We start from the raw sequence: 111074 nt of genomic DNA on the forward strand, positions 1-111074 counted from the left end.
CGCCGAGGTTCGCGCTCCGCGGCCCGCCGGTGGCGTCCTCGTCCGGCTTGTCGTAGAGGGCCGCCAGCGCCTTGTCGACCCCACTGTCCTCTTCGGACAGCTGGGCGTCGGCCAGGCCCGAGCCCTCGGCGCCTTCGCCGCCCAGCACCAGCCGCCACCGGCGCAACCGGTCCGCGTCCACGCTCATGCCCCTACCCCCAGCAGCGTCGCCATGACGGGCAGCACCCGCTCGGCCCGTTCCTCGTCCAGTTCGTCGGCCGTCGGCACGACGACCCTCGCGGCGCCGGTGAGCCCGGCCGCCCGCTGCCCGATCGCCCGTTTCTCGGGACTGCTGAACGCGCCGAACGTGCGCCGCAGCAACGGAAGCACCTCCGTGAAGACGTCGGCGGGGATCGCCGCGAGCCAGGCGTCGATCACCCGCAGCAGACCCTCGTCGTGCACCAGCAGCAGGGCCCCGCCGTCGAAGAAGCCCTCGACGTAGGCCGCCCCCGCCGACGGCGTGACGCCCGGCGTGAGCGCCCGGCCGAGCCGCAGCTCGATGTCGAGCGCGTCGAGCAGCCCGGCGTCGTGCAGGATCCGGGACAGCCGCCCGGACAGCAGCGGCGGCAGCGCCGGCCGTTCGGCCAGCCGGGCCAGCGCGGCCAGCCAGCGGTCCTTCGCCTCGTCGCCCAGCAACGCGGTGGCGTCGTGGACGCCGTCGATCAGCTTGCAGAACCGGGCCGCGGCGTCGTCGTCGATCCCGTGGGTCGCCGGCGGCAGCCCGGCGCAGACCCGGTCCAGCATGCGGAGGGCGACCGCCCGCAACGCGGCGGTGTCGGTGCCGCGGACGTCGCCGTAGCGGGTCGCCCGGGCCAGGGCCGGCAGCGCGGACATCAGCCGCGCGACGTCCGAGTCGGCCGCGGCGCGCGCGTCGAGCGCCGCGAGCGCGTCGGGCAGCGCCTCCGGCAAGTCGGCGAGCAGGCAGTTCTCGACGGCGGTGGTGACTTCGTCGAGCGGCGGGGTGCCCTCGACCGTGTCCCGGACGGCGGAGGAGGCCGCCGAGGGCACGGTGGTGCCGTGCACGGCCGCCGCGACCAGGTCGACCTCGAACGACGGCTCCCAGCACAGCGCCCAGGTCTCCCGGAACGTGCCGCGGTTCCGCCGCGCCGACGCCTCCCGGCTGCCCCACTCGATGCCGAGCACACGCAGCCGGTGCAGCAGCCGCGAGCGGTCCAGCCCACCCGGGGTCCGCAGGTCGAGGTCGAGCTCCTTGACGACCGGGTCCTTCTTGAGCCGCAGGCGCTTCGCGGTCGCGGTCAGGTCCGCGGCCAGCGGCGGCTGCGGGACGCGGTCGGGCACCTCGCCGAGCCGTTCGCCGACGACGAGCCGCCGGGTGACCAGCGCGACCTGCACGTCGTCCCCGCCGCACAGCACCGACCGGGTGGCTTCGGTGACCTCCGCCAGCCCCGCCGACGACCGGCCGCGCAGCGCGGCCAGCGCCTCGGCCAGCCGGACCGCCTCGATGACGTGCGCGGTCGAGACCGGCAGATCCTCTTCGCGCAGCACCGCCGCGACACCGGTCAGCCAGCGCGTCGTCACGTCCTCGGCCGTGGTGAAGAGGTGGTGGTACCAGCCCGGTGACCGGACACCCGCGCCGTAACCACTGGCCGTGGCGAGGCGCCCGTGCGTCCACGGCACCCAGGTGCACGCGACCTTCCGCTTCGGGAGTCCTTTGAGGACGGCCGCGTCGTGTGACGCGGGCGGCAGCGGGTCGGCCAGCGCGGGTACGTGCCACGCCCCGCAGACGACGGCGATGTTCTCGAAACCTTCCTTGCGCGTGCGGCGCAGCACCGTGCGCATGTGGGCCTCGCGGCGCGCCTCGTTGCCTTGCGGCGGCTCTTCGTCTTCGCGCAGCGCGGTCATCGCCTCGGCGATCACCTCGAACGGCGACGCGTCGTCCCGGCGCGACTCGACTACGTCGTCCCACCAGCGTTCGGGATCGTCGTAGCCACCCGCGGCCGCCAGCCCGGCCAGCGGATCGCCGTGGGGCGCGCCGAGGTCGTCCGGCCCGGCGGCGAAGGTGTTCGCGGCCGGCAGGTCGCAGAACCGCACCGGGACACCGGCTTCCCGGGCGTACGCAAGCGCTTGCCACTCGGGGCTGAAGACCGCGAACGGCCAGAACGCGGCACGCGAGACGTCGTCGGTCGCGTACGCCAGCAGCGCGACCGGGGGTGCCATCGCCGGGTCTTCGGTCAGTTCGACGAGCGCGTCGGCTTCCGGCGGGCCCTCGATCAGGACGACGTCCGGTTCGAGCTCCGCCAGCCGCGCCGCCACGGCCCGGGCCGAACCCGGGCCGTGGTGGCGGATGCCGAGCAGGTGGGTGGTGGTCAAGCGCGTACCCCCGCTCCCTGGGTGGCTCGGTTCACGAGATCTCCTGGCCGGCCCGGTAGAAGTCGGCCCAGCCGTCGCGCTCGCGGACGACCGTCTCCAGGTACTCCAGCCAGATCGCGCGGTCGGCCACCGGGTCCTTGACCACCGCGCCGTGGATGCCGGCCGCGACGTCGTGCGGGCGCAGGACGCCGTCGCCGAAGTGGGCCGCCAGGGCCAGGCCGCCGGTGAGCACGCTGATCGCCTCGGCGGTGGACAGCGTGCCGGACGGCGACTTCACCGCCGTGCGGCCGTCTTCGGTGCGGCCCGAGCGCAGCTCGCGGAACACCGTGACCACCCGGCGGATCTCGGCCAGCTCGGCGGCTTCGGCGGGCAGTTGCAGCGACGTGCCGAGCTCCTTGACCCGGCGGCTGACGATCTCGATCTCCGCCTCCGCGCTGTCCGGCAGCGGCAGCACGACGGTGTTGAACCGCCGCCGCAGCGCGCTGGACAGCTCGTTGACGCCCTTGTCGCGGTTGTTCGCCGTCGCGATCATGTTGAAGCCGGGCCGCGCCTGCACCTCGTCACCCAGCTCCGGGATCGGGAGCGTCTTCTCGGACAGGATGGTGATCAGCGTGTCCTGGACGTCGGCCGGGATGCGCGTCAGCTCCTCGAGCCGCGCCAGCTTGCCGTCCCGCATCGCGCGCACCACCGGGCTTTCGACGAGCGCGGCGGCGCTCGGCCCTTCGGCGATCAGCCGGGCGTAGTTCCAGCCGTAGCGGATCGACTCCTCGGACGTGCCCGCGGTGCCCTGCACCAGCAGCGTCGAGTCGCCGCTGATCGCGGCGGTCAGGTGCTCGGACACCCACGTCTTCGCGGTGCCCGGCACGCCGAGCAGCAGCAGCGCGCGGTCGGTGGCCAGGGTGGCGACGGCGACCTCGATCAGCCGTCGCGGGCCGACGTACTTGGGCGTGATCACGGTGCCGTCCGGCAGGGTGCCGCCGAGCAGGTACTCGACGACGGCCCACGGGGACAGCAGCCAGTTCGGCGGCTTGGCCCGCTCGTCGGCGGCGGCCAGGGCGGCCAGTTCGGCGGCGTGGTCCTGTTCGGCGTGCGGCCGGAGGACGGTGGCGGGGGCGGTCATGCGAGCTCCTCGTACATTTCGCGGCGGAAGTTCAACGTTTCGGTGAGCGCCCGGCGCCACGGCCCGGCGTCCATGGTCAGGCGGGTGGTGGCCAGCGGGTGGCGCAGGCAGCCGGGCGGGACCGCGCGGGCGATCACGACGGCGGCGTGCGAGACCAGGCGGTGGTCGTCCTGGCGGGCGATCCAGTCGAGCAGCGCGGTGCCGAGCTCGGCGGTCCACGGCCGGGGCAGCTCGTGCACCAGCCGGGCGAACGACTCGGTGGGCAGCCGCCCGACCAGGTGCGCGATGGTGCCGGCCTGGCTGGCCGGGCTCAGCACGCCGAGCAGCGGCGGGGTGGTGCGCCCGCCGGGGTCGGCGCCGATCAGGGCCTGCGCCCAGGTCTCGTCGCGCTGGCGCAGTGCCGCGGACGCCCAGGCGTCGCGCAGCACGCCGGGCGGGCAGCCCTCGACGGTCATCCGCACCACCTCGGCCGGCGGCCCGAACTCCGTCCAGAACGCCAGCGGCGCGGCCGCGACCAGCGTGCGCAGCCGGACGGTGCCCTCGTCCTTGCCGCGTTCGGTCCGGGGCAAGGAGATCTCGAGGATCCGGCCCCGGCGGCGGACGAGCGGCCGCAGCCGTTCGGCCATCCGGTGCCCGTGGCGGGTGTTCGGCAGCCGGCCGAGCAGATCCGCGGCCTTCTCCCGGACGGCGGCCGCGCGGTCGGTGAGGGCGGCTTCGAGGAAGTCTTCGTCCGCGTCCCGGACGTGCCCGGCGAGCACCCCGAGGAAGTCGGCGCGGACGTCGGCGGGTTCGCTCTTCCACGACGTCGTCAGCGCTTCGCGGGCCGCGTCCGGATCGTCGGTCAGCCGGGCGGTCAGCCAGCGGCGGCGCTGGGCGAGGCTGCCGTACTGCCAGACGTCCCCGGATTCCTCGGCGGGCGCGGCGAGGAAGCCCCAGTCGGGGTTGCGCTGCCCGAGCCACGCGCCGACGGGCCCGGCGACGGCGACGAGCGGGCCGCGCAGCGCGGCTTTGGTGCGCGCGGCTTCGGCCAGCAGCGGCAGGAACTCCGGCGGGACACGGTAGTCCGTGCCGGCCAGGATGCCGAGCCACTCCTGGAGCAGGTCGGGGTGGCTCGCGGCCAGCAGCCGGGCGAGCCGTTCCCGCGCGAGAGCGGGTACGAACGGCCGCTCGTCGGGCGCGGCGGCGGGCAGCGGTTTGACGTCCCCGAGCGCCCGCCGTCCGGCCCGCCGGTAGGTGGTCAGCACCGCGGCGGCGGCCAGCAGCTGCTCCGCGGGCTCGTCGCGTTCGGTGGCGAGGTCCTGGACCGCGGGCGGCTGGGTGCTCAGGTCGAGCGGGCGCCGGCGGGTGCCGAGGAGCGCGGTGCCGACGAGGTCTTCCCAGGCTTTCACGAGCGCACCTCCTTGGTCTGTGGACGGGGTTTCGGCGAACTGGCGAGAGGTCCCGGCGCGGGTGCGTATCGGGTCGACTCGCGTGATCGGGGAGCCGACACGCGTGTCTGGAGGGTCGACACGCGTGATCGGAAGGTCGACTCGCGTGATGGAGGAGTCGACACGCGTGATCGAAGGGTCGACACCCGTGTTTGGAGGGTCGGCTTGCGTACCCAGGGGGTCGACACGCGTGTTTGGAGGGTCGGCTTGCGTACCCAGAGGGTCGGCTCGCGTGTTTGGGCGGTTGACTCGGGTGTCTGGGGGGACGGCACGGGGCTGGAGGGGGTCATAGCCGCACCGCGCGGTTCTCGTGCCAGCACGTTAAGGGGCGCAGGCCCGCTTGGCTCCATTCCGCCGCCACCGTCAGCGGGCCGCCGGCCGAGAGCGCCAGCAGTGACCACGGGAACGCGTACGGCACCAACGGCAGTGCGGTTCCGTCCTTTTCGGACAGACACCAGCCGCCGGCGTGCTCGGCCGGGGTCACTTCCGACAGCAGGACCGGCCAGCGCTCCAGCCACGGGTCCGCCGCCATCGCCCGGGCGTACGCCGCCAGCGCGTTTTCGATCGAGCCGCCCACGGCCGACGGGGCCGGCAGCGGGATTCCCCGCTCCGCCACCAGCGCGCGCAGCGGCGCGGCACCCGGGTAGAAGGCCAGCTCCGCCGTCAGCAGGTGCCCGGGTGGCAACGACGCGTCGAGCGGGCGGCCCGGCGGCGCGAACGACAGCACCAGTGCGTCGCGCCCCGTGAGACGGCCGCGCAGCCACGTGCGCCGGGTCAGCAGCCGGTCGTTCTCCTCGTCGGCCGCGCCGGTGATCAGCCAGTCGTCCGAGACGCGCTCGCCGCTCTCCAGGACCCGGGCGGTCTCGACCGAGAACCCGAGCCGCGTCCGCACGGTTTCCGCCAGCTCCGGGGGCAGTTCGCCCAGCCGGCCCGCCGCGTCCGCGAGCAGGAACAACAGGGACAGCTCGGCCAGCAGCGCGTCCGGCCAGTCGCGGCGGCCGACGATCCCGGCCGCCCGCCGCAGGCCGCCCGCCAGGCCCGACGCCTGTGCGTCGACCATCCGGGCGGCGACCGTGCGCAGCTCCTCCGAACCGTTGCGGTCGAAGCCCGCGAACCCCGCGCCGACCCGGTCGGTCAGCCACACCTTCAGTTCGGCGACACCGCCTTCGACGCGCGCCGCCCGCCCCTCGGCCCGCTTCGCCGCGGCCTCTTCGTCCTTCGGGCCCGCGGCTTCCGCGCGTTCCGCCGCCTTCCGCGCCCGGTCCGCCCGCTCGGCGAGCCACGTGTGCACCCACTCCGGCGGTGCTTCCGCGGCCACCTGACCGGCGGCCCACATCAGCAGCAGCCCGACCGCGTGTTTGCACGGGAACTTGCGGCTGGGGCAGGAACACCGGAACGCGGGCTCGGCCAGTTCGACACACGTCTGGTACGGCTTCTTGCCGCTGCCTTGGCAGAAGCCCCAGACGGCGTCCTCGTTCACGCCCGCGCCGGACCACTTCGCCGGTGTCGCGAGCGCCCGCCCGGCCTTCTCCGAAGCGGGATCCGGCGCGAGCCCGGCCACGCGTTCCGCGGTCCACGGCACCGCCGTCACCACCTGTCCCCCCACTGGTTTCCTTTGCCGTCCGGTCGGTTTCCCCGGGCGGGAGGCCCGGGGTGGCTTACCCGACGAAGCATGCCAGTACCCACCGACAATTTCCGTGAGCGCAGGTCAGTCCGGGTTCGGCGGCGCCGCGATCTATGCTGAACCGCCCCGGAGGTGAGTGTGGACGCGCGGCAGCTCGAGTACTTCCTCGCCGTGGTCAACCACGGCGGGATGAGCCGGGCCGCCCAAGCGCTCCACGTCGCGCAACCCTCGCTCTCCCAAGCCGTCCGGGTCCTCGAACGCGACCTCGGCACCAGCCTGTTCGACCGGGTCGGCCGGCGGCTCGTGCTGACCCAGGCCGGGCACGCGCTCGTCGAACCCGCCCGGCAGATCGTCCGCGGGCTCGACGCCGCGCGGGCCGCCGTCGACTCGGTCGGCGGGCTCGAGGCGGGCCGGGTCGAGATCGCCGCGATGCCGTCGCAGGCGGTCGAGCCGCTCAGCGGCATGATCCGCCGGTTCACGGAACGCCACCCCGGGTTGCGGGTGGTCGTGCGCTCGGCGTTCACCCCGGACGACGTCCTCGGCATGGTCCGCGGCGGGGTCACCGAACTCGGCCTCGCCGCCGGTCCGGAGCCCTTGAAAGCCTCCGGGCTCGACGTCGTCCCGTGCGGCCGGCAGCGGTTCGTGCTGGTCACCGGCCCGGACGCGCCGTTCCCGGACGGCGAGCCGGTGCCGCGCGAGCTGCTCCACGGGCAGCGGCTCATCGTCGGCCAGCCGGGCACCGGCATGCGGCGGCTCGTCGACGATCTCCGCGCGGGCGGCGTCGACATCGTGCCGGTGGTGGAGACCGAGCACCGCGAAGCCATCCTGCCGCTGGTGCTGGGCGGCGTCGGGATGGCCGTGCTGGCCGACTCGTGGACGTCGCTGGCGGCGCGGGCCGGTGCACGCGTGTTCGCCCTGGATCCGCCCGCCCACCTGCACGTCGCGCTGGTCGGCCGGGCGGCCCTGACGCCGACCGCGGCCGCGTTCGTGGCCACGGTCGATAGGCAGGGCCTATCAACCGGGCCGTGATCCGGTCTTGGACGCCGGCCGTCGCCGCCTGCTGACATCGAGGGCATGACCTCCCACCGCATCGCCCTCATCCCCGGCGACGGCATCGGCCGCGAAGTGACCCCGGCGGCCTGCGCCGTGCTCGACGCCGCCGGCGCGCGGCACGGCGTCGCCTTCCGCTACGACGAGTTCGACTGGTCCTGCGGGCGCTACCTCGCCGAGGGCGCGATGATGCCCGCCGACGGCCTCGACCGCGTCCGCCACCACGACGCGCTGTTCCTCGGCGCCGTCGGCGCGCCCGGCGTGCCCGACCACGTTTCCCTGTGGGGCCTGCTCATCCCGCTGCGCCGCGGTTTCCGGCAGTACGTCAACCTCCGCCCGATCCGGGTGTTCGACGGCCTCGACAGCCCGGTCCGCGACGCGCGTGACGTCGACTTCGTCGTGGTCCGGGAGAACGTCGAGGGGGAGTACAGCGAGATCGGCGGCCGCCTCAACCGCGGCCTGCCCGAGGAACTCGCCGTGCAGGAGGCCGTCTTCACCCGCGCCGGCGTCACGCGCGTCGTCGACTACGCCCTCGACCTCGCCCGGCGCCGCCGCGGGAAGCTGACGTCGGCGACGAAGTCCAACGGCATCGTGCACACCATGCCGTTCTGGGACGAGATCGTCGCCGAGCGCGCCGCCACGCGGCCCGAGGTCGACGTCGAGTCCGAGCACATCGACGCCCTCGCCGCGAAGTTCGTGCTCGACCCGGGCCGCTTCGACGTCGTCGTCGCGTCCAACCTTTTCGGCGACATCCTCAGCGACGTCGCGGCGGCCGTCGCGGGCGGGATCGGTCTCGCCCCGGCCGCCAACCTCAACCCCGAGCGCGACTTCCCGTCGATGTTCGAGCCGGTGCACGGCTCCGCGCCGGACATCGCCGGGCGCGGGATCGCGAACCCGATCGGCGCGATCTGGACCGCCGCGCTGCTGCTGGAGCACCTCGGCCACGCCGAAGCCGCCGCCGACGTCGAACGTGCGCTCGCCGCGGTGCTCGCGAAGACTCGGCTGCGCACGCCCGACCTGGGCGGCACCGCGACGACGGGGAGCTTCACCCGCGCGGCGCTCGACGAGCTGGAAGGAGCCCGATGAGCGTCCCGTTGCCGTTCCGGTACCGCACGGTCGATCCCGGCGTCCCGATCCGCTGCGCGGTCGGCGGCGAAGGCCCGCCGATCCTGCTGCTGCACGGCTATCCGCAGACGCACGTGATCTGGCACGCCGTCGCGCCGCTGCTCGCGGAGCGCTTCACGGTCGTGGCGACCGACCTGCGCGGCTACGGCGACAGCGGCAAACCCGTGCCCACCGAAGGAGACGCCGAGTACGCGAAGCGCGCCATGGCCGCCGACCAGGTGGCCGTGATGGCCGAACTCGGCTTCGACCGCTTCGCCGTCGCCGGGCACGACCGCGGCGGCCGCGTCGCGCACCGGATGGCCCTCGACCGGCCGGACGCCGTGCGCGCGCTGGCCGTGCTCGACATCGTGCCGACGCGGCACGCCTTCGCCCACGCCGACCGGGCCTTCGCGACCGGCTACTGGCACTGGTTCTTCCTCACCGCGGGCCACGGCATCCCGGAGCGGATGATCGGCGCCGACCCGGAGTTCTGGATCCGCGCCCGGATGACGTCGCGGCACGCGGGCGGCACGCCGTTCGACCCCGCCGCGCTGGCCGAGTACGTGCGGTGTTTCGACGAGGCGTCGATCGCCGCGTCCTGCGCGGACTACCGCGCGGCCGCGACGATCGACCTGGACCACGACGAGGCCGACGCGGACCGCCGCCTCGGGATCCCGGTCCGGGCGCACTGGGGTGAACGCAGTTTTGTCGGCCGCAACTACGACGTCCTCGACGTCTGGCGCGGGTACGCCGAAGACGTCACCGGCCGGGCCCTGCCTTCGGACCACTACCTGCCCGAAGAGGCCCCGGCCGAGGTCGCGGCGGAACTGGCGGAGTTCTTCGGTTGACGCCGCGCCCTATTCCAGCACTAGAATAGGAGGGTGCTGACCGACGCGGAACTGACGGTGCTCGGCCTCGTCGTCGAGCGGCCCCGGCACGGCTACGAGCTGGACGAAGTGGTCGAGGAACGCGGCATGCGCGACTGGACCGCGCTCGGTTTCAGCTCGATCTACTACGTCCTCGGCAAGCTGTGCGACCGTGGCCTGATCGCCGAGGTCGCGGCCGATCGCGCGCACGCCAAGGCCAAGAAGACGTTCACGGCCACCGACGCCGGCCGGGAAGCGTGCGCACAGGCCGCCGAGGCGGCGATCGCCGAACTGCGCCCGGTGCACCCGCCGGTGCTGGCCGGGCTCGCGAACAGCCCGGTCGTCCCGCCCGAGCGGCTCGCGTCGGCGCTGGCCCGGCGCGCCGAAGCCGTCGACGCACGGCTGGCCGAGGTGCGGCGCGCGGCCGCCGCCCAGCCGTCCGCGCCGCCGTTCGTCCGGGCGATCTTCGACTACTCGATCAGCCGGCTGGAAGCCGAAGCCGCGTGGCTGGCCGCGCTGCCCGAAGGGACGCCCTGATGCCCTACGACGTCAAGAAGGACCTGAAAGCGTTGTACGCGCCCAAAAACACCGACTGGGCCCTGGTCGACGTGCCCGCACAGCGGTTCCTCGCGATCGACGGTCGCGGCAACCCGAACACCGCGGAGAGCTACAAACGGGCCGTCGAGGCGCTCTACGCCGTGGCGTACACGCTCAAGCGGGCCGCGGAGCAGGACTTCGTCGTCGGCCCGCTGGAAGGCCTGTGGTGGGCCGACGACATGACCGCGTTCACCGTGCGCGCCAAGGACAGCTGGCAGTGGACGATGCTCATCAGCCAGCCCGGATGGATCGGCGAGGACGAGGTCGAAGAAGCCCGCGAAACCGTGCGGCGCAAGAAGAAGCTCGACGCCGACGTCCGGTTCGAGACCCTCGATGAGGGCCGTTGCGCGCAGGCGTTGCACGTCGGTTCCTACGACGACGAAGGCCCGCTGCTCGCCCGGCTGCACGACGAGTACCTGGCCGGGCAGGGGCTCGAGCCGACCGGCCGGCACCACGAGATCTACCTCGGCGACCCTCGCCGCACAGAGCCCGCGAAGCTCAAAACCGTGCTGCGGCAGCCGGTTTCTCAGTAGTCCGTGGTGGCCGGCCAGGTGTCGTCGTGCAGCAGGCGCTTGAGGATCTTGCCTGTCGCGTTGCGCGGCAGGTCCGGCACGAAGTAGACGTCGCGAGGCACAGCGAAGCGGGCCAGGCGGTGGTGGATGTACTGCCGGATGTCCTCCGCGTGCAGGGAAGCGCCGCGCCGCGGGACGACGTAGGCCGCCAGCCGCTGGCCCCACTCCGCGTCGGCCACGCCGACCACCGCCGCGTCGTGCACGCCGGGCAGCGCCACCAGGGCTTCTTCGACCGGGCGCGGGAAGACGTTCTCGCCGCCGGAGACGATCATCTCGTCGGCCCGGCCGGTGACGAACAGCCGGCCCGCCGCGTCGAGGTAACCGACGTCGCCGGTGGCCATCAGGTCCGCCGCCCGCGCCGGGTCCGTGCCCGAGGTGTAGCCGTCGAACAGCATGTCGTTGCCGACGAAGATCTGGCCCTCGCCGCCGGGCGGCACCGGCTTGCGGTCCTCGTCCAGGATCGCGACGGCCGTGCCGAGCGGGCACCGGCCCGCGGTGGTCGGCGCGGCGCGCAGGTCGCCGGGGTCGGCGATGCTCGCCCACGACACCTCGGTCGAGCCGTAGAAGTTGTAGAGGACGTCGCCGAAGGTGTCCATGAACGACGTCACGAACGACCCGGACATCGCCGAGCCACTGCTCGCGACGATCCGCAGCGACGACAGGTCGTAGCGCGCGCGGACGCGTTCGGGCAGGTCCATGATCCGCTGCAACATGATCGGCACGACGAACAGCGCGTCGCACTGTTGCTCGGCGATCGTCCGCAGGGTCTCTTCGGCGTCGAACTTGCGGACCAGGGCCAGCGGGGACCGCAGCGCCATCCCGATCTGCATCGCGGCCAGGCCCCAGCTGTGGAACAGCGGCGCCGCCACGAGGATCCGGTCGCCCGCGCGCAGCGGGATGCGGTCGAGGATCGACGCGGCCGCGCCCATGCCCTTCGGGGTCGGGCGGCGCGCGCCCTTCGGTGTGCCGCTGGTGCCGGAGGTGAGCACGATCAGCCGGCCCGGCCGCTCCACGGGCTTGGGCCGGTCGGCGGGGGCGGACTGGATCAGCTCGTCGACGGTCGGGTAGCCGGTCTCGGCATCCGGCCAGGTGCTGATGCGCGCGAAGTCGCCGGGGACGTTCGCGATGGTCTGGGCGAACTCGTCGTCGGCCAGGACGGCGGCCGGCGCGTGCTCGGCGAGCACGTCCTTCACCGACGACGCGGAGAGGCCGGTGTTCAGCAGGATGACGTCGGCGCCGAGCTTGCTGGCCGCGACGAACGCCTCGACCATCGCGGAGTGGTTGCGGCACATGAGCGCGATCCGGTCGCGCTCGTTGACGCCGAGCTCGCTGAGCGCGTTGGTCAGCCGGTCGCTGCGCTCCTGGACCTGGGCGAAGGTACGGACGTTGCGCTCGTCGTGCAGCGCGACGTCGTCGGCGGCGCGGGCCGCGGCGGCCTGGTAGCCGCCCGCGACGGTCGCGCCCCACTGCGCGACGGAGTTGAGCTGGCGCGCCAGCTTGTCCGGGCGGCCGGGGCTGAGGACACCGGCGCGCACCAGGATGCTGGTGGTGCGGAGCTTGGTGGCCTTGACGCCGCCGGAACCGGCGTCCGGGTCGGCCTGGCCCGACAGGTGCAGGTCGAGGCGCCTCGCGATGGCGCGGATGTCCTTCTTGATCGAGGACACCAGTTCCAGGTGCTCCGGCTGCAGCATCATCCGCACGAAGAGCTCGGTCTTGCCGCCGGCGAGGGGTCTCAGCTCCAGGGAGACCCAGGTGCCGTCATCGGGGACACCGCACCACACGACGTGCTCGCCCGGGCGGTAGACGACGGCTTGGACCTGCGCCTCCAGCATCGGCCGGCGGTCGGGGGCGATCCGGATCACGCCTCGGGGGCCCCGGCCCCGAGAGGCCTGCTCCTGCACCTCGCTCCAGCTGATCTCCGGGACGAAGCGGGGATACCACTCCGGCGATCCGACGATCTGCCACACCACCTCCGGTGGATGCCCGACCACGGCACTCGCCTCGATCACATCGTCACGCATCGTCTGCCCTCACCGAAGTCACCGAACACACGTTCAGGTCACGGAGGCGTTACGGTAGCAGCAAACGGGTGAGCACGGATACTCCGAACGGCATGATACCGATGAGTAACGGACACTCTTGGTGGGCGTTCGTACTGTCCACAGTGTACCGATTAACGGTGTTTACCGAGTACTGCAGGGTAAAGCGCACGCTCAGTGGGTGTGGCAAAAGATCTTCACCCGGTCAGTGACCGTATCGGCCGACCAGTTCCGATCCGAGGCGGGCCAGCTCCGCGCGTACGGATTCCGGACCTTCGACGTCGACGAGCGCACCCCAGCCGGCCAGCTCCTGGGCGATCATGATCGGCGCGGGAGCGGCGACCCGGACGCGGACGCGGTCGCCGGGCAGCTCGCCGACAACCTCGCAGTGCCGGCCGAACCGGTCGCGCAGCACCCTCAGGTGGCGCCGGTCGAGGACGACGTCCGCGGTCAGCGGCGACCGGCGTTTTTCGACTTCTTCGACGACTTCTTCCCACACCTTGGCCAGTTCGAGGTCCGACGGCCGGTGCGCGACGGCGTCGATCGGCTCGGCCGCGGTGATCCGGTCCACGCGGAAGGTCCGGCGGCCCTGGCCGGTGCCCGCGACGAGGTACCAGACGTCGTCCTTGTCGACCAGGCCCCACGGATCGACGAGCCGTTCCGACGTCTCGCGGCCCGCGTAGGTCAGGCGGACCTTGCGTCGGGCGATGACGGCGTCCCGCAGCGCTTCGACCATCGGCGGCCGGGCCTTCGGCCGCTCGCCCCAGCCGACCTGGTCGACGATCACCGCGTCCGCCGCGGCCTCGGCGTCCGCCCGGAACGTGCCGGGCAGCGCGCCCATCAGCTTGCGCAGCGCCGACTTCACCTCCGGCGCGATCGCCGCCGCGGGGCCGGCCAGGAGGAACAGCGCCTGCGCCTCGCGGGAGGTCAGGCCGGACAGGTCGGTCCGCGCGCCGCCGACGAGCTGCCAGCCGCCACCCCGGCCGGGCTGCGGGTAGACGGGCACGCCGGCCGCCGACAGCGCTTCGAGGTCACGGCGGGCGGTCGCGACGGAGACCTCCAGCTCCTCGGCCAGCTCGCCCGCGGTGACGCGGCCGCGGGTCTGCATGAGCAGGAGGGTGGCCACGAGGCGGTCGGCGCGCATGGGGGAAGTGTCGCAAACAAAGTGCGCACTCGGTGAGCACTTTCACCCCGCATGATGTGTGCAGACCGAGGGAATGAAGGAGCAGACATGCTGCGAGGAATGGCCACCGTCTCGTATTTCGCCGACGACCACGCGGCCGCGCAGGCCTGGTACACCGAGTTCCTGGGGATCGAGCCGTACTTCCACCGCCCCGGGTACGCCGAGTTCCGCCTCGGCGACTACCAGCACGAACTGGGCCTCATCGACCGCAAGTACGCGCCGGCCGGTGCCGGTACACCGGGCGGCGAGATCGTCTACTGGCACGTCGACGACCTGGAGGCGACGGTCGCGCGGCTCCACAAACTGGGCGCGAAGGAGTACGAGCCGATCACCGAGCGCGGCCCGGGCTTCGTGACGGCGTCGGTCGTCGACCCGTTCGGCAACGTCCTCGGCGTCATGACCAACGTGCACTACCTGTCCGTGCTGAAGGAACGTTCCTGAGCCGGTAGCCGCCCCCGCTGTGGTTGTCGCCGCCACTGGATCTTCCCCGGATGTGGCTCTCGCGCACATGGCTCGCGACCGGCGTCACGCTTACCGTTCCCGTCCATGACCAGCGATCTGGACGGGCGCACCGCCCTCGTCACCGGCGGTGCCGGCGGTATCGGCCTGGCCTGCGTCCGCGCTCTGGCCGCGGCCGGGGCCAAGGTGCACGTCGTCGACGTCGACGCGGCGAACGCCGAGGCCGCGGCCACCGAGGTCGGCGGGTGGGCGCACGCCGTCGACCTCACCGACGCCGAGGCCCTCGACACCCTCCCGGCCGAGGTCGACGTCCTGGTCAACAACGCCGGGGTCCAGCACGTCGCGCCGCTCGAAGGCTTTCCGCCCGAGCAGTTCACGCGCATCCAGGCGCTGATGGTCACCGCGCCCTTCCTGCTGATCCGGCGGAGCCTGCCGAGCATGTACGCGCGGGGGTGGGGGCGGATCGTCAACATGTCGAGCGTCCACGGCCTTCGCGCCTCCGCCTTCAAAGCCGCCTACGTCACCGCGAAGCACGGGCTCGAAGGGCTCTCCAAGGTCGCCGCGCTGGAAGGCGCCGAACACGGCGTCACCAGCAACTGCGTCAACCCCGGCTACGTCCGCACCCCGCTCGTCGACGGGCAGATCGACGCGCAGGCCGCCGAGCACGACATCCCGCGGGAAGACGTCGTCTCCGAAGTGCTCCTCCGGCGCGCCGCCATCAAGAAGCTCATCGAACCCGGGGACGTCGCTTCCCTGGTGACGTGGCTGTGCTCGCCGCACGCCGGCCACGTCACCGGGGCCTCCATCCCGCTCGACGGCGGCTGGACCGCCGCTTGACCCCCACCGCCCGCCCGACCCACGACGAAGTGGAGCCCGCAGTGAGCCAGCCCCAGCGGTCGGCGATCGCCAAGATCGTCGGCGCGAGCCTGATCGGCACCACCATCGAGTGGTACGACTTCTTCCTCTACACCTCCGCCGCCGCGCTGGTGTTCAACAAGCTGTTCTTCCCGACGGCGAACCCGCTGACCGGCACGCTGCTGGCGTTCCTCACCTACGCCGTCGGGTTCCTCGCCCGCCCGGTCGGCGGCCTCGTCTTCGGCCACTTCGGCGACCGGCTCGGCCGGAAGAAACTCCTGATCTTCAGCCTGGTCCTGATGGGCGGCTCGACCTGCCTGATGGGCGTGCTGCCGACGTACGCCACCGCGGGCGTCGCCGCGCCGGTCCTGCTCACGCTGCTTCGCCTGGTCCAGGGCTTCGCGCTCGGCGGTGAGTGGGGCGGCGCGGTGCTGATCGTCTCCGAACACGGGGACGCGAAACGGCGCGGGTTCTGGGCGTCCTGGCCGCAGTGCGGCGCGCCCGGCGGCAACCTGCTCGCCACCGGTGTGCTGGCGATCCTGTCGGCGACGCAGTCCGACGCGACGTTCCTGGCGTGGGGCTGGCGGGTCCCGTTCCTGCTCTCCGGCGTCCTGCTGGTGATCGGCCTGTGGATCCGGCTGGCCGTCTCGGAGTCGCCGGTCTTCCTGGCCGCCCAGCGCCGCGCCGAGGACCGCGTCGGGAAGCACGTCCCCGTCGTCGAGGTCTTCCGCGACAGCTGGCGCCAGGTGCTCGTCACGATCGGCGCGCGGATGGCCGAGAACGTCTCCTACTACGTGCTGACGGCGTTCATCCTGGTGTACGTCACGACCGGGCTGCACCTGGCGAAGGGCCTCGGCCTGAGCGCGGTGCTGATCGGCTCGGCCGTGCACTTCGTGACGATTCCCTTGTGGGGCGCGCTGTCGGACCGCGTCGGCCGGCGTCCGGTGTACCTGTTCGGCGCGATCGGGATGGCCTTGTGGGGCTTCGCGTTCTTCGCGCTGCTGGACACGAAGTCGGCCGCGGTGATCGTGCTGGCGACGACCGTCGGGCTGGTGCTGCACGGCGCGATGTACGGGCCGCAGGCCGCCTTCTTCGCCGAGCAGTTCCCGACGCGCGTCCGCTACACCGGGCTGTCCGTCGGCGGGCAGCTGTCGTCGATCGCGGCCGGGGCCGTCGCGCCGCTGATCGCCGTGGCGCTGTTCCAGAGCTGGGGCAGCACCATCCCGGTGTCGCTGTACGTCGCGGCGATGTGCCTGATCACGGTCGTCGCGCTGCTCTCCTCCCGCGAGACCCGGGGCGCATCGCTGCACGACGACGACACCGATGCCGCCGAGTCGGAGACGGCGGCCGTTTCGCCCTAGCATGACCGCCGTGACCGCACCCTCGGACGCGCTGCGCCGGCTGCTCGACCTGCTCGCCTCCGGGGCGAGCACCGAGCAGCTGGCGCACGTCGTCGTGGCCGCCCGCGCCGAGGGTGCCCTCGACGCCGCCGACCTGGCCGCGCTGGCGAACGCGGGTGAGCTGGCCCTGCGGATCCGCGAGACGCTCGCCGAGCACCGGCGGCGCGAGGCCCAGCTGGTCGCGCTGTTCGACACCGCGAGCGAGCTGGCCGCACTGTCCGAACCGGACACCGTGCTGCGCTCGATCGTCCGCCGCGCGCGGGCGCTGCTCGGCGTCGACGTCTCGTACCTGAGCCTCAACAACGAGGCGGAGGGCAAGACCTACGTCCGGGTCAGCGACGGCTCGGTCTCGGCGGAGTTCCAGCAGATCGTGCTCGGCATGGGGGAGGGTCTCGGCGGGCTGGTCGCGCAGACCGCGCGGCCCTACGCGACGTCGGACTACTTCACCGACGAACGGTTCCGGCACACGCGCCACATCGACTCCGGTGTCAAGGACGAAGGACTGACCGCGATCCTCGGTGTCCCGCTGGCCATCGGCTCGAAGGTGCTCGGTGTGCTCTTCGCGTCCGACCGCGGCACCCGCGAGTTCTCCGCGGACGAGGTGGCCTTGCTGTCGTCACTGGCCGATCACGCGGCGATCGCCTTGGACAGCGCGAACCTCCTCGACCAGACGCGCCGGGCCGTCGCCGAACTGAACGAGGCCAACGCGACGATCCGCGCGCACAACGAAGCGATGGAACGCGCTGAGGACGCCCACGACCGGCTCACCGACCTCGTCCTGCGCGGTGGTGACCTGCCGGACGTCGCCGCGGCGGTGGCCGGGGTGCTGCACGGCGCGCTCACGGTGTTCGACACCGAAGGCGCGGTCCTGGCGAACTCGGCGGAACCGGCGCGCCACGACGCTGCCGCGCTCGCCGCGTCCCGGGCGGCGGGCCGGGCGGTGTCCACTGTGTCCGATTCGGACACCTGGGTCTGCTCGGTGCAGGCCGGACCGGAGCTGCTCGGCAGCCTGGTGCTGACCGGCCGGACGGATCTGGCCGGCCCGGACCGGCGGCTGTTCGAACGCGCCGGCGTCGTGACGGCGTTGCTGCTCATGCTGCGCCGGTCGGTGGTGCGGGCCGAAGACGAGGTCCGCGGCGAGCTGCTGACCGACCTGCTCACCGCGCCCGGCCGCAACCCGCGGGCGCTGCTGGCCCGCGGCCGCCGCCTCGGCATCGACCTCGCCGCGCCGCACGCGGTGCTGGTGGTGCACACCGGCGACGTCTCCCGGCGACGGCTCGCGAGCGCCGCCGCCCGGCACGCGACGCTGGTCGGCGTGCACGCGGAGGAGGTCGTCCTGCTGGGCGCCGGCGACCCGGGCGAGCTGGCCCGCCGCGTCGCCGCCGACCTCGGCGCGGTGACCGGCCGCCCGGTCACCGTCGGCGCGGCCGGCCCCGGCGCGGGCCCCGAAGCCCTGGCCGCGGCCCACGCCGAAGCGGCGCGATGTGTCCGGGCGCTGCTCGCGCTCGGCCGCACCGGCGAGGGCGCGGACATGGCGGGCCTCGGGTTCCTCGGCCAGCTCCTGGGTGACCAGGCCGATCTCGGCGCGTTCGTCCGCGCGACGCTCGGCCCGGTCCTCGACTACGACGAGCGCCGCGGCACGGAGCTGGCGGCGACGCTGCGGGCGTACTTCGCGAGCGGTGCGCAGCTCGCGCGGACGAAGGACGTGCTGCACGTCCACGTCAACACTGTGGTGCAGCGGCTGGAACGGATCGCGTCGCTGCTGGGGGAGGACTGGCAGGCGCCGGACCGGGCCCTGGAGATCCAGCTGGCGCTGCGGCTGCACCGCCTCGGTTGAACGACCCACACCGCGCCGCGCTCCCGGCGGTTACCTTTCCTGTCCGATGAACATCCGCGCCCTCCCCGAACTCGCCGTCGCCGCCGTGACGACGGTCGCGGGCCTGTGGGGCTACTTCGCGTTCTTCCTCGACGGCGACGTCGGCGGCCAGGGCACCGGTGTGGCCATCCTGCTGGGCGCCTACGCCGGCAACGGCCTGCTCCAGGTGGCGCTGGTCGTGTACGTCCGCGCGGACCTCTCACCGCGCGGGAAACTGGTCTGCGACTTCGACTCCTGGACGTCCCGGGACGGCGGCCCCACCGGAGTGCGGGCGGCGCTCGCCTGGTTCGGCCCGGTGGCGGCCGGGCTCGTGGTGATGCTGGTTTTCACGCCGGCGTCGACGCCCTCGCTCGACGAGGACTTCGGGATCCACGTGTCGATCCTGCTGCTGTCCCTGCTCGGCTCGGCGGCCGTGCTGCTGGGTGCCTTGGTGTGGCCGTTCGCGGTCCTGCCGCTGACGGCCCTGGTCGGCGTGCTCCTGCCGGGACCGGCGTGGCCGTCGCGAGTGGAGATCCTCACCCGCTCGTGGCTGCTGCCCGTGACGGCCGGCTTCGGCACGGTCATGACCTTCGGGGGTGACATCAACGGCTCGGACCTCGGGTACTGGCTCGTCGACGACTTCGGCCTGCCGGTCACCCCCGCCGCGTTCCTGGCGGTGCTCTCGGTCGCGGCGATCGTCGCGCTGATCGTCGGCCACCAGCGGGCTAGGGCACGGCGAGCACGATCTTGCCCCGCCGCGGCCCGGCCACAGCGTGCGCCGCGGCCGCTTCGGCCAGGGGGAACACCGCCTGCACCGGCACGTGGAAGCGTCCCTCCTCGAACAGCGCGGCAGCCTGTGCGAGACCGTGCCGCCCGTCCGGCTGACCGCCGAGCGCGCCGACCGAGACGCGGACGCCGTGCTCGGGGCCGCTGAAGTCGGCCAGCGTGACCACCTTCGACGGCGTCCCGGTCAGCTCGATCAGCTCCGGCAGTGACCCCTTTCCGGCGACGTCGAGGGCCGCGTCGACCGGACCGGAGACGCGTTCGCGCAGGCCAGGGCCGTAGTCGACGGGCTCCGCGCCCAGCTCGGCGAGGAACTCCCGGTTCTCCGCGGCGCCGGTGCCGAGCACCCGCGCGCCCCGCGCCAGCGCCAGGCCGACGGCGAGGCTGCCGACTCCGCCGGTCGCGCCGTCGATCAGCAGCGTCGAACCCGGGCCGATGTCCAGGAGGTCGAGCGCGCGCGTGGCCGTCTCGACCCCGGACGCGGCGCCACCGGCCTGCTCCCACGGCATCGACGGCGGTTTCGGCGTCCAGAACGCCAGGACCGCGAACTCCGCGCTCGCCCCGCCGAGGCGGGCGACGTCGACCGCGCCGAAGACCTCGTCGCCGATCCCGGGACCTTCGTCGACGACGCCGGCCGCGTCCACACCGGGGATGTGCGGCAAGGCGATCGGCGAGCGCGACTTCCCGGCGCGGATCGCCAGGTCGACGGGCGAGACCCCGGCCGCCCGGACGCGGATCCGGACCTCGCCCGGGCCGGCGTGCGGCTCCGGCAGCGCACCGACGGACAGGACCCCGGGCGGGCCGAACCGCTCGAAGAAAGCTGCGAACACGATCACTCCTCGTCTCGGGACGTCTGCGCCTACGGTAGGAGTGAGCAGAGGTGACGAGCGGGAAGTGAGAGCCGTGCGGGACGAACCGACTCGGAAGCGCCGGGTGGACGCCGAGCACAACCGACGGCACCTGGTGGCGGTCGCGCACGCGGCGTTCGCGCGGGACGGCGCCGGCCTGCCGGTACGCGAGATCGCGCGGCGCGCGGGCCTGGCGCCGGCGACGGTCCACCGGCACTTCCCGTCCCGTGACGACCTCCTCGCCGCCGTGCTCGCCGGGCAGGTCGAGCGGTGCGGCCGGCAGCTGCGGGCCGCGCTCGCCGACCCGGACAGCCGGCGCGCGCTGACCCGGACGTTCCACCGCTTCGGCGAATGGCAGGTCCAGGAACGCGGCCTCGTCGAGGCGCTGGGCGGACCGGCCTTCGCCGACCGGCGCCGCGAGCACGCCGAGGCGTTCGGGCGGCTGGTCGAGCGGGCCCGCGACGACGGCGTGCTGCGGCCCCGCGTGTCGGTCGACGACGCGCGCGTCGCGTTGATGGCGATCACGTCGGCGCGGACGACGTCGGCGGTCCGGCAGCTGACGGGGGTGCTGCTGACGGGCCTGCTCGCTACCCCTCGGTGAGGACGTCTGCCCCGGAAGTCCGTTGGTACAGCACGTAACGCCCGTCCCGCACCTTGCTGACGAGGCCCGCGCGGTGCAGGGCGCTCAGGTGGTAGGAGACGGTGCCCGGGGTGTAGCCGATCCGGGTGGCGAGCTCCGCGGTCGAGCGCGCGGTCTCGAGGTCGGCCAGCAGCGCCGCGCGGGCGATGCCGACGACCGGCACGATCGTGGCCGGCTTGCGATCCCGGCCGGCGCCGATCCGGTGGGCCGGGTAGTAGACCACGACCTGTCCGGGCACGTCGACCTGGATGACGGCGCCGGGCCGGCTCAGGACGCTGGGAGCGAGGACGAGATCCCGGCCCGCGACGTCGAGGTCGCCGTCCCACCGCGCGTCGAAGGTGATCGCGTCGCCCGTCCAGCCGATGTCGGGGTGCAGGGTGCCGAGCACCCGGCCGACGCCGTGACCGACCACGGTCTGCGCGCGGTGGGCGATGTCCTGGTCGAGGATCGAGCGCAGCTCGGGCCAGCCGTCCGCCAGGGCGTCGCGCCAGAACCGGGCGAGCCCGCGGGCGAGGCGGCGCTGCAGCTGTCCCGACTCCGCGATCCGGCGGATCGACGTCGGGAGCGGCCTGCTCCAGTGGGCCCGGGCGCCCTCGAGGATCTGGAGTTCGAGGTCGTCCTGCGCGGTCGCTTCGATCCGGGCGAGCTGCTCGTCGAGCAGCTCGCGGTGCCCGGTGCCCGCGCCCGGCTGCGGGGTGAGCAGATCCGGTGTGTAGGCGTCACCGCCCCGCGGCAACAGCTCCGCGAGCAGGGCGACGTCCGGGTGGGCGAGCGACGCGCGGGCGAGCGGCCCGGGATCCCCGAAGACCGGGTGCCGCCCCGAGCCGGCGGCGAGTTTCAGCCACGCCACGGACTCCGACGCGGGCGACGGTGACAGGCGGGTCCGGGACACCGTCCCGGCGTCGACCCGCAGCGTGAACACCACGTCGACGGTAGCAGCGGGCGCGGCGGATTTGAACCGGCTCGAATGCTTTCCGGTTCCCCGCCCCCGCCGGGTTGGGTGATCGGATGTGGCGAATCCTCTGGCCGGCGGTGATGGCGCTTTCCGTGACACTGGTGCCCCCGGCGCCCGCGTACGGGACGGCGAGGACCGCCCGGCCGGCGCTGACCTGGCAGTCGGTCGCGGTGCGCCGGATCAGCGCGCCCTGCCTCCTCACACCGGCGGGGTGCATCCGGCGGATCGAGGTGACGACGGTGGTGTTCGCCGTCCGAAGGTCCGGTGACCAGCGGGTCCTCGGCGGGCGCGGCCGGCCGTGATCCGGCGACGCGCCACGATGGATCACGCCGTGCGCAGCCGGTGCCGGACTTCGGCCGTCAGGTCGGCTGCCGCGTCGCGGAGGGACTCGAGGAACGCTCGGCGAGGGCCGGCTTCGGTGACGGGACGGGTCGCGACGGCTGTCGCGCGGGTCGCCGCCGGGTGGTCGACGCGCGTGATCACGAGTCCCGGGGGCAAGGCGGGCACGGCCAGCCCGGGGACGACGGTGATGCCGAGCCCCGCCGCGACCAAGCCGAACTTCGCGACCCAATCCCGGGCCACAAACGCGATTTCGGGCTGCCACGCCGGATCCGCCCACGCGCCGAGCAGCGTGGTACCCGGCTCGGTGCTGCCCGTGATCCACCGCTGGTCGCGCAGTTGCTCGCCGGTGACGCCCGGGTGGCCGGCGAGGGGGTGGCCCGGTGCCATCGCGACGAACAGCGGGTCGTCCAGCAGCGCGATCAGCTCGACCCCGGCGGGTGGTTGCCGCGGTGGCGTGACGACGGCGAGGTCGAGCCGTCCCCGGGCGACGGCCGTCAGCAACCCCGGGCTCAGGCCCTCCCGCAGCGGCACGCGGGTGCGCGGCTCGCGGCCGGCGAACGCGGCGATCGCGCGCGGCACCAAAGCCGCCATGGCCGTGGAGAACGCGCCGACGCGCAGCCGGCCCGGCGGGCGTTCACCCAGGTCCTGGAGCGCCTGCCGGGTGGCCTGCAGCTCGCCGAGCACGGTTTCCGCGTGCCGGACGACGACCAGCCCCGCCTCGGTGGGCTGAACACCGCGCGCCAGGCGATCGAACAGCGGCCGGCCCGCCGCCTGTTCCATCAGCGCGATCTGGCGCGAGATCGCCGACTGCGTGTACCCCAGCCGGTCCGCCGCCAGCGAAAACGAGCCGTGCCGGGCCGCTTCGCGCACGACCCGCAGGCCCGCGACGGTGAACTCACTCATGCGTACTACTGATAGCACATATGCGAGACAGTCGTTTGTCGCATAGCTTTGCCGATCCTAGGCTCGACCGCATGAGCGCTGAACGGAACACAAAGCTGCTGCGGGAGATCTTCGACCAGCTGGCCGTGGGGAAAGCGCGGGCGCTGACCGACGCGATGGCCGACGACTTCCGCTGGATCTTCCCCGGCCACTGGTCGTGGTCCGGTACCTGGGAGCCGAAATCCGAAGTCGTGCACGGGTTGCTCCGGCCGTTGATGGCCCAGTTCGCCGGCGACTACCGGTGTGCGGCCGAATCGATCGTCGCGCAGGGGGACCGGGTCGTCGTCCAGGCCCGCGGGCACGGCACGACACTGCGCGGCGAGCGGTACGACCAGACGTACTGCTTCGTCTACCGCGTCACGGACGGCCGGCTGCGCGAAGTCGTCGAACACTGCGACACCGCGCTCGTCGACCGCGTCCTGGACCGGATCCCCCGATCCGGTCCAGGCGCAGCGGCCTAGCACTGACCGTCGGCGAGAACCCAATAGCCCGAGGAGGTCTCGCGCAGCGCGTGGACCGTGAACGTGTTCCACAGCCCCATCGCCTGGTTGGAGCCGTTCGCGTACGTCTGGCCGCCGCTCTGGTGCGCCCGCTCCGCCTGGGTGTGGGCGTAGTTGCTGGCCGACACGCACGCGCCCGGCGGCGGCGGAGTGGTGGTCGTGGTGGTGGTCGTCGGCGGGGGAGTGGTGGTCGTGCCCCCGGATCCCTTGTCCAGCCCGAAGAACACGCCCGTGTAGTAGCTGGAGCAGATCCCGGCGAGGAAGTACGCGCCGGTGCTGCCGCACTGCGTCGTCCCGGTGCCGGGGTCGACCGCGGTGCCGTGGCCCATCCCGGCGATCGAGTAGAGCTGGACCTTGTCGCCGTAGTTCGTCAACGTCGTGCCGCCGGGGAGGGACTGGGTGCTCGTCGGCGTCTGGGAGAGGCCGTGCACCGCGGTCCACTGGTCGCGCAGTTCGGTGCCGTTGACCGGGTAGACGGTGTAGTCGCCGGTGCCCTGCCAGATCGCGACGCGTGGCCACGGCCCGCCGTAACCCGGGTACTGCGCCGTGACGCGCGAGGCCCACTGCGCCGGCGTCAGGTTCTGGTTGTTCTGCTGGCAGTTCGTGGCCTGCGTGACGCTCGTGGCGCACTGCGCGGGCAGGCCGGCGTTGATGCCACCGCCGGCGAAGACGTCCGGGTAGGCGGCCAGCAGATCGGCCGTCATCCCGCCACCCGCCGACAGGCCGGTGACGAACACGCGGGCGCGGTCCGAGCCGTGGTCGCCGATCGCCTTGTCCACCATGGACTTGACGGACGCGGCTTCGCCGTTGCCCCGCGTGTCGTCGGCGGTGCCGAACCAGTTGAAGCACTTCAGCGAGTTGTTCGCGGTCGACTGCTGCGGGAACACGACCTCGAACCGCCACTTGTCGGCCAGGGCGGGCCAGCCGGAGTGGGCGTAGTAGTCCGACGCGCTCTGCGTGCAGCCGTGCAGCGCCACGACGACCGGGCGCCCGGTTTCGAGGCCGGCGGGGGTGTAGGTGTACATCGCCAGCGCGCCCGGGTTGGCGCCGAACGACGGGACCTGGACCAGGGACGCCGCGGGCGGGTCGGCGGACGCCACCCCGACGGTGGTGAGCACGGCGGCGGTGATCGCGGCGAGCCCGGCGAAAGCGAGTTTGCGCATGGGGATTCCTTCTCGGCGTTGAGAGGGTTTCCGACGACGTTAGGTCGGTCGCGACGGCCTGACCATGTGGCCGCGCACCACATCGGCGCGGGGATTCATGGTGGCGGCCGGGGTGGTTCCCGGCGTCCGGGCGCGCTTGGGTTCGGGGCAACCCGAGACCGGAGGTGGACCGTGCGCGGTTGGCTTGCTGTGGTGCTGGTTTCCGTTCTGGCGACGGCGGTGCCCGCACCGGCGTCGGCCGCGAGTGCCCGGGTCTTCGTGCCCGGCGCCGAAACGCAGGTCGCCGCCCGCCTGGACGATCTGACGACGACCGGCACGCTCGCGTCCGGCCACACCGTCGAGGCGGACTGGGCCGGGCTGACGTCGGCGGGCCTGCCGGTGCCCGGCCGGGTGCCCGGCGTCCAGGTCGACGGCTACTTCCCGGACACGTCGGCGACGAACACCAACCACGGCTGGAACCACGACGCGCAGTTCGTGCTGCGCCTGCCGGACCGGTGGAACGGCGGCCTGGTCGTCACCGGCTCGCCCGGGACGCGGCGGCAGTACGCGAACGACCGCGCGATCGGCGACCAGGTGCTGGCCGAGGGCTACGCGTTCGCCGCCACCGACAAGGGCAACACCGGTGCCGCGTTCTACGACGACGGCGTCCGGCCGGGGGACGCGCTGACCGAGTGGAACACGCGCGTCACCCAGCTGACCCTGGCCGCGAAGGCGGCGGCGCTGCTGCACTACGGCCGCCCGCCGTCGCGGACGCTGGCCGCTGGGTTGTCGAACGGCGGCTACCTCGTGCGGTGGCAGCTGGAGAACCGGCCGTGGCTCTACGACGGCGGCGTCGACTGGGAAGGCACGCTCTGGCGGGCCGACGGGCCGAACCTGTTCACATTCCTGCCGCCCGCGCTGCGGAACTACCCGGCTTACGCGGCGGGTTCCGCGGCGGCGCACCAGTCCATTCTGGACGCCGGTTTCGCGCCGGGGTCGGAGTTCCTGTGGGACTACCACTACCGCGTCTACTGGGACCTGACCCAGCGGATCTACCGCGAAGAGGTGGACCCGTCGTTCGACGGCGCGCTCGCGGCGGGCGTCCCGTTCTGCGCGAGCGGTACGCCGGCGTGCGACGCGGACTACGCGTACGCGTCCCGGCCCGCGCCGGTGGCCCGCGCGGTGGAGCGGATCTCGCTGACCGGCCGGATCGGCAAGCCGCTGCTCACGCTGCACGGCACGCTGGACACGCTGCTGCCGATCACCCGCGACTCGGACGTCTACGAGCGGATGATCACCGACGCGGGCCGCGGCGCGCTGCACCGCTACTACCGGGTCGAAGGCGGCAACCACGTCGACGGGCTCGTCGACCGGTTCCCCGCGCTGCTGCGTCCGCTGGGCCCGTGCTTCCGGACGGCGTTCGACGCCTTGGCCGGCTGGCTGCGCGGGGTGCGTCCGCCGGCGTCGGCGACGATCGCCCGGCCCGCGCCGGCGACCCCGGCGGAGCTGGCCCGCACCTGCTCGCTGGGGTGACGGTGGTTGCGTCCCGTGCAACATGGGAGTAATTCGCATTTCGGGAGCGCGGGGCAGCCGGGCGAAAAGAAAAGTGAACCGGATCGAACCGGCGTGCGTACTACCTGGTGAGGGGCTTGGTCGAGCCATCGCAAAATCGCTCTGACCAGCCGTTTCACCGCCCGGACAGGCGACCCCGTTCGGCCGCTTGCGGGACCGTTGTACGTCGTTCATGATAGGCATCGGGGTCCGCGAACAATCGATTACGTCGAATATCCAGGTGCCGCGCATGCTTCGGAAGAACCGTCCGTCCGGAAGTGATCCACATGCTGCTACCCGTCGCCGGGGCCGCCTGATGGCCGCGGATCTGTCCGGTCTCGCGATCATCGCCGGCCTGCTGCTGCCGGTGCTCGCCGCCGCGGCCTGGGCGATCGTGCTCGAGCGGCGGCCGCGCCCCGGGCCCGCCGAACCGGAACCCGAACCCGACTGGACGGTCGCCGGCATCCAGGCCCGCCTGCGGTTCGAGCAGGCCGCCCGCCGGTTCGCCGAAGCGGGCACGATCGCGCTGCCGACCCTGCCGATCCCCGAGCAGCTCGGCCGCGACTCCTCCCGGGACCGCCTCCCGTGGCGGCTGCCCCGCACGATCCCGCCACCCCGCCCGTCGGCGGGCGCGTTCTCGACGTCGGGCGCCATCCCGGTCTCGCGGTTCGCGTTCGCACCCCCGGACAACGACCTGATGCGCCGCATCCTGGACGGCCTCCGCAAGATGGACTGACCGCCCGCGCCGACCTCCCGCTGCCCTGCGTTCTCAAGTCCGTGAAGGCCTCCTTGAGGGACTCAGAGTCCCTCAAGGAGGCCTTCACGGACTTGAACCAGCCCCAGGTCACGGGCTGAGGGCCGCCGGGGACTCCGCGTCCGGGATCAGCAGCTTCGGCGCGCCCGAGCCGTCCGCCGGGGACGACCACACGTCCGAGTGACCCGGGCCGCGGGGGATGCCGTAGCCGATCGTGTGGTTGTCGAGCCAGGCCGGCTGGTCGTCCACGCTGCGGGTCTCCGCCAGCGGCGTCACCACCGAGCGTGTCAGGTCCAGTACCGACAGGCGCCAGCCCTTGGCCGGGTCGGCGTCGATCGCGGACTTGAACGCCACCCGCGTGCCGTCCGGGGAGAGTGACGGGCACTCGACGTTCTCGCGCAGCGTGCGGATCGTGTGCGCCGCGAAGTCGCCCGCGACCAGGTAGCGGTGGCCCCCTGTGGACATCGTCGCGTAGAACTGGCGATCGTCGCGGGTGAACGTCACGCCCCAGAAGTTGAGGTCGGCCGCCTGGTACGGCTTGCCGTCGAGCGTCACCGCGTAGTCCTCCAGCGTGCCGGCCAGGTCGCCGGTCGCCGTGTCGAGGATGCCGGCGCGCGTCGAGAACATCCCGCCGTTGTACGAGTCGCCCGTGACGAACACCGTCCACGCCAGCATCCGGCCGCTCGCCGACACCCGCGCCCGGTTCGGCAGGCCGACCAGCGGAATCTCTCGTCGTGAAAGAAGCCGCTCGTCGAGGACCACCAGCTGGTAGGTGGTCAGGTCCCCGTCCGGGCGCAGGCAGAGGCCGGTGCCGCCGGCCGCGTACACCCGGGCGCACGACAGCGGCGACACCGTCCGCGCGCCGCCGGGATCGGTGACCGTCACCGTGGCGACGTGCCCCCGGTCGGCGTCGGCGGTGCTGCGGAACAGCAGCCGCGGTCCGGGCACGAGGCTGACCGAGCCGGTCGCGGTGACGTCGTGGTTGCGCGCGCTCGCGAACCCGACGTACGCGACGGCCACCCCGGCCAGCACGAGCACCCCGGCGAGGGCGATCAGGATCCGCGCCTTCACGAGGTCCGCCGCGGCGAGAGGACCACGAACGTGACGCCGATCGCGAGCACGGCGGCCCCGGCCGCGACGCCGATCGCGAGCTCCGCGCCCCAGAACTGCCACGCGAGTCCGAAAAGGACGGACGAGGCGAAGTACGCCAGCGCTTGCGCCGTCTGCACCAGCGAAATCCCCGTGGTGCGCAACGCTTCCGGCAGCAGCGGCCCGGCCAGCGCCATGAGCACGCCGTCGGTGGCCGCGTAGAACGCGCCGTACAACGCCAGGGCCAGCGCGAACAGCGGCCAGCCGGACACCGGCCCGGCCAGCAGCAGGTAGACCACGGCCAGCGCGCCGTACCCGCCCAGCACCACCGACAGCCGCCCGATCCGGTCGGCCAGCGCGCCCAGCGGCGCGGCGAGCAGCAGGTAGCTGAGGTTCGTGCCGACCGCGAGCAGCGGGAACCAGCCGGTGGCGACGTCCTCCTTGTGCTGCAGCAGCAGGTAGACGAACCCGTCGCCGACGGTCGCCAGCCCGAGCACGCACGCCGCGACCAGCAGCCGCCGCACGCCGCTGCCGCGCAGGAGGGCCAGCGCCGCCCGGGGTGACACCGACGCCGACTGTGTTGTCCGTGGCGTCCGGCGGTCGCGCACGAACAGCACCAGCAGCAGCACGCCGATCGCGGCGATGCAGAAGCTCACGACGAACACCGCGTCGAACGCCTCGGGGTTGGTGGCGCCGACCGCCGCGAGGACGCCGAGCGCGACCAGCGGCCCGGCGAACGCGCCCACGCTGTCCATCGCGCGGTGCACGCCGAACGCCCGGCCGAGCAGGGGTTCGGGCGCCGACAACGTGATCAGCGCGTCGCGGGGCGCCGTCCGCAGGCCCTTGCCGGCGCGGTCGAGGGTGATCACGGCGCCGATCGCGGTCGCCGACGCCCCGGCCGCGAGCAGCCCGAGCTTCATCACCGCGGACAGCGCGTACCCCACGCCGGCCACGGCCTTGCGCCGCCGCACCCGGTCCGCGACGTACCCGCCGACGAGCCGCAGCAACGCCGTCGCGCCGGTGTAGAGGCCGTCGAACAGGCCGTACGCCGCCGGGCTCAGGTGCAGGCCGAGCACCAGGTAGACCGGCAGGATCGCGGTGACCATCTCCGAGGAGACGTCGGTGACCAGGCTGACGGCACCGAGCGCGAAGACGTTGGCGCCGACCGCCGAGAGCTTGCGCCGTGACCCTGTCGCGGCGTGCTCTCGGCGGCCGATGGTCGAGAGGTACACGCGGCCTACTGCCAGACGTCGAGGATCGGCGACTTGCTCGCGGCGCCGGCGATGCCCGGCAGACCGTAGGACGCCTCGATCGTGCGCAGCACGGTGTAGTGGTTGATCGATTCGCTGTAGCTGCCGACCTTGACGTGCGCGCCGGTGAACGAGGTGAAGATCTGGTTGACCGACGTGCCGCTGTCCTCGTCGAAGGTGGTGATCAGCAGGCTGTTGTGCGTCTTGGCCCACTGCGCGTAGGCGTCGAGGTTGTTCTTCAGCCAGGTGTCGCCGGTGCCGATGGAGCAGTCGTGCATGTCGGAGCACATGTTCGGGGTCACGAAGGCGACCGTCGGCAGCTGGGTGAAGTCGGCGGGGAAGCTCGTGTAGCGCACGTTGCTCGCGGCCGGGACGTTCGAGAAGTCCACCCAGCTGTTGTGCTTGCGCATGTAGGTGCCGCTGGAGCAGCCGGTGTAGCCGTCCGACGGCATCGACTCGGAATAGCCCTTGAACGTCTTCCCGGCGCCGATCAGCTGCTGGCCCAGGTTGTCCTTGGCGCCAAGGTTCGCCGGGCAGCTGTCGCTGGTGACCCCCTGCGTCGCGCCGGAGAACAGGGCGACGTAGTTGGGCTGGCTCGGGTGCGTGATCGCGAAGGAGTTCGTGAACTTCGCGCTCTGCGAGGCCAGCGTGTTGAAGTAGGGCGCGCTGGAACTGCCGTTGATCGACGAGTACTTCTTGTTCTCGAACATCACCAGCACGACGTGGTCGAACGTGGGCACGGTCGCGGCCGTCGGCTGTACCGCGGGCTCGGCCGCGTGGGTGACGACGGACGCCGTCGCCGCGCCGGCGGTGACGAGGGCGGCAGCGGCGAACACGGCGAAGATCCGCTTGCGGATCATGGGTCCTCCAGCGCTGGTGCGGCCGGTCGGGCCGCGGGCTTCGTGGTGGGAGCGCCTCATGGTGCCGAGAGCAGGGAGCCGGTGCGTGCCGTGCTGCGGTCCAGCGCGTGAACACCGGGAAACCACCGTCGGACAAGAGAAAGAGTGGGTGAATGGCTTTCCGGCGTCAACCTCCTTTGGTAGTAGGGATCTGACAGGTTGTTCCCAGGAGGCTCACAGGAGCGGCGCCGAGACTCGTTCCCATGGACCCCGAAACGACAGCAAGGACCGCTCGCCGCGAGCACGGCCGCCGCAGGGCCGCCCTGGTCACGGCCACCGCCGCCGTGCTCGGCGCGGCCGCCGTCGGCGCGATCGGCTTCGGCCTGGCGTCGGCGAACGCCGCCGACGACACCACCACGCAGACCACGACCAGCGACAACACGACTTCGCAGGACCAGCTGCAGTCCTCCGGCAGCGGCAGCGGCATCGACGCCGGCTCCGGCTCCGGCAGCGCGCACACCGGCTCGGGTGCGTCGTGACGTCCTTTCGCGCGCTGGGTACCACCGCGGCGGTACTCGTCACGGACCCGGCGCGGCTCGAAACCGCCGTCGACCTGCTGCGCCAGGAGCTCGACGCGGTCGACGAGGCCTGCAGCCGGTTCCGCGCCGACTCCGAGATCTCCCGGCTGCACGACGTCGCCGGCCGGCAGGTCCGGGTCGGCCCGCTGCTCACCGAGGCCCTGTCCGCCGCCCTGCGCGCGGCCCGGCTCACCGGCGGCCTGGTCGACCCGACCGTCGGCACGGCCGTCCGGGCGCTCGGCTACGACCGGGACTTCGCCGCCGTCACCGACGGCCCGCTCGGCGTGGCGGCGCCCGCGCCCGGCTGGCACCGGGTGCTGTTCGACCCGGCCCGCGCGCTGGTCGTGCTGCCCCGGGGCGTCCACCTCGACCTCGGCGCGACGGCGAAGGCCCTGGCCGCGGACCGCGCGGCCCGCCGGATCCACACCGCGACCGGCTGCGGGACGCTGGTGAACCTCGGCGGCGACATCCGCGTCGAGGGCCCGGCCCCCGCGGGCGGCTGGCAGGTCGCGATCGGCGACGACCACGCCGACGCCGTCACCCGGCCGGACACCACCATCGCGCTGTCCGCCGGCGGGCTGGCGACGTCGGGGACCACCCGGCGACGCTGGCGGCGCGGCGGCCGCACGGTGCACCACATCGTCGACCCGCGCACGGGCGACGTCCCTCCGCCGCGCTGGCGCACGGTTTCCGTCGCGGCAAAGTCCACTGTGGACGCCAACACCGCGAGCACCGCGGCTGTCGTCCTCGGCGACGCGGCGCCGGCGTGGCTCGCCGAACGCGGCCTGCCCGCGCGGCTCGTCGGCGTCGGCGGCGACGTCGTCACGACTCCGGGCTGGCCGCGCGAGACCGAGCTGCGGGAGGCGTCGTGAGCTCCGCCGTCTGGTACTTCAGCCGCGCGACCGGGCTCGTGTCGCTGGTGCTCTTCACCGCCGTCGTCGTCCTCGGCGCGCTCGGCGCCGGCCGGTTCGCGACGCGGGAGTGGCCGCGGTTCACCGTCGCCGCGGTCCACCGGAACCTCGCCTTGACCAGCCTCGTGTTCCTCGTCGCGCACATCGCGTCGGCCATCCTCGACGGGTACGTCTCGCTGAGCTGGCTCGACGTCGTCCTCCCGTTCGGCGCGGACTACCAGCCGTTCTGGGTCGGCCTCGGCGCCGTCGCGATCGACCTGCTGCTCGCGATCGTCGTCACCAGCCTGGTGCGCACCCGCATCCCGGCGAAGGTGTGGAAGGCCGTGCACTGGCTGGCCTACCTGTGCTGGCCGGTCGCGCTCGTGCACGGCATCGGCATGGCCGAGAGCGACGCCGCGCACGGCTGGCTGATCGCGCTCGACGTCCTGTGCGTGCTCGCCGTCCTCGGCGGGATCGCCTTCCGCGCCGGCACCCGGCACGCCGACCCCGAAACCCGCAAGCTCTCCCCGCTCGGAGGCACCCGATGAGCACCCTGAGCACTCTCCTGCCCCCGCACCGGCTCGACCTGGCCGGGCACCGGCGTCACCACGGCGTCGTCCCGTGGGTCGCCTACCACGACGACGAAGGCCGCGACCGGCTGATCGAGGCCGCCCGGGCGGCGGACCTGCGCGGCCGCGGTGGCGGCGGCTTCCCGACCGCGGTCAAGCTGCGCGCGGCCCGGGCCCGGCGCTCGATCGTCGTCGCGAACGGCTGTGAAGGCGACCCGTTGAGCAGGAAGGACGCCGCGCTGCTCGCGCTGTCGCCGCACCTCGTGCTGGACGGCCTGCAGCTCGCCGCGCACGCGATCGGCGCGGCCGAAGCGATCTTGTGCGTGCACGCCGGCAGCCCGGTGCTCGGGAGCGTCGCCGCCGCGCTGGCCGAGCGCGAGGACCGGGTACCGGTGCGCGTCGCGGAGATCCCGCGCCGGTACGTCGCCAGCGAGGAATCGGCGCTGGTCCACTACCTGACCTCCGGCGACGCCCGGCCACTCGGGAAACAACCGCGGCCCGCCGAGCGCGGGGTGCGGGGCCGCCCGACGCTGGTGGACAACGTCGACACCCTGGCGCAGCTCGCGCTGGTCGTCCTGCTCGGCCCGCACCACTACCGCGCGGCGCGGACGGACCTGGTCACGGTGACCGGCGCGGTCCGCGGTCCCGGCGTCGTCCCGGTGCGCGCCGGAGCGTCCTTGTCGGAAGTGCTCGCCGCGGCGGGCGGCGAGACCGAGCCCGTGCAGGCGGTGCTCGTCGGTGGTTACGGCGGGACCTGGACGGCCGATCTGCGCGGCACCCTGTCCGGGATCGCGGCCGTGTACGCGCTGCCGGCCTCGGCCTGCGGTCTCGACTACACGGCGAAGGTGCTGGCGTTCCTCGCGGCGGAGTCGGCCCGGCAGTGCGGGCCGTGCATGTTCGGCCTCCCGGCGATCGCGGCGGACTTCGCCGAGCTGGTCCACGGCGGCAACGCGACGGACCGCCTGGCCCGCCGCATCCCGTTGCTGACGGGCCGCGGCGCGTGCGCCCACCCGGACGGCGCGGCCCGCCTCGCGGCTTCGGCGTTGCGGACGTTCGAGGCCGACGTCTGCGCGCACCTGGCCGGCGGCCGCTGCCGGGTCCCGGCGGGTGTGGCGTGAAGCTCTCGGTGGATCCGATCGGCTGCCGCGCCCACGGGCTGTGCGCGGACCTGCTCCCGGAACGGATCCGGCTCGACGAATGGGGCTACCCGGTGCTGGCCTCGGGCCCGGTCCCGCCGGGGCTGGTGGCGGACGCCCGCCGCGCCGCCGCGGCTTGCCCCGTTCTGGCCCTGCGAATGCGGAAGTCCTGATTGGATGTCCACATGGGAGAGCTGCTCGGGACCGCGTCGTTCCCGTCCGGAGACGTCCTGCTGATCGACTTCGGGCTGCTGCGCCTGTGGTCCGGCGACCGGGAACCGGCCCCCGGTCCCGAGGTGGACTTCGAGATCGCCGGGCCGGACGCCCTCGAGGTCGCGGCCGGGATCGACCTGGCCGTGGTCAAGGGCCGGTACGGGTTCGACCTCCCGGAGGACGGCGCGCCGCTGGCCGGCAAGGTCGCGGAGGTCTGCCGGACGACCGGCCTCGACGCGTCCGTGCGGGTGCTGCCGCGGATGCCGCACCACACGCGGGTCCGGCGGTTGCTCGACGACGCGCCGGGCGGCGTCGAGGTGCCGTTCCCCGGTGGCTGGGCGGTCGCCGTGCGCGGGGTCCCGGCGGACCGGGAGCTGCGGGTGCTGGGCGAGCGGATGGACTCCGGCGGCCCGGACGCGCGCAAGTGGCACTCGGTGTGGGTGGAGTGCGCCGAGGGCACACCGGCCACGACGGTCGAATGCGGGTACGTGCTGGTGGAGGAGGCGCGGCTGATGTTCGCCGACCCCGCCGCGCTGAACGGCTGGCGCAACGACGAGCCGTACGACGGCCGGTACGACCTCGTGTTCTGGGGCGCCGACGCGGAAACCGCCGCCGCCCGGGTCTCGGCGTCCACTGTGGACGACGACGGCGTGTACGGGTGGACCGGCCTGACCCGTGACGAGGCGGCGTCGCGCCACGGCGTGCTGAAAGGCCTGGAGGAGTTGCGGTTCCGGTTCGACGTGCGTCCTCACGACGACCACTACCGCGTGCTGCGGCAGATGTACCGCTCGCCGGCGGAGTCGGGCACGATCGAGGTGGCCGGCGCGACGATGACGGGCTGGTTCACCGGCTGGGGCGACGGCGCGTACCCGGTCTACCGCGACCTGGCCGCCGACGGAACGCTGCTGCGGGTGCGGGTGGAACTGGGCGCACCGGAGATCGTCCGCCGGCAGCGCCGGTTCGAGGAACTGTGGTTCGGCGACCTCGCCAAGCTGGCCCTGGTCTCGGCCCGGGTCGCCCGGGACGGCGCGCCGGTCACGTGGCTCCACCGCGAGGCCCCGGACAACGAGGAGGACAGCGGCTGGCGCGTCTTCGCCGGCGACGAGACGCAGGAGTACGTGGACGACGCGGCGAACTGCCGGCTGCTGCCGTTGCGCGAGCTGATCCGGGCCGACCCGGGCTTGGAGGAGCTGCTCGGCCACCCGGCACCGGCGGCTTTCGAGCGTGCCGGTCCGGACGTGGCATTCGTGCCCGTCCCCGAGGCGGACTGATGACCGACGAAGCCGCGCCGGGTATCGGCTGCGGTCGCCTTCGAACCTGCTACTGCTGCCCGGCGGACATCCCGGCTCGCCGTACCCGCGTCCGACGACGACCTGACCTGCTGATCACCGACCCGCGCGGTAAATCGGTCGTCGGGGCGCCGCTCGCTCGTTAACCTCGGACACCATGAACGAGGATCCTGGCTACCGCGGCCTGGACGGCGCGTGGGCTCCGCCCGACACCGTGTTGTGCCGGGAGTCCTGGCGGGCGTCGCGGGCGCCGGTGACCCGGCGGTTCCGCAGCGCGGCGCGGTGTTCGTCCTTTTCGGACAGACACGCGATCCGTGGAACGTCGTCGCGGCGAGGGGGTTCTTCGTGGCCACCGGCCGTTCGCCATCGGTGGGGCAGCCCTCGGGCGCGATGGTGCTACGGGCCGGCGCGGCGCTGGTGATCCGCGAAGCCCGCGCGGAAGACTGGCCCGGCATCCGGCCGATCATCCACGACGTCATCACCGGGCAGGAGACGTTCCCCTACGACCCGGCCATGAGCGAGGCCGACGCCCGGCGGATGTGGCTGGTGGCCCCGCCGGCCCGGGTGGTCGTCGCGACCGAGGGGGACCGGGTCACCGGGACCGCGAACATGTACGCCAACCGGCCCGGGCCCGGCAGCCACATCGCCTCCGGCAGCCTGATGGTCGCCGCCGGGGCGCGTGGTAGGGGGGTAGGCCGGGCCCTCGCCGTGGACCTGGTCGGCTGGGCCCGGCGCACCGGGTTCGCGGCGGTCCAGTTCAACGCCGTCGTCGAGGTGAACACCGCCGCGATCCGGCTCTACGAAAGCCTCGGGTTCGTCACCCTCGACGTCGCGCCCGGAGCGTTCCGCCACCCGGGACTGGGCGACGTCGGCCTGCGGATCATGTGGCTGGACCTGCGGTGACCGGCTTGCCGAACATCGCGCAGGTCACGGCGTTCTGCAGCGCCCGCTGGGCTTCGGCGAGCTTCGGGGCGGCGTCGAACTCGTAGAGGAACTCGGTCGGGACGAGGATCGTCGCGGTGCGGCGGCCCGTGCTGTCGGTGATGGTGCTGCTGGAGTAGCCGGTGATCCCGCCGTCGTGGCCCCAGAAGGTGCCGCACGGGGTGGTGGCGGTCAGGATCCCCAGCCCGTAGCCGGGACCGACGACCGTGCGCATCTCGGCGAGTTGTGCCGCGGGCAGGAGTTTCCCGGACATCAGCGCGGTGTGGAAGCGGGCCCAGTCCGGCGCGCTGCTCACGATCGCCCCGGCGGAGCCGCCCCAGCTCGGGTCGTTGCCGGAGACGTCCACGTGCCCGGCTTCGGGCGTCCCGGCGATGTCGGTGAACTCCGCGGGCACGCCTGGCGGCATGTGGGCGGCGTCCGGTTCGTAGCCGTGCGCGTGCCGGCCGCGCCAGGAGCCGTCGGCGGGCAGGTAGGTGTGCCTCAGGCGCAACGGCCGGGCGATCCGGTCACGCACGAGGTCGGCGAGGCTCGCCCCGGTGACGCGTTCCAGGATCACGCCGACGGCGGCGTAGTTCGTGTTGCTGTAGCCCCAGTCCGCGCCCGGCGCGAACAGCGGCGGGTGCCCGGCGCCGATGGCGAACAGCTCGGCGGCGGTCCACCGGTGGGGATCCTTGCCGAGGATCGCGTTCCGGATCGCGGGGTCCTCGGTGTAGTCGTACAGGCCGCTCGTGTGGTCGAGCAGCATGCGCAAGGTGACCCCGGAGGTGGTGCCGGGCAACCACTTCGCGACGGGATCGGTCAGCGCGAGCCGGCGTTCGGCCACGAGCTGCAGGGTGATCGTGGCCATCACGGTCTTGGTGTTCGACCCCATCCGGAACTCGTCCCCGGCCTCGAGCCGGTGCGCCCACGGCGCCCGCTCGGCGATCTCGACGGGCCTGCCGTGCCCGTCGTCCACCCGCACGATCACGCCCGGCGCGCCGGCGGCCACCAGGTTCCGGGCGAGCTGTTCGAGCTGGGTGCTCGCGGTGGCTTGGGTCGCGGTCGTCAGGCCCGCCGTCACGATCACGGCCGCGACCAGGGCTGTTCGTCTCATTCTCACGAAAGCGACGCTAATGACGGCCGGTACCGCGTTCCATGAGGTCAGCAGGCGTTCCCACCCCCGGGTTTTCCGGAACGTGGGCGGCGGGCGAGCGCGCGCCAGGTGTCCAGGATCTCCGGCGTCTCCCGTTCTCGCGGGGTAATGGTGCCCCGACGAACGGCGTCCCGCAGGACAGACACCTCAGCCCGACGCGACCGGCGCCATCGTCAGCAGGTGTTGCGCGGCAACGCTCGCACCGTCCGGCCGGACCTTGCCCGCGAACTCCCGCGCCCGGGCCGCGACCTCCGGCGCCAACGCCGTGCCGAGGGCCGCGGTCAGCGACTCCGCCGTCACCGCACCCGGGGCGTGCGCCGCGCCGATGCCCAGGTCGCGGACCCGGTCGGCGAAGTAGAACTGGTCGTACATCCGGGGCGCGACGACCTGCGGCGCGCCCGCGCGGGACGTCGTGGTCGTGGTACCCGCGCCGCCGTGGTGCACCACTGCCGCGACCCGCTGGAACAGCGCCTGCTGGTTGATCTCGCCGATGCCCAGGCAGTCCGGTGCCGGCTCCGCCAACGCCAGGTCCGCCCAGCCGCGGGAAATGATCGCCCGGCGGCCGTGCGCGCGGGCCGCGGCCAGCATCGCCTCCGCCAGGCCCTCCGCCGCGCTCATGCTGCCGAAGCCGAAGTACACCGGCGGCTCGCCCGCGTCCAGGAACTCCCGCACCTCGGCCGGCAGCGGCCGCGAGTCGGGGTGGATCCAGGCGCCCGTCTCGACGATGGGCGGGCCGGGCCACGGTGCCAGCGCGGCGTCGGCCGCGAGCCACGGGCGCTCGGTGACCACGTGGCTCTGCAGATCCTCGACCGGTGCGAGCCCGGACGCGACCCGGTGTGCGTTCAGCGTCGGCCCGAACGTCGCGTTCAGGTGCCGGGCGTCCTCGGCCCACCGGTCGCCGTTCGTGCTCGCGGACCGCCACGGCATCGGGGGCGGTGAATGCAGGTCCGACGGCAGCGTGATGGGGCAGAAACTCGCGTAGACGTAGGCGATGCCCCTCCGCTCGGCGATCGAGCGGGCGGCGAGCTGCAGGGCGCCGGCGGCCACGAGCACGTCGCAGCCTTCGGCCGCCTCGGCGACCGTGGTGAACTGGGTGACGACGGTCTCTTCGGCGAGTTTTCGCAGGTCGCCGGCCGCGGGTCGGCCCTTCCCGCGCAGTTCGGGCCCGATCGGGGTGACGGCGAACCCGAGCCCGGCGAGCCAGTCGCGGAAGTCGGGCGGCACGCACAGGCGGACGTCCTGGCCGAGCGCCCGCAGCTCCGACGCGAGCGCCAGGACGGGCTGGACCTCACCCCGCGAACCGATCGTGGACAGCAGGACACGCATCCGGGATTCCCCCTCCGGTGAAAGTGAGCCCGAAGTGTGGACCCGCACCGGGGTCTTGCCGCAAGTCCCCCTCCCGGCTATACCTTGAAAGGGGGAGAGCAGGGCGTCGATCCTCAGCCCAGCGTGAAGGGGTCCCGGGTACCACCCGAAAGTTCGACCCACACCGCCTTGTCGGTCAGGTACTCGTCGATCGCGTGGACGCCGTTCTCCCGCCCCAGCCCCGAATCCTTGACCCCGCCGAACGGCACGGACGGCGCCACCACGCGGTAGGCGTTCACCCACACGGTGCCGGCGTTGAGCTTCGCCGCGACGCGGTGGGCGCGGTGCACGTCCTTCGTCCACACCGCGCCGGCGAGGCCGTACGGGGTGTCGTTGGCCAGGCGGATCGCTTCGGCCTCGTCGGTGAACGGCAACGCGGCCAGCACCGGCCCGAACACCTCCTCGCGGAAGATCGTCGACGCCGGGGTGACGCCGGTGAGCACCGTCGGCTGCACGAACAGCCCGCCCAGTCCCGGATCGGGCACGCCGCCGCACGCGACGGTCGCGCCTTCGGCCTTCGCGGTTTCCAGGTAGCGCAGCACCTTCGCGTACTGCGGCGCGTTCGCGACCGGGCCCATCTCGGTGGCGGGCTCGTTCGGGTCGCCCAGCCTGATCGCCGCGGCGCGCCCGGCGATCAGGCGGATCAGCTCGTCGTGGACGTCGGCGTGCACGATCAGCCGCGAGCCGGCCATGCACGTCTGGCCGGTGGCGGCGAACACCCCGGCGATGACGCCGTTCGCGGCCGCGGCGAGGTCGGCGTCGGGGAACACCACCTGCGGCGACTTGCCGCCCAGCTCCAGCGTCACCTTGTTGAGGTTCTCCGCGGCCGCCACCGCGACGGCCCGGCCGGTGGCGGTCGACCCGGTGAACGCGACCTTGTCGACGCCCGGGTGCCCGGCGAGCGCCGCGCCCGTCTCGCGCGAAAGACCGGTGACGACGTTGACGACGCCGGGCGGGAAGCCGGCCTCGGTGATCAGCTCGGCCAGCCCGAGCGTCGAGACGGGGGCGTGCTCGGACGGCTTCACGACGACCGTGCAGCCGGCGGCCAGCGCGGGCGCGAGCTTCCAGGCGAGCAGCAGCAGCGGCGAGTTCCACGGCGTGATGGCCGCGACGACACCGACCGGCTCGCGGCGGGTGTAGACGAGGTAGTCCGGGTTCGGCGCCGGGATCTGGCGGCCTTCGATCTTGTCGGCCAGGCCCGCGTAGTAGTGGTACCAGCCGCCCAGGCCGGTGAGCTGGCCGAGCATCTCGCGGTAGAGCTTGCCGGAGTCGTTGACCTCGAGCCGCGCGAGCCGTTCGGCGTGCTCGCCGATGAGGTCGCCGAGCCGGTGCAGCAGGGCCGCTCGCGCGAACCCCGTCAGCGTGCCCCACTCGCCGTCGAGCGCCGCCCGGGCCGCGGCGACGGCGTCGTCGACGTCCTCGGGCCCGCCGTCCGGCACGACCGCCCACGGCTGCCCGGTGTACGGGTTCTGCGACTCGAAGGTGCGCCCGGAGCGGGCGCCGACGGCCTTGCCGTCGATCACCAGGGAGAAGACCGGTAACTGTGCGCTCATGGGTCCGCCCTCGTCGACGTCGGCAGGTGCGCTTCCACCCTGCACCCACCGGGGTGCCTGACGTAACCTTCAGGGACGAAACCCGTACCAGGTGGGCAGACCCGGTCGGCAGGAGGCCCGGATGGCACTTCACAGCGTGTTACTGGAAGACGAAGTCATCCTCTCGATCGACGGCGCCTTCGACGCCGCCCTCACACCCGAGTACGACCGCGCGATCGAAACGGCGTTCGCCGCCGACGTCCGCCGCATGGTCCTGGACTTCACGCTGGCCACGGCGGTCGACGCCGTCGCCGCGGCGGCCCTGACCGAGACGGTGGCCGGCTGCGCCGCGCGGGGCACCTACCTCGTGCTCGCGATGCCCGCCGGGGTCGAAGCCGAGGTCACCGACCCGGCGCAGGTCAAACCGCTGCTGAATGGTTTCGAGCCTTGGCAGGACGCCGGCTAGCGAAAAAGGAAGATCATTTCCCGGAGTGCCCGATAAATGATCTCGGGATCAGGCGGCTTCGTTTTCGACGTTTTCGATCCCGGTATCCGGCGCGGACAGTTCCGCGGCGAAGATCGAGTCGATCTTCCGGCTCGCCGTGCGCAGCTTCGTGACGCTCGCGACGAGCAGCAGCAGGATCGCGATGGGCACCACGAGCAGCACCGGCGGCCAGCCGGCGCCGACGACCGCGCCGAGGGCGGTCAAGGCCAGGGCCAGGAAGGACGTCCGGACGACAACCCGCGGCCATCTGGCGCGGGGTTTGGCGTGCCGTCCGCGCGGGGCACCGGGAACGGGGCGCGCAAGGGCAGCGTGGACACTCATCCCAACCTCCGGAAAGTCGTGGAACCGGCCGGGCCTGCCGTGAAACGCGGCACTCGGCACACGCAGGATCTGTCGTGCCGGGAGGCGTTCCGGTTACCGGTCGTTATTGCTTCGAGTCCGAATTCGGAAAAGGGGAATTCCGACGTTCTCCATGACTATTCCACGGCCATTCCCGGCGGTAGGGCCGTTGTGCCCTGCTTCCCTCGCCGGAGGCTCCGGGTCACGAATCGGTGCCCGGACCCGGGCCCTTGCCCTTCCCCTTGTTGCCGCCGGGCGGCTTCGCGTTCTTCCCGGACTTGCCCTGCTGCTTCACCGTCTTCTGCGGCTGCACCGGGCTCTGGTGCGTCACGGCGGCCGGCTCCAGGTCCGCCGACTCGGTCACGGCCGGCGCGGCCACCTGCTGCGGCGACGTCGACGGCGAGGCCGGCGGGCGCACCGCCTCGGTGACGCCCGGTGCCGGTGACTGAGTGGAGGCGCCGCCGCCTTCCGGGGCGGCCAGCAGCACCGCGGCGACGGTGGCCGCGGCCGCGGTGGTCAGGGCGGCGGCGAAGACGGTCCGGAAGTGCCGCGCCGGACGTCCGGGCGGCGGCGCGGCCGAGGGCAGCGTCGACGGCGTGGTGTGGAGCAGCTCCAGCACTTCGGCGGCGGCGGGCCGGTCCGCGGGCTCGCGCCGGGTCATCCGCCGGAGGGTGTGCGCCAGCGCCGGCGGCAGGGTCTCCGGGATCCGGGGCGCCCGCGTCAGCCGCGCCATCGCCGCCTCGACCATCGTGCCCTGGTACTCGCGTTCCCCGGTCAGGCACTCGAGCAGGATCAGGCCGAGCGCGTAGACGTCGGCGGGCGGCCCGGCGGGCTGGCCGGCGACCTGCTCGGGCGCGAGGTAGGCGGCGGTGCCGGGGATGACGCCGGTGCCGGTGATGTGGGTGGTGTCGAGCGCGTGCGCGATGCCGAAGTCACCGATCAGCGGGCCGTCCGCGCTCAGGAACACGTTGGCCGGCTTGAGGTCGCGGTGGACGACCCGCAGCGCGTGGACGTGGGCCAGGCCTTCGGCGAGCCCGGTGGCCAGCGCCGTCACCTCGTCCGTCGTCATCGCGCCGCCGAGCAGCTTTTCGGCGAGGTTCTCGCCTTCGACGAGCTGCATCACCAGGAAGGTCCGGCCGTGCTCGGTGCCGCTGTCGTGCAGCGCCACGACGCCGGGGTGGGCGATGCTGCCCTGGATGCTCATCTCGCGCAGCCGGCGGCGCTGATCCTGCGCCACCGCGCCGCGGTCGTAGATCTTGACGGCGACCGGGCGGTCGAGCCGCAGGTCGTAGGCGCGGTAGACGCGGGCCGTGCCGCCGCTGCCGATCAGCCGGCCGACCTCGTACCGCCCGGCCAGCGTGGTGGGCGGCAGTTCTTCCCCCAGTGCCGGTCGCGGCATGACGGAAAACTCACCGAGTGCGTAGTGCGCACGCGTGGGTTCGTCCGCCTCGCTCATCGCCCGGGCACCCCGTCCTGCCGCTTGGTCGGCCACCCCCGCGGTGTACCCCCATCCCGTGATCCGGAAACCTGTGAAGATCGCGGGCGGGGTACGCGCGCTCAGCGGCCGTCGAAGGCGTCCACGCCGGTGAGCTGCGCCGACAGCGTCCACAGCCGCTCGGCCTGCGCGGGGTCGACGGCGTAGCGGCGCACACCCGAGGCGGCGAGTCCTTCGGCGTCCTCAGGGGACAGTTCGGCGACGTCACAGTCCTCCAGGTACAGCCCGCCGAGCCCGGCCAGCTGCGGTGACGTCGCGGCCCAGACGGTCGTCGCCGCGCCCTGCTCCGGCGTCTTGAACTCGACGAGCATGGTGCCGGCCTCGTCCATCCAGCCGCGCTCGACCATCTCCGCGCGTGACAGGTGCCGCTGCAGCGGCGTCATGATGCCGCCCGGGTGCAGCGCGAAGGCGTGCACGCCCTTTTCCGCGCCGAGCTTGTCGAGCTGGACGGCGAAGAGCACATTGGCCGTCTTGGCTTGGCCGTAGGCGGCCCACTTGTCGTAGCCCTCGGTGAACATGACGTCGTCCCAGCGGATCGGCGAGTTGTGGTGGCCGCGGGAGGACAGCGCGACCACGCGGGCGCCCTCGGCGACGGCCGGCCACAGCCGGTTGACCAGGGCGAAGTGGCCGAGGTGGTTGGTGGCGAACTGGGCTTCCCAGCCCGGTCCGACGCGGGTCTCCGGGCAGGCCATGATGCCGGCGTTGGTGATGAGCAGGTCGATCCGGCGCCCGGAGGCGAGGAAACGCCCGGCGAACGCGCGGACGCTGTCGAGGTCACCCAGGTCCAGCTCGTCGACCTCGACGCCGGTCAGGCCGTCGAGGGCCTGCTCGGCGGTCTCGCGGCGGCGGGCCGGGACGACGACGTGGGCGCCGGCGCCGGTGAGCGCGCGGGTCGCCTCCAGGCCGATGCCGGAGTAACCGCCGGTGACGACGGCGAGCTTCCCGGTGAGGTCGATGCCCGCGACGGCTTCCGCGGCAGTGGTGCCGGCGCCGAAGCCCGAGCCGATCTTGTGCTATGCGGTGGTCATGCTCCCGACGCTAGGACCTGGAGCGCACTCCAGCGCAAGTCGCGCGTCCCGGGCCGAAAGAGGGGACAATCGACCGCGAGAGGCACAGCGACGCGAGGAAGGCCGTGATGTCCGACTACTACGGGAACACACCCCAGGACGTCCGCCCGGGGATCGACGCACGCCGGCTGTGGGCCGGCGGGGTGGCGACGGCGGTGGTCGCGGCCCTGGTCGCGGTGGTCGGGCTGCTGATCGCCCGCGGCATCTTCGAGGTCGAAGTGCTGGCCCCAAAAGGGGAAGGCGTCTGGGGCAACGCCAGCACCACGACGTACGCAGTGGTGGCCGCCGCGGTGGCGTTGCTGGCGACCGGGCTGATGCACCTGCTGAGCGTGGCGACGCCGGCGCCGTCCCAGTTCTTCGGCTGGATCATGGTGCTGGTGACGCTGATCGCGGTGGTGCTGCCGCTGACGCTGAGCGTCGCCCCGAGCGCGAAGATCGCCACGGCGGTGATCAACCTGGTGATCGGCCTGGTGATCGCGGCGATCGTGAGCAGCATGGCGGCGAGCGCGCGCACCCTGCACCGGCGCCGCTCGACGGCGCCGGCCGCGCCGCCGGCGGGGCAGCAGCCGCCGCCGACCCGGCAGTGGAACCAGCAGCAGCAGGAGCCGCCGACCCGCTACTACGACCGCTGAGCATGGGTCAGCGCAAGACGAACCGCCGCGTGATCGAGCAGTTCCGCGCGGGCGAGGAGGTGGACGGCATGCACCGCGAACGACTCGTGCTCCTGACGACGACGGGCCGCAACTCGGGCAAGCCGCGCACCGTCCCGATGATGTTCCACCGGGACGGTGACCGGCTGCTGGTGGTGGCGTCGAACGTGGGAGCCGCGAAAGACCCGGACTGGTACCAGAACCTCGCGGCCGACTCCCGGGTGAAGGTGGAGGTCGACGGCCGCGCGTTCGAGGCCGAAGCCCTGCCGCTGCTGGGCGCGGACTACGTGCGCACGTGGACGGAGCTGGAGAAGCACTACCCCTTCCTGGCCGAGCACCGGGAGAAGGCGAAGCGGTCGATCCCGATCGTGGAACTGTCCGAAGAGGACTGAGGCGTCACGACGTCCGGTAGCGCAGCAGGGCGGCGGCCCCGCTCTGCTCCACCGAGACCGGGTGAAGATCACCGGGTCCGGTGAACCACGTGCGCCCGGAGCCGAGCACGAGCGGGAAGACGAGCAGGCGGTATTCGTCGACCAGCCCGTGCCCGGCCAGGGTGTGCACGATGCTCGTGCTGCCGATGACGACGACGTCGCGCTCTTCGCGCAGCCGCCGGACCTCGTCGAGCAGGTCCCCGCTGAGCAGGGCCGAGTTCTCCCAGGCGCCGACGTCGGTGAGCGTGCGCGAGGCGACCCGCTTGGCGGCCTTGTTCATCCGCGTCGAGAAGTCGTCCGTCCGGGTGGGCCACAGCTTCGAGAACAGCTCCCACGTCCCCCGGCCCAGCAGCAGCACGCCGGTGTCGAGCAGCGTGCCGAGCCGGAACTTGTCCCCGGCCACGGCTTCGGGGCCGTGCCGGAACGCCCAGCCGCCGCCGGCGGTGCCGCCCGAGCCGTCCGGGTCCTCGACGACCCCGTCGAGGGTGGTGAACTGGATGACGATGACGTCGTTCATGGTGGTCCCTTCGCGAGCGGTGCGGTCACGGGTACATACCGGGGACCACCGCGGAACTCATCGCGATCCGGGGCACAATCTCCGGGGTGGACTCCGAGGTGGGCTTCGAGCCGTTCCGGCGTGAGCTGGTGGTGCACTGCTACCGGATGCTCGGCTCGCTGCACGACGCCGAGGACCTGGCCCAGGAAACCCTCCTGCGCGCGTGGAAGGCGCGTGAGCGCTACGACGAGGGGCGCGCGTCCGTGCGCACCTGGCTCTACCGCATCGCGACCAACGTCTGCCTGACCGCGCTCGAAGGCCGGGCGCGGCGGCCGCTGCCGTCCGGGCTCGGCGCCGCGAGCACCGACCCGGACGTTCCGCTCGTCCCGGACTTCGAGGTGCCCTGGCTCCAGCCGCTGCCCGCGCGCTACACCGGCGACCCGCAGGCCCGCGCCGGCGTGCGGCTCGCGTTCGTCGCCGCCGTGCAACTGCTCCCGCCACGCCAGCGGGCGGTCCTGGTGCTGCGCGACGTCCTGCAGTTCAGCGCGGCCGAGGTCGCGACGCAGCTGGACACGACGGCGGCCGCCGTCAACAGCTCACTGCAACGGGCGCGGGCCGCGCTCGCCACGGCCACCCCCCGGGAGCACGAGGTCCGCGAACCCGGGGACCAGGCCGTCCGGGAGACGGTCGAGCGGTACGTCCGCGCGTTCGAGGCCGCCGACGTCCCCGCGCTCGTCTCGCTGCTGACCGACGACGCGGTGCTCGAGATGCCGCCGGTGCCGCTCTGGTACGCCGGGCGCGCGGACTACGGCCGCTTCATGGCCCGGGTGTTCACGATGCGCCCCGGCGCCTGGCGGGCGGTCCCGCTCACGGCGAACGGCCAGCCGGCGCTCGCCGCGTACTGCCCGGACGACGACGGCGGCCACCGCCTGCACACCCTGCAGGTGCTGACGGTGACGCCGGCCGGCGTCGCGCACAACGTGGTGTTCCAGGATCCGCGGCTGTTCACGGCGTTCGGCCTGCCGCCGACCCGCTGAACCCGCCACCCGGTGGCGAGTCCGTTGTGGACGGTCCTACTTGCTGGCCACCTTGCGGTACCGCGCCGTCGCCAGCGGCGCGAACACCGCGATGATCGCCACGCAGCACAGGATCGAGTACAGCGCCGCGTGCTCCGCCGGCCAGCCCGTCGGCGGGACGCCGAAGCGGTTGCCGAACAGGTCGCGCGTCGCGTTGATCACCGCGGTGAACGGGTTCCAGTCGGCGATCGCCCGGAGGAACGGCGGCATCTTGTCCGTCGGGACGAACGCCGACGAGACGAAGCTCAGCGGGAACATCCAGATCAGCCCCGCGCTCTGCGCCACCTCGACGCTGCGCGCGGTGAGGCCGATCAGCGCGCCGACCCAGGACAGCGCCCACGCGAACATCAGCATCACCAGGTAGCCGAGCACCGCGTCGAGGAAACTGCCGCGGATCCGCCAGCCGACGATCAGCCCGCACAACGACATCACGACCAGCGCCACCACGCTGACGACGAGGTCCGACGTCGTGCGGCCGAGGACCACCGCGATCCGGGACATCGGCAGCGAGCGGAACCGGTCGATGATGCCCTTCTGCAGGTCGTTGGCGAAGCCGATGACGGTGAACGCCGAGTTGAACGCCACCGTCTGGGCGAAGATCCCGGCGATGAGGAACTCGCGGTAGGCCCCGCCGCCCGCGTCGCCGCCGATCGCGTTGCCGAAGACGTAGGCGAACAGCAGCACGAACATGATCGGCTGCAGCGTCGCGGCCATCAGCCAGTCCGGGTTGCGCCGGACGTTCATCAGGTTGCGCCAGGTGATGACGCCGCCGTCGGAGATGCCTTTCGCGAGCGCGTTCACTTTGCCACCTCCGGGGCGGATTCTTCGGCGCCGTGCCCGGTGAGGGACAGGAAGACGTCGTCCAGCGTGGGCCGGTGCAGGCCGACGTCCTGGACCGTGATGCCGTGGCCGTCGAGCTGCCGCAGCGCTTCGATGAGCGCCTTGGGCCCGGTGTCGACGAGGATCTCGGCGCGGCGCGTGTGCTCGTCACCGGACGGTTCGCCGGTGCCGACCGCGCGCAGGACGTCGAGGGTGGCCGGCAGGTCCGCGGCCGAGGCGACGACCAGCTCCAGGCGTTCGCCGCCGATCTGCGCCTTGAGCTCGTCGGCGGTGCCGCGCGCGATCACCTTGCCGTGGTCGATCACCACGATCGAGTCGGCCAGCTGGTCGGCCTCCTCGAGGTACTGGGTCGTCAGCAGCACGGTGGTGCCGTCCGCGACGAGCTCCTTGATCACCGCCCAGGTGTCGAGGCGCCCGCCCGGGTCGAGGCCGGTGGTGGGCTCGTCGAGGACGACGACGGCCGGCTCGGCGACCAGCGCGCCGGCCAGGTCGAGCCGCCGGCGCATGCCGCCGGAATACCCCTTCGCCGGCCGGTCGGCGGCCTCGGCGAGCTGGAACCGCGCCAGCAGCTCGCGGGCCCGCGCACGAGCGGCGGGTTTGCGACGGCCGTAGAGCCGCCCGACCATGTAGAGGTTCTCGAAGCCGGTGAGGTTCTCGTCGACGGCCGCGTACTGGCCGGACAGCCCGATCCGCTGGCGCACCGCGTCCGGCTCGGCCAGGACGTCGTGGCCGGCCACCCACGCCTCACCCGAGTCGGGACGCAGCAGCGTGGTCAGGATCCGGACGGTGGTGGTCTTCCCGGCGCCGTTCGGGCCGAGCAGGCCGAGCACCCGCCCGGCCGGGATCTCGAGGTCGACGCCGTCGAGCGCGCGGGTCGAACCGTAGGTCTTCACGAGCCCGCGCACCCGGACGGCGACGTCCGGGCCCGGCGGTGACAGGGCTGGCATGGCGGCTCCCCTTCCGATGACACCCGCCAAGCTAGGCCACCCCGTCCGGGTTGTCCTCCGGGATTCTCCCGGAGAGCCGCTCAGTTCGCCGAGAGCGTCACGGCGAACTCCGGCGGCGTCCGCAGCGACTGGAACACCACGCAGTACCGCTCGGTGAGCTTCTTGAGGGTCGCCAGCTGCTCCTCGGAAGCGTCGGTGTCCAGGTCGAACGACAGCCGGATCGCGCGGAACCCGACCGGCGCGTCCTTCGCGACGGCGAGCGTGCCGCGGAAGTCGAGGTCGCCTTCGGCCCGGACGCGCCCACCGCGGACGTCGAGGCCCAGCGACGTCGCGACCGCCCGCAGCGTCACCCCGGCGCACGCGACGAGCGCTTCGAGGAGCATGTCACCGGAGCAGGCGAGGGTGCCGTCGCCGCCGGTCGCCGGGTGCAGGCCGGCTTCGACGACCGACTTCCCTTCGGGGGTCCGGGTGGCGGAGCCCCCGGCCCGGGGCGAAGCCCCGGATGTCACCGCGCGGCCGGTTTCCACCTTGCAGGAGATGCCGAGGCCGTCGAGTTCGGCGTCGGCGTGCAGGGTGATGAGGGCGCTTTCCGGTGCGTCGCGGTACTTGTCCTTCAGCGGGGCCTGGGTCGCGCGCAGTTCTTCGGTGTCCATGGGCCCGATTGTGCCCGCTCGCCAAGGAAAAGCGAAAAGGCGGGGAGCCCGGATTTCCCGGTCTCCCCGCCTTTTCAGTGCGGATTCAGCGGATTCAGCTGGTTCAGCTGGTTCAGCTCAGCGTCACCGCGGCGTCGTCGATCACGAACGACGTCTGCAGCGAGCTGTCCTCGGTCCCGGTGAACTTCAGCGCGAGGGTCCCGCCGGCGGCCGACGAGACGTCGACCGTCTTGAGGACGTACCCGGTGGCCTTGTTCAGGTTGGAGAAGCTGCCCAGGGTGGTGCTGCCGTTGGTGACGGTCAGCTTGTCGTAGGCGGTGGTGGTGGTCGTCTCCGCCGTGTCGATGTGCAGGTAGAACGTCAGGCTGGCGTGGCACCCGGCCGGGATGCTCACCGACTGCGCGAGCGTGTCGGTGTGCGTGGTGCCGTACCCGTTCAGCCAGGCGTTCCAGGTGCCGCCGTGGGTGGGCTCCTGCGAGCCGTTCTGCCCGATGACACCACTGGTCTGCGTCCAGCTGGTGGCGCCGGACTCGAAGCCGCCGTTGGCCAGCTTCTGGCCGGAGCAGCCCGTGGTGGTGCCGACGGTCCAGGTGAACGACGCCGTGCCGGTCTTGTTGGCCGCGTCCTTCGCCGTCACCGTGACGTTCGAGGTGCCCGCGGTGGTCGCGGTGCCCGAGATCGTGCCGGTGGAGGCGTTGATCGACAGGCCGGCCGGGAGGCCGGAGGCGGTCCAGGAGTACGGCGAGGTGCCACCGCTGGCGGACAGCGGCAGGTTGACCGAACCACCGGTCGTGGTGGACTGGTTGCCCGGGTTCGAAACGGTCACGGTGCCGGTCGCGGAGCACGTCGGGTCACCCGACTGCGCCGGAACCGAGATCGCGTCCCACGCCGCCTTGACGGTGTTGAACTCGGTGCAGCTGCCCGGGAAGAGGTTCTTCGCCGCGGTCAGCGTCCAGGTGCGGTACTTCAGGTACGAGCTGCCCGAGGTCTTGAGCAGCATCGCGTTGTAGAAGATCTTCACCGCGTTCTGGACACCGAGGCCGGTGACCGTCGAGCTGTTGCAGGTGGTGCTGGTCGGCTGCCCGTTGGTCGGGTTGGTGCCTTCCGCCAGCAGGTAGAACCAGTGGTTGCCGGGGCCGGCGGCCGCGTGCACCTCACCGTTGGGCACGGAGCTGTCGTAGCAGTTCTTGTCGCCCAGCGCCGACGGGTTGTACATGTTGCGGATCGGGCCGGAGCCGACCAGGTTGACCTGCTCGCCGACGAGGAAGTCCGGCTGGTCGTAGGGAGCCGGCTCGTTCGCGAACCACTCGGTCGAAGCGCCGAAGACGTCCGCGACGAACTCCTGGGTGCCCGAACCGGAAATGCCGCCCGGGGTGTGGTCGTCGATGCCGTGGCCGTGCTCGTGCGCGACGACGTCGATCGAGCCGATCCAGCCACCGGCGGTGTTCTTGCCGATCTGGACCTGCGTGCCGTCGTAGTAGGCGTTCTGGTCGTTCAGCCCGACGCGGATCGGCCAGCCGCCGCCGCTGCCGTCGAAGCTGTTGCGGCCCAGCCACTGCGAGAGCATCTTGTTCTCGGTCTGGGCGGCGAACAGCGCGTCGACGCAGCCGGTCTCGCGGTTGCTGGCGGTGCCGTTGCCCCAGAGGTCGTCCGGCCCGCTGAAGGTGGTGTTGTTGGCCGCGTCCTGGCAGGACGTGTTGGTGATCGTCGGGTCCTTCAGCGAGTACGTGCTGCCCGAGTGCGTGGTGTCGAGGTGCACCGGGTTCGGGCCGTTCCACGCGCTGGTGCCGTCACCGTTCAGCACGTGCTCCTGCGTGTGGAGCACCTTGCCGGTGGCGGCGTCGACGACGACGTCGAGCCGGCTCGGCCCTTCGGCGTTGCGGCCGACGACCGTGCTCTTCCACGCCAGCGTCGGCGCGCCGAGGGCGAAGACGACCTGCTGCGCCGGGCTCACGCTGTCCACGGAGGCCAGCTGCTGCCGGGCGGTGGCCTCGGCCGCGGCCTTCGTCACCTTGCCGGTGGTCGTGGCGAGGTTGATGGTCTGGTCCTGCGCGACCGAGGTGCCGAGCACCTGGCCCGTCGAGTTGGTCGCGACGACGAAGTCACCGCCGACCACCGGCAGGCCCTTGTAGCTGCGCTCATAGGGGATGTACTGCAGCCCGTTGGTGGAGGAAATGGCTTTCTGGGCCTGGAAAACGTCGTCCGAGCTGGCGTGCAGCGCGGCGGGCCTGCTCGCCACGAGACCGGCGGCCGCGGTGGCGGCTTGGGCCTGGGCGCTCGGGGCGGCGTTCGGGGTCGCGTTCGGGGCGGGTTGCGCCTGTGCGGTGCCGGTGATGCAGAGGGCGCCGATGAGCGCGCCGGTTGCTGCCAAGACGACAGGACGTCTCAGATCCATCGAGGAATCTCCTCCGGGCAGGGTGAACCAGGCCCGGGTTCGAGGCGGGCCCAGATCAGGGGAACGAGAGGTGGTGCTGTGGAACGGAAATCAGAATCCGGTGCTGAGGCCTCGTGAACAAGCGACTAACGTACGGTCTTATTGACATATGGCGATACTTCCCAAAAAGGACAATTGCCGCCTTTGGGATTCTGTCGGGTGATCGTCCACTGAGGACTCTCGGCGCCCCACCGCCGTTCGGGTGATCTTTTTCGGTGCTGGAACGACGAAGGCCCCTTCGCCGGAAATGGCGAAGGGGCCTTGCGTGGTGCGGACGTATCAGGCGGTCGTCTCGCGCTTCGGGAGCTTCCAGCCCGGGCGCACGAAGTGGCACGTGTACCCGTTCGGGATGCGCTGGAGGTAGTCCTGGTGCTCCGGCTCGGCTTCCCAGAAGTCGCCCGCCGGGCTGACTTCGGTGACGACCTTGCCGGGCCACAAACCGGACGCCTCGACGTCGGCGATCGTGTCCTCCGCGACGCGCTTCTGCTCGTCGTTCTCGAAGTAGATCCCCGAGCGGTAGCTCAGGCCGATGTCGTTGCCCTGGCGGTTCTTCGTCGTCGGGTCGTGCACCTGGAAGAAGAACTCGAGCAGGTCGCGGAACGTGGTCTTCGCGGGGTCGTAGACGACCTCGATGGCCTCGGCGTGCGTGCCGTGGTTGCGGTAGGTGGCGTTGGGGACGTCACCGCCGCTGTAGCCGACCCGGGTCGAGATCACCCCGGGCTGCCGGCGGAACAGCTCCTGCATTCCCCAGAAGCAGCCGCCGGCCAGGACGGCCCTCTCGGTTGACGTGCTCACGGCGTCACTCCTTCTCCTCGTGCGGTGCTACCACCGGTACAACTTCTGTGGTCAGCCGATGATTCCACGCGGGGATTACGGAAGCCTGACGTCACCCGGCCTGGAGCTCGGCGAGGGTGAGCACGTCGCCGCCGATGCCCCAGCCGCCGTCGGCGACCTCTTCGACCAGCACCATCGTGTTCGCGCGAGCCCGGTCGCCGTAGATCTCGGCGTAGAGCTCCGTGGTGCGGGTGACGAGCTGCTCTTTTTGTGCGGGGGTGAGTGTGCCGGCGGGGACCTTGAAGTTGGCGAACGGCATGTCGGTGTCCTTCGTAGCGATGATTACTTGCTGACGTAATCGACGCTAACACGTCTGTCGGATCGACGCTACCGTCTGCTTGATAGCGTCGTTAACGGCTGGTAGCGTCGGTGTCGTGGACTTGCGCACGCGGATTCTGGAGGCGGCCGCCGACCTGCTGTCGAGGTCGGCCGAGGCCGACTTCTCCACGCGCGCTGTCTGCGAAGCCGCCGGGGTCGGCGCGCCGGCGCTGTACCGGCAGTTCGGCGACAAAGAGGGCCTGATGTCGGCCGTCGTCGACCATGGTTTCGAGAAGTACCTCGCCGGCAAGCGGGCCGCGAAGCCGTCCGAGGACCCGGTGCGCGACCTGCGCGACGGCTGGGAGAACCACGTCGCGTTCGCCGTCGAGAACCCGAACTACTACCGGCTGATGTACTCCGGTCTTTCGACGCCGCCGAACGCCGCGGCCGAGGCGCACGGCCTCCTGCTCGAGGTGCTCGAACGCTGCGCGGCCGCGGGCCGGCTCGCCGTGGCGCCCCCGGTCGCGGCGCAGATGGTGATGGCGGCGAACGCCGGCGTCGCGCTCTCGATGATCACCCGCCCGGCGCTCTACCCGGACACCGGGTTTTCGGTGCGGGTCCGGGAGAGCGTGCTCGCGGGCATCCTGGCCGCCGAACCGGCGGAGCCCGCCGGGGGAGTGGCCGCCACGGCGACCACCCTCGGCGCCCAGCTGCGCAAGGAGGCCCCGGCCACCCTGTCCGCGGCCGAGGTGACACTGCTGCAGGAGTGGCTGGACCGCCTGGCCGATTGATCCACAATGGACACCGGCCGGGCGATGCGCCATCCGGGTTGTCTTCGGCGCGTTCGGCGTTCCACGCGGCAGCGGCCGGGTGAGCGGTGCGACCATGACCCCGGGGCCGGTCCCCCGACCCGGCCCCACCCGGGGGAGGAGGTGCGGTGCCCGACATCGCTCCGGAACGGACCAGTGGTTTCCTGGTCGTCGAAGTGCGTGGGGAACTGGACATCGCGACGGTCGTCCGCTGGACGACGGTCCTCGAAGCCGCCATCTGCGAACTGCCGGGCCCGCACCTGCTGGCGGTGGACCTCGGCGAGCTGGACTTCCTCTCGGCCCGAGGCGCGGCCGCCCTGCTGGAGGCGTTCGACCTCTGCCGCGACAGAGGAATCGACTGCTGCCTGATCCTCCCCCCGGCCACGTCGGTGAGCCGAGTGGTGCAGCTGTGCGGCCTGGACCGGAGGGTGCCGGTGTACCCGGACCGCCTGGCGGCGATCGCCGCCTGCCAGCCGGTGGAGATGCGCTGGCTGCAAGCGCACGCCCGCTGACCGCCTGTTCGGCGCCTTCGCAATTCGTCGCCGAGGTGCGAGCGGGTCGACCCGAACCACGGCAAACGGCGCCGTGTTGTGGGTGCGCGGGCCTCGAACGCTCGCAAGTCGTGGCCGTGTTGTGGGTGGGGTTGCTCTGAACCGTTGCTACTTGGCGCCGTGTTGCGGTGGGCTGGCTCTGAACGGTCGCAAGTCGTAGCTGTGTCACGGATGGGCTGGCTCTGAACCGTCGCAACTCGTTGGTTGGCTACGGGTAGGTCGGCATTGACCGGTCGCAAGTCGTCGCCGAGTTAGGGGTGGGTCGGCCTTGACCGGTCGCAAACCCGTCGCAAGTTACGGGTGGGCCGGCCTCGACCGGGCGCAAGTGGCCGCCGAGTTGTAGGTGGGCCGACGCTGAGCCCTCGCGAGTCGTCGCCGGGCTGCGGGTGGGCTGGCTCTGAGCCGCCGCTACTTGGCGCCGAGTCGTGGGTGGGCTGGCTCTGAACCGTCGCAACTCGCCGCCGAGTCGTGGGTGGGGTGGCTCCGAACCACCGCTACTTGGCGCCGAGTCGTGGGTGGGCCGGCTCTGAACCGTCGCTACTTGGCGCCGAGTCGTGGGTGGGCCGGCTCCGAACCGTCGCAACTCGCCGCCGAGTCGTGGGGAGGCCGGTCCGGCGTCAGGCCGGCTCGCGCACCAGGTCGGCCGCCGCCTCCGTGAACGCCCGTAGCCGGGCCGTCGCCGCGTCCGCTCGCCAGACCAGGCCCCACTCCAGTCGGGGCGCGTCGCTGAACGGGACGTACGCGAGGTCCGGCCGCGGGTAGTACCGCCGGATGTGGGCGCCGACCGGCAGCACTCCCTCGCCCGCGCCCGCCGACGTCAGCAGTTCCTGCAGGCCCGCCTCCGGGCGGGTCAGCGCGTCCGGCGCGTGCTCGTCGAGCCACGGGTCCGGCAGCGCGCAGCGCAGCACCGTCACCCGCGCCAGGTCCGCGGCCGGCACCGACTCCCGGCGCGCGAACGGGTGGCCCGCGGCCACCGCGAGGAAGCGCAGCTCCCGCACCAGCACCGGGCCGGTGACCAGGCCCGGGCCTTCGAGCGGCAGGCCTGCCAGCACGACGTCGACCTCGCCGTCGTGCAGCCACGGCAGCACCTCGGCGGGCCGGACCTCCCGGAACTCGACCCGGCAACCCGGCAGCCGCTCGCGGACCAGCTCGGCCACCCCGGCCAGCAGCTGCCCGCCCGCCGCGTCGCCGAACGCGACCCGCAGCGTGCCCGTCACCCCGCGCCCGGCTTCGACCGCCTTCCCGAACGCCGCCTCGACCGCCGTCCACGCGGGCCGGAGGTCGGCCAGCAGCAGCCGCCCGGCCGGCGTCAGCTCGACCCGGCGGCTGGTCCGCGCGAACAACGCGACGCCGACCTGGCGTTCGAGCTTCCGGATCGTCTGGCTGACCTGCGCGGTCGACACGTGCAGCCGCTCGGCCGTGCGGCCGAAGTGCAGCTCCTCGGCCAGTGTCAGGAACGACTCCACCTCACGCCGCTCCGGCGCACCGTTAACCACCACTTCACGATCGTGGCACAGAAGCGTGTTGATCACCTTCGCGAGCAGGTCGAGCCTGGAGCGCGTGACCACTTCGTTCCAGGACCTCCACGACCGCGTCGAGATCATCGACGCGCTGTACCGCTTCGGCCTCGGCCAGGATCTGAAGGACCGCGCGCTCTTCGCGTCGTCCTTCGCCGCCGACGCCGAGCTCGACTTCCGCCCGGCGGCCGCCCGCTGGGGTGCGGCACCGCCGGTGATGACCGGCCGGGACGCCATCGTCGACACGATCCTCGCGCTCTTCGCCGGCCGCGTCGACACCACGCACCAGGTCGCCAACCCGCGCGTCACGATCGACGGCGATACGGCACACCTGACCGCCCTGGTCGAGGCGCAGCACCTGCTGAGCCCCGCCCACGACACCCACGCGCTGCTGAAGAACCGCTACGACGTCGGCCTGGTCCGGGACGGCGACCGCTGGGTGATGCGCCGGGTCGTCATCGAAAACGCTTGGTACACCGGCGATCCCGCCGCGATCTTCGGCTGAGGCGTCAGCCGGCCGGGATGGTCCACGTGAGCTGGCCAGGCGCGCCGGCTGCCGGCCAAAGGTGCCGCAGCCTGCCGTCCGGCAGTGCGGCTCAGGCTGCCGCAGCCCGACGCGTCCGCCCTGAGCTACTCGCCGCGCATCGAGCGGCGGATCGCGGCCAGCCGGTCCTTCGCCGCCTGGTCCCGGTCGGCGATCTTCTTGTCGAGGGCCTCGGTCGTGTTCTCCGTGCCCAGCCCGGCCACGTCCTGCGCGCCGAGCGACGTCGTGTACCGGCCTTCGATCTTGTCGCGCACGAAGTCGAAGCTGGGGACGCCGCCCTCGCTGTAGTCCGGGTCCGGCAGTGCCGGCGACGGCACCGCGAGGGCCGCGGTGGGGGTCTCGTCGACGATCTCGCCGTCCACCACGTTCGGGTCGTCCTCGGGCTTGCCGTTCATCGCCGCTCCTCGCCACTGCCGGTCTGTCACCGACTTTAGCGCCGGTGCTTCGCCGGTGGGGCGGCCAGCGTCGCGCGGACCGCCCGCTCGACGAGGATCGGCACGAAAACGTGGATGCGCGCGTCGTCGAACCGCGAGCGTTCGCGTTCGACCAGTTCGTGGACCGACTCCCGGCCGTAGTCGCGGGCCAGCCGGTCTTCCACCACGGACAGCTGCAGATCCAGCTGCTCGGAAGCGATGGTGTCCAGCGTGGGTGTGCTCATCAAGGGCCTCCCTGCGTCGCGTGAGCTGGAAGTACCCCACGAGACGACGTGGAGGTGAACTGAAGATGAACGACAGGCGCCGGTCCGGCAGTGGGTAATTCGGCCGTGTGCGGTCGCGGCGCGGTGGTGAATTCTCGACGCGGTAAGTCGCTTGCCGGAGGGAGCAGACCATGAGTGCCGGGGCGTACCACGCCGAGACGACGCAGATGGGGACGGTCGTCAAGGCGGTCGAAGACGTCGGGTCGTCGTTCCTGTCGACCACGCGGGACCTCGAAGGTCTCGTGCTGGACGCGATGTCGTTCGCCGGGATCGGCAGCGGCGTCGCCGCCGCGAACTCGGCGCTGCACTCGCAGCTCGGCAGCGCGCTGCAGAAGTTCCTCAGCCTGATCGGGAACGTCAACCAGAACGTCCAGACGGCCGCGAACGGCTACAACGCCGCGGACGCCGACGTCGCCCAGGGCTACGGCGGCGGCACCCAGCAGGCCGCCGGTGGTGGCGGCGCCGCGGCGGCCGCGGCGGTACCGCAGCAGCTCGACCCGCGGGTCGTCGACTCGATCATGGCGTCCGAAGGCGCCACGGGCGAGCAGGGCGGCGTGCCGGAGGCCTACGGGTTCCGGCAGAACATGCACAACGGCTACGACCGGATCATCGCGGCTCGCGAGCTGTACGGGCAGGGCAGCGCCGAGGAGCGCGCCGTCGTCAGCGACCTGATGACCGCGAACGCCCGCTCGGCCGGCGCGCTCAACTTCACCGATCCCGGCACCCAGGCCGCGATCATGTCCGGCGCGCACATGCGCGGCGCCGGCGGCGTCCGCGCGATCATCAACCACATGGCCGGCGACGACATCGTGCGGAGCTCGAACTCGATCAGCGACACGGCCGTCCAGCACGTCCAGGGCCTGTCGCCGCAGGACTTCCAGCAGCAGTTCCACGACGCCCGCATCGAGTACGACCGCCAGATCTACGGCGGCACGACCACCCACCAGGGTGGTCAGACGGCGAACTGGTGGGACCGCTACGGCAACGGCCTGACCCAGCGCTACGACCGCGAGCAGAACGAGTTCCTCGGGCTGTCCCAACCGCAGAACTGATCCGTTCCAATGATCTCCGGGGTGATTCGAAGATCGGAAAACGGGGCACCTTACCTGCTGTAGCCGAACGACAGCGGGAGGCACACGATGAACCGGAGGATGATCGCGGTACTGGGCGGGATCGCCGCCATGGCGGGCACGGTGACGCTCGCCGGGACGGCGGAAGCGGCTTCAACGCCGTGCAGTGCCGAAGCGAAAGCCTGCGTCCAGCGCAGTACGAACACGGCGTGGTTGACCGACGGCGCCGGGAACGTCACCCACGGCGGGGTCCCGATCACGGTGGGGCTCGCGAAGTACCCGACGCCGCTCGGGACGTTCCACGTGCAGTACAAGGACATCGACCACTACAGCAAGCAGTTCAACGGGCCGATGCCGTACTCGGTGTTCTTCACGAACACCGGGGTCGCGTTCCACCAGGGCAGCCTGAAGGTGAAGTCCCACGGCTGCGTGCACCTTTCGCACGCGGACGCGGTGACCTTCTACAACTCGCTGCACCCGGGTGACGTGGTCCAGGTCGTGGCCTGAGCCATCTGTCCTTTGTGGAGGAGTCCACCGAGGACGGCGCCGAAGACCAAGTGGTCCAGCACCTGCGGAACGCGGGGAAGCGTGCGCACCGCCGGGTAGGCCCTCGCGACGATCCCGAGATCGAGCGCCGCGATGGCCAGCCCGGCCACGGCACCGCGGGTGACGCCGAGTTCACGGCGGCGGACGGCGAAGGCCAGCACGACGGTCCAGAGGGAAGAGACCCCGATGTGCGCGACCAGCCCGGCGGCGACGCCGGGCCGGTCGCGCCGTCCGGGCAGAAGAGTCCCGGCGGCGCGCGTCGCGGCGAGGACGTCACCACGCGTCAGCACGGCGTGGGTGGTGGACGGAATCCCGCTCACCACGGCGGCGAGCACGCCGGCGCGGACCACGTCCCGCACGGTCATGACGGCCTTTCCCGAGCTTTCGGCCCGCGATACGCGACTATCGCCGTTTCGGGTTGCTCGGCGTCTCCACGGAATGGCGTGGGGGTTATCGGGGCAGGGCGCGGCCTGCGGTGGGCCGGGCAAGGTCCGCGGGGTCATCGCGGCGTCGTGAGGTAGGCCGCCAGCCGGATGCGCAGGCCGCGGACGAAGGGGAGCGGGATCGTGAACGCCGGCGCCGGGTGGTAGCCCGGCAGCCGGTCGCCGTTCGTGCACGGCCCGGCGAAGTAGACGAAGCCGTCTTCGTCGTCGTAGCGGCCGGGGGACCAGCGGGCCGCGTCGCCGGCCCGGCGGTCCGGGTATTCGGCCCGGGCGATCCAGTACTCGCGGTCCTTCATCACCTTGGCCAGCTGGACGGCGAACCCGGCGAGGTCGGGTTCCGGCAGCCCGACGCCGTGCCCGCTCCACACCCGGGGCGTGCGGTAGGTGTCGCGCCCGGGGTGACCGAAGGTGACCGCGCCGCCCGCGCACCGGCGGGTCCACCGGGCAGTTCTTGTTGCCAGTGCGGCAAATCCGGGTCGATCGGCCCGGCCGCCGGTGATCTCCAGCGTCATGAGGGAACGATAGTCGATCAAGCGGTGATCGATACCGCCGCGTGGGTAGGGCTCGCTGGGCTGCCCGGACCAACGGCTCCCGGAGCCGCTCACCGTCGGGTCGGCGACGTGCGGCGGGATCGCCCTCGTACCGGGTCGTACTCGGGCGCATCCCGCCGCGGGCGTCCGGGGACGCCTGGGTGCGGAAACGCGGCCTAGTCGGAGCCGACCCCGACGAGCGCGACCGGCTGGAAAACGTTGTAGCTGTCGTAGCAGTACAGGAACCCGTTCGCATCGGAATAGAACGAGAGGTGCTGGTTGTTGTAGTTGGACTTCAGCTGCTGGTCGCTCTCCAGTGTGAAGGTCGTGGCCTTGTTCCAACCGTAGAATCCGACGTAGTCGTTGGCGCTGACCGACATGTAGTAATTCTGGCCGGGAATCTGGTAGTAGGTGCCGGACATGTCGGTGTAGTACTGCAGAGTGAGCGGCTCGTCACTCATCACGGCCCAGTGGTTCTTGTCGATGTTGAGCCACCCCTTGTCGATCCCGTTGTAGGTCAGCTGGATCTGGAAGGTGCTCGTCGACTGCTGCTGGGCGGACGCGGAGACAGCGGCGAACTGTCCGGACGGAGTCGTCTCGTGCGGCTGCACGGCCGTGGTGGTCATGGATTCGGAACCCTTTCCTGCGGTGCGCGGAATACCGCCATCGGCCAGCGGAGGCGGTGATCGGGCATGCTCCGCGTGGTCGCGATACGATCGACGCGGGTGCCTCGAACGGTCGGTTCTCGGCACTGGGCCACCATGTCGCAAACGAAACGGCGACGGGCGCGCTGTCATCAGGTCGGGCGTCGCGAAAAGGGCACTCCTGGTGATCAAGTTCGATTCACGTCACCACGCGGAACAGCACCTACCGGCAGCCCGGCACGATTTCCCCGAACACCTCATGGACCAAGTGTGGCCACGGCGACCGTCCGCTGCGGCATTCGAGGGACCCCGCGCACGCCAGGGTGCGTTCGCGACGCACCACTCGTTCAGGCGACCGCGAACCGCCGCCGCGCACACACTCGAGCCTGTCACGCGGGCGTGCCCTGGGCTCTGGGCCGAATCCGGCAAACAGCAGGTCAGAGGCGTATCGGTTTCTTGTTCATGAACTCCTCGATGCCCAGCGGCCCCAGTTCCCGGCCGATGCCCGAGCGCTTGATGCCGCCGAACGGGAGGTCGGCTTCCGAGCCGCCTGATTTGTTCAGGTAGACCATGCCCGCCTCGATTTCGCGGGCCACTCGGGTCGCCCGGGCGCGGTCGGTGCCGAAGACGCTCGCGCCCAGGCCGAACGGCGTGTCGTTGGCCAGGGTGATCGCCTCTTCCTCGGTCTCCGCGCGGAAGATCAGCACGACCGGGCCGAAGATCTCTTCGTGGTAGGCGGCCATTTCCGGTGTCACGTCGGTGAGGACCGTGGCCTCCAGGTAGGCGCCCGGGCCGGGGATGCGGTGGCCGCCCGCGCGCAGGGTCGCGCCTTCACGGATCGCCGTCTGGACCTGGGCGGCGACTTCGTCCGCCGCCGCGATCGAGGCCAGCGGGGGCAGGGTCGTCGCCGGGTCCGCCGGGTCGCCCGGGACGTAGTACTCCGTGACGCGCTTGGCGAGCCGGTCGACGAACTCGTCGTAGAGCTCGCCCAGCACGATCATCCGCTTGGGCGCGTTGCACGACTGGCCGCAGTTGCGCATCCGGGCGGTCGCGGTGACCTTCACCGTCTCGTCCAGGTCGTCGGTGTCCAGCACGATCAGCGGGTCGGACCCGCCGAGCTCGAGGACGCACCTCTTGAGGTTCCGCCCGGCCTCGGCGGCAACGGAGATCCCGGCCTGCTCGCTGCCGGTCAGCGAGACGCCCTGGATGCGCGGGTCCGCGAGCATCCACGGGACCTGCCGGCTGGAGGCGAAGACGTTCACGTACGCGTCTTCGGGCACACCGGCGTCCCGCAGCACCCGTTCGATCGCGGCGGCCGAGCGCGGGCAGATCGACGCGTGCTTGAGCAGGATCGTGTTGCCCAGCACCAGGTTCGGCGCGACGAACCTGGCGACCTGGTAACACGGGAAGTTCCAGGGCATGACGCCGAGCAGCGCGCCGATCGGCTCCTTGGTGAGCACGGCCTCGCCGCCGCGGATCGGGATCGGCTCGTCCGCGAGCAGGTCCGGGCCGCGCTCGCCGTAGTACCGGAAGATGTCGACGACGATGCCGATCTCGCCGCGGCCCTCGTTGATCCGCTTCCCCATTTCGAGGGTCATGATCGCGGCCAGCTCGTCGGCGCGTTCGGCGAACAGCTCCGCGGCCCGCAGCACGATCGCGGCCCGCTCGGCGACGGTCCGGCGCCGCCAGGCCAGGTATCCGCCGTGCACCCGCCCGATCGCGGCGCGCACTTCGTCGTCGGTGGCGTTCGGGATCTCTTCGACCAGCTCACCCGTCGCGGGGTCGGTGACTGAGTACATGAGAGCGACGGCCTCCAGCTTCGACGGCAACACGGTCGAGCTGAGTATAGCCTACTGAATACTGTATACACAGACGTGCCGGTTTTGTCGGACCCCGCGGGCATGATGGCCCGCATGATCGGAACCTGGCACGGCCTCGTCCTCGACTGCCCCGACCCGGCCGCGCTCGCGGCGTTCTACCAAGAGCTGCTCGGCATGATCCGGGTGCAGGACGGCGAAGACTTCGTCGTCATCGGGGACGCGCCGGACCGGCCCGGGGTGGCGTTCGCGCGGGTGCCCGGCCTGCGCGCCCCGGCTTGGCCCGACGGGGATCCGCCGCAGCAGATGCACTTCGACGTGCGGGTGGCGGATCTCGACGTCGCCCAGGAGCAGGTGCTGGCGCTCGGGGCGACGCCGTTGAAGGGCGGCGAGCGGTTCCGGGTCTTCGCCGACCCGGCCGGGCACCCGTTCTGCCTCGTCTCGTGGTGATCGCGGTGGTGGGCGGGGAACGGGGCCAAGTTTCACCGTTCCCCACCCACGACCCCGCCCCACCAGGGTTGCTACGGGATGATGCCTCGCGACGCCAGCGCGTCCGCCAGGCGCTCGCGCAGTTCCTGCGCCGTCGCCTGGACGTCGATCTCCGCCGGGGGTGAGAGCACCTTCGAGATCACCGTCGACAGGTTCTGGTACGCCGGGGTCAGCGGGCGGACCGCCGCGTCCGTCAGGGCCGCCTGGATGTCGCCCTTCATCGGGTACTGGTCCGCCATCGTCGGGTTTTCCTTCGGGTCACCCGGTTTCGCCGCGTCGAGCGGGGCCGTGTCGCGGTAGATCGACGCCAGGCTCGGCGGGATGCCGTCGACCAGGGCCTGGTACTTCTGGCTCGACGCGTTGCGCAGGCACAGGGCCGCTTCGAACGCCTCCGGCTTGTGCTGCGAGTACGTGCTCACCGCCAGGTTGAACCCGCCGATGGTGACCCGGCTGGGCTGCCCGGCGACGACCGACGGGTACCGCGTCCACTTGAAGTGGCTCAGCTCCTGCGGCTTCTCCTTCGCGTAGGAGGCGTAGACGAACGGCCAGTTCAGTTCGGTCGCCGCCTGTCCGCGCTGGAACGCCTGGCGGATCTCGTCTTCCTTCTGGTTCGTCAGCGACGGGTCGGTGATCCCCGCGGTGGTCAGCTTCTTGAGCAGCTCGAGCGCCTTCACCGCGCCGTCGTCCATCACCACGGACTTGCCGTCGTCGGACAGGATGTGCCCGCCCGCCGACGCCACCAGCGTGTTGTAGAAAACGACCAGGCCTTCGTACTGCGCGCCGGTGAACACGACCTGGTACGGCTTCCCGGCCGCCTTCAGCTGCTGGGCCTGCTCCATCAGCTGGTCGAACGTCTTCGGTGGCGACGGCGTGATCCGGTCGTCGTACCAGAGCAGCTGCACGTTGGTGTTCTTCGTGGCGCCGTAGAGCTTTCCGTTCCACTTGGCCGTCGCCAGCGGGCCCGGCAGCACGTCCCGGGTGGCGGCCGCGGCGTCGGCGCCGGTCCACTCCTGCGCCCAGCCCGCCTCGGCGAACTCGGGCACCCAGGTGACGTCGAGGCCGAGCACGTCCAGCGAGGTGTCGCCCGCGGCGAGCCGGCGGACCATCTGCTCACGCTGGCCGTCCGCGCCGCGCGGCAGTTTGTTGTAGACGATCTTGTAGCGGCCGCCGGCTTCCTGGGTGCACTTGTCGACCACCGTCTGGAGGTGGTCTTCCGGCGAGATGTAGAGGTTGATCGTCAGGCCCGCGGCTCCGGAGCACGCGGCGAGCGCGCTGCTCGCCAGGAGTGCGGCGCCCATGACGGGAAGGATCTGGCGCATGTCGGCCTCCTTGCCGGGCAAGCCACGCTGATTGCAAGCGCTTGCAGCGATGATTATCCTTGATCAAGGTAGGTGTCAATCCGCCAACCGCGAGTGAATGCAAGCGCTTGCAACGCCTGAGGTGGGGGAATGCCGGACAAGCTCGACGACGTCGCCCGGCTCGCCGGCGTCTCGGCGGCGACCGTCTCGCGGGCGCTGCGCGGGGTGCCGGGGGTCGCCGAGGGCACGCGGACGCGGGTGCTGGCGGCCGCCGCGAAGCTCGGCTACGCGATCTCGCCCGCCGCGTCGAGCCTGGCCACGGGCCGCACCGGGACGGTCGGCGTGATCGTGCCCTACGTCGACCGCTGGTACTTCTCGCGGCTCATCTCCGGCGTCGAACGCGTGCTGCGCGAGGCCGGGATCAGCCTGCTGCTCTACAACCTGGGTGACGACGCCGGCCGCGCCCGGTTCTTCGCCGAGCTCCCGCTGCGCCGCCGTGTCGACGCGGTGCTCGTGCTGTCCCTCCCGCTCTCGGACGCCGAACGCGACCGGCTGCGGGGCCTCGACGTCCCGCTCGTCACGATCGGCACCGAAGAGCCCGGGGCGGACTCCGTCGGCATCGACGACCGGGCCGCCGCGGTGACCGCGATGCGCCACCTCGTCCAGCTGGGGCACCGGGAAATCGCGTTCATCGGCGAGGACGCGCCGGTGCCGCTCGGGTTCACGACACCGCTGCGCCGGCTGGCGGCCTACCGCGAGGTCTACCACGCGGTGTGCCGGGAGGACGGCCGCGCGCCGGAGGCCGCGTTCGAGACCGGCGGCGGCTTCACCGTCGCCGGCGGGGACCGGGCGATGGGCACTCTGCTCGGCCTGCCCCGGCGGCCGACCGCGGTGTTCGCCGCGTCGGACGAGATGGCCTTCGGCGCGCTGCGGGTGCTCCGCCGGGCCGGGCTGCGGGTGCCGGGTGACGTCTCGGTGCTCGGGTTCGACGATCACGACCTGGCCGACCTGCTCGAGCTGAGCACGGTCGCGCAGCCGGTGGCCGAGCTCGGCGAGTGTGCCGGTGAGCGGATCTTGGCGCGATTGTCCGATGGAAAAATACTGACATCTCCGGCGATCCTGCGGACAAGACTGGTCCTTCGGGGCAGTACCGCCCCGCCGTCGAGTCGTTGACCTGCTCTTTTTCGGGCGTTGCTCTGTTCGGTCGATTGCGGCCGACGCGATCACCGGGTCAAATAATCGCCGACAAGGATTAATCGCAGTGAGGAGCTGGCTGTGCAGTGGGGGTCCGTGCTCGAAGATGGCGGGGCGGGCATGGTCCGTCCGTACTTCCGCACCCATGGCCGGACACGGCCGACACGGGATCTTCCCGTCGAGACATTGGTCTCGACCACGCCGCGGGGGCGGGCCGTGGTCCGGGGGAGTTCGCGGGAGGAGTCGGAGATCTGCGCGCTGCTCCGCACGTCCCAGTCGGTCGCCGAAGTCGCCGCGCTGCGCCGGATCCCGCTGGGGGTGGCGCGGGTCCTGCTGTCGGACCTCGCCGACCGCGGCCTGGTGGCCGTGCACACCGTCCGGATGACCGCGGGCAACCGGCCGAGCCTGGACCTGATGCACCGCATCCTGCAGGGCCTCAGCGCTCTGTGAACTCCCGGATCAGCCGGGCGAATTCGGCCGGCTGGTCCAAGGGCAGCAGCGTGTAGCTGTCGGCCACCTCGACGAGTTTTCCCTGCGGCAGCAACGCGGCCAGCCGGTTTCCGTGCTCCGGCGGCATCACGCGGTCCTCGCTCGCCCAGACGACGAGCGCCGGCCGGTCGAACGCCGGCAGCCGCTCGGCCGGCTCCCGCAGGAAGCCCGGGTCGGCGCCCGCGGCGCGCAGCATGCGGACGGCGTCTCGGCGGATTCCCGCGTCGGTGAGGATCGGCCGGACCCAGCCCGCCGTGGTCGCGTCGCCGCGTTTGGTCAGCCGGCCGAACGCGATCGGCAGCCGCCGCACCGCGCGCAGGCGCATCTGCTGCATGAACAGTCCGAACAGCCGTGGCGAGAGCTTGCCGGACGCCACCACCGTCTTGCCCGTCAGGCCCGGCGGGAAGTTGTCGAACGCCTCGCACGAACCGAGCACCACGCGGCTCACCCGCGCCGCGCCGTCCGCCATCAGCAGCTGGACCAGCGCGCCGCCGGTGTCGACGCCGACCAGGGTCACGTCGCGCAGGTCCAGCCGCGCGAGGAACTCGCCCACCAGCCGGGCGATCCCGGGCAGCGACAGATCGGCGTCCTCGCGCATCGGGTGCCGGTGCGCGCCGAGTGGCAACGTCGGGACGACGCATCGGTGGTCGACGGCCAGGTCCGCGGCCACGGCGTCCCACAGCGTGCCGTTCATCAGCAGGCCGTGGACCGGGACGACGACCGGGCCCGGGCCGCCGGTGTCGGTGTACTCGACGGTGCCCGCGGACAGCTCGACCTGCATGACGGCCTCCCAGTGACGTCCCCCGAGCAGAAGTGAACCACGCGGTTCGCAACCTGTCGAGGACTCAGCGCGCCGCTTCCTCCCGCTCCACCGCGCGCAGCAGCGCCTGGAACCCGGCTTCGGCGCCCGAGCCGTCGTCGCTGGTCAGCAGGTCCACCAGGAACCCGCGCAGGGTCGCCAGGATCATCTCGGCGACTTCGAGTTTCCGCTGGTCAGGCCAGTGCGCGGGGCAGAACGACACGAGCGCCGGCAGATACTGCTGTGACGCGCCCCGGCCGAGGGCCGCGTACCGCCCCGGGTCGTACATCGCCAGGCCCATCGCCTGGTCGAGCACGCGCCGCAGCCGCGACTCCTCGTCGCGGAGGCTGTGCCACGCGGCCCGGACGCGGGTGCCGAGCGTCGCCTGCTCGACGGTGATCGCCGCCAGCGCGTTGCCGATCCGGCGATCCCGCAGCGTGACGACCGCCTGGCGGAGCAGGTCTTCGGTGCCGTCGAAGTGGTAGAGCAGCACCTTGTGCGTCGTCCCGGCCGCGCGTGCGGCCCGCCGGAGCGAGAAGTCCACGAGGCCGTTCTCGGCGACGTCGTCGGTCACCTTTTCGAGCAGCTCCCGGCGCCGCGCCTCCCCACGCGGCGAGCCGGCCGACCGGCGGTAGCCCGCCCGGGCCGGTTCGTCCCCGGTAGCGTTGTCCACGGGAGACAGCTTGGCATGCTGCCCCGGAGGGGACTTACGATGCACGTGCTGGTGACCGGGGGCAACGCGGGCATCGGGTACTTCGCCGCCGAGCAGCTCGCTTCGGCGGGCGCCGAGGTGACCATCGGCAGCCGCGACCCGGCGAAGGCCGAGGCGGCGGCCGCGTCGATCCGCTCCCACGTCTCGGGCGCGAAGATCCGCCACGTCCGGATCGACCTGGCCGACCTGGCGTCGCTCGAGCCGGTCGCGGACGCCGTCGGCGCGCTCGACGCCCTCGTCTGCAACGCCGGGGTGATGCTCGACGAGCCGCCGCGGCGCGAAACGGCCGACGGCCACGAAATGATGTTCGGCACCAACCACCTCGGCCACTTCGCCCTCGTCGCGCGGCTGCTGCCGAAACTCGCGCCGGACGGCCGGATCGTCACCACCGGCAGCTTCGCGGCGAAGTCGTCGAGCCTCGACTTCGCCGACCTCCAGAGCGAGCGCGACTACCAACCGAAGCACGCCTACGAGCGGTCCAAACTGGCCCAGATGCTGTTCGCGCTGGAGCTCGACCGGCGGTTGCGGGCCGCCGGATCGAAGCGGCTCAGCGTCGTCGCGCACCCGGGCGGCGCGCTCGACTCGCTGACGCCGTCGCGGCCGCCGGTGCACGTCCGGACCGCCGGGCAGTGGCTGCGCGGGCTGCCGGCCCGGGTGGTGCTGCAGGGCAAGGACGCGGGCGCGCGTCCCGCCGTCCGCGCGGTGCTCGGCCCGGACGTCGCCGGCGGGCAGCTGTGGGGCCCGCGGACGTTCGGCCTGCGCGGCCGTCCCCGGCTCGAACCACGCTGGGCGAACCTGACCGAAGATCCGTCCGCGGCGCGGTTGTGGGCGGAGAGTGTCACGCTGACCGGGCTGGAGCCGCTGGGCTGACCATGCGACCTGCACAGCCCTGACGCCGGGACTGTGCACATCGCACGGTGACGTCGTCACGCGGGCTGCTTACGGTGCGAGGAACCGTTTCCCAGCCCGGAGAAGGAGGTCGGCGTGGCCTCAACAGTCGGTGTCGACGACTATGCCCTGACCAGAGTGCCGGACCACGCCCGGTACTCGTGGTGGTCGGTCGCGGTCCAGCGGTTCGGCCAGGTGTCCGCCCTGTCCCAGTTCCTGCTCGGAGCCACCGTCGGCTTCGGGATGGGCTTCTGGCAGGCGGTCCTGGCCTTCACCCTCGGGTCGGTCATCCTCGAGTTCATCACCATCCTCGTCGGCGTGATCGGCGTCCGCGAGGGCCTGACGACGTCCATGATCGCCCGCTGGACCGGTTTCGGCCGCGGCGGCTCGGCGCTCATCGGTCTCGCCATCGGGATCAGCCTCATCGGCTGGTTCGGCATCCAGTCCGCGGTGTCCGCGCAGGGTCTCGTCGCGCTCATCGGCGGCCTGCCGGAGTGGGGCTGGGCGCTCGTGTTCGGCCTGCTCGTCACCGCGATCGTGGTGCGGGGCTTCCATTCCATGGCCTGGACGGCGTACGTGACCGTGCCGGCGTTCCTGATCCTGGTCGGCTGGTCGGTCGTCTCGGAACTGACCCGCCACGACCTCGGCGCGCTCGTCTCCTCGGCCCCGCCCGGGCCGTCGCTGAGCCTGTTGCAGGGCACCACTCTGGTGGCGGGCGGCTTCATCGTCGGCGCCGTCATCACCCCGGACATGACCCGCTTCAACCGCACCACGGCCGACGTCGTCAAGCAGACGCTGGTCGGCGTCACGCTCGGCGAGTACGTGATCGGCCTGTCCGGCGTGCTGCTCGCGCACGCCGTCGGCACCGCCGGGATCACCACGATCGTGACGTCGTCGGTCGGCTGGGTCGGGCTGCTGATCGTCATCGCGGGCACGATGAAGATCAACGACTGGAACCTCTACTCCTCCGGCCTCGGTGTCGTGAACTTCATCGGCACGGTGTCCGGGAAGAAAGCCCACCGCGGCGTCGTCACGGCGGTGCTCGGCCTGGCCGGCAGCGTGCTCGCCGCGGCCGGGATCCTGGCGAAGTTCACCGACTTCCTCACCGTCCTGGGGGTCGCGTTCCCGCCGATCGCCGGGATCATGGTCGCCGAGTACTTCGTGGTCAAGAAGTGGCGCGGGGACCTGGAAAGCGCCCGTGCCCGCGGCGCCGTGCCCGACGACGCGCCGCTGTGGGTGCCCGCCACGCTCGTCGTCTGGGTCGCCGCGGCGCTGTTCGGGGAGTTCGTCGAATGGGGCCTGCCGAGCATCAACTCGCTCGTCGTGGCCTTCGTCCTGTACGTCGTCGCGGGGAAGCTCGGCCTGGTGCGGGGGTTCGGCAGCAGCCGGACCGCCGAGGCCGCTCCCGCTGTCCAGACCGCTTAAGGAGAATCCTCGTGCGCATCGGCATCGACGTCGGCGGCACCAACACCGACGCTGTCCTGCTCGACGGCCGGCAGGTGCTCGCCTCGGTCAAGACCAGCACGACCGCGGACGTCACCTCGGGCATCGTCGCCGCGATCGACGGCCTGCAACGGCAACGCGCGTTCGATCCGGCGGCGGTGCGGGCGGTGATGATCGGCACCACGCACTTCATCAACGCCCTGGTCGAGGCGCACCGGCTCGCACCGACCGCGGCCGTGCGGCTCAGCCTGCCGGCCGGCGCGTCGCTGCCGCCGATGGTCGACTGGCCGCAACGGCTCGTCGACGCCGTGTCCGGGCGCAGCTACCTGGTCCACGGTGGACACGAGTTCGACGGCCGCCACATCGCGGAGCTCGACGAGAGCGAGCTGCGCAAGGCCGCCGACGACATGGGAGCGGCCGGGGTGCGTAGCGTCGCGATCACCTCGGTATTCTCCCCGGTCAACGCCGAGTTCGAGACCCGCGCGGCGGAGATCATCAGCGCGCAGCTGCCGGACGTCGCGATCTCGCTATCCCACGAGATCGGCCGGATCGGCCTGCTGGAACGGGAAAACGCGACCGTGATCAACGCGGCACTGCGGGAGCTGGCCGCGCACATCGTCGACGGCCTGGCGGCGTCGGTCACCGGCGCGGGCATCACCGCGCCGCTGTACCTGAGCCAGAACGACGGCACCCTGATGGACGTCGACTTCGCCCGCCGCTACCCGGTGGCGACCTTCGCTTCCGGGCCGACCAACTCGATGCGCGGCGCGGCCGTGCTGTCCGGTTTGGACACCTGCGCGGTGGTCGACGTCGGCGGCACGACTTCGGACGTCGGTGTCCTGCGGCAAGGCTTCCCGCGCGAGGCGACCACCGACGTCAGCGTCGCCGGGATCCGGACCAACTTCCGGATGCCGGACGTCCTGTCGATCGGCCTCGGCGGCGGCAGCCGGGTGCGCGGGAACGTCACGGTCGGGCCCGACTCCGTCGGCTACGAGCTGACGTCCAAGGCTCTCGTCTTCGGTGGCGACACGCTCACCGCGACGGACATCGCGGTCGCCGCGGGCCGGGCGGACATCGGGGACGCGTCGCTGGTCGCGCACCTCGACCGCTCGCTGGTGCGGGCCGCGCTGGAGAAGATCGCCGCCGAGGTGTCCGATGTGGTCGAACGGATGCGGACCTCCGCCGAACCGCTGCCGGTGGTGGCGGTCGGCGGCGGCTCGGTGCTGCTGCCCGACGAGCTGGCCGGGTGCGGCGAGGTGCACCGCCCGGAGAACTACGCCGTGGCCAACGCCATCGGCGCGGCCATCGCGCAGATCGGCGGCGAGGTCGACCGCGTCTACGTGATCGAACCCGGCCGCCGGGAGTCCGTTGTGGACGAAGCCAAACAGGAGGCGATCGACCGGGCGGTGGCCGCGGGCGCGTCGCCGGCCTCGGTCGGCATCGTCGACTTCGACGAGGTGCCCATCCCGTACCTGCCCGGCAACGCCACGCGCATCCGCGTCAAGGCCGTCGGCGACCTGCAGCTGGGGGCGTGATGCGCGAGATCACCGAAGCGGACCTGGCCGACATCGCGCGCGGCGCGGCGATCCTCGGCACCGGCGGCGGGGGAGACCCGTACATCGGCCGGTTGCTGGCCACCGCGGCCGTCCGGGCGGACGGCCCGGTGCCGCTCGTTCCCCTGGCCGACCTGGACGACGATGCCGTCGTGCTGCCCGTGGCGATGATGGGCGCGCCGACGGTCATGGTGGAGAAGCTGCCCTCGGCCGAACAGGTGGGTCTTGCCGCGCGGACGCTCGCCGGGTACCTCGGCAAGGAGCTGACGCACATCGCGTGCGCCGAGGCGGGCGGCGTCAACTCGCTGATCCCGGTCGTCGCGGCCGCGCAGCTGGGCCTGCCCCTGGTCGACGCCGACGGCATGGGCCGCGCGTTCCCGGAACTGCAAATGGTTTTGCCGACATTGTACGGAATCCGCGCGACCCCGATGTCCATCGCGGACGAAAAGGGCAACCGCGGGGTACTGGACACAGTGGACAACCACTGGGCCGAGCGGCTGGCCCGGTCGGCGACCATCGACATGGGCTGTTCGGCGATGATCAGCAACTACGCGATGTCCGGCGCGCAGGCCCGCGAGGCCCTCGTGCCCGGGACGTTGAGCCTGTGCGCCGAGCTGGGCGCGTTGGTGCGTGCGGCACGCGCTGCGCACGAAGACCCCGTCGCGCGGGTCGTCGACCGGCTCGGCGGCCGGCGGCTGTTCAGCGGCAAGGTCGTCGACGTGGCCCGCCGGACGGTCACCGGCTTCGCCCGCGGCGAGGCCCGGCTGTCCGGAATGGACGGCGACACGGGCGCGGAACTGGTGCTGCGGTTCCAGAACGAGCACCTGGTCGCCGAACGCGACGGCGTCGTCGAGGCGTCCGTGCCGGACCTGATCTGCACGCTGGAACGCGAGTCCGGCGAGGCCGTGACCACCGAAGGCCTGCGGTACGGCCAGCGCGTCACGGTCATCGCCGCGCCCGCCGACCCGCGCTGGCACACCCCGGAGGGTCTCGCGCTGGCCGGGCCGCGGTACTTCGGCTACGACATCGACCCGATCGGGGTGGCCGGATGAGCTGGACCCTGACCGAGGACGACCTGCCCGACCTCGCCCGCGGCGCCGCCGTGCTCGGCACCGGCGGGGGCGGCGACCCGTACGTCGGGCAGCTGCTCGTGCGCGAGGCGATCCGCGCGCACGGGCCGGTCACCGTCCTCGACCCGGCCGAAGTGGCCGACGACGCCCTGGTCATCCCGACCGCGCAGATGGGCGCGCCGACCGTGGTGCACGAGAAGCTGCCCAGCGGAGCCGAGCCGGTGCTGGCGTTGCGGACCCTCGAGAAGCACCTCGGCCGGCGCGCCGACGCCACCATGCCGATCGAGTGCGGCGGGATCAACTCGATGATCCCGCTGCTCGTCGGCGCGCGGCTCGGGCTGCCCGTGGTCGACGCCGACGGCATGGGCCGCGCATTTCCCGAGCTGCAGATGGAGACGTTCGGCGTGTACGGCGTCCCGGGCTCGCCGATGGCCATCGGCGGCGAGCGCGGCGAGACGGCGGTGATCGACACCGGCCCCGACAACCGGCGGATGGAGTGGCTGGCACGCGGCGTCACCGTCCGGCTCGGCGGCGTCGCGCACATCGCCGAGTACGCGATGAGCGGCGCCGACGTGAAGCGGACGGCCGTACCGCAAACGCTTTCGCTGGCGCTGACCGTGGGCCGGACCATCCGGGAGGCCCGGTCGCGCACCGAGGATCCGGTGTCCCGGCTGGCCACGGCGCTGGCCGAGACGCCGTACCAGCACCTGCGGGTGCTGTTCCGCGGCAAGGTGTCCGATGTGGAGCGCCGGACCGAGGAAGGGTTCGCCCGGGGACGCGCGGCGGCGGTGTCGTTCGACGGCGCGCACAAGCTGGAGATCCTGTTCCAGAACGAGAACCTCCTGGCCACTGTGGACGGCGAGGTGCGCTGCCTGGTGCCGGACCTGATCTGCGTGCTGGAGGCGTCGACGGCCGAGCCGATCACCACCGAGACCCTGCGGTACGGCCAGCGCGTCACGGTCGTCGGCATCTCGACCCCGCCGCTGATGCGCACGCCCGAGGCCCTGGACACGTTCGGCCCGGCCGCCTTCGGGCTGCCGCACCCTTTCACCCCCGTCGAGGAGATCGCGTGAGCACGCTGGAAGACCGGACCGTCGTGATCATCGGCGGCGGCTCGGGCATCGGCCTCGAGGTCGCCCGGCGAGCGGCTCTTGGTGGGGCCAAGGTGCACCTCGGCGGCCGCACGCCGGCGAAACTGGCCGACGCGGCCTCGGCGATCGGGGCCACCTGGCAGGCCGTCGACAGCACCGACCAGGACTCCCTGGCCGCGTTCTTCGGCGCGCTCGACCGCGTCGACCACCTGTTCACGCCCGGGGCGTCCTATGTGGTCGGACCGATGCGCGAGCTGAGCGACGCGGACGCGGCGAGTCCGTTCGAGACGAAGTTCTGGGGCCAGTACCACGCCGTGAAGCACGCGGCGCCTCGGCTGGCCCCCGACGGGTCGATCGTGCTGATGTCCGGCGCGGCGAGCGTCCGGCCACCGGGTGCGGCGCCCGCGTACGTCGCCTGCAACGCGGCGATCGAAGGCCTCGGGCGCGGGCTCGCGGTGGAGCTGGCGCCGGTCCAGGTGAACGTCGTCGCCCCGGGCACGATCGACGGCAACCTCTGGGCCGGGCGGCCGGCGGCGGTGCGGGAGGCGAGCTTCACGCAGTACTCGCGCGACACGCTGCTGCACCGCGTCGGGCGCGAGTCCGAAGTGGCCGACGCGGTGCTGTACCTGTTCGGCAACAGCTACACGACCGGGTCGACGTTGTATCCCGACGGTGGCTACGCGTTGCGCTGAGGGCGGCTAATGTGGTCGTCCATGCGCATCACGGCCGGTGACGTGCCCGCCCTCGAACGCGGCGCCGCCCTGCTCGGGTCCGGCGGTGGCGGCGACACCGCCACCGCCGCCGTGCTGCTGCGGCGGCAGCTCGAACGCGGGCACGAGCCGCTCGTGCGGCCGGTGGCTTCGCTGCCACCCGCGGCCCGCGTGGTCCCGGTCGGCGTGGTCGGCGCGACGGCGGCGTTCACCGAGAAACTGCCGGGCGGCGACGAGTTCGCGGCCGCGGTGGCGGCGGTCGAACGCTGGACCGGCGAGCGCGCCGACGCGGTGATGTCTATCGAGATCGGCGGCCTCAACGGCTTGATGCCGCTGGTGGTGGCGCTCGAACTCGGCCGGGCGTACGTGGACGCCGACCTGTCCGGCCGCGGCCTGCCCCGCCTCGACCAGCTGGCGGTCGCCGCCACCGGCCGCGGCATCGCCCCGGCCGCGCTGGCCGAACCGGGCGGCCAGGTGATGCTGCTGGCGACCGGCTCGGACGCGATGGTCGAACGCGGCGCCCGGGCGTTCGTCGCCAGCTCGGGTGGCTGGGCGGCGTTCGCATTGGCGCCCATCCCGGCCGGCGAGCTGGCCGCGTGCTCGGTGCCGGGCACGACGAGCGCGGCGCTGGCCCTCGGCTGCCGCGTCCTCGCCCTGGGCGAGAGCCCGGCGCGTGACCGGCTGGAAACGGCCCTCGAGGGCTCGGTCCTGGCCCGCGGCCGGGTCCTGGAAGTGGCCCGGCACGTCGGCCGGAGCAGCCCCGGGTTCGGCCGCGGCAGCCTCACCCTGGCCGACCACGCCGACGGTTCGCTGCTGCGGCTGGAGATGGAGAACGAGTACTTGCTCGCCCTGCGCGACGGCGCCCCGGTGGCGTCCACACCGGACGTCCTTTCGGTACTGGACCACCGAACAGGAGTCCCGGTGACGTGCGACGCCATCCGCGCAGGCGTGGAGGTCGACGTGGTGAGGCTGGCAGCGGCACCCTTCTGGACCGACCCGCGGCGGTTGCCGGTGCTGCACCCGCGGGCGTACGGCATCGACTGCGACCCGGTAGGTGTCGGGTGAGCGCGCGGCGGGTGGTGGGCGCTGCGGGGCTGGGGCGGGTTGCCGGTGGTGCTTCCGCGGGCGTGGGGGATCGACTGCGACCCGGTGGGTGTCGGGTGAGCTCGCGGTGGGCGGTGGTGTCGCCGAGTAGCGCCGGCCCGCGGCGGTTGCCGAGGTTGCCGTTGTGCGAGTGCGGGACGGGTTGTGTTGTGGTGAGTCGTTGGCGGGCGTCGGCGTCGGCGAGCTGTACTGCTCCGTGGCGGTCGCAGCCGTGCGGGTGCGGGATCGATGGCGATCCGGTGAGCCTGCGGCGGCTGCCCGGGGCGCCCGCTCGGGCGGAGGAAGTGCGGCCTCCGGTGGTCGCAGCCGACCGGCGGCGGGCGCGGGTGTGCCGCGTCGCCGCGGTGGGTGCTCGATGAGCTTGCGGCGGGTGCTCGCGTCACCCGGCTGGGCGGAGCACGTGCGGCTGGTGGCCGGCGCCGCGGGCCTCGACCGTCCACTCGCGACGGTTCAGGCCACTTTGGACGCGTCCCACGATCCGGTGCCGGACGAGCTGGTCGTCGTCGTGCGGCCGGTCGCCGGGACCGACTGGCAGATCGATGCCCTGCTCCGGCGCTGCGCCGACGCCGGGGCGACCGGTGTGCTGTTGCCCGGCGTCGAGCCGCTCGCCGCGTCGCGGTTGCTGGCCGACCGGCTGGCCGTGCCGCTGCTGAACACCGATGCGTCGCCGTTGGATCTCGTCGTGGAGGCGCGGTTGCTGCTCGCGGCGCCGGAACTGGCGCGGGCGGACCTCGTCCTGGCCACGCACCGCGCCCTCGGCGATCGGCCGCGCCCGCCCGAGGAGGTCGTCGCGGTGCTGCGTCGGCTACTGCGCTCGCCGGTCGCGGTGCTCGACGACCGCGGCGCGCCCCTGGCCGGGGAACTCGCCGAAGCCGGGCGGATCCGGCTCGGCGAACCGGTGCCGCAGCGGATCGCGCTCGACGACGGCGTGCTCCTCGCGCACCCCGCGCTGGCCGTGTGGCTGGCCGTCGAGCTCCGCGGCACCGAGGCCGCCCGCGCGGACGTCGTCCCGCCCGCCCTCGCCGTCGCGGCCGGGGCGGTGCAGCGCTGGCTGCTCGCCAACCGCCTGGAGCTCGAACGCGACGCGCGCTCGCGCACGGCGTTGCTCGGCGACCTGCTGCGCCTCGACACGGAACCGGGCGCGGACCTGCGCCGTCGCGTCGCCGACGCGGGCTGGCGCCTCGGCGGCTGGCACGTCGGGCTGCACATCGGCGTCTCCGCGTCGGTCGACACCGTCGCGCGCACCCAGGAGGTCGTGCGGGCGCTGCGCGCGGAGGACGTCGACGCGGTGGTGGTCGAGCACGGCGACGGCTGGACCGGCTGGGTCACCTTCGACCAGGAGCCGACGGCCGAGCGGGTGCGCTCGCTGGCGAGCCGGCTGCAGGCCGCGCACCGGGCTCTGCGGCTGGGCGCGCACATGGGCGTGGGCCGGCCGCACCCGCGTCCGGACGGCCTGGCCGCGACGGTCGCCGAGGCGAGCGACGCCGCCCGCCTCGCCGCGACCCGCCCCGAGACGGGGCACTTCCTGCACGTCGACCAGCTGGGCATGGCGCAGCTGCTGCTGGAGTGGACCCGCACCGACACGTTCGAACCCGCGGCCCGCGCGCTGGTCGCGCCCTTGTGGGAGGCGCCAGGGGACCTGGTGCGGACGTTGGCGTCCTATTTGGACGCGGAGTCGTCCATCGCGGAGACGGCGACCGTGCTCGGCGTGCACCGCAACACGGTGGCGGCGCGGATCGCGCGGATCGAGCAGCTGCTCGGGGTGGACCTGTCCCGCCCGGACGAGCGGCTGGCGCTGCACCTGGCCTCGCGCGCGGTGATCCTGTCCGACCCGTGACCGGCGGCGTGCGCCGGTCACGGGCGTGGACTAGTTGTCGTCGTCGCCGCCGGTGACGTTGCCGATGCTGGCCGGCACGCCCTTGATCAGGTCGACGACGGTCTTGCCGGCCAGGCCGGACTTGCCGAACCACGGGTCGGTCATGACCTTGACGGCCGACTCGAACTTCTCGGCGCCTTCCTTGCCGAAGACCTTGCCGAGCTCGTGCACGGAGAAGTTGCTGATCTTGTCGAACTTCTGCATGATCTCCGGCGTCACACCGTCCATCTTGGACAGTTTGTCCCTGATGACGTTGGTCATCTGGTCGGTGAACGGCTTGTGCGGGGCCGGCGCCGGTGGGGCCGCCGGGTCGGGCGTGGCCGACGACGGCGCCGGGTCCGGCTTGGGTGGCGCGGGATCCGGCTTGGGCGGCGCCGGGTCCGGGGTCGTCGACGACGAGGACGGTGCCGGGTCGGGCTTGGGCGGTGCCGGCGTCGGGGCCGGGTCGGGGGTGGCCGACGAGGACGACGGTGCCGGGTCCGGCTTCGGCGCCGCGGGTTCGGGCTTCGGCGTTGCCGGAGTCGGCGTCGGCGTCGGGTCCGGGGTCGCCGAAGAGGGCGTGGTGTCCGGCTTCGGGGTCGGCGGCGCGGGTTCGGGCTTCGGTGTCGCCGGGGTCGGTGTGGGCGTCGGGTCCGGGGTCGCCGAGGACGGCGTGGTGTCCGGCTTGGGTGTGGCCGGGTCCGGGGTCGACGGTGCCGGGTCGGGCTTCGGTGTCGCCGGCACCGGGTCCGGAGTGGCCGAAGACGGGGTGGTGTCCGGCTTCGGTTCGGGCTTCGGCGGGGTCGGAGCCGGGTCGGGGGTGGTCGAAGAGGACGACGGCGCCGGGTCCGGCTTCGGCGCCGCGGGGTCGGGTTTGGGTGTCGCCGGCGGGGGCGTCGCGGTGCTGTCGCCCGGCTTCGGCGGTGCCGGCGTCGCGTCCGGCTTCGGCAACGGCGTGGCGGGCGGCTTCGGGGTGGGCGTCGGCGTCAGGCTGCTGGCCGGGGGCTTCGCCCCGGCCAGCTCGTCGCCCGCCTTGCCCATCTTCGCCAGCGACGCCACCAGGTCGCCCAGCTTCTTGGCCAGCTGGATGAGCTTCGTGCCGATCTTGCCCAGGGCCGTGGCCACCGTGCCGATCGTCGTGCCGACGAAGATCGCGATCGACGCACCGAACGTCACCGGGGCCAGCGCCGCGGCGATCAGGGCGCCCTTGATGATCGTCGCCAGGAGCATCGCGATCAGGTCGCGGAAGATACCGCGGAACGCGCCGACGATGCCGCCGGCGATCTTCATGTTCTTGCCGGCCTGGTCCAGGTACCAGCCGAGCGAGCTCAGCTGCTCGGTGACCGCGTCCATGTCCTTCTTGAACGCGTCGGCCGCCTTGCCGGACCAGTCCTTCATCAGCGTGTCGAGCGCTTGCTGGTGGCCCGTGGACCACTCTTCGAGCTTCTTCTTCTCGGCCGTGAGCGCCTCACTGGCCGCCGCGATGCCGATCGGGTCGCCCATCAGGATGTCCAGCGGCCACCGCAGGATCGTGATGTGCTCGATGAGCCAGCCGATCCCGGCGGTCAGCAGGCTGCCGATCGGGTCCAGCACGAGACCGATGGTCTCCAGCGCCATGCCCGCCGAACCGATGCCGATCGCGACCTTGTCGTTCTCCTTGACGGCCTTGTCCAGGCCCACCGCCGCCTCGAAGAACCCGGCCCCGGCCGACGCGTTGTCGCTGTTGAACAGTTCGCCGCCGTGGAGGCTGACGTCCTTGCTCTTGTAGTCGTCGGCCATTATTCGAACCTCACGATCGAATCGACGGCGTCCTGCTCACCGGACTTGTACCGCTTCGCGGCCTCGGTGACCTTGTCCGCGAACTCGCCGATGGTCTTCGCGTAGTCCCCGAACTGGTGGTGCGCCTTGTCGGTCCACGTGCTCGCGCCCGCGGCCATCAGCTGGCACGCCGGGTTGATGCCGAACATGCCGGGGTCGCAGGTCATGCCGCCGACCAGGTCGGCCGTGCTCTTCAAGTTGCTCTCGAGTTCGTCGAGGTGCTGGCCGAACTTCGCCAGCGGCTCGGAATCGACCCGGAAACCGCCGCCGCTCACCAGGGGTTCGATTCGTCGTCGAAGGTGTCGTCGGCCGAGGGACGGCGACGCGGGGCCGGCCCGGCAGGCGGCGGCGCGGACGGCCGCGGCGGTGGCGGCGGGGGTGGGGTCGCGGCGGGCGGCGGGGTCCGCTCGGGCTCGGCGTTCTCCGGCGCCGCGAAGTCCCCGTCCGGCGGCGGGTCCGGCGGCAGGAACGACCGGACCATGTCGGTCGATTCGCTGTCCCCGTTGATGGTCGCGAAGGAATCGGCGACGCTGCGGGCGGTCTGGCGCTGCGCGTCGCGGACCGCGCCCATGATCGCCGCGGTCAGCCGGGCCGGGCCCATCTCGCACGCCCGGAAGCCGAGTTCGAGGTTGGTGAGGGCGCCGTTGGGGGCGAGGGTCACGGTGACGGCTCCGTCGCGGGTCCGCACGGTGGCCCCGGCGGTCGAAAGCGCTTCGCTCAGCGCGGCCGCCTTCGCCTGCATGTCCCGGACCTGCCGGTCCAGCAGGAGTTGGAAGTCTTCACCTGGCCCCAGGTTCGGTTGCACGAATTCGACTCCTCGCCATCCGGGGAGGCCGTCTACCAGCGACGACCGAGATTCGGGCAGATTAGCGCACACCGGACGTTCACCAGCCGATCGCCGGGGGTATGCCTGCTTTTCTCCTCGTTCTTGCCCGGTTGTGCATCACCCGATCGGGGTTGACCCGGAGCGCGGTCCGGGTTGCACGATCGACGGCATGACCGAACTCGACCACTACCGGCCCCTGGGCCGCTCCGGCCTGCGGGTCTCGCCGCTGGCCCTGGGCGCGATGACTTTCGGTACCGGCTCCCACTGCGCCGACGACGACACCGCCCGCAAGATCTTCCGCACCTACGTCGACGGCGGCGGCAACTTCGTCGACACGGCGGACAACTACGGCGACAGCCGCAGCGAAGTGCTCGTCGGCGAGTTCCTGCGGGACGCCGACCGCGACGACATCGTGCTCGCCACCAAGTACTCCGGGCCCAAGTTCGGTGAGGGCGGCCCGGTGTCGGACCCCCGGCGCCGCAGCAACGGGCGCAAGAACATGGTCGCCTCGCTCGAGGCGTCGCTGCGCCGGCTCGGCGTCGACCACGTCGACCTGTACTGGCTGCACGTCTGGGACGGCTCCACCCCGGCCGAAGAGGTGATGGCCGCGTTCGACGAGCTGGTGCGGGCCGGGAAGATCCGCGCCGTCGGGCTCAGCGACGTCCCGGCGTGGTACGCGACGAAGGCGGCCATGCTCGGCGGCCCGCCGGTGACGGCGCTGCAGCTGGCCTACTCCCTGGTCGAGCGGTCGATCGAGGCCGAATACGTGCCACTGGCCCAGGAATTCGGCATCGCGATCCAGCCGTGGGGCGCGATCGGCGGCGGCTTCCTCAGCGGCAAGTACACCCGCGACGGCACGGGCACCGGCCGCCTCACGGGAACGGACGTGCCCGAGACGCGGTGGCCGATCCTCGATGCGGTTCGCGAGATCGCCGCCGAGGCAGGCGCGACGCCGGCACAGGTCGCCCTGCACTGGGTGACGCGCCGGCCCGCGACGTCGGCCCCGCTGATCGGCGCCCGGTCACCGGAGCAGCTGACCGAGAGCCTCGGCGCGCTCGCCCTCGACCTGACGGAGGCCCAGCTGGACCGGCTGACGGAGGTCAGCACCGTGCCACTGCCGTTCCCGCACGGCGTCCTGGCGCAGCTCAACGCCGGCCTGCCACGCTAGCCCGCCCGTCGGCGGTCGGCCCTCCGTCGCGGTGCCGGCTGAAGACGGTCACGCGCGGGGCCGACTCGGCGACGGGAACGGCCAACACGGCGATGGAATGGCCGACGCGTGTCGATCGTCGACTCCGGGACCGAACCGGTCAACGCACGTGGAGAGCGCCCGCCCGGCGAGCGGCCTGCCACGGGAGTCCGGCCGGAACGCCGGCCCCGGGGCGTGGGTGTTCGGTCAGGTGCCGATCCGGCCGGACATCCGCTGCCGGCCACGACAGCGCGCCCACCGCAACCCAGGCCAACGTGCCAGCCACTGCGCTAGCCGTTTCCGCGACCTCCGTGGTGGTCGTCGGCGACCGTCGCCGCGTGCGGCTCGTCGCCGGTGCACGTCACGACCACGACGTTCTCGGTACCGCCGTTCTTGAACTTGATCGACGCCGAGGCGGCCGGGCCGCGGGAGACGTCGTCGGTGCGGTAGCCCGGGTCCGGGCTCCACGACCGCAGCGTCACCTGCCCGCCCGCGCACTCGGCGACGATGCTGCCGCCGGGGACGGTCAGGCCGCGCGGCGCCGGGGTGCTCGGCGACGCGGCGCTCGAAGACGTGGTGCTCGAAGACGCAGCGGTGGCCGGCGCCGAAGTGGTGACCGGCGCCGGCGCGGCCGCGAGCGCGCGGGTGACGTCGTCCTGGGACAGTGGCTGGTTCTGCGGGCCGAGGATGCCCGCGCCGACCACGTCCAGGGCGAAGGTGGCGACCGCGGCCGTGGCGCCGGCGGCGACCAGCCACCCCACCACGATCAGCAGCACCCGTCGTCTCATGCGGACCACTGTGCCACCCGAAAGGTTAAGGCGCGCCTAAGGCGTCCCTAGGGTTCGCCGGGATCGGCTCCGCGCGGCCGAGCCGGTATACGGTCCTGGTCATGGCCACGGTGTTGATCGTCGAGGACGACCCGACCATCCGCACAGCGGTGCTCCGCGCGTTGACCGACCGCGGGCACACCGTCACGTCCGCCGCGACCGCGATGTCCGGGCTGCAGGCGGCGGTGACCGACCGTCCCGACGTCGTCCTGCTCGACCTCGGGCTGCCCGACCTCGACGGCCGCGAGGTGCTGCGCATGGTGCGGGCGGTCAGCGCGGTGCCGATCATCGTCGTCACCGCCCGCGGCGCGGAGGACGAGATCGTCCGGCTGCTCGACGCCGGCGCCGACGACTACGTCGTGAAGCCGTTCGGCGGCGCGCAGCTCGACGCCCGGATCCGCGCGGTGCTGCGGCGGAGCGAAGCCGAGGAGACGACGGCCCCGGTCGTCGTCGGCGGGATCTCGGTCGACGCGCGGACGCGGGAGGCGTCACTCGACGGTGTACCGCTCGACCTCACGCCGCGTGAGTTCGACCTGCTGCACTACCTCGCCGCGCGCGCCGGGACGGTGGTGAGCAAGCGCGAACTGCTCGCGGACGTCTGGAAGCTGCCGTACGCGGGCGCGGACAAGACCGTGGACGTGCACCTGTCGTGGCTGCGGCGCAAGCTCGGCGAAACCGCGCAGGAGCCGCGGTACCTCTACACCGTGCGCCGGGTCGGCGTCCGGCTCGCCGAACCGGGGGCGGGGTCGTGAGGAAACGGCTCGCGCTGCTGGTGGCCGTCGCGATGAGCCTGGTGCTCGTCGCTTTCCTGGTGCCCCTGGCGATCCTGCTGCAGTCGGTCACCGCGGACCGCGCGGTCACCGCCGCCACGGCGAAGGCGCAGTCGCTCACCTCGCTGGTGGCGACGGCCGACGCGCGCACGCTGCAGCCGGCGATCGACCAGCTCAACACGACGGCGGGCCACCCGGTGACGGTGTTCCTGCCCGACGGCACGGTGCTCGGCGCGCCCGCCGCGCGCACGCCCGGTGTCCAGCTGGCCGCCGTGCAGGGCAGCCTGACGGTCGAAGACGCGGACGGGCGGGAGATCCTGGTCGCCGTCCAAGGCCTGCCGCAGGGGACGGCGGTGGTGCGGGCCTACGTCGACCGGGCGGAACTGACCCGCGGGCTGGGATCGGCGTGGCTGGTGCTGGCCGGCCTGGGGGTGGTGCTGCTGGCGCTCGGGGTGTTCGTCGCCGATCGGCTGGCCCGCGCGGTCGTGCGGCCGGTGCACGAGCTCGCCGAGGTGTCCCGCCGGCTCGCCGCCGGCGACCTCGACGCGCGGGCGCACACCAGCGGGCCCGCGGAGGTGCGGTCGGTGACCCTGGCCTTGAACTCGCTCGCCGCCCGGATCCGGGAGCTGGTCCGGCAGGAACGGGAGGCCGTGGCCGACATCTCGCACCGCCTGCGGACCCCGCTGACCGTGCTGCGGCTGGACGCCGAGTCCCTGCGCGACCCCGACGAGGCCGAGCGGATCACCGGCCACGCGGAGAGCCTGGAACGCCAGGTCACGGTGCTCATCGAGCAGGCACGCCACCGCGACTCGGCACCGGGTTCGTGCGACGCGGCGGAGGTCGTCGTCGAGCGGGTGACGTTCTGGTCGGTGCTGGCCCAGGACCAGGACCGCGAGGTGCACCTGGATCTCGACCCGGGGCCGCTGCCGGTCGCGGTCGGCGCGACGGAACTCGCCGCGTGCCTGGACGCGTTGCTGGGCAACATCTTCGCGCACACGCCCGAAGGAACGACGTACGCGATCCGGCTCCACCCGGCGGGGGACGGCGTGCGGCTGGTGATCGAGGACCAGGGCCCGGGCTTCGCGGAGATCCCGGTCCGCGGCGCGAGCGGCGCCGGATCCACCGGACTGGGGCTGGACATCGCCCGCCAGACGGCCCGGTCCTCGGGCGGCCGGCTCTCCGTGTCGTCGGCGCAGCCGCACGGCGCGGTGATCTTGATCGAGCTCGGTCGTCCTTAGGAGTTCTTTAAGCTGCCGGAAGCGCGCCGCTATCACCGGTCGCGGGATGCTCGGTTTCGTTGTCGGAGAACGAAAAGGAGCAGCGATGCGCAAGGTACTGGTGTTCGCGGTAGCGGGAGCGGCCCTCACGATCGGCGGGACGACGGCGGCACTGGCGTCGTCGTCGCACCCGGGCACGGACGACGGCGTCCGGCCGTCCACCGTCTCGACAAGCTCGGGAACGTCCACGCACAGCACGGTTTCGGCGACGTCCACGGTCCCGGAGGCGTCGATGTCTTCGCCGGCGTCGAGCGCGACGTCCGTCCCGAGCGCGTACCCGTCGGCGGACCGGCACGGCGGCCGCACGACCGAGCCCGGCGACGACCACGGCCGGTCCACTGTGGAGCCGGGTGATGACCACGGCCGGGGTGTGGAGCCCGGGGACGACCACGGCGGCCGGGGCGCCGAGCCGGGTGATGACCACGGCGGCCGGGGCGCGGAGCCGGGCGACGACCACGGTGGTCACCACGAGCCGGGCGACGACCACGGCGGCCGCCGGTAACTCCGGGAAAGCCGTGAGGGGCACCTTCATGGCGCCAAGAGCCATGAAGGTGCCCCTCGTGACACGTGCTGCCGCGCGGTCCGCAGCGTTCCGACGTCTGCGGCCCGGCCGCGCACGTGGGGTCAGGCCGTGGGCTCGCCCGCGGTCACCGGGCCGACGGTCAGGTCGTGCGCCTCGGCGGAGTCGTCCACCGCGCCCTGGTTCCAGAGCAGGGTGATCGCCGGGTCGGAGGTGTCGCCGCGCGGAGTGGTCGTCGCCGGCGCGGTCACCGTGACGCCGGTGGGCGACACCTGGTTCTCCGGGGCCTCGATGCCCGTCCAGTGCAGCAGCATCGAGGCGGGCGCGCCGTCGGCGACGGTGACCGGCGGGGCGTCCGCGGCGGCCGGGTCGGCGGTCACGGTGACGCCGTCGGCGCCGGTGAGGCTGACCGGGAGCGCGCCCGGGAGGGTGCAGGTCTCGCCCGGCTTGGCGGTGAAGACCACCGAGGCGTAGCGCTGGCCCGCGCCGGGGTCGCCGGCGACCAGCGTCGTGTCGACCTGACCCGAAGTGCAGTTGAAGTCGGTCGGCATCGCGGAGGCGGCCCCCGCTCCGACGACGACAGCGGACGCGGCGGCGCCGGTCACGGCGAGAACGGTCACGGTGCGGCGGATGCTCGGACGAGTGGTCATGAGCTGTACCCCTTCCGGTGTCGGGCGGCTCCGGTGAGTCGTTCACCGAACTCCGCGCTCACTGGGAAAGATGCCCACGACCCGTCCGGGTTAGCTCCGAAGTGGGGTTGCCCGCAGAAAAGCAACCCTGGGTGATCTTGAACGTCTTGACGGAGGTCACCTCGCGCGCGACTGCGCCGGTTGCGGCCGGTCGCGGCCGGCTCCGGGCGCGGAGCCGGCCGTGTCAGCCGGCGGGGATCAGCCCACGGGCACGCCGCGCACCGTGACCGGCCCGCGGGTCGGGTCCAGCTCGGCCGCCTGGTCGACTCCTGCCGGAGTCAAGACGTCCAGGGCCTTCGGGGCCGTGGCCGGGTCGGCGCCGCACACCGGGGCCGTTCCGCCCGCCGCGCAGAGGCCGAAGGTGTACTGCCCCGCTGTCGGGGTGAAGGGCCTCGCCTGGTCGGCGGAGTTGCCGTCCTGGCCGGTGAGGACCACCGCGAACGTCCAGCCCGCGGCCGGGCTGCCGAAAGCCGGCTTGGCCACGCTGACCGTGATGTACCTCGTCGCCTGCGAGGCCTGGACCGACGGTGTCGCCAGCGTGGCGCCCGAGGCGTCGACGAGTGCCGGGTCGGCGAAGCCCTGGACCTCGATGCGACGGCTCCACGCGTCGGCCGGCGCGATCGTGTACGCCCGGCTGGGGAACGGTGCCGCGGTCGAGGTCGTCGTCGCGGCCGGGTCGTGGGCGTAGATCGTCAGCAGCTGGGCGCCCAAGGGCGAGCCGAACGTCGGCGAGAGGTCGCGGACCTGGGCGCGGAACACCAGGGTGGTGCCCGAGTCGATGACCTGGAAGCGCTGGAGGTCGAACGCGCCCGCGTGGAAGTCCGTCGCGGTCGGGTAGGTGAACGCGCCCGGGCCGTTGTCGTCGCCGTCCGGGTCGGTCTTGTCCAGCAGGACGGTGCCCGTGACGAAGTCCGAGCTGATCGTCCGCAGCGCGTAGCCCGTACCGGCACCCGTGGCTGTCGCGGTGACGACGTTCGCGCCCAGCGGGGTCGGCACCGTCGCGGAGTACGTTCCCGCCGCGGAGGCCCGTACGGACAGCACCGTGGTCGTGCCGGCGTCGGTGGCCGAGACGGCCAGGTCGACCCGGCTGCCCGCCGGCGCCGTACCGGTCACCGCGGCGGTCGACGTCGATACCGAGGCCGGCGCGTCCAGGGTGACCGCCAGAGCCGCCGGTGGTGCGTGCGTGACGTAGCGGGCGCGGACGTCCGCCGGCTGCTCGGGCAGCTTGCCGTCCGCCACCGCGCGGGCCAGGCGCACCGACTGGGACTGCGCCCAGCTCAGCGGCGCGACCGAGCCGACCGACTGCCCGGGTGTGAACCCGATCGAGGCGGTGCGCGGATCCGTGCCGTACGGCGACGCCGGCACCGCCGGGTTCTCCCAGATCTGCTCGGGGATCAGGCCGGTCCCGCCGGTCTGGGCCCGCATCGCGCGCAGCAACGCGGCCGCGCCGGCCCGGTCGCCGGTCTGCACGGCCTGCTCGCCGCGTTCACCGGCGAGCACCGGCCAGAGGTGCCCGGACCCGGTGTTGGTCGTCGGCCACGGGGTGCCGGTCGGGGCGCAGTTCGTCGGGTCGGGCTCGTAGCAGTCGCCGTAGCCGTCCTCGCTGCCCGGCGCCGACGTGCCGTAGCGGTACCAGCCCGGACCGGCCGGGGTGTCCCGCTTGATCACGCGGTCGACCACGCCGAGCGACGCCGTGACGTCGGGGTCGTTCGCCGGGAGCACGCCGAGGCGGGTCAGCTCGAGGAACCCGGCGTCGACGACCGCGCGCTGGTCGGCGTCCACCGAACCGTTGCCCAGGTTGTAGAAGTACTCCGAGTTCGGGTCGCCGTTCTTCGTCAGCCGCAGGAAGTACCGGCCGCCGTACGGGCCGGTGGACGTCACGGTCCAGCCCTTGATGCTGCGCTGGAAGTGGTCGGCGGTCGCCCGGTAGACGCGGGCGCGCGCCGGGTCGCCGTTGTGGTCGGCGATCACACCCGCCGCGACCAGCCCGGCGATCTCCGCGGCGATCGTCGAGGGGGAGTAGCCGCCCTGTTCCTCCCAGCGCTCCGAGCCGAACGACGGCCCGTGCGCGACGACGAAGTCGGCGGCCCCGCGGATGTGATCGGTGTAGAGCGTCCGGTCGCGGTCCAGCCCGGCCTGCAGGGCCATCAGGATCGGGTACGCGCTTTCGTCGAGCTGGTCACCGCCGGAGTCCGGCGCTTTCCTGCCGTTGAGCAGGGAGTTGCGCGGGAACCGGCCGTCCGGTTGCTGCTGGCGGGAGAACAGCCACCGCACGCTCGCCCGCGCCGTGTCGCGATCGCCGGCCGCGAGCAGGCCGGAGAAGCTTTCGTAGAGGTCGCGGGCGAAGATCTCGCGGTAGGAGCCGAAGTAGACCGGTTTGCCGCCGGGCGCGTCGCCCGCCGACACCGCCTGGCCCCAGGGACTGCCGAGCGACGCCACCACCGCGCCCGGGAAAGTCTTGTCCTCACTGGCTTTCAGGACGTTGGCCGACTGGTAGTAGGCAGTGGTGTCTTCGGAATCCTTGCCGCGCAACGGGGTCAGCCCATTGTCGTAGTTCTGCCAGCCACGCGCGTAGTCGCGGTAGCTCTGGTCGAACGGCGTGCGCAGGCTCGCCCCGGCCGTCGCGACGGCGGCCCGCGCGTCCGTGCCGAAGCCCAGCGCCAGCACGGCCGGTCGGCGCGGGGTCAGGTCCAGCTGCGCGGTCTGCACCACGTTGCCGTTCACCGCCGTCGACGTCGGATCGGTGAGCCGGTGCGCGCGGTCCAGCTGGGCCAGTCCGTCACCGGCGGTGCCGGCGAAAGCACTGCCGGTGCTCAGGAACCGGCGGTCGGCGCGCAGCGCGGCGGCCAGCGGCGTGCCGTAGTCGCGGGCGGGGGCGCTGGAGACGGTGTTCGTGTCCGCGCTGACCAGGGCGCTCGTCGCCGCGTCGACCGTGGCGGTGTCCCCGCCGCCGTTGGCCGGGCCGCCACCGCCGTTGCCGTTGATGCTCGCGTCGAACCGCACGTAGACCTTCAGGTCCCGGCCGGAGTCGCGCAGCGGCTCGAGGCGGGTGCGGATCAGCACGCCGGTGCGCGCGGGATCGGCCAGGTACTCGGTGACCAGCCGGTACTTCCCGCTGCGCGGGGTCGACGTCACCTCGCAGGCCATCCCGCCCGCGCTGGTCCGGACCGTGTAGGTCATGTCGCGCGCCTGCAGGTCGGTGAAGCTGCGGCCGTCGGTGACGGCGAACTGCAGCGTCTCGACGTTCGTGTTGTCGATCACCGGCGCGTAGACGTCGGAGAGCACGCCGTTCGCGACGGTGAACCACGCCTTGCTGGTGGTGTTCCGCGCGGTGCCCAGGCAGTCCTTGCGGGCCAGGCCGAAGTGCGAGACGGCGCCCGGCCCCGGATCGGGCGCCGCGGTGGCCACTTGAGCAGGCAGGAGGGTGGCGGCGGCCAGCACCGCGCACAGCACCACGGACGACGTCGACCGAGTCATCCGCACATCGGATCACGCCCGTTCGCGGCGCGCCAGGGCCGAACGGCCGCCCGGGCGGTGTGAACCGTTGATTGAGAACCCGGACGGGTGGGTAGGAAACCCACAGTCCCCCCGAGGAGGTGAATGTGGAAGAGCACGGATCGGACGGATGGAACTACCGCGGCACGATTTCGCCGCGCACGTTGCCGGGTCTGCGCCGCCATCTCATGTCGTGGCTGCGGCGACGGGCCGGCGAGGAGGTGGGCCGGCAGGCCGACGAGATCGTCCTCGCTTGCTGGGAGGCGATGGCCAACGTGCTGGACCACGCCTACGGGGGCCGGCCCGGCGAGATCGAGGTCCGGGCGCGGATCGACGACCGGGTCCTGATCGTCACGATCGCCGACCGGGGCAGCTGGCAGGCCCTCGAGGAGCGGGCCGGCCGCGGCCGCGGGCTGCGCCTGATCCAGGCGCTGGTGGACGGGCTCGACCTGCGCTCGACCGACGACGGCACGGTCATGACGCTGACCTGGCCGTTCCCGGTCCGCCGCAGCGCCTGACCGGACGCCGCGGCGTCAGCCCGGAGTGCCGCCGTCGGACAGTTCGGCGACGAACCGGGTCGCGATGTCCCGCAGCTTGACGTTCGTGCGCTGGGACTCCGTGATGAGGCGTTTCATGGCTTCGTCGGCGGAGATCCGGTGCACGGCCATCAGGATGCCCTTGGCCTGCTCGATCACCGCCCGCGATCTCATCGCGGCCTCGAGCTCGGTGGCCCGCTGCCGGGCCTGGTGGTAGCGCCGCGTGGTGCGCAGCCCGAACGTGACGATCGTGGTGTAGAGCTTCAGCAGCTGGGAGTCGGTCTCGGCGAACCCGTGGTCGCCGAAGCCGAAGAGGTTGAGCGCGCCGCCGAGGTGCTCGTCGACCCGCAGCGGCGCGGCGAGGTAGCTGCCGACGCCGACGCCCCCGGCGTACTCGGTGAACTCCGGCCAGACCCGCCCGGCCGTGGCGAGCGGCACCCGGACGATCTCGCCGGACGAGGCCGCCTGCAGGCACGGGCCCTCGCCCGCCGCGTACTGGACGTGGTCGATGTCGACGGCGCGGTCGTCGGTGGCGGCCGCGGTCGTCGGCTCGCCGTCACGGATCGCGGTGATGCTGGCCATGTCGGCGCCCGGGATGGCCCGGATGGCCTCCGCGCAGACGGCCTGAAGTATCTCTTCGGCGGATTCGGTCTCCAAAGCCCCCGTGAGGTCCGCCATGGCGGCGGTCAGCTCGTCGAGGTCCTCGGCGGGAATCGGCGCACCGGTCACTGCTCAACTCCGTCCGGGCCGCTGCGGTCAGGTCTCGAACCGCTGCTGCATCAACGGAACGGCGAAACCCTACCCGCGCCCGTCGCGTCCTCCGCAACACTGGGCCCGGTACGGCGGTGGCACCGGCCCGGGCTCGCTGCTGAACACCGTGGGTTGGCTGCCAGAAGCCACCTAGCGACCGCCGGCAGCGCAACCCACCCTCCAGCCGTCGCTGCCCCTCGCGTACCCAACGGGGCCGGATCCCAATCCCGGCGGCTCAGCGGATCGTGACCTCCGCGACGCGGGTGAGCCCCGACACCTGCAGCACCCGCCCGAGCAGGCGCGGGGCCACCAGCCGCAGGTCGTGGGATTGCGCCCGGTCGAACAGCACCGCGACGCCGGCGCTGTCGAGGTAGGTCACCCCGGTGAGGTCCACGGTGACATCGCCGCCCTCGGCCAGTTCGCGGTCCAGCGCCGAGCCGAACGCCGCGGCGTTGCTCATGTCGATCTCGCCGGTCGCGGTCAGGGTCCGGTCTCCTTCCCCGTCCGGACCGGGGACCAGGGTGAGTGCGGTCGTCACGTACCGATTCTCCATTCCAGGGTGACGGTGGTGCCCTCAGAGGCGCGCCGGACGGTGACCGCGTCGGCCAGCGCTTCCATCATCGGCACGCCGCGCCCGCGCAGCACGTGGTTGTCCGGCGGCGGCTGTTTCCAGCGGCCGCGGTCGGTGATCGTCACGACCAGCCGCGCGCCGGTGAGGCTCGCGGACAGGTGCGCGTTCGCGCCGCCGCCGGACACGTAGGCGTGTTCGACGGCGTTCGCGCAGGCCTCGCCCGCCGCGACCAGGACGTCCTGGGCGAGGTCCGGGTCGAGCTCCGCGTCGGCCAGCCAGGCCCGTAGCCAGTGCCGGGTCGAGGCGAGGCTGTCCGGGTGCGCCGCGAACTCCATCGTCAGCGGCGGCACCGTCCGGCGGTAGAGCAGCAGCGCGACGTCGTCCTCGTAACCGCCGGCCGGCCGCAGCGAGGTCATCAGCGTGCTCGCCAGGTCAGCGAGCTCGGCGTCGTGCGCGCGGTGGGCGACGCCGGTCGCGCGGTCGATGCCGTCGTCCAGCGACTCGCGGCGGCGTTCGACGAGCCCGTCGGTGTAGAGCATCAGCAGCGAGCCGACGGGGACGACCGCCGTCGCTTCCGGCCGGGTGCCGGGGACGCGGACCGCGAGCGGGACGCTGCCGCCCGCGTCGAGGGACTCGGCCGTGCCGTCCGGGTGGATCAGCGTCGCGGGCGGGTGCCCGGCGCTGCTGTAGGTGAGGCTGCCGGTGGCGGGGTCGAGGACGCCGCAGAAAACGGTGGTGCACAAGGCGTCCGGCACCTGGCGGGCGAAGCGGTCCAGCGCGGTCAGGGTGTGCGACGGGCTGTTGGCTTCGAGCAGCAACGCGCGGCAGGCGCTGCGCAGCTGGCCCATCACGGCCGCCGCGGCCAGGCCCCGGCCGACGCAGTCGCCGACGACGATGCCGATGCGGTCGCCGTCGAGGGTGATCACGTCGTACCAGTCGCCGCCGACTTCCAGGGGCGGGTTCGCCGGCTCGTAGCGCACCGCGAACCCGTCGGGAAGCCGGGCGGGACCGAGGATCGAGCGTTGCAGGGCGAGGGCGACCTCGCGCTGGCGGTCGTCGCGGTGCGCGCGGCGCAGGGCGTGCGCGAGGGTGCCGGCGAGCAGCGCCAGCAGCGTCTGGTCCTCGGTGCCCAGCGGCCGCCCGGCCGCGGGTTCCACCCAGAGCGTCAGCTGCCCGTCCGGGTGATCGAGGGTGGTGCCGACGGCCGGGCCGGCCGGCTCCGCGTGCAACGCGGGCAGCGAGCGGATCCGGTCGAGCGTCGCGCGCACCGGCGCGGCGAGGCCGGTCCACCGCCGGTCGCCGGGGTCGGTGGAGACCAGCTCCGGCTCGCCGGCGCGCGGCCAGGTGACGGCGAGCACACGGTCGGCCTGCCACAGGTCGCGCAGCAGGTCCACGGCGGCGCGGAGCACGTCCGGGACGCCGCTTTCACCGGCGAGGCGCTGGTTCATCGCCGCGAGCGCGCTTTCCCGCTGGACGGCGTAGCGCTCGGCGGTGACGTCGCGGATCGTGCCGACGAGCCGGCGGCGGCCTTCGTCGTCCTTCAGCTCGTTGTAGGCGGTCGCGGCCCACACCCGGTGGCCGTCGCGGTGCCGCATCGGCAGCACGAAGCTGCCGGCGGGCTGGGCCTTGGTCCGGGCGAGGGCGTCGAGGACCTGCCGGTGTCCCTCGGGATCCGTGTCCGCGGCGGGCAGCCAGGGGAACGGCTGGGTGTAGGGCAGGCCGTCCGCGCCGTAGCCCAGCAGCTCGGTGAACGCGCTGTTGATCTCCACGATCCGCCCGTCGGCGTCGCCGACGAAGAAGCCTTCCTGCAGCGAGTCGATCATCGCCGCGCGCCACCGCGTGTGCTGCGTCCGCAGCCGGGCCAGCCGGATCGTGGTGCGCACCCGGGCGAGCAGTTCCCGTGCGGAGAACGGCTTCACGAGGTAGTCGTCGGCGCCGGCGGCCAGCCCGTCGACCGCGGCCTCGTGCCCGGCCCGCGCCGAGAGCAGCAGCACCGGGACGGCGGCCGCGCGCGGGTCGCCGCGCAGTCCGGCCAGCAGCGCCAGGCCGTCCAGCCGGGGCATCATGACGTCGCTGATGATCAGGTCCGGCGGGTCGGCGGACGCGGCCGCGAGGGCCTCGGCGCCGTCGCGCACCGACGTCACGGCGTACTCGTCGCGCAGCAGCCGGGTGAGGTAGTCGCGCATGTCGGTGTTGTCGTCGGCGACCAGCACGCGCGCTCCGGTGAGCCCGGACGGGACGACCTCGGCCGCCGGGTCGTCGCCCGGTCCCGGCAGCCAGCGCAGGGTTTCGGCCGCGAACGGCTCGACGGCCTCCGCGGCGATCCCGCCCGGCGTGGGCCCGGCCGCGACCTGCTCGGCGGGCAGGTGCCCGGTGCCCAGCGGCAGCCGGATCCGGAACGTCGTGCCGGCGCCGGGCGCGCTGTCCGCGGTGATGTCGCCGCCGTGCATGCCGACCAGCTCGCGCACCAGCGCCAGCCCGATCCCGCTGCCTTCGGTGGAGCGCGCCCGCGCGGACGGGATGCGGTGGAACCGCTCGAACAGCCGGGGCAGCTCGCCGGCGGCGATGCCGATGCCCGTGTCGGTCACGGTGACCACGGCGTGCTCGCCGTCCCGGCCGGTCCGCACCCGGATCGTGCCGTCGAAGGTGTACTTGACCGCGTTGGACAGCAGGTTGAGGACGACCTTCTCCCACATCCCGCGGTCCACGTGCACCGGCTCGCCGAGCGGCGGGCAGTCCACTTCGAACGCCAGCCCGGCCCGCTCGACGGCGGCGCGGAACACACTCGCCAGCTCCGCGGTGAACTCCGCGAGGTCGACCGGCTCGAAGCGCGCCTGCATCCGGCCCGCCTCGATCCGGGAGAAGTCGAGCAGGGCGGTCACCAGCCGCCCGAGACGCAGGGCGTTGCGGTGGATGGTGTCGACCTCTTCGCGCACGTCCGCGCCGGCGTCGGCGAGCGCCTCCCGCAGCTCGGCCGCCGGCCCCAGGATCAGCGTGAGCGGGGTGCGGAACTCGTGGCTGATGTTGGAGAAGAACGTCGTCTTCGCGACGTCCAGCGCGGCCAGCTCCTCGGCGCGCCGCTGCTGGACCTGGTAGGCGACCGCGCCGTTGACCAGGGCCGCGGTCTGCTGGGCGACCAGCCCGAGGAACGTCCGGTACGACTCGTCGACGGCGTGCCCGGCGCTCGCCGCGACCACGATCACCCCGGTGGCCGGGCGGCCCGCGTCCCCGGGCAGCGGCAGGACCAGGGCTTCGGCGGGCGGGGCGGACCAGCCGCCCGAGGGCAGTTCGCCGAACTTCCCGGTCAGGCCGGACACGGTCCGCGGGACGCCGTCGGCGAGCACTTCCGCCAGCGGCCAGCCGGCCGCGTCCCCGGAACCGCCGGGGGTGACGGCGGCGAGCGTGAGGTCGCCGGTGCCCGGGCGGCGGACGTGGATCGCGGCGTACGGGACGTCGGCCCCGGCGCGGCCCAGCACGTCGGTCACCAGCTCGCAGGCTTCGGTGACGGTGCGGGCGATCCCGGCCCGCGCGCCCAGCTCGCGCAGCGCGGCGAGCCGGCGCTCGCCGATCACGCGCTCGGTGCTGTCGGTGCAGGCGGTGAACACCGCTTGCACCGACCCGTTGTCGTCGTGCAGCGGGCTGTAGGAGTACGTCCAGTACGTCTCTTCCCAGTAGCCGTGCCGGTTGATCGGCAGCAGCATGTCCTCGGACCAGGTCGCCTCGCCGGTCGCCATCACCCCGGCCAGCATCGGCCCGATGATGTGCCAGATCTCCGACCAGACCCGCTCACCCGGCTTGTCGAGCGCCGGGTGCTTGGTGCCGAGCAGCGGCAGGTAGGCGTCGTTGTAGAGGAACCGCAGGTCCGGGCCCCACCAGACGATCATCGGGAAGCGGGAGGTCAGGCAGATCCGTACCGCTGTCGTCAGGCTCGGCGGCCAGTCCTGCGGCGGGCCCAGCGGCGAGGACGCCCAGTCGAACTCCCGCATCCGCGTCGCCATCCGGCTGGTCCCGGGGATGACGGCACCGGGGCCGGACTCGTCAGCGGCGGTCATCTCTCTCCCGGATCTGGGCTCCGGGAAAGCCTACCCGGGCCCCGCGGGCCACGCTGGTCCGCGCCGGGCTCAGCCCGCCGCGCCCGCGTCCTCCAGCCAGGTCATCGTGATCGTGGTGCCGTCGTCGCGGTGGACCTGGGCGCACTGGTCGGTGAGGCTGTCGATGAGCAGCAGCCCGCGGCCCCGCAACCCGTTGGTGGGCACCGGCGCGCGCCAGTTGCCGTAGTCGGTGACGGTGACGATCAGCCGCTCCGCCAGCGCCTCGGCCCGGACGTCGACGTACCCGGCTTCCTGGTCGCGGTAGGCGTGTTCGGCCGAGTTGGCCATCGCTTCGTAACCGGCGAGGACGACGTCCTCCACGCGTTCGGCGCCGATACCGAGGGCGCGCACCCATTCGGCGAGGGCTTCGCGCAGTTCCGGCAGGCGCTCGGCGAGCGCGACCGTGCGGCGGTGGAACAAGGTCGGGGAGGGGGGCGCGCCCGGGGTGGCGGGGTCCGTCATGGGCGGTCCTCTCCGCGGTGACGCACGTGGATCAGCGCGATGTCGTCGTCGTGGCGCCCGTGCGTGAGCTCCTCGACGAGGGCGTCCCACGCCGCGTCGAGGTCGGGCGCGGCCAGCAGCGCCGGGATACCCGCCAGCAGCCATTCGATGCCCAGGGCGAGGTCGCGGGTGCGGCTCTCGACCAGCCCGTCGGTGTAGAGCACCAGCTCGGCGCCCCGCGGGAAGGTGGTGGTGCGCTCGGGGAACGCCGAGCCGACGCCCAGCGGCTGCGCCAGCGCCTCGCCGATCTGCTCGGCCGGGGCGCCGGGCCGGAGCAGGATCGCCGGCAGGTGCCCGGCGTTCGCGAAGGTCAGCGTGCCGTCGGGGTGGTGGACCGCGTAGAAGCAGGTGACGAAGCTCCCGCCGAACAGCCCGGCGGTCAGCTCGGAGACGTTGCGCAGTACCGCCGACGGCGCCAGCTCCAGCTGGGCGTAGCACCGGATCGCCGTCCGGACCTGGCCCATCACGGTCGCGGCGGTGACGCCGTGGCCGACGACGTCGCCGATGACGAACGCGGTCGCGCCGGACGGGAGCCGGATCACGTCGAACCAGTCGCCGCCGATCTTCGTCCCGGTGGCCGCGGGCAGGTAGCGGGTGAGCACGTCGAGGCCGGGGATGTCCGGGGTGACCGGCAGCATGCTGCGGGACAGCTCGGTGACGAGGGTGCGCTCGCGTTCGTAGAGCCGGGCGTTGTCCAGTGCGATGGCCGCGTAGCCGGCGATGCCTTCGGCGAGGTACTCGTGCCGCTCGGTGAACCGGGCGGAGCCGGGGTGGCCGAAGAAGAACCCGCCGAGCACCTCCCCGGTGGTCGGGCTGATCGCCGACACCGCCAGGTAGCTGCGCACGGGCAGGTGCCCTTCGGGCATTCCGTGGTAGGGCGCGTTCTTCCCGAACCGCGCGTCCGCGGTGATGTCGGGGCTGCGGACGGTACCGGTGCCGTCGAAGGTCGGGCCGAACACCGCGGTGTTGCGCGGCATCGGGAACTTCGCGAACGCCTCCCGCGGCACCCCCGAGAGCGTGTAGAGCGTGTAGGACTCGCCGACGTCGTTGATCAGGTTGTAGAAGAACGCGCCGAAGTCCGCGCCGGTCGCCTTGGTGGCGGCGTCGGTCGCGTCCTGCACGATCCGGCCGAGGTCCAGCTGGGCGGTCAGCTGCCGGCCGACCGAGTGCAGCGCGTCGATCACCGCCGCGTCGCCCTGCAGCCGCAGCACGGTGTCCGCGAGGTCCGCGGTGGCGGTCCGGACCGCGTCGGCGACGGCCTGGGGCAGGCCCCCGACGTCGGCGGCGGTGTAGACCAGGGTGCCGCCGTCGTGGCCGCCGGTGACCGCGACCGCGGCGGTGACCGCCCGGCCCGGCAGCAGGCCCGCCAGGACCGCGGGCTCGGTCACGGCCGCGGTGACGCCGCCGTCCAGCAGCGCGCGGCTCTCGGCCGGGGCCAGCGGCCGCAGCTCGGTGCCGACCGGTTCGCCCGCCCCGTCGACGAAGGCCCGGCGCACGGCGTCGAGTACGGCGTCGAACCGGGACGGCGGCGGCATCAGGGACTCAGCGCGTCGGTCAGCGACGGGTAGATCGCGAGCTCGTCGGTCAGCCGGGTCAGCTCCAGCGGCCGCAGGGTGATCCGGTCGTTCGCGACCACCCGCAGCGGGGCGGCCCCGGAGTCGCCGCGGTGCGCCCGCACGAGCTCGGCCATCCCCGCCGAAGCCAGGAAGGTGACGCCGGTCAGGTCGATGACCAGCACCTCCGGTCCCTGCCGGGAGGCGCGGTCGGCGAACTGCCGCAGCTTCGGCGCGAGTGCGAGGTCCAGGGCGCCGCTCACACGGAGCACCGCCGCGCCGTCGCGGTGCTCCAGGACGACGGTGCCCGCGGTGTCCGCGTCCGTTTCGGCCATGGTCACATCCTGCCTGTTCGCGGGCACGCCGCAAACCCACCGGGGTACTGACACGGCGGAAGTGCCGGACGACGGGCATGATTGGTCCCGGTTGAGCAGACAGCCTTCGTGATCAAGCGCGCCCGCCGGACGTCCCGGCGGCGGCGCCGAAGGCGGGAGAGACACGATGACCGAGAACACCCACACTGAGGGCTCTCCGGCCGCTGTGCCATTCGGGGCGTTCAGGATCGCCCGAATGGAGCAGGACGGCGCGGTGGTGCTCGAGGTCGCCGGGGACGTGGACACCACCACGGCGCCCGCGTTGGTCCAAGCCGCCGACGAAGCACTCGCCGCGGCACCGAGACTGCTCGTGGTGGACCTGAGCAAGGTCGAGTTCCTGGCCTCGCCGGGGCTGACCGCGTTGCTGATGATCCACCGCAACTCCGCCTCGGGCACCACCGTGCGGATCGTCGCGACCGGCCGCGCGACCCTGCGGCCGATCCAGCTCACCGGCCTTGAAGACAGCCTGTCGCTGTTCCCGACCCGGGAGGCGGCGCTCGCGGAGTCCTGAGCCGGCTCAGTCGTCGACGACGTCGGTCCCGTCGGTGGCGTGGCGGTGGACCACGAGCAGGGCGACGTCGTCCTGCGCCGGCCGGGAGCCGATCATCGTGGCCATCACCCGGGCGCAGACGCGCTCGGGCTCTCCGGCCCGCACGGTGGCCGCGAGCTCGGTCATGCCGGTGTCCACCGCCCGGTCCCGGCGTTCGACGAGACCGTCGGTGTAGAGCACGAGCACCCCGCCCGGCGGCAGCGGGACGACGGTGGTGCGCCGGTCGGGGTGCCCGATGGTCAGGCCGATCGGCGGGTCGGCGGGCGCCGTCACGAGCTCGCCCGGTCCGCCCGGCAACGCCAGCACCGGCGGCAGGTGCCCGGCCAGCGACAGCGTCATCGACTCCCGCCTCGGATCGATGATCCCGTAGGCGACGGTGGCCATCGCGCCGTGTTCGAAGTGGTTGGCCTTGCGGTCGAGCTTGCCGAGCGTCTCGGCCGGGTCGTCGCAGTCGAGGGCGTAGGCGCGCAGGGCGCTGCGCAGCCGGCCCATGATCACGGCCGCCTCGAGACCGTGCCCGGAGACGTCGCCCATCACGACGCCGACCCGGTCGCCCGGCAGCGGGAACAGGTCGTACCAGTCGCCGCCGAGGCCGGCCTCCGCGCCGGGCACGTACCGGGCGGCGAAGCCGAGGCCGGACACCTCCGGCAGCCGGTCCGGCAGCAGGCTGCGCTGCAACGCCATGGTGGCGGTGCGGTTCTCCTCCAGCGCTTCCACCTGGATCGCCATGGCGAGGCGGTCGGCGAGCAGCTGCAGGGTGGCGACCTCGGCCTCGGTGAAGCGCCGCGGCGCGACCGAGCCGATGTGGAGCACGCCGACCAGCTCGGTGCTGGTGGTCATCGGCACGCCGAGCATGGCGTGCAGGCCGCGTTCCCACAGCAGCGAGTTGACGACGGTGGTCTCGTCCACCTTGTCGAGGGCGACGGGGACGCCGTCTTGGGCCACCCGCCCGGCGAACCCGGTGCCGACCGCCACGCGCACGCCCTGGTGGACCTCTTCCTCGATGCCCGCGGCCGCGATCGCCACGAGCTGCTGCCCGCCCGCCTGGTACCGGAGCACGGTCGCGGTGTCGACCTTGAGGACGTCGCGGACGCGGTCGAGGGTCGCGGTGAGCAGCTCGGTCAGGCCGAGGTGGCCGGCGGGGGCGCCGATGATCGTCTCCAGCAGCTGCAGCCGGTCCTGGGCGTCGAGACTCCGCGACATGGACCGACCCTAGCCGGACGTCGTTGGCACGCCCAACGATCCCGGGTTTCGCCGGTGGGTCCCCGGGGGTACCAGCCGCGCGTGGAGGTCGACCTGGAGTGGGTGGGCGTGCTGCGCCACGGCGAGAGCACGGGGAACGTGGCCCGCGAGACCGCCGAAGCGGCGGGCGCGGACGTGATCGACATCGCCGAGCGTGACGCCGACGTGCCGCTGACCGCGCTGGGACGGGAGCAGGCCGCGGCGGCGGGGGAGCTCCTCGCCGGGCACCCGCCGGACGTCGTGGTCACCTCGACCTACCGCCGCGCGTGGGACACCGCTCGCCTGGCGGCGCCGGCCGGGGTGGCGATCGTGCCCGACGAGCGGCTGCGCGACCGCGAGCTCGGCGTCCTGGACCTGCTGACCTCGCGCGGCGTCCGGGAGCGGTGGCCGGACGAGGCCCGGCGCAAGCGGCGGCTCGGCCGGTTCTACTACCGGCCCCCGGGCGGCGAGTCCTGGGCGGACGTCGTGCTGCGGGTGCGCGCCCTGCTCGCGGAGCTGAGCGCGGAGCGGCCGGGCGCGCGGGTCCTGCTGAGCGCGCACGAGATGACGGTGTTCGCCCTCCGGTACCTGCTGGAGGGAGTGCCGGAGCCCGACCTCATGCGCGCGGCCGCCACCACGGCGGTCCCCAACGGCTCGCTGACGACCTGGGAACGCGCCCGCGACGGCGGCTTCACGATGGTGCTGGTGCCGACCACCCGGCGGTGAGCACGCCGACCCCTGCCTCCGCTCTGCCTCGGGGGGCGGCAGGGGTTCGATCACCGCCCCCGCCCTAACGCTGGGCCGTCGGCCGGACCACGAGCTCGTTGACGTCGACGCCGTCCGGCTGCCCGATGGCGTAGGAGATCGCGCCGGCGATGGCGTCCGGCGGCATGGCGTTCGCGCGGTAGGCGACCATCGCCTCCTTCGCACCCGGGTCGGTGATCGTGTCGGCCAGCTCGGACTCCACGACGCCCGGCGAGATCGTCGTGACGCGCAGGCTCGGGTCCGACTCCAGGCGCAGGCCTTCGGTGATCGCCTTGGCCGCGTACTTCGTGGCGCAGTAGACCGCCGCTGTCGGCACCACCTCGTACGCGCCCGTCGAGGCGATCGTCACGAAGTGGCCGCCGCCTTGCCGCTTGAAGTGCGGCAGGGTCGCGGCGATCCCGTTGAGCAGGCCGCGGACGTTGACCTCGAGCATCCGGTCCCACTCCTCGACGTGCAGGGAATCCAAGCGGGACAACGGCATCACGCCGGCGTTGGCGACGAACACGTCGATCCGGCCGTGGTCCCGCACCGCCGCGTCGGCGAACGCGGCGACGTCGGCGCGGTCGGTGACGTCCAGGCTGTGCACGTCGGCGAGGCCGCCCGCCGCCCGGATCTGCGCGGCGAGCGTGTCGAGGCGGTCCTTCCGCCGGGCGCCGAGCACGACGTGGTGGCCTTCGGCGGCCAGCCGCACGGCGGTGGCGTGGCCGATGCCGCTGCTGGCACCCGTGATGAGGACGATCTTCATGAAGCTTTCCTTTCCGTGGAAAAGTTTTCGGGCAGCACGAAACAGGCTGTCCAGGGTGGATTTCACTCAGTGGCGGACGTTTTCCGGTGTGTCCGCGGTTTCGGCGGCGGTCAGGCTGCCCAGCAGGGACAGCGCCGCGGCCGACGGGCTGCCCGGCTCCGCCTGGTAGACGACCAGCTGCTGCCCGGGCGCGCTGTTCACCGTCAGAGCTTCGTAGCTCAGCGTCAGGTCGCCGACCAGCCGGTGGTGGAACCGCTTGGTCCCGTGGGTCTTCTGCCGGATGACGTGGCGCGCCCACAGCTTGCGGAACGCCTCGCTCTTGACCGACAGCTCGCCGACGGTCTCGACCAGCCGCGGGTCGTCGGGGTCGAGGCCGGCGGCCAGCCGGAGGCTGCCGACGGTGCTGAGCGCGACCTGGTCCCACTCCGGGTAGAACTCGCGGGCGTCCGGGTCGAGGAACACCAGCCGGACCAGGTCGCCGCTGTGGGTGTGACCGTCGAACAGGGCCTCGCCCAGCGGGTTGTGCGCCAGCACGGTCAGGCACCGGCCGAGCACCACCGCGGGGGTGTCCGGCGAGCCCGCCAGCAGGCGCGCCAGGTTCGGGCTGACCTGCTCCCGCCGCCGGGCCCGGCGGCGGGCCGGCGCGGCCGGGCGGGCCAGCCGGTGCAGGTGCGCGGCGGCGTCGCCGTCGAGCACCAGCGCCCGGGCCAGCGCGTCGAGCACCTGCGCCGACGGGTGCCGTTCCCGGCCCTGCTCCAGCCGCACGTAGTAGTCGGTGCTGACGCCCGCCAGCAGCGCGACCTCTTCCCGGCGCAGGCCCGCGACGCGTCGCCCGCTGCCGCCGGGCATCCCCAGCTCGTCCGGGCTGACCTGGGCACGGCGCGCCCTGAGGAACTCCCCGAGCACGTTTTCGCTGGTCATGATCCGAGGCTAACCCGGATCAGGCGGGAGTGACTGGCCGCGCCGCACCCACCCTCAGGTGAGGCGGATCGACGACCCCTCGACGAGCCCGTCGTCCGACGACCGCTGCATCGTCGCCCACGCGGTGCGCCCGTCGACGTCCAGCGTCATCACGGCGTTGCCGAAGTGCGGCCCCGAGACGCAGCTCCACGTCAGGTCCGTGGGCCGGACGCCGGAGCGGCGCGCGAGCCACCCCGTCAGCCCGGTCAGCCGCCGGGACCAGCCGAGCCGGAACACGCGGTTCATGTACCAGGGCACCGTGTTGTGCATCGGCGAGCAGGTGAGCTGGTGCACCGGCGCGGCCGTCTCGTGCGGGTACCGGGCCCGCGCGACGTAGGCGTGGTGGACGTCGCCGGAGAGCACGTTGACCGAAGCCGCGCCGTCGTCGGCGACCCGGGCGATGAGCTTCGCGAGCCGGTCGAACGAGTCGCGGAACGCCGGCCAGTGCTCGAGGTCGGCGAACTGCCGGAACCACTCGGCGGCCTTGCCGCGCACGCCCGGCCGGGTGCACGCGCGTTCGTTGACCGACTGCGCGTAGGACAGCGCGGTGGGCAGCAGCCACGGCAGCGACGTGCCGATCAGCAGGTGGTCGACGTCGCCGCCGGCCTGTTCCTCGATCCAGCGGAACTCCTCCTCACCGATCATCGAGCGCACGCCCCCTTCGAGGATGCGCCCGGCCCGCGAGTCGATCACGAGCAGCCGGACCGGCCCGAAGTCGCGCCGGTAGGACCAGCGCGTGCCCTTGGCGCCGTCGGCCTCCCGGTCGGCGTGGTCGGCGAATGTCCGCAGCAGCTCCGCGTTGTCCGTCCCGGACGTGGAGACCTGCTGGAAGACCTTGTCGCCGGCGAGCTCGTCCGGACCGAGGTTGCCCAGGTGCTGGTAGATCCAGTACGACACCAGCGCGCCCCGGATCCGCTCCGACCACCACGACGTGGCGGCCATCTCCGCCCGCCAGGCCTGCGAGGTGTTCCAGTCGTCGCGGACGTCGTGGTCGTCGAAGATCATCGACGTCGGCAGCGTCGAGAGCAGCCAGCGCACGGCCGGGTCGGACCAGGCCTCGGAGTAGAGGTGGCAGTACTCCTCGAAGTCGGCGACCTCGGTGCCCGGCGGCTGCGAGGTGTCGCGGCGGCCGGCGAGCCACTTCTGCGTGTCGTCGGTGGTTTCGTCGGCGTAGACCTGGTCGCCGAGCAGCACCAGCGACTCCGGCCACTCCTCCTCGGCGAGCGAGGCCATCCGGCGGGCGTACGCGGCCAGCGCGTCCTTCCCGAGGGCGTCCTGCTCCCGCGGCTTGCGGCAGGAACCGAACACCAGCCGGAACCGGGGATCGCCGGGGGCGAGGGTGCGGATCCGGCTGGGCGGCAGGTCGCCGCCGGGCTCGGGCCAGACGACGTCGCCGTCGAGCCGCACCTCGTACGGCGTGCTCTTCGCCGGTTCGAGGCCGGTGAGCACGACCAGCGCGTAGTGGTGGCCGGAGACCTCGAACGTGCGGGCCGAGGCGTCACCGACGCCGACCTCGCACGGCCCGTCCGTCTCGACCCAGATCGTCGCCGACGTGGCGTCGACGTGCCGGAGGAGGGGGCCCAGTAGCAGCGCGGTCATCGGATGATCCTCCCAGAACCGCGCCACCTCGGCCGATCGGCTCCGGCGCGGAGTCGAAAGGTTCCGAAACGTGGCGATAGTCGTTGACCGGTCCCGGGTGGCGACGAACGATCGAGAGCGCTGCGCGCCCCGCCCCCGGAAAGGAATCCCGAGTGAGAAGACTCCTCACCGTCCTCCTGGCCGCCGTTCTGCCGGTGGTCGCCGCGGTCGTGCTGCTCGTCGCGCAGCCCGCGTCCGCGGCGTCGCTGACCCGCGTGACCGGTTTCGGAAACAACCCCAGCAACCTGAACATGTACACCTACGTCCCGGACCGGGTGGCGGCCAAGCCGGCGCTGCTGGTCGCGCTGCACTACTGCACCGGCTCGGCTTCGGCGGTCTTCAACGGCTACGCCCGCGACTACGTCACGGCGGCCGACCAGTACGGGTACGTCATCGTGTTCCCGGAGGCCACCCGCAGCGGGACCTGCTTCGACGTCTCCTCGCCGCAGGCGCTGACCCGCGGCGGCGGCAGCGACCCGGTCGGCATCCTGTCGATGGTCGACTACGCGAAGCAGCACTACAACGTCGATCCCGCCCGGGTCTTCGTCACCGGGTTCTCCTCGGGCGCGATGATGACGAACGTGCTCGCGGCGGAGTACCCGGACGTGTTCGCCGCCGGTTCGGCGTTCATGGGCGTGCCCGCCGGCTGCTTCGGCACCACCGACGGGTCGAGCTGGAACTCCCAGTGCGCGAACGGCCAGCTGACGAAGACCGCGCAGCAGTGGGGCGATCAGGCCCGGCAGATGAGCGGCGGGCGCAGCGGCCCGTTCCCCCGGATGCAGCTGTGGCACGGCACCGCCGACGACACCCTGCGCTACCCGAACTTCGGCGAAGAGGTCAAGCAGTGGACCAACCTCGCCGGGGTGAGCCAGACGGCGTCGACGACCGACCAGCCGCAGTCCGGCTGGACCCGCGCCCGCTACGGCGGCACCGGCGTCCAGGCGCCGGTCGAGGCGATCAGCGTCCAGGGGGCCGGGCACGTGCTGCCGCAGAGCGGCATGGTGGCCTACGCGATCGCGTTCCTCGGCCTGGACAGCGGCGGCACGACCACGCCGCCGCCGACCACGACGACCACGTCGGCCCCGCCCACCGGGACGACCTTGGGGGGCGCCGCGGCCCGGACCGGCCGGTACTTCGGCACCGCCGTCTCGGCGGGCAAGCTCTCGGACAGCGGCTACACCGGCATCCTGAGCCGTGAGTTCAGCATGATCACGCCCGAGAACGAGATGAAGATCGACGCGACCGAGCCGAACCAGGGCCAGTTCTCCTACGGCAACGCCGACCGGATCGTGGCCCAGGCTCGCAGTCAAGGCGCCCAGGTCCGCGGGCACACGCTGGCCTGGTACGGGCAGCAGCCCGGCTGGATGCAGGGCATGGAGGGCTCGTCGCTGCGCTCGGCGATGCTCAACCACGTCACGCAGGTCGCGACGCACTACCGCGGTCAGCTCTACTCGTGGGACGTGGTGAACGAGGCGTTCGCCGACGGCGGTTCCGGCGCCCGCCGCGACTCCAACCTGCAGCGCACCGGCAACGACTGGATCGAGGCGGCCTTCCGCGCCGCCCGGGCGGCCGATTCCGGCGCGAAGCTCTGCTACAACGACTACAACACCGACGACTGGAGCCAGGCGAAGACCCAGGCCGTGTACCGCATGGTGCAGGACTTCAAGAGCCGCGGCGTGCCGATCGACTGCGTCGGCTTCCAGTCGCACTTCAACAGCGCCAGCCCGGTGCCGTCGAACTACCGGACCACGCTGCAGAACTTCGCGAACCTCGGCGTGGACGTGCAGATCACCGAGCTGGACGTCGAAGGGTCGGGCACCGCGCAGGCGGACAACTTCCGCACGGTCACGAACGCCTGTCTCGCCGTGGCCCGGTGCAACGGCCTGACGGTGTGGGGCATCCGGGACACCGACTCCTGGCGCGCGTCGGCCACCCCGCTGCTGTTCGACGGCAGCGGGAACAAGAAGGCCGCCTACACCGCGGTCCTCGACGCGCTGAACGGCGGCACCACGACCACGCCGCCGCCCACCACGACGACCCCGCCGCCGACGACCACGACCCCGCCGCCGTCGGGCGGGTGCACCGGGACCTACACCAAGACGGCGGAGTGGAACGTCGGCTTCAACGGCCAGGTGAGCGTGACGGGCTCGAACACCTGGGTGCTCACGATCACCTTCCACGCACCGCAGAAGGTCATCGGCAGCTGGAACTACACCGGCACCTGGGACAGCACGGGCTATGTGCTGACCGCGAAGCCCAACGGCAGCGGCAACGTCATCGGGTTCACCGTCGAGCACGGCGGGAACCTGACGGCGCCGAGCGTCACCTGCACGACGGGCTAGAACAACCGGCCGACCTCGTCCGCGGGCGGCTCCTCCAGGCTCAGGAGGAACCGCTTGCGGGCGAGACCGCCGGCGTACCCGGTCAGGCTCCCGCTCGTGCCGACCACCCGGTGGCACGGCACGATGACGCTGATCGGGTTCCAGCCGTTGGCGTTGCCGACGGCCTGCGCGGCACCCGGGTCGCCCAGGGCGGCGGCCAGCTGCCCGTAGGTGCGGGTCTCGCCGAACGGGATCTTCGTCAGCAGGTCCCAGACCTGCTTTTCGAACGCGGAACCACGCGGCGCGAGCTCGAGGTCGAACTCGCGCCGCGTGCCCGCGAAGTACTCGCCCAGCTGTGCTTCCACGACCTCGAAGCCGGTCTCGGTGCGCGGTCCGAGGTCGGTCATGCGGGGCGTGCGCAGGTGGCCGTCGAAGTAGAGGCCCAGCAGGGCGCCGGCCGCGTCACCGACGAGGGTCAGTGGCCCGATGGGGGAGTCGATGACGGTGTGCCGGACGCTCATGGCGCCAGCTTATCGGCTCAGGAATCGCTGACCTTGACCGACAGCGAGTCGACGCTCATCTCGGCGCCCGGCGTGATGTCCGCACCCGGGGAGGTGCAGCCGCAGACCTTGTTCGGGTAGGAACCGCCGATCGCGACGTCGAAGATGACGAAGAACCCGTGGTCGACCGCGGTCTTCCAGGTCGCGTCGGACACCTGGTTCTGCTTCACCGAGTAGGTCTGGTTGCCGTCGAGGTAGAACCGGAGCTCTTCCGCGGCGGCGTCGCGGCGGTCCACCACGACCGAGTAGGAGTGGTAGCCGTCCTGGCAGCCGGGGCAGTCCTGCAGGTCGCTGGTGATGCCGTCCGGGTCGTGGCACTCACCCTGCCACTGTCCACAGTGGAAGGTGGTGGAGTGCTTGCTCAGCGCGTTGACGTCCTCCATGATGTCGAGCTCGCCGATGCTCGGCCAGTTCGTCGCGCCGACCGGCCGCGCGTCGCCGCCCATCGCCCAGAACGCCGGCCAGTAGCCGAGCCCGCCGGCCGGGGACGGCTGCTTGAGCGACGCGCTGATCTCCAGCTGCCCACCGGCCGGGGCGGCGAAGTCGGTCCGCTGCGTCTCGATCCGGCCGGAGGTCCAGTTTCCGGCGGCGTCGCGCAACGGCTTGATGGCGAGGTGGCCCGCGCCGTCGTGGTAGACGTTGTCGGTCGAGTCCGTGGCCGTCTCGAGCTCGCCGGTGCCCCAGGCGCCCGCGCCGCCCGGGTAGCCGGTTCCCTTGTCGTAGAGCCAGTCCTGGGTGTTCAGGCCGGTACCGGCCGCGCCGTCGAAGTCGTCCTGGAACACGGTGGTCCAGGTTTCCGCGGCGGACGTCGTCGCGGGGGCGAGGAAGGGCAGTGACAACGTTGCCATCGCGGCGGTCAGTCGCAGGAAACGCTTGCTGGGCTGCATGGGGTCCGCTTTCTCTGTGATGAAGCCGGAAAGGGGGTGCGTCCACCTGCGAGGCCGTCCACTGTCACCGACCGTTCGCGGGGAAGTCAAGGCCCCTGCCCGGAATTACCCGCGACCCGGTACCCGGGGGCAGTGACCGGCCGGGATTGGTTGAAAATTCCGTGTGCGGGGCATCGCGCGCCGGGTGCGAACGGTGGTCTAGACCTACCTTGGAGGGGTTGTCAGGCCCGGTGGGCGGCGGTCATAGTTTGTTGGCGTCCACAACGAATCTGCGAGCGCGGCCGGTGTCTCCATTATGGAGCACGCCGCGTGTTCTGGTAATCCTCAAAGTGGAGGAATCATGATCTCGCGCCGCTCGTTCCTGAGCCTGTCGGCGGCCACGCTCGCCACCGCCACCGTGCTGCCCCTGGCGGCCCGCACCGCGTCCGCGGCGACGCCCGCGACCTTCGGTCTCAAGCTGGTGAACAACTCCGGCTCCGGCACCGTGTACGCCTACGTGACCGGCACGACCCCGGACGGCCGGCTGGTCCTGCTGCGCGCCGACGGCTCGCCGTACTACCCGGACTCGCCCGGCGCCGCGCACACGCCGTTGCCGGAGGACTGTGCCATCCCGGTCGGTTCCGGGGCCCAGGTCGCCGTGCCGAAGATGGGCGGCGCGCGTATTTACGTCGTCACGGACGCGAAGCTGGACTTCTTCCTCGACCCGGGTCCGGCGCTGGTGCACCCGAGCTTCCTCAACACCGCCGACCCCAACTTCGGGAAGAACTGGTCGTTCAGCGAGTTCACGTTCAACGACGAGCAGCTGTTCGCCAACATCAGCTACGTCGACTTCGTCGGCATCCCGATGGGGCTCTCGCTCACGACGTCCGGCTCGGGCACGAAAACCGTCAACGGCCTGCCTTCGGGGTCGCTGGACGCGATCTCGTCGGAACTGACGGCGCTGGGCGGCAACTGGCCGGGGCTGGTGCAGACCGGCGGCGGCGGTAACCTGCGCGCGCTGTCGCCGCACCACCACGCCGACCGGTTCGGCGGGTACCTCGACGGCTACATCGACCAGGTCTGGCAGAAGTACGAGGGCACGGACCTCGTGGTGGACTCGCAGAACCCGGGCCTGGGCACGTTCACCGGCCGCGTCACCGGCGGCCAGCTGGTGTTCGGGGCCGAATCCTTCGCGAAGCCGGCCACCGCCGACGTCTGGAGCTGCGACAGCGGCCCGTTCGCCATCGCGGCCGGCGCGAGCGACGCGCGCAAGAGCATCATCCCGCGCCTGGCGGCGGCGCTGAACCGCACGACGTTGCTGGACAACGCGAACCAGCCGACGGCGGAGGACCCGGCGAAGTTCTACCAGGGCGACGTGACCAACCACTACGCCCGCATCGTCCACTCGAAACTGCCCGACAACCGGGGCTACGCGTTCCCGTACGACGACGTCAGCCCGGGCCCGGACTTCAGCGGCGCGGTGTTCGCCGGCGACCCGGACGTGCTGACGATCACGGTGGGAGCGACCCATGGTTGAGGCCGTTCAAAAACTGTCGGTGGTGGCGGTTAGCCTGATGGCATGAACACGGACGACGCGACGGTCCCGGCGGACCAGCTCACCAAGGGCCAGTGGTTCTGGCACGAGCCCGCCCCGGGGCTGCCCGCGTGGCAGCTACAGGTGACTTCGGCGGACATCCTGGAGGATTCCGTCGAGATCTTCACCACGGATGAGGAGCGCGAACTGGTTTCGTACCCGCGCAACCGCCTCGTGCGGCTGGCCAGCGCGGCCTGAGGTTCCCTGAAGCGCGGTGGGCCCGATGCGGCTCACCGCGCTTCTCGGCTTTCCGCCCTGGTCACGCATTTCACCGCGGTGCTTTCGGTGAGCAATGTTCAGGTGACTGACCGTATCGATTCGGTGATTACCGCCGTTTCTTCGGCCGCGGTGTTCTCCCAGCGTGCGCATTTCCACGATTTGGCTGCTCCGTCGTCCGATCGTGACGCCGGCCGTCCGCGTCTCAGGCCGCTCCCGCGTGCCGCAAGGCCGCGGGGCGCCAGGTCATGCGCACCCGCGTGCCCTGCTCGCCGGTGTCGATCTCGGACTGGTCGGTCACCTTGTCGATCAGCACCAGGCCGCGGCCACCCGAGGTGCGCAGGCCCGCGGTGCGGGGACGGGTCGCCGCGATGCCGCAGCCGGTGTCGGTGACCGTCACGGTGATCGCGTCACCGGCCCTGGTGGCCTGCAGGCGGGCCCAGCCGCGGCCGTCCGGGTACGCGTGGGCCGCGACGTTCGCCAGCGCCTCGTAGGTCGCCAGCGTGATGTCGTGCGTGCTCTCCGCGTCCAGCGGGAGTTCGGCCAGCCAGCGGATCAGCTTGCGGCGCAGGTCGGCGACGTCGTTGGGCAACGCCGGCGCGAGTTCTTCGAAGGTCGAGCCGACCACGGTCCCGGACCCCGCGCGGAGGCGGTCGGGGGACGTGGTCCCGGGTTGGCCGTCGTCGGCGGTTTCGCCGGTGTCGACGTCAGGTTCCGGGGTGTGTCGGTGCACGAGGTGCTCCCATCCGTCGGGCACGGTGCGGCAGGCTTCTCCGGAGACCTACCCACCGCCACGGGTTCTCACGCATTGTGTTTCGGGGGAACTCCGGCTAGAGTGAAGGTGCTCCTCATGGATGTCGGCCTCCAGGCCGCCCGGAGGAAGCTCCCGGATCCAGGCCGATCGGCCTCTTTCCTATCGCTCTCGGCCCCGCTTTCGCGCGCCGGCCGTTCCCGCATTCAGGAGAACACCATGCCTTTTCACGGAATCCTTGATGTACAAGGAAAATCCGCCTTCGTCCGTGCCGGCTACCGGCGCGCCGACGGCGACATCACCATCCCCCTTTCGCTCGTCCGCAAGCACCAGCTGCGCACGGGCGACGAAATCACCGGCACCGCCGAGGAAATCATCGGCGTCGACGGCGTCGACCCGGCCGCGCGGCGCCCGGACTTCGACGACCTCGTCCCGGTGCACCCCGACGAGCGCCTGCTGCTCGAAACCACCCCGGCGCGGGTGCTGACCCGCGTCATCGACCTCGTCACCCCGATCGGCAAGGGCCAGCGCGCCCTGGTCGTCTCGCCGCCGAAGGCCGGGAAAACCACGGTGCTGAGCGAAATCGCGCACGGCATCGCCACCAACCACCCGGAGTGCAAACTCATGGTGCTGCTCGCCGACGAGCGTCCGGAGGAGGTCACCGAGCTGCGCCGGACCGTGCGCGGGGAGGTGATCGCGTCCACTTTCGACCGTCCGCCGGCCGAACACGTCGCGATCGCGGAGCTCGCGGTCGAGCGCGCCAAGCGCCTGGTGGAGCGCGGCGAAGACGTCGTTCTGCTGCTCGATTCCCTGACCCGCCTCGGCCGCGCGTACAACCTGTCGGCCCGCCCTTCGGGCCGCACCCTGTCCGGCGGCGTCGACGCGGCCGCGCTGCAGCCGATGAAGCGCATCCTCGGCGCCGCAAGGAATGTCGAGGGTGGCGGCTCCCTCACGATCATCGCGACCGCGCTGGTGGAAACCGGTTCGCTGGCCGACACGGTCTTCTTCGAGGAGCTGAAGAGCACCGGCAACGCCGAGCTCAAGCTGGACCGCCGCACCGCGGAACGCCGCGTCTTCCCGGCGGTCGACCTGGCCGCGTCGGGCACCCGCCGCGAAGAACTGCTGGTGACACCGGAAGAACTCGCCGCGATGCGCGACGTCCGCCGCGCACTGCAAGGACCGCACGCGGTCGAGCAGCTGCTCGACCAGCTCCGCAAGACGGGCTCGAACGCCGAGTTCCTGCTCCGGGTGACCGGCGCCGCCGCGCTGCCCCAGGCCGCCTGAGCCCCATCGGCCGCCGTGCCTGCTCGGCCGTTGTGCTCATGCCGGTGCCCGTCCGCTCAGGCGCTACGCCTTGAGCCGCTGTGCGCCCGATCGAGCGATGAGCATTCACTCATTCGTGGCGTTCGTTTGGCCGCCGCTCGCTCAGATGGCCACGTCTGCTTGACTGCCGCGCTCACTTCGGCCCACCGCGACCGCTTCGCCGCCACGCCGGCTCAGCTGCTGCGTTCAGTTCGGTGCGACCGCTTCGCGGCCACGCCAGCTCAGTTGCTGCGTTCAGTTCGGTGCAGTGTGACCGCTTCGCGGTACGGCGGCTCGACTGCCGCGTTCAGTGCGGTGTGGTGCGATCGCTTCGCCCTCGCGTCTGCCCGGCTGTCGCGACCGCTTCGCTGCCGTGCCTGGTGAGCTGCCGTGCCTGCTCGGCTGTCGCAATCCCTTCGCGGCCGTGCCTGCTCGGCTGTCGCGCTCACTCCGGCCCACCGCAACCGCTTCGCTGCCGCGCCTGGTCAGGTGCACGCCTGTCCGGCTGTCGCGACCGCTTCGCCGTCGCGCCTGGTGAGCTGCCGTGCCTACTCGGCCGCCGCAATCGCCTCGCTGCCGCGCCTGGCGAGCTGCCACGCCTGGCGAGCTGCCACGCCTGGCGAGCTGCCACGCCTGGCGAGCTGCCACGCCTGGCGAGCTGCCACGCCTGCTCGACTGCCGCGACGGTTCGACAACCGCGCACAGTCAGCGCTCCTGATCAGTCGGAGCGCCTGCCGCGACCGTGCAGCGGCCGCGCGCCCCGCTCAACCACGGCCCTCACATCGCCGCTACCCGCTCAGACCGTGCGCCCGCCCTCTCGGTCGCCACCGGCCCGCAAAGCCGCCACCGGCCAACCTCAAGCGCCGCGCCCGGTCGTCTGTTGCAGCTCGTCGATCCGCTTGGACGCCTCGGCCTTGGTCAGGTCGTCCGGCACCTCCTGCCCCGCCTCCTGGGCGAGCGTCTGCAGGTAGGACTTCTGCGGCCCGGTCATCGGCTCGTCGCCGGTGGTCCAGTCGCTCGGGTCCTTCTCCGGGTTGGGTTCCGGCTGTTCGGTCATCACCACTCCATTCGAACGTCTGTTCGCTCGGGTCCGACTGTAACCCAGGACCCCGACACTTTCCGTACACGTCCCCGCCGCCCGGGTGGTTCCCCGCGAACCCCGCCCGGAAACGCGAAATCCGCCCACGGTGGCGTGATCACCACTGTGGACGGATTTCCCGGAACCGTCAGGCCGTCGGGCGGGTCGCTCCCGCGTACTCGCTCATCAGCGGCGAGATCTTGACGACGTCGCCGCTGGTCGGGGCGTGCACCATCTTGCCGTCGCCGATGTACATCCCGATGTGGGACACGGGGGAGTAGTAGGCGACCAGGTCGCCCGGCTGCAGCTGATCGCGCGACACCGACGTGCCGAAGCCCGCCTGTGCCGCCGAGTTCCGCGGCAGGGAGATGCCGGCCTGCTTGTAGGCCCACTGCATCAGTCCCGAGCAGTCGAACGTGCTCGGGCCGGTCGCGCCCCAGACGTAGGCGCTGCCGAGCTTGCTCAGCGCCGCGTTGACCGCGGTCTGGGCGGCCCCGGTCGCCGCCTTGACGGTGGGCGCCTTGCCGCCGGTGTCCTTCTGCGCGGCCTTGTCGGCGGAGCTGAGGGTCTTGCTCTGCGCCTCGATCTGGTCGATCTGGGTCTGCAGGTTCTTCTTCTTGCCCTCGATGTCCGAGGTCAGCTTGGCCGCCGCGTCGCGGGCGTCGGTCGCCTTCTTCGCGGCGTCCGTCGCCGTCTTCTCGGCGGTCTTGGCCTTCTCGGCCGCGCCGCTGAGGTTGTCCATCGCGGAGTTCTTGTCGGTCGCGATGACCTCGAGCGCCGAGGAGCGGTCCAGGAAGTCCTGCGTGGACGTGCCGGCCAGCAGCGCGGACAGCTTGTTCAGCTGGACGCCGCTGGTGAACGACGCGTTGGCGAACTTGTCCACCTGGGACTGGTACTTCTGCTTCGCGTCGGCGGCCTCGACGCCGGCGGTCTTGGCCGCGTCGACGTCGTGGGTGGCCTTGTCGAGCTCACCCTGCTTGGCGGTCAGGTCGTCCTGGGCCTTGAGCAGGTCTTCGTTGAGCTTCTCGGCCTG

Annotated in this window: 110 protein-coding genes (2 of these 110 only partly in view); 52 read left to right on the forward strand and 58 right to left on the reverse strand. The window is 72.5% G+C overall.

Going from position 1 to position 111074, the window contains the following annotated elements; all coding sequences use genetic code 11:
- From OG494_RS05130 to OG494_RS05150, 5 genes are all read right to left on the reverse strand, one after another.
- A protein-coding gene (locus OG494_RS05130) for a VWA domain-containing protein (RefSeq protein ID WP_328452438.1) crosses the window boundary here: on the reverse strand, positions 1 to 187 show its beginning. Its footprint begins 980 nt before the window's first position; 187 of the gene's 1167 nt are visible here — the first part of the coding sequence; it begins with the start codon at positions 185 to 187; its stop codon lies off the left edge, out of view.
- Positions 184 to 2370: a DUF5682 family protein gene (locus OG494_RS05135; protein WP_328452440.1), complete on the reverse strand. Its 2187-nt coding sequence runs from the start codon at positions 2368 to 2370 to the stop codon at positions 184 to 186. Before OG494_RS05135 ends, OG494_RS05130 begins: the two co-directional genes overlap by 4 nt.
- Positions 2371 to 2401: 31 nt before the next feature.
- Positions 2402 to 3490: an ATP-binding protein gene (locus OG494_RS05140; RefSeq protein WP_328452442.1), complete on the reverse strand. Its 1089-nt coding sequence runs from the start codon at positions 3488 to 3490 to the stop codon at positions 2402 to 2404.
- Complete coding sequence (locus tag OG494_RS05145; protein WP_328452444.1) at positions 3487 to 4878, reverse strand: DUF5691 domain-containing protein; 1392 nt, start codon at positions 4876 to 4878, stop codon at positions 3487 to 3489. Before OG494_RS05145 ends, OG494_RS05140 begins: the two co-directional genes overlap by 4 nt.
- Before the next feature lie 325 nt (positions 4879 to 5203).
- Positions 5204 to 6523 carry an SWIM zinc finger family protein gene (locus OG494_RS05150; RefSeq protein ID WP_328452446.1) on the reverse strand — a complete coding sequence of 440 codons (1320 nt, stop codon included), beginning with the start codon at positions 6521 to 6523 and terminating at the stop codon, positions 5204 to 5206.
- A gap of 156 nt (positions 6524 to 6679) precedes the next feature.
- On the opposite strand from OG494_RS05150, the gene OG494_RS05155 reads away from it, so the two are divergent.
- From OG494_RS05155 to OG494_RS05175, 5 genes are read left to right on the forward strand one after another with little or no spacing between them, the layout of a single operon-like run.
- Positions 6680 to 7570 carry a LysR family transcriptional regulator gene (locus OG494_RS05155; protein WP_328452448.1) on the forward strand — a complete coding sequence of 297 codons (891 nt, stop codon included), beginning with the start codon at positions 6680 to 6682 and terminating at the stop codon, positions 7568 to 7570.
- A 45-nt stretch (positions 7571 to 7615) separates the two neighbouring features.
- Complete coding sequence (locus OG494_RS05160) at positions 7616 to 8677, forward strand: tartrate dehydrogenase (protein ID WP_328452449.1); 1062 nt, start codon at positions 7616 to 7618, stop codon at positions 8675 to 8677.
- Positions 8674 to 9543 carry an alpha/beta fold hydrolase gene (locus OG494_RS05165; protein WP_328452450.1) on the forward strand — a complete coding sequence of 290 codons (870 nt, stop codon included), beginning with the start codon at positions 8674 to 8676 and terminating at the stop codon, positions 9541 to 9543. Before OG494_RS05160 ends, OG494_RS05165 begins: the two co-directional genes overlap by 4 nt.
- Positions 9544 to 9576: 33 nt before the next feature.
- Complete coding sequence (locus OG494_RS05170; RefSeq protein ID WP_328452452.1) at positions 9577 to 10098, forward strand: PadR family transcriptional regulator; 522 nt, start codon at positions 9577 to 9579, stop codon at positions 10096 to 10098.
- Positions 10098 to 10691, forward strand: a complete 594-nt coding sequence (locus OG494_RS05175) for a GyrI-like domain-containing protein (protein ID WP_328452454.1) — start codon at positions 10098 to 10100, stop codon at positions 10689 to 10691. The genes OG494_RS05170 and OG494_RS05175 overlap by 1 nt, the downstream gene beginning before the upstream one ends.
- Here OG494_RS05175 and OG494_RS05180 read toward each other — a convergent pair.
- Positions 10685 to 12751 carry an AMP-binding protein gene (locus OG494_RS05180; RefSeq protein WP_328452456.1) on the reverse strand — a complete coding sequence of 689 codons (2067 nt, stop codon included), beginning with the start codon at positions 12749 to 12751 and terminating at the stop codon, positions 10685 to 10687. The two genes, OG494_RS05175 and OG494_RS05180, sit on opposite strands and share 7 nt — an antisense overlap.
- 223 nt (positions 12752 to 12974) lie before the next feature.
- Positions 12975 to 13913 carry a helix-turn-helix transcriptional regulator gene (locus OG494_RS05185; protein WP_328452458.1) on the reverse strand — a complete coding sequence of 313 codons (939 nt, stop codon included), beginning with the start codon at positions 13911 to 13913 and terminating at the stop codon, positions 12975 to 12977.
- An 87-nt stretch (positions 13914 to 14000) separates the two neighbouring features.
- On the opposite strand from OG494_RS05185, the gene OG494_RS05190 reads away from it, so the two are divergent.
- From OG494_RS05190 to OG494_RS05205, 4 genes are all read left to right on the forward strand, one after another.
- Complete coding sequence (locus tag OG494_RS05190) at positions 14001 to 14393, forward strand: VOC family protein (RefSeq protein ID WP_328452460.1); 393 nt, start codon at positions 14001 to 14003, stop codon at positions 14391 to 14393.
- 105 nt (positions 14394 to 14498) lie between these two features.
- Positions 14499 to 15248, forward strand: a complete 750-nt coding sequence (locus tag OG494_RS05195) for a 3-hydroxybutyrate dehydrogenase (RefSeq protein ID WP_328452462.1) — start codon at positions 14499 to 14501, stop codon at positions 15246 to 15248.
- Between the two features lie 41 nt (positions 15249 to 15289).
- Positions 15290 to 16627, forward strand: coding sequence for an MFS transporter (locus OG494_RS05200; protein WP_328452464.1), 1338 nt, complete (start codon positions 15290 to 15292; stop codon positions 16625 to 16627).
- Position 16628: 1 nt separating this feature from the next.
- Positions 16629 to 18503, forward strand: a complete 1875-nt coding sequence (locus tag OG494_RS05205; protein WP_328452466.1) for a helix-turn-helix domain-containing protein — start codon at positions 16629 to 16631, stop codon at positions 18501 to 18503.
- Positions 18504 to 19246: 743 nt separating this feature from the next.
- On the opposite strand, the gene OG494_RS05210 is transcribed toward OG494_RS05205, so the two are convergent.
- Positions 19247 to 20134 (reverse strand): NADP-dependent oxidoreductase, encoded by an 888-nt coding sequence (locus OG494_RS05210; protein WP_328452468.1) that lies wholly within the window; start codon positions 20132 to 20134, stop codon positions 19247 to 19249.
- A 73-nt stretch (positions 20135 to 20207) separates the two neighbouring features.
- On the opposite strand from OG494_RS05210, the gene OG494_RS05215 reads away from it, so the two are divergent.
- Positions 20208 to 20753 carry a TetR/AcrR family transcriptional regulator gene (locus tag OG494_RS05215; protein ID WP_328452470.1) on the forward strand — a complete coding sequence of 182 codons (546 nt, stop codon included), beginning with the start codon at positions 20208 to 20210 and terminating at the stop codon, positions 20751 to 20753.
- Here the strand turns inward: OG494_RS05215 and OG494_RS05220 are convergent.
- On the reverse strand, positions 20740 to 21714 hold the full coding sequence (locus tag OG494_RS05220) for a helix-turn-helix domain-containing protein (RefSeq protein WP_328452472.1): 975 nt from the start codon (positions 21712 to 21714) through the stop codon (positions 20740 to 20742). The genes OG494_RS05215 and OG494_RS05220 overlap by 14 nt on opposite strands.
- An 86-nt stretch (positions 21715 to 21800) precedes the next feature.
- Between OG494_RS05220 and OG494_RS05225 the strand changes: the two genes are divergently transcribed.
- A complete protein-coding gene (locus OG494_RS05225; protein WP_328452473.1) occupies positions 21801 to 22049 on the forward strand; it encodes a hypothetical protein in 249 nt (82 codons plus the stop codon).
- A gap of 22 nt (positions 22050 to 22071) precedes the next feature.
- Here OG494_RS05225 and OG494_RS05230 read toward each other — a convergent pair whose 3' ends face one another.
- Positions 22072 to 22992, reverse strand: coding sequence for a LysR family transcriptional regulator (locus tag OG494_RS05230; protein ID WP_328452474.1), 921 nt, complete (start codon positions 22990 to 22992; stop codon positions 22072 to 22074).
- Between the two features lie 71 nt (positions 22993 to 23063).
- Between OG494_RS05230 and OG494_RS05235 the strand changes: the two genes are divergently transcribed.
- Entirely contained in the window at positions 23064 to 23492 is a 429-nt protein-coding gene (locus OG494_RS05235; RefSeq protein WP_328452476.1) for a nuclear transport factor 2 family protein, read from the forward strand.
- Here the strand turns inward: OG494_RS05235 and OG494_RS05240 are convergent.
- Entirely contained in the window at positions 23489 to 24694 is a 1206-nt protein-coding gene (locus tag OG494_RS05240) for an extracellular catalytic domain type 1 short-chain-length polyhydroxyalkanoate depolymerase (RefSeq protein ID WP_328452479.1), read from the reverse strand. The genes OG494_RS05235 and OG494_RS05240 overlap by 4 nt on opposite strands.
- A gap of 171 nt (positions 24695 to 24865) precedes the next feature.
- Here OG494_RS05240 and OG494_RS05245 point away from each other — a divergent pair, with 171 nt between their 5' ends.
- A complete protein-coding gene (locus OG494_RS05245; protein WP_442874382.1) occupies positions 24866 to 26206 on the forward strand; it encodes a tannase/feruloyl esterase family alpha/beta hydrolase in 1341 nt (446 codons plus the stop codon).
- Positions 26207 to 26540: 334 nt separating this feature from the next.
- Complete coding sequence (locus OG494_RS05250) at positions 26541 to 26960, forward strand: hypothetical protein (RefSeq protein ID WP_328452480.1); 420 nt, start codon at positions 26541 to 26543, stop codon at positions 26958 to 26960.
- 108 nt (positions 26961 to 27068) lie between these two features.
- On the opposite strand, the gene OG494_RS05255 is transcribed toward OG494_RS05250, so the two are convergent.
- From OG494_RS05255 to OG494_RS05265, 3 genes are read right to left on the reverse strand one after another with little or no spacing between them, the layout of a single operon-like run.
- On the reverse strand, positions 27069 to 28049 hold the full coding sequence (locus tag OG494_RS05255; protein ID WP_328452482.1) for a TolB family protein: 981 nt from the start codon (positions 28047 to 28049) through the stop codon (positions 27069 to 27071).
- Positions 28046 to 29299: an MFS transporter gene (locus OG494_RS05260; RefSeq protein ID WP_328452483.1), complete on the reverse strand. Its 1254-nt coding sequence runs from the start codon at positions 29297 to 29299 to the stop codon at positions 28046 to 28048. Before OG494_RS05260 ends, OG494_RS05255 begins: the two co-directional genes overlap by 4 nt.
- Positions 29300 to 29304: 5 nt before the next feature.
- Positions 29305 to 30177 carry an alkaline phosphatase family protein gene (locus OG494_RS05265; protein WP_328452485.1) on the reverse strand — a complete coding sequence of 291 codons (873 nt, stop codon included), beginning with the start codon at positions 30175 to 30177 and terminating at the stop codon, positions 29305 to 29307.
- A gap of 242 nt (positions 30178 to 30419) precedes the next feature.
- Between OG494_RS05265 and OG494_RS05270 the strand changes: the two genes are divergently transcribed.
- The 7 genes from OG494_RS05270 to OG494_RS05300 all read left to right on the forward strand — a co-directional run bounded on the left by OG494_RS05270 (position 30420) and on the right by OG494_RS05300 (position 35734).
- Positions 30420 to 30695, forward strand: coding sequence for a hypothetical protein (locus tag OG494_RS05270; protein WP_328452487.1), 276 nt, complete (start codon positions 30420 to 30422; stop codon positions 30693 to 30695).
- Positions 30692 to 31606 carry an FAD:protein FMN transferase gene (locus OG494_RS05275; protein WP_328452489.1) on the forward strand — a complete coding sequence of 305 codons (915 nt, stop codon included), beginning with the start codon at positions 30692 to 30694 and terminating at the stop codon, positions 31604 to 31606. Before OG494_RS05270 ends, OG494_RS05275 begins: the two co-directional genes overlap by 4 nt.
- Positions 31603 to 32172, forward strand: a complete 570-nt coding sequence (locus OG494_RS05280) for a ferric reductase-like transmembrane domain-containing protein (RefSeq protein WP_328452491.1) — start codon at positions 31603 to 31605, stop codon at positions 32170 to 32172. The genes OG494_RS05275 and OG494_RS05280 overlap by 4 nt, the downstream gene beginning before the upstream one ends.
- Entirely contained in the window at positions 32169 to 33311 is a 1143-nt protein-coding gene (locus tag OG494_RS05285; protein WP_328452493.1) for an NADH-ubiquinone oxidoreductase-F iron-sulfur binding region domain-containing protein, read from the forward strand. Before OG494_RS05280 ends, OG494_RS05285 begins: the two co-directional genes overlap by 4 nt.
- Complete coding sequence (locus tag OG494_RS05290; RefSeq protein ID WP_328452495.1) at positions 33308 to 33502, forward strand: ferredoxin; 195 nt, start codon at positions 33308 to 33310, stop codon at positions 33500 to 33502. The genes OG494_RS05285 and OG494_RS05290 overlap by 4 nt, the downstream gene beginning before the upstream one ends.
- A gap of 12 nt (positions 33503 to 33514) precedes the next feature.
- Positions 33515 to 34813: a DUF2185 domain-containing protein gene (locus tag OG494_RS05295; protein WP_328452497.1), complete on the forward strand. Its 1299-nt coding sequence runs from the start codon at positions 33515 to 33517 to the stop codon at positions 34811 to 34813.
- Between the two features lie 237 nt (positions 34814 to 35050).
- Positions 35051 to 35734, forward strand: coding sequence for a GNAT family N-acetyltransferase (locus OG494_RS05300; protein ID WP_328452499.1), 684 nt, complete (start codon positions 35051 to 35053; stop codon positions 35732 to 35734).
- Here the strand turns inward: OG494_RS05300 and OG494_RS05305 are convergent.
- The 3 genes from OG494_RS05305 to OG494_RS05315 all read right to left on the reverse strand — a co-directional run bounded on the left by OG494_RS05305 (position 35712) and on the right by OG494_RS05315 (position 39823).
- A complete protein-coding gene (locus OG494_RS05305) occupies positions 35712 to 36866 on the reverse strand; it encodes a serine hydrolase domain-containing protein (protein ID WP_328452501.1) in 1155 nt (384 codons plus the stop codon). The two genes, OG494_RS05300 and OG494_RS05305, sit on opposite strands and share 23 nt — an antisense overlap.
- 186 nt (positions 36867 to 37052) lie before the next feature.
- A complete protein-coding gene (locus tag OG494_RS05310) occupies positions 37053 to 38231 on the reverse strand; it encodes a glycosyltransferase (RefSeq protein ID WP_328452503.1) in 1179 nt (392 codons plus the stop codon).
- Positions 38232 to 38344: 113 nt separating this feature from the next.
- Entirely contained in the window at positions 38345 to 39823 is a 1479-nt protein-coding gene (locus OG494_RS05315; protein WP_328452505.1) for an aldehyde dehydrogenase, read from the reverse strand.
- Between the two features lie 121 nt (positions 39824 to 39944).
- On the opposite strand from OG494_RS05315, the gene OG494_RS05320 reads away from it, so the two are divergent.
- Positions 39945 to 40268, forward strand: a complete 324-nt coding sequence (locus tag OG494_RS05320; RefSeq protein ID WP_328452507.1) for an STAS domain-containing protein — start codon at positions 39945 to 39947, stop codon at positions 40266 to 40268.
- Between the two features lie 48 nt (positions 40269 to 40316).
- Here the strand turns inward: OG494_RS05320 and OG494_RS05325 are convergent, their stop codons facing one another.
- The 3 genes from OG494_RS05325 to OG494_RS05335 all read right to left on the reverse strand — a co-directional run bounded on the left by OG494_RS05325 (position 40317) and on the right by OG494_RS05335 (position 43148).
- Entirely contained in the window at positions 40317 to 40628 is a 312-nt protein-coding gene (locus OG494_RS05325) for a hypothetical protein (RefSeq protein ID WP_328452509.1), read from the reverse strand.
- Positions 40629 to 40848: 220 nt separating this feature from the next.
- Positions 40849 to 42045, reverse strand: a complete 1197-nt coding sequence (locus tag OG494_RS05330; protein ID WP_328452511.1) for a serine/threonine-protein kinase — start codon at positions 42043 to 42045, stop codon at positions 40849 to 40851.
- A 158-nt stretch (positions 42046 to 42203) separates the two neighbouring features.
- Entirely contained in the window at positions 42204 to 43148 is a 945-nt protein-coding gene (locus OG494_RS05335; RefSeq protein WP_328458876.1) for an SDR family NAD(P)-dependent oxidoreductase, read from the reverse strand.
- A 128-nt stretch (positions 43149 to 43276) separates the two neighbouring features.
- Between OG494_RS05335 and OG494_RS05340 the strand changes: the two genes are divergently transcribed.
- Together OG494_RS05340 and OG494_RS05345 are read left to right on the forward strand one after the other, a co-directional pair.
- Positions 43277 to 43840: a DUF6069 family protein gene (locus tag OG494_RS05340; protein ID WP_328452513.1), complete on the forward strand. Its 564-nt coding sequence runs from the start codon at positions 43277 to 43279 to the stop codon at positions 43838 to 43840.
- 2 nt (positions 43841 to 43842) lie between these two features.
- Positions 43843 to 44250 carry a nitroreductase/quinone reductase family protein gene (locus OG494_RS05345; RefSeq protein ID WP_328452515.1) on the forward strand — a complete coding sequence of 136 codons (408 nt, stop codon included), beginning with the start codon at positions 43843 to 43845 and terminating at the stop codon, positions 44248 to 44250.
- Between the two features lie 4 nt (positions 44251 to 44254).
- Here OG494_RS05345 and OG494_RS05350 read toward each other — a convergent pair whose 3' ends face one another.
- On the reverse strand, positions 44255 to 44806 hold the full coding sequence (locus tag OG494_RS05350) for a dihydrofolate reductase family protein (protein ID WP_328452517.1): 552 nt from the start codon (positions 44804 to 44806) through the stop codon (positions 44255 to 44257).
- A gap of 86 nt (positions 44807 to 44892) precedes the next feature.
- On the opposite strand from OG494_RS05350, the gene OG494_RS05355 reads away from it, so the two are divergent.
- Positions 44893 to 45822 carry a sigma-70 family RNA polymerase sigma factor gene (locus OG494_RS05355; RefSeq protein WP_328452518.1) on the forward strand — a complete coding sequence of 310 codons (930 nt, stop codon included), beginning with the start codon at positions 44893 to 44895 and terminating at the stop codon, positions 45820 to 45822.
- Between the two features lie 36 nt (positions 45823 to 45858).
- Here the strand turns inward: OG494_RS05355 and OG494_RS05360 are convergent, their stop codons facing one another.
- The 6 genes from OG494_RS05360 to OG494_RS05385 all read right to left on the reverse strand — a co-directional run bounded on the left by OG494_RS05360 (position 45859) and on the right by OG494_RS05385 (position 51828).
- Complete coding sequence (locus OG494_RS05360; protein ID WP_328452519.1) at positions 45859 to 46662, reverse strand: ABC transporter permease; 804 nt, start codon at positions 46660 to 46662, stop codon at positions 45859 to 45861.
- Positions 46659 to 47648, reverse strand: coding sequence for an ATP-binding cassette domain-containing protein (locus OG494_RS05365; protein WP_328452520.1), 990 nt, complete (start codon positions 47646 to 47648; stop codon positions 46659 to 46661). The genes OG494_RS05360 and OG494_RS05365 overlap by 4 nt, the downstream gene beginning before the upstream one ends.
- An 80-nt stretch (positions 47649 to 47728) precedes the next feature.
- Positions 47729 to 48301 carry an OsmC family protein gene (locus OG494_RS05370; RefSeq protein ID WP_328452522.1) on the reverse strand — a complete coding sequence of 191 codons (573 nt, stop codon included), beginning with the start codon at positions 48299 to 48301 and terminating at the stop codon, positions 47729 to 47731.
- A gap of 112 nt (positions 48302 to 48413) precedes the next feature.
- A complete protein-coding gene (locus OG494_RS05375) occupies positions 48414 to 50696 on the reverse strand; it encodes a M4 family metallopeptidase (protein ID WP_328452524.1) in 2283 nt (760 codons plus the stop codon).
- Between the two features lie 318 nt (positions 50697 to 51014).
- Positions 51015 to 51530: a peptide-methionine (S)-S-oxide reductase MsrA gene (gene msrA / locus OG494_RS05380; protein ID WP_328452526.1), complete on the reverse strand. Its 516-nt coding sequence runs from the start codon at positions 51528 to 51530 to the stop codon at positions 51015 to 51017.
- A 91-nt stretch (positions 51531 to 51621) separates the two neighbouring features.
- On the reverse strand, positions 51622 to 51828 hold the full coding sequence (locus OG494_RS05385) for a 4-oxalocrotonate tautomerase family protein (protein WP_328452528.1): 207 nt from the start codon (positions 51826 to 51828) through the stop codon (positions 51622 to 51624).
- Between the two features lie 115 nt (positions 51829 to 51943).
- On the opposite strand from OG494_RS05385, the gene OG494_RS05390 reads away from it, so the two are divergent.
- A complete protein-coding gene (locus tag OG494_RS05390; RefSeq protein ID WP_328452530.1) occupies positions 51944 to 52618 on the forward strand; it encodes a TetR/AcrR family transcriptional regulator in 675 nt (224 codons plus the stop codon).
- A gap of 146 nt (positions 52619 to 52764) precedes the next feature.
- Positions 52765 to 53148 (forward strand): STAS domain-containing protein, encoded by a 384-nt coding sequence (locus tag OG494_RS05395; protein WP_328452532.1) that lies wholly within the window; start codon positions 52765 to 52767, stop codon positions 53146 to 53148.
- Positions 53149 to 53804: 656 nt separating this feature from the next.
- Here OG494_RS05395 and OG494_RS05400 read toward each other — a convergent pair.
- Positions 53805 to 54683 carry a LysR family transcriptional regulator gene (locus tag OG494_RS05400; RefSeq protein ID WP_328452534.1) on the reverse strand — a complete coding sequence of 293 codons (879 nt, stop codon included), beginning with the start codon at positions 54681 to 54683 and terminating at the stop codon, positions 53805 to 53807.
- Between the two features lie 64 nt (positions 54684 to 54747).
- Here OG494_RS05400 and OG494_RS05405 point away from each other — a divergent pair, with 64 nt between their 5' ends.
- Positions 54748 to 55209 (forward strand): nuclear transport factor 2 family protein, encoded by a 462-nt coding sequence (locus OG494_RS05405; RefSeq protein ID WP_328452536.1) that lies wholly within the window; start codon positions 54748 to 54750, stop codon positions 55207 to 55209.
- Positions 55210 to 55334: 125 nt separating this feature from the next.
- Here the strand turns inward: OG494_RS05405 and OG494_RS05410 are convergent, their stop codons facing one another.
- Together OG494_RS05410 and OG494_RS05415 are read right to left on the reverse strand one after the other, a co-directional pair.
- Positions 55335 to 55643, reverse strand: a complete 309-nt coding sequence (locus tag OG494_RS05410) for a hypothetical protein (RefSeq protein WP_328452538.1) — start codon at positions 55641 to 55643, stop codon at positions 55335 to 55337.
- Between the two features lie 35 nt (positions 55644 to 55678).
- A complete protein-coding gene (locus OG494_RS05415; RefSeq protein ID WP_328452540.1) occupies positions 55679 to 55906 on the reverse strand; it encodes a three-helix bundle dimerization domain-containing protein in 228 nt (75 codons plus the stop codon).
- 170 nt (positions 55907 to 56076) lie between these two features.
- Here OG494_RS05415 and OG494_RS05420 point away from each other — a divergent pair, with 170 nt between their 5' ends.
- Together OG494_RS05420 and OG494_RS05425 are read left to right on the forward strand one after the other, a co-directional pair.
- Positions 56077 to 56997, forward strand: a complete 921-nt coding sequence (locus OG494_RS05420; protein WP_328452542.1) for a hypothetical protein — start codon at positions 56077 to 56079, stop codon at positions 56995 to 56997.
- A gap of 87 nt (positions 56998 to 57084) precedes the next feature.
- Positions 57085 to 57522 (forward strand): L,D-transpeptidase, encoded by a 438-nt coding sequence (locus OG494_RS05425; protein WP_328452544.1) that lies wholly within the window; start codon positions 57085 to 57087, stop codon positions 57520 to 57522.
- On the opposite strand, the gene OG494_RS05430 is transcribed toward OG494_RS05425, so the two are convergent.
- From OG494_RS05430 to OG494_RS05445, 4 genes are all read right to left on the reverse strand, one after another.
- Positions 57477 to 57926: a hypothetical protein gene (locus OG494_RS05430; protein ID WP_328452546.1), complete on the reverse strand. Its 450-nt coding sequence runs from the start codon at positions 57924 to 57926 to the stop codon at positions 57477 to 57479. The two genes, OG494_RS05425 and OG494_RS05430, sit on opposite strands and share 46 nt — an antisense overlap.
- Positions 57927 to 58060: 134 nt before the next feature.
- Positions 58061 to 58516: a hypothetical protein gene (locus OG494_RS05435; protein ID WP_328452548.1), complete on the reverse strand. Its 456-nt coding sequence runs from the start codon at positions 58514 to 58516 to the stop codon at positions 58061 to 58063.
- Positions 58517 to 58710: 194 nt separating this feature from the next.
- Positions 58711 to 59160 (reverse strand): hypothetical protein, encoded by a 450-nt coding sequence (locus OG494_RS05440; RefSeq protein ID WP_328452550.1) that lies wholly within the window; start codon positions 59158 to 59160, stop codon positions 58711 to 58713.
- A gap of 455 nt (positions 59161 to 59615) precedes the next feature.
- On the reverse strand, positions 59616 to 60977 hold the full coding sequence (locus OG494_RS05445; protein ID WP_328452552.1) for an NAD-dependent succinate-semialdehyde dehydrogenase: 1362 nt from the start codon (positions 60975 to 60977) through the stop codon (positions 59616 to 59618).
- A 114-nt stretch (positions 60978 to 61091) separates the two neighbouring features.
- Between OG494_RS05445 and OG494_RS05450 the strand changes: the two genes are divergently transcribed.
- On the forward strand, positions 61092 to 61445 hold the full coding sequence (locus OG494_RS05450) for a VOC family protein (protein ID WP_328452553.1): 354 nt from the start codon (positions 61092 to 61094) through the stop codon (positions 61443 to 61445).
- A 71-nt stretch (positions 61446 to 61516) separates the two neighbouring features.
- On the opposite strand, the gene OG494_RS05455 is transcribed toward OG494_RS05450, so the two are convergent.
- Positions 61517 to 62803: an ABC transporter substrate-binding protein gene (locus tag OG494_RS05455; protein WP_442874383.1), complete on the reverse strand. Its 1287-nt coding sequence runs from the start codon at positions 62801 to 62803 to the stop codon at positions 61517 to 61519.
- A gap of 129 nt (positions 62804 to 62932) precedes the next feature.
- Between OG494_RS05455 and OG494_RS05460 the strand changes: the two genes are divergently transcribed.
- Both OG494_RS05460 and OG494_RS05465 read left to right on the forward strand, forming a co-directional pair.
- The gene (locus tag OG494_RS05460) at positions 62933 to 63955 is read left to right on the forward strand and encodes a LacI family DNA-binding transcriptional regulator (protein ID WP_328452554.1); all 1023 of its coding nucleotides are present in this window, start codon (positions 62933 to 62935) and stop codon (positions 63953 to 63955) included.
- 141 nt (positions 63956 to 64096) lie between these two features.
- Positions 64097 to 64426, forward strand: a complete 330-nt coding sequence (locus OG494_RS05465) for a DUF742 domain-containing protein (RefSeq protein WP_328458878.1) — start codon at positions 64097 to 64099, stop codon at positions 64424 to 64426.
- Here the strand turns inward: OG494_RS05465 and OG494_RS05470 are convergent.
- Together OG494_RS05470 and OG494_RS05475 are read right to left on the reverse strand one after the other, a co-directional pair.
- Entirely contained in the window at positions 64413 to 65246 is an 834-nt protein-coding gene (locus OG494_RS05470) for an alpha/beta fold hydrolase (protein WP_328452556.1), read from the reverse strand. The two genes, OG494_RS05465 and OG494_RS05470, sit on opposite strands and share 14 nt — an antisense overlap.
- 64 nt (positions 65247 to 65310) lie before the next feature.
- The gene (locus OG494_RS05475) at positions 65311 to 65937 is read right to left on the reverse strand and encodes a TetR/AcrR family transcriptional regulator (protein WP_328452558.1); all 627 of its coding nucleotides are present in this window, start codon (positions 65935 to 65937) and stop codon (positions 65311 to 65313) included.
- A gap of 39 nt (positions 65938 to 65976) precedes the next feature.
- Between OG494_RS05475 and OG494_RS05480 the strand changes: the two genes are divergently transcribed.
- The 8 genes from OG494_RS05480 to OG494_RS05515 all read left to right on the forward strand — a co-directional run bounded on the left by OG494_RS05480 (position 65977) and on the right by OG494_RS05515 (position 75672).
- Positions 65977 to 66846, forward strand: coding sequence for an SDR family NAD(P)-dependent oxidoreductase (locus tag OG494_RS05480; RefSeq protein WP_328452560.1), 870 nt, complete (start codon positions 65977 to 65979; stop codon positions 66844 to 66846).
- Between the two features lie 114 nt (positions 66847 to 66960).
- Positions 66961 to 68289: a purine-cytosine permease family protein gene (locus OG494_RS05485; RefSeq protein ID WP_328452562.1), complete on the forward strand. Its 1329-nt coding sequence runs from the start codon at positions 66961 to 66963 to the stop codon at positions 68287 to 68289.
- An 11-nt stretch (positions 68290 to 68300) separates the two neighbouring features.
- On the forward strand, positions 68301 to 69842 hold the full coding sequence (locus OG494_RS05490; protein ID WP_328452564.1) for a hydantoinase/oxoprolinase family protein: 1542 nt from the start codon (positions 68301 to 68303) through the stop codon (positions 69840 to 69842).
- A complete protein-coding gene (locus OG494_RS05495; RefSeq protein WP_328452566.1) occupies positions 69842 to 70912 on the forward strand; it encodes a DUF917 domain-containing protein in 1071 nt (356 codons plus the stop codon). The genes OG494_RS05490 and OG494_RS05495 overlap by 1 nt, the downstream gene beginning before the upstream one ends.
- Positions 70909 to 72003 (forward strand): DUF917 domain-containing protein, encoded by a 1095-nt coding sequence (locus OG494_RS05500; RefSeq protein ID WP_328452568.1) that lies wholly within the window; start codon positions 70909 to 70911, stop codon positions 72001 to 72003. Before OG494_RS05495 ends, OG494_RS05500 begins: the two co-directional genes overlap by 4 nt.
- Positions 72000 to 72713 carry an SDR family oxidoreductase gene (locus OG494_RS05505; RefSeq protein WP_328452570.1) on the forward strand — a complete coding sequence of 238 codons (714 nt, stop codon included), beginning with the start codon at positions 72000 to 72002 and terminating at the stop codon, positions 72711 to 72713. The genes OG494_RS05500 and OG494_RS05505 overlap by 4 nt, the downstream gene beginning before the upstream one ends.
- 21 nt (positions 72714 to 72734) lie before the next feature.
- Positions 72735 to 73796: a DUF917 domain-containing protein gene (locus OG494_RS05510; protein ID WP_328452572.1), complete on the forward strand. Its 1062-nt coding sequence runs from the start codon at positions 72735 to 72737 to the stop codon at positions 73794 to 73796.
- Positions 73797 to 74190: 394 nt separating this feature from the next.
- Complete coding sequence (locus OG494_RS05515) at positions 74191 to 75672, forward strand: helix-turn-helix domain-containing protein (protein WP_328452574.1); 1482 nt, start codon at positions 74191 to 74193, stop codon at positions 75670 to 75672.
- A 30-nt stretch (positions 75673 to 75702) separates the two neighbouring features.
- On the opposite strand, the gene OG494_RS05520 is transcribed toward OG494_RS05515, so the two are convergent.
- Genes OG494_RS05520 through OG494_RS05530 form a run of 3 tightly spaced genes read right to left on the reverse strand, consistent with a single transcriptional unit; the run spans position 75703 to position 78313 of the window.
- The gene (locus OG494_RS05520) at positions 75703 to 77469 is read right to left on the reverse strand and encodes a WXG100 family type VII secretion target (protein WP_328452576.1); all 1767 of its coding nucleotides are present in this window, start codon (positions 77467 to 77469) and stop codon (positions 75703 to 75705) included.
- Entirely contained in the window at positions 77469 to 77783 is a 315-nt protein-coding gene (locus OG494_RS05525; protein WP_328452577.1) for a hypothetical protein, read from the reverse strand. Before OG494_RS05525 ends, OG494_RS05520 begins: the two co-directional genes overlap by 1 nt.
- Positions 77780 to 78313 carry a YbaB/EbfC family nucleoid-associated protein gene (locus OG494_RS05530; RefSeq protein WP_328452578.1) on the reverse strand — a complete coding sequence of 178 codons (534 nt, stop codon included), beginning with the start codon at positions 78311 to 78313 and terminating at the stop codon, positions 77780 to 77782. Before OG494_RS05530 ends, OG494_RS05525 begins: the two co-directional genes overlap by 4 nt.
- Before the next feature lie 190 nt (positions 78314 to 78503).
- Between OG494_RS05530 and OG494_RS05535 the strand changes: the two genes are divergently transcribed.
- Positions 78504 to 79502 (forward strand): aldo/keto reductase, encoded by a 999-nt coding sequence (locus OG494_RS05535; RefSeq protein ID WP_328452580.1) that lies wholly within the window; start codon positions 78504 to 78506, stop codon positions 79500 to 79502.
- Between the two features lie 308 nt (positions 79503 to 79810).
- Here OG494_RS05535 and OG494_RS05540 read toward each other — a convergent pair whose 3' ends face one another.
- Positions 79811 to 80308: a hypothetical protein gene (locus tag OG494_RS05540; protein WP_328452582.1), complete on the reverse strand. Its 498-nt coding sequence runs from the start codon at positions 80306 to 80308 to the stop codon at positions 79811 to 79813.
- Between the two features lie 101 nt (positions 80309 to 80409).
- Between OG494_RS05540 and OG494_RS05545 the strand changes: the two genes are divergently transcribed.
- The 3 genes from OG494_RS05545 (at position 80410) to OG494_RS05555 (ending at position 82896) form a co-directional block, all read left to right on the forward strand.
- On the forward strand, positions 80410 to 81099 hold the full coding sequence (locus tag OG494_RS05545) for a response regulator transcription factor (RefSeq protein ID WP_328452583.1): 690 nt from the start codon (positions 80410 to 80412) through the stop codon (positions 81097 to 81099).
- Positions 81096 to 82355, forward strand: coding sequence for a sensor histidine kinase (locus OG494_RS05550; protein ID WP_328452584.1), 1260 nt, complete (start codon positions 81096 to 81098; stop codon positions 82353 to 82355). Before OG494_RS05545 ends, OG494_RS05550 begins: the two co-directional genes overlap by 4 nt.
- Before the next feature lie 85 nt (positions 82356 to 82440).
- The gene (locus OG494_RS05555) at positions 82441 to 82896 is read left to right on the forward strand and encodes a hypothetical protein (protein WP_328452586.1); all 456 of its coding nucleotides are present in this window, start codon (positions 82441 to 82443) and stop codon (positions 82894 to 82896) included.
- 122 nt (positions 82897 to 83018) lie between these two features.
- Here the strand turns inward: OG494_RS05555 and OG494_RS05560 are convergent, their stop codons facing one another.
- Together OG494_RS05560 and OG494_RS05565 are read right to left on the reverse strand one after the other, a co-directional pair.
- Complete coding sequence (locus OG494_RS05560) at positions 83019 to 83564, reverse strand: DUF4232 domain-containing protein (protein WP_328452588.1); 546 nt, start codon at positions 83562 to 83564, stop codon at positions 83019 to 83021.
- Between the two features lie 237 nt (positions 83565 to 83801).
- A complete protein-coding gene (locus OG494_RS05565; protein ID WP_328452590.1) occupies positions 83802 to 87080 on the reverse strand; it encodes a glucodextranase DOMON-like domain-containing protein in 3279 nt (1092 codons plus the stop codon).
- A 125-nt stretch (positions 87081 to 87205) separates the two neighbouring features.
- Here OG494_RS05565 and OG494_RS05570 point away from each other — a divergent pair, with 125 nt between their 5' ends.
- Positions 87206 to 87616 carry an ATP-binding protein gene (locus OG494_RS05570; protein ID WP_328452592.1) on the forward strand — a complete coding sequence of 137 codons (411 nt, stop codon included), beginning with the start codon at positions 87206 to 87208 and terminating at the stop codon, positions 87614 to 87616.
- 15 nt (positions 87617 to 87631) lie between these two features.
- On the opposite strand, the gene OG494_RS05575 is transcribed toward OG494_RS05570, so the two are convergent.
- The 6 genes from OG494_RS05575 to OG494_RS05600 form a co-directional block, all read right to left on the reverse strand.
- Positions 87632 to 88363, reverse strand: coding sequence for a GAF and ANTAR domain-containing protein (locus OG494_RS05575; protein ID WP_328452594.1), 732 nt, complete (start codon positions 88361 to 88363; stop codon positions 87632 to 87634).
- 256 nt (positions 88364 to 88619) lie between these two features.
- Positions 88620 to 88922, reverse strand: coding sequence for an STAS domain-containing protein (locus OG494_RS05580; RefSeq protein ID WP_328452596.1), 303 nt, complete (start codon positions 88920 to 88922; stop codon positions 88620 to 88622).
- Positions 88919 to 93007: a SpoIIE family protein phosphatase gene (locus OG494_RS05585; protein WP_328452598.1), complete on the reverse strand. Its 4089-nt coding sequence runs from the start codon at positions 93005 to 93007 to the stop codon at positions 88919 to 88921. The genes OG494_RS05580 and OG494_RS05585 overlap by 4 nt, the downstream gene beginning before the upstream one ends.
- A gap of 69 nt (positions 93008 to 93076) precedes the next feature.
- Entirely contained in the window at positions 93077 to 93508 is a 432-nt protein-coding gene (locus OG494_RS05590; protein ID WP_328452600.1) for an ATP-binding protein, read from the reverse strand.
- Positions 93505 to 95082 (reverse strand): PP2C family protein-serine/threonine phosphatase, encoded by a 1578-nt coding sequence (locus OG494_RS05595; RefSeq protein ID WP_328452602.1) that lies wholly within the window; start codon positions 95080 to 95082, stop codon positions 93505 to 93507. Before OG494_RS05595 ends, OG494_RS05590 begins: the two co-directional genes overlap by 4 nt.
- Positions 95082 to 95435 (reverse strand): STAS domain-containing protein, encoded by a 354-nt coding sequence (locus OG494_RS05600; protein WP_328452603.1) that lies wholly within the window; start codon positions 95433 to 95435, stop codon positions 95082 to 95084. Before OG494_RS05600 ends, OG494_RS05595 begins: the two co-directional genes overlap by 1 nt.
- A 235-nt stretch (positions 95436 to 95670) precedes the next feature.
- Here OG494_RS05600 and OG494_RS05605 point away from each other — a divergent pair, with 235 nt between their 5' ends.
- Positions 95671 to 95985, forward strand: a complete 315-nt coding sequence (locus OG494_RS05605) for an STAS domain-containing protein (RefSeq protein ID WP_328452604.1) — start codon at positions 95671 to 95673, stop codon at positions 95983 to 95985.
- A gap of 6 nt (positions 95986 to 95991) precedes the next feature.
- Here OG494_RS05605 and OG494_RS05610 read toward each other — a convergent pair whose 3' ends face one another.
- The gene (locus OG494_RS05610) at positions 95992 to 97227 is read right to left on the reverse strand and encodes a PP2C family protein-serine/threonine phosphatase (RefSeq protein ID WP_328452606.1); all 1236 of its coding nucleotides are present in this window, start codon (positions 97225 to 97227) and stop codon (positions 95992 to 95994) included.
- A gap of 81 nt (positions 97228 to 97308) precedes the next feature.
- Here OG494_RS05610 and OG494_RS05615 point away from each other — a divergent pair, with 81 nt between their 5' ends.
- Entirely contained in the window at positions 97309 to 97971 is a 663-nt protein-coding gene (locus OG494_RS05615) for a histidine phosphatase family protein (protein WP_328452608.1), read from the forward strand.
- Positions 97972 to 98035: 64 nt separating this feature from the next.
- On the opposite strand, the gene OG494_RS05620 is transcribed toward OG494_RS05615, so the two are convergent.
- The 3 genes from OG494_RS05620 to OG494_RS05630 form a co-directional block, all read right to left on the reverse strand.
- Complete coding sequence (locus OG494_RS05620; protein WP_328452610.1) at positions 98036 to 98755, reverse strand: SDR family oxidoreductase; 720 nt, start codon at positions 98753 to 98755, stop codon at positions 98036 to 98038.
- Between the two features lie 66 nt (positions 98756 to 98821).
- Positions 98822 to 99676 (reverse strand): helix-turn-helix transcriptional regulator, encoded by an 855-nt coding sequence (locus OG494_RS05625; RefSeq protein WP_328452612.1) that lies wholly within the window; start codon positions 99674 to 99676, stop codon positions 98822 to 98824.
- A 54-nt stretch (positions 99677 to 99730) separates the two neighbouring features.
- Positions 99731 to 101314 (reverse strand): alkaline phosphatase D family protein, encoded by a 1584-nt coding sequence (locus OG494_RS05630; protein ID WP_328452614.1) that lies wholly within the window; start codon positions 101312 to 101314, stop codon positions 99731 to 99733.
- A gap of 152 nt (positions 101315 to 101466) precedes the next feature.
- Between OG494_RS05630 and OG494_RS05635 the strand changes: the two genes are divergently transcribed.
- Entirely contained in the window at positions 101467 to 103695 is a 2229-nt protein-coding gene (locus OG494_RS05635) for an extracellular catalytic domain type 1 short-chain-length polyhydroxyalkanoate depolymerase (protein WP_328452616.1), read from the forward strand.
- Here the strand turns inward: OG494_RS05635 and OG494_RS05640 are convergent.
- Positions 103692 to 104195 carry a methylated-DNA--[protein]-cysteine S-methyltransferase gene (locus OG494_RS05640; protein ID WP_328452619.1) on the reverse strand — a complete coding sequence of 168 codons (504 nt, stop codon included), beginning with the start codon at positions 104193 to 104195 and terminating at the stop codon, positions 103692 to 103694. The two genes, OG494_RS05635 and OG494_RS05640, sit on opposite strands and share 4 nt — an antisense overlap.
- 17 nt (positions 104196 to 104212) lie before the next feature.
- A complete protein-coding gene (locus OG494_RS05645) occupies positions 104213 to 105121 on the reverse strand; it encodes a glycoside hydrolase family 16 protein (protein ID WP_328452621.1) in 909 nt (302 codons plus the stop codon).
- 340 nt (positions 105122 to 105461) lie between these two features.
- Here OG494_RS05645 and OG494_RS05650 point away from each other — a divergent pair, with 340 nt between their 5' ends.
- Both OG494_RS05650 and OG494_RS05655 read left to right on the forward strand, forming a co-directional pair.
- Positions 105462 to 106637, forward strand: a complete 1176-nt coding sequence (locus OG494_RS05650) for a glycoside hydrolase family 64 protein (RefSeq protein WP_328452623.1) — start codon at positions 105462 to 105464, stop codon at positions 106635 to 106637.
- 42 nt (positions 106638 to 106679) lie between these two features.
- Entirely contained in the window at positions 106680 to 106892 is a 213-nt protein-coding gene (locus OG494_RS05655; protein WP_247053679.1) for a hypothetical protein, read from the forward strand.
- A gap of 223 nt (positions 106893 to 107115) precedes the next feature.
- Here the strand turns inward: OG494_RS05655 and OG494_RS05660 are convergent, their stop codons facing one another.
- Positions 107116 to 107643: an ATP-binding protein gene (locus OG494_RS05660; protein WP_328452628.1), complete on the reverse strand. Its 528-nt coding sequence runs from the start codon at positions 107641 to 107643 to the stop codon at positions 107116 to 107118.
- A 237-nt stretch (positions 107644 to 107880) separates the two neighbouring features.
- Here OG494_RS05660 and rho point away from each other — a divergent pair, with 237 nt between their 5' ends.
- Positions 107881 to 108945: a transcription termination factor Rho gene (gene rho, locus OG494_RS05665; protein WP_328452630.1), complete on the forward strand. Its 1065-nt coding sequence runs from the start codon at positions 107881 to 107883 to the stop codon at positions 108943 to 108945.
- 874 nt (positions 108946 to 109819) lie between these two features.
- Here the strand turns inward: rho and OG494_RS05670 are convergent.
- A complete protein-coding gene (locus OG494_RS05670) occupies positions 109820 to 110020 on the reverse strand; it encodes a DUF3072 domain-containing protein (RefSeq protein WP_328452632.1) in 201 nt (66 codons plus the stop codon).
- Positions 110021 to 110189: 169 nt separating this feature from the next.
- Positions 110190 to 111074, reverse strand: partial view of a C40 family peptidase gene (locus tag OG494_RS05675; protein ID WP_328452634.1) — the 3' portion only. Its footprint extends 168 nt past the window's final position; only the last 885 of its 1053 coding nucleotides appear in the window; its start codon lies beyond the right edge, outside the window; its stop codon occupies positions 110190 to 110192.

Source organism: Amycolatopsis sp. NBC_00438 (assembly GCF_036026695.1).
Lineage (GTDB): Bacteria > Actinomycetota > Actinomycetes > Mycobacteriales > Pseudonocardiaceae > Amycolatopsis.

Excerpts from the sequence above, each read along its gene's own strand:
- OG494_RS05555 (WP_328452586.1), top strand. The coding sequence starts at position 82,441 with ATGCGCAAGGTACTGGTGTTCGCGGTAGCGGGAGCGGCCCTCACGATC.
- OG494_RS05205 (WP_328452466.1), top strand. The coding sequence starts at position 16,629 with ATGACCGCCGTGACCGCACCCTCGGACGCGCTGCGCCGGCTGCTCGAC.
- OG494_RS05230 (WP_328452474.1), bottom strand. The coding sequence starts at position 22,992 with ATGAGTGAGTTCACCGTCGCGGGCCTGCGGGTCGTGCGCGAAGCGGCC.
- OG494_RS05480 (WP_328452560.1), top strand. The coding sequence starts at position 65,977 with ATGCACGTGCTGGTGACCGGGGGCAACGCGGGCATCGGGTACTTCGCC.
- OG494_RS05195 (WP_328452462.1), top strand. The coding sequence starts at position 14,499 with ATGACCAGCGATCTGGACGGGCGCACCGCCCTCGTCACCGGCGGTGCC.
- OG494_RS05535 (WP_328452580.1), top strand. The coding sequence starts at position 78,504 with ATGACCGAACTCGACCACTACCGGCCCCTGGGCCGCTCCGGCCTGCGG.
- OG494_RS05340 (WP_328452513.1), top strand. The coding sequence starts at position 43,277 with ATGTCCGACTACTACGGGAACACACCCCAGGACGTCCGCCCGGGGATC.
- OG494_RS05165 (WP_328452450.1), top strand. The coding sequence starts at position 8,674 with ATGAGCGTCCCGTTGCCGTTCCGGTACCGCACGGTCGATCCCGGCGTC.
- OG494_RS05365 (WP_328452520.1), bottom strand. The coding sequence starts at position 47,648 with ATGCCAGCCCTGTCACCGCCGGGCCCGGACGTCGCCGTCCGGGTGCGC.
- OG494_RS05440 (WP_328452550.1), bottom strand. The coding sequence starts at position 59,160 with ATGACCACCACGGCCGTGCAGCCGCACGAGACGACTCCGTCCGGACAG.
- OG494_RS05650 (WP_328452623.1), top strand. The coding sequence starts at position 105,462 with ATGATCTCGCGCCGCTCGTTCCTGAGCCTGTCGGCGGCCACGCTCGCC.
- OG494_RS05445 (WP_328452552.1), bottom strand. The coding sequence starts at position 60,977 with ATGTACTCAGTCACCGACCCCGCGACGGGTGAGCTGGTCGAAGAGATC.
- OG494_RS05385 (WP_328452528.1), bottom strand. The coding sequence starts at position 51,828 with ATGCCGTTCGCCAACTTCAAGGTCCCCGCCGGCACACTCACCCCCGCA.
- OG494_RS05640 (WP_328452619.1), bottom strand. The coding sequence starts at position 104,195 with ATGAGCGTCCGGCACACCGTCATCGACTCCCCCATCGGGCCACTGACC.
- OG494_RS05455 (WP_442874383.1), bottom strand. The coding sequence starts at position 62,803 with ATGCGCCAGATCCTTCCCGTCATGGGCGCCGCACTCCTGGCGAGCAGC.
- OG494_RS05305 (WP_328452501.1), bottom strand. The coding sequence starts at position 36,866 with ATGAGACGAACAGCCCTGGTCGCGGCCGTGATCGTGACGGCGGGCCTG.
- OG494_RS05295 (WP_328452497.1), top strand. The coding sequence starts at position 33,515 with ATGGGAGAGCTGCTCGGGACCGCGTCGTTCCCGTCCGGAGACGTCCTG.
- OG494_RS05470 (WP_328452556.1), bottom strand. The coding sequence starts at position 65,246 with ATGCAGGTCGAGCTGTCCGCGGGCACCGTCGAGTACACCGACACCGGC.
- OG494_RS05270 (WP_328452487.1), top strand. The coding sequence starts at position 30,420 with ATGGACCCCGAAACGACAGCAAGGACCGCTCGCCGCGAGCACGGCCGC.
- OG494_RS05620 (WP_328452610.1), bottom strand. The coding sequence starts at position 98,755 with ATGAAGATCGTCCTCATCACGGGTGCCAGCAGCGGCATCGGCCACGCC.
- OG494_RS05175 (WP_328452454.1), top strand. The coding sequence starts at position 10,098 with ATGCCCTACGACGTCAAGAAGGACCTGAAAGCGTTGTACGCGCCCAAA.
- OG494_RS05560 (WP_328452588.1), bottom strand. The coding sequence starts at position 83,564 with ATGACCACTCGTCCGAGCATCCGCCGCACCGTGACCGTTCTCGCCGTG.
- OG494_RS05465 (WP_328458878.1), top strand. The coding sequence starts at position 64,097 with ATGGTCCGTCCGTACTTCCGCACCCATGGCCGGACACGGCCGACACGG.
- OG494_RS05235 (WP_328452476.1), top strand. The coding sequence starts at position 23,064 with ATGAGCGCTGAACGGAACACAAAGCTGCTGCGGGAGATCTTCGACCAG.
- OG494_RS05450 (WP_328452553.1), top strand. The coding sequence starts at position 61,092 with ATGATCGGAACCTGGCACGGCCTCGTCCTCGACTGCCCCGACCCGGCC.
- OG494_RS05605 (WP_328452604.1), top strand. The coding sequence starts at position 95,671 with ATGGAGCAGGACGGCGCGGTGGTGCTCGAGGTCGCCGGGGACGTGGAC.
- OG494_RS05140 (WP_328452442.1), bottom strand. The coding sequence starts at position 3,490 with ATGACCGCCCCCGCCACCGTCCTCCGGCCGCACGCCGAACAGGACCAC.
- OG494_RS05310 (WP_328452503.1), bottom strand. The coding sequence starts at position 38,231 with ATGCGTGTCCTGCTGTCCACGATCGGTTCGCGGGGTGAGGTCCAGCCC.
- rho (WP_328452630.1), top strand. The coding sequence starts at position 107,881 with ATGCCTTTTCACGGAATCCTTGATGTACAAGGAAAATCCGCCTTCGTC.
- OG494_RS05460 (WP_328452554.1), top strand. The coding sequence starts at position 62,933 with ATGCCGGACAAGCTCGACGACGTCGCCCGGCTCGCCGGCGTCTCGGCG.
- OG494_RS05180 (WP_328452456.1), bottom strand. The coding sequence starts at position 12,751 with ATGCGTGACGATGTGATCGAGGCGAGTGCCGTGGTCGGGCATCCACCG.
- OG494_RS05610 (WP_328452606.1), bottom strand. The coding sequence starts at position 97,227 with ATGTCGCGGAGTCTCGACGCCCAGGACCGGCTGCAGCTGCTGGAGACG.
- OG494_RS05540 (WP_328452582.1), bottom strand. The coding sequence starts at position 80,308 with ATGAGACGACGGGTGCTGCTGATCGTGGTGGGGTGGCTGGTCGCCGCC.
- OG494_RS05330 (WP_328452511.1), bottom strand. The coding sequence starts at position 42,045 with ATGCCGCGACCGGCACTGGGGGAAGAACTGCCGCCCACCACGCTGGCC.
- OG494_RS05625 (WP_328452612.1), bottom strand. The coding sequence starts at position 99,676 with ATGACCAGCGAAAACGTGCTCGGGGAGTTCCTCAGGGCGCGCCGTGCC.
- OG494_RS05655 (WP_247053679.1), top strand. The coding sequence starts at position 106,680 with ATGAACACGGACGACGCGACGGTCCCGGCGGACCAGCTCACCAAGGGC.
- OG494_RS05520 (WP_328452576.1), bottom strand. The coding sequence starts at position 77,469 with ATGGCCGACGACTACAAGAGCAAGGACGTCAGCCTCCACGGCGGCGAA.
- OG494_RS05510 (WP_328452572.1), top strand. The coding sequence starts at position 72,735 with ATGCGCATCACGGCCGGTGACGTGCCCGCCCTCGAACGCGGCGCCGCC.
- OG494_RS05415 (WP_328452540.1), bottom strand. The coding sequence starts at position 55,906 with ATGAGCACACCCACGCTGGACACCATCGCTTCCGAGCAGCTGGATCTG.
- OG494_RS05250 (WP_328452480.1), top strand. The coding sequence starts at position 26,541 with ATGGCCGCGGATCTGTCCGGTCTCGCGATCATCGCCGGCCTGCTGCTG.
- OG494_RS05350 (WP_328452517.1), bottom strand. The coding sequence starts at position 44,806 with ATGAACGACGTCATCGTCATCCAGTTCACCACCCTCGACGGGGTCGTC.
- OG494_RS05495 (WP_328452566.1), top strand. The coding sequence starts at position 69,842 with ATGCGCGAGATCACCGAAGCGGACCTGGCCGACATCGCGCGCGGCGCG.
- OG494_RS05600 (WP_328452603.1), bottom strand. The coding sequence starts at position 95,435 with ATGGCCGAAACGGACGCGGACACCGCGGGCACCGTCGTCCTGGAGCAC.
- OG494_RS05645 (WP_328452621.1), bottom strand. The coding sequence starts at position 105,121 with ATGCAGCCCAGCAAGCGTTTCCTGCGACTGACCGCCGCGATGGCAACG.
- OG494_RS05425 (WP_328452544.1), top strand. The coding sequence starts at position 57,085 with ATGAACCGGAGGATGATCGCGGTACTGGGCGGGATCGCCGCCATGGCG.
- OG494_RS05160 (WP_328452449.1), top strand. The coding sequence starts at position 7,616 with ATGACCTCCCACCGCATCGCCCTCATCCCCGGCGACGGCATCGGCCGC.
- OG494_RS05325 (WP_328452509.1), bottom strand. The coding sequence starts at position 40,628 with ATGAGTGTCCACGCTGCCCTTGCGCGCCCCGTTCCCGGTGCCCCGCGC.
- OG494_RS05345 (WP_328452515.1), top strand. The coding sequence starts at position 43,843 with ATGGGTCAGCGCAAGACGAACCGCCGCGTGATCGAGCAGTTCCGCGCG.
- OG494_RS05240 (WP_328452479.1), bottom strand. The coding sequence starts at position 24,694 with ATGCGCAAACTCGCTTTCGCCGGGCTCGCCGCGATCACCGCCGCCGTG.
- OG494_RS05430 (WP_328452546.1), bottom strand. The coding sequence starts at position 57,926 with ATGACCGTGCGGGACGTGGTCCGCGCCGGCGTGCTCGCCGCCGTGGTG.
- OG494_RS05435 (WP_328452548.1), bottom strand. The coding sequence starts at position 58,516 with ATGACGCTGGAGATCACCGGCGGCCGGGCCGATCGACCCGGATTTGCC.
- OG494_RS05545 (WP_328452583.1), top strand. The coding sequence starts at position 80,410 with ATGGCCACGGTGTTGATCGTCGAGGACGACCCGACCATCCGCACAGCG.
- OG494_RS05375 (WP_328452524.1), bottom strand. The coding sequence starts at position 50,696 with ATGGATCTGAGACGTCCTGTCGTCTTGGCAGCAACCGGCGCGCTCATC.
- OG494_RS05320 (WP_328452507.1), top strand. The coding sequence starts at position 39,945 with ATGGCACTTCACAGCGTGTTACTGGAAGACGAAGTCATCCTCTCGATC.
- OG494_RS05315 (WP_328452505.1), bottom strand. The coding sequence starts at position 39,823 with ATGAGCGCACAGTTACCGGTCTTCTCCCTGGTGATCGACGGCAAGGCC.
- OG494_RS05515 (WP_328452574.1), top strand. The coding sequence starts at position 74,191 with ATGAGCTTGCGGCGGGTGCTCGCGTCACCCGGCTGGGCGGAGCACGTG.
- OG494_RS05500 (WP_328452568.1), top strand. The coding sequence starts at position 70,909 with ATGAGCTGGACCCTGACCGAGGACGACCTGCCCGACCTCGCCCGCGGC.
- OG494_RS05585 (WP_328452598.1), bottom strand. The coding sequence starts at position 93,007 with ATGACCGCCGCTGACGAGTCCGGCCCCGGTGCCGTCATCCCCGGGACC.
- OG494_RS05285 (WP_328452493.1), top strand. The coding sequence starts at position 32,169 with ATGAGCACCCTGAGCACTCTCCTGCCCCCGCACCGGCTCGACCTGGCC.
- OG494_RS05225 (WP_328452473.1), top strand. The coding sequence starts at position 21,801 with ATGTGGCGAATCCTCTGGCCGGCGGTGATGGCGCTTTCCGTGACACTG.
- OG494_RS05185 (WP_328452458.1), bottom strand. The coding sequence starts at position 13,913 with ATGCGCGCCGACCGCCTCGTGGCCACCCTCCTGCTCATGCAGACCCGC.
- OG494_RS05410 (WP_328452538.1), bottom strand. The coding sequence starts at position 55,643 with ATGAACGGCAAGCCCGAGGACGACCCGAACGTGGTGGACGGCGAGATC.
- OG494_RS05420 (WP_328452542.1), top strand. The coding sequence starts at position 56,077 with ATGAGTGCCGGGGCGTACCACGCCGAGACGACGCAGATGGGGACGGTC.
- OG494_RS05265 (WP_328452485.1), bottom strand. The coding sequence starts at position 30,177 with ATGATCCGCAAGCGGATCTTCGCCGTGTTCGCCGCTGCCGCCCTCGTC.
- OG494_RS05370 (WP_328452522.1), bottom strand. The coding sequence starts at position 48,301 with ATGGACACCGAAGAACTGCGCGCGACCCAGGCCCCGCTGAAGGACAAG.
- OG494_RS05190 (WP_328452460.1), top strand. The coding sequence starts at position 14,001 with ATGCTGCGAGGAATGGCCACCGTCTCGTATTTCGCCGACGACCACGCG.
- OG494_RS05565 (WP_328452590.1), bottom strand. The coding sequence starts at position 87,080 with ATGACTCGGTCGACGTCGTCCGTGGTGCTGTGCGCGGTGCTGGCCGCC.
- OG494_RS05595 (WP_328452602.1), bottom strand. The coding sequence starts at position 95,082 with ATGCCGCCGCCGTCCCGGTTCGACGCCGTACTCGACGCCGTGCGCCGG.
- OG494_RS05670 (WP_328452632.1), bottom strand. The coding sequence starts at position 110,020 with ATGACCGAACAGCCGGAACCCAACCCGGAGAAGGACCCGAGCGACTGG.
- OG494_RS05630 (WP_328452614.1), bottom strand. The coding sequence starts at position 101,314 with ATGACCGCGCTGCTACTGGGCCCCCTCCTCCGGCACGTCGACGCCACG.
- OG494_RS05590 (WP_328452600.1), bottom strand. The coding sequence starts at position 93,508 with ATGACGGACCCCGCCACCCCGGGCGCGCCCCCCTCCCCGACCTTGTTC.